Here is a 96,790-nt window from a genome sequence, read left to right as displayed (position 1 = left end):
GGGGGGCCGCCCCCGCGGGGGCCGCCGTCTCGGCCGCCATCGCCGCCGCCAAGACCTCGAGCAAGCCGACCCTGATCTGCTGTAAGACCATCATCGGCAAGGGTTCGCCCAACCTGCAGGGTGGCGACAAGGTGCACGGCGCCGCGCTGGGCGACAAGGAAGTGGCCGCCGTCCGCGAATACATCGGCTGGAGCGCCGCGCCGTTCGAGATCCCGGCCGACATCTACGCCGCCTGGGACGCCAAGGCCGCCGGCGCCGAGCGCGAAGCCGCCTGGAGCGCCAAGTTCGCGCAATACAGCGCCCAGTTCCCGGCCCAGGCCGCCGAACTGAGCCGCCGCATGGCCGGCGAGCTGCCCGCCGCCTTCGACGCCACGCTGGCCGCCGGCATCGCCGCCTGCGTCGAGAAGAAGGAAAACATCGCCACCCGCAAGGCCAGCCAGAACGCCATCCAGGCGCTGGCGCCGGTGCTGCCGGAATTCCTGGGCGGCTCGGCCGACCTGACCGGCTCCAACCTGACCAACTGGAAAGAGTGCGTGGCGCTGCGTTCCGGCAAACCAGGCAACCACATCAATTATGGCGTGCGCGAGTTCGGCATGTCGGCCATCATGAACGGCATCACGTTGCATGGCGGCTACATCCCGTTCGGCGCCACCTTCCTGACCTTCTCGGACTACAGCCGCAACGCGCTGCGCATGGCCGCGCTGATGAAGCTGCGTTCGATCTTCGTGTTCACCCACGATTCGATCGGCCTGGGCGAAGACGGCCCGACCCACCAGTCGGTCGAGCACATCTCGTCGATGCGCCTGATCCCCAACCTGGACAACTGGCGTCCGTGCGACACCGTCGAATCGATGGTGGCGTGGGGCGAGGCGGTCAAGCGCAAGGCCGGTCCGTCGACGCTGATCTTCTCGCGCCAGAACCTGCCGTACCAGGAGCGTTCGGCCCAGCAGATCGCCGACGTCGCCCGCGGCGGCTACGTGCTGAGCGAGGTGGCCGACGCCAAGGTCACGCTGATCGCCACCGGTTCCGAGGTCGAGCTGGCCGTGGCGGCCGCTTCCGCGCTGGCCGCGGAAGGCATCGCCGCGCGCGTGGTGTCGATGCCGTCGACCGATGTGTTTGACCGTCAGGACGCCGCCTACAAGGCCAGCGTGTTGACCAAAGGCTTGCCACGCGTGGCAATCGAAGCCGGCGTGACCGATTTCTGGTACAAATACGTCGGTCTGGAAGGCGCGGTGGTCGGCATCGATACCTTCGGTGAATCGGCCCCGGCAGGCGTGCTGTTCAAGCACTTCGGCTTCACGGTGGAAAACGTCGTGGCGAAAGTCAAATCTGTCATTGCATAATCTATAATTGCTTGTTGCATTACCTATTTTTCTAATCAGGAGCATAGTATGACGATCAAAGTTGCAATCAACGGCTACGGCCGCATCGGCCGCAATGTGCTGCGTGCCTTCTACGAAGGCGGCAAGAAGCAAGACATCCAGATCGTTGCCATCAACGACCTGGGCGATGCCAAGTCGAACGCCCACCTGACCCGCTACGACACCGCCCACGGCAAGTTCCCCGGCACCGTGACGGTGGACGGCGACAACATGATCGTGAACGGCGACGTGATCCGCGTGTTCGCGCAGCGCAACCCTGCGGAAATCCCATGGGGCGAGCTGGGCGTGGACGTGGTGCTCGAGTGCACCGGCTTCTTCACCACCAAAGAGAAGGCTTCGGCCCACCTGAAGGGCGGCGCCAAGAAAGTCATCATCTCGGCACCGGGCGGCAAGGACGTCGACGCCACCATCGTGTACGGCGTCAACCAGCACGTGCTGAAGGCCACCGACACCGTGATCTCGAACGCGTCGTGCACCACCAACTGCCTGGCCCCGCTGGTCAAGCCGCTCAACGACGCCATCGGCGTGGAAACCGGCCTGATGACCACCGTGCACGCCTACACCAACGACCAGGTGCTGAGCGACGTGATGCACGAAGACCTGCGCCGCGCCCGTTCGGCCACCATGAGCATGATCCCGACCAAGACCGGCGCCGCCGCCGCGGTCGGCCTGGTGCTGCCTGAGCTGAACGGCAAGCTGGACGGTTTCGCGATCCGCGTGCCGACCATCAACGTGTCGCTGGTCGACCTGTCGTTCATCGCCAAGCGCGACACGACGGTGGACGAAGTGAACGCGCTGATGAAGGCCGCCGCCGAAGGCGCGCTGAAGGAAGTGCTGACCTACCAGACCGAACCGCTGGTATCGATCGACTTCAACCACAACCCGGCCTCGTCGAACTTCGACTCGACCCTGACCAAAGTGTCGGGCCGCCTGGTCAAGGTCTCGTCGTGGTACGACAATGAGTGGGGCTTCTCGAACCGCATGCTGGACACCACCGTTGCACTGATGACCGCCAAGTAATCCGGCCTACATCAAGAAAACCCCATCGGCATGGAACGAGCGCGTTCCGGCCGGTGGGGTTTTTTTACGCCTCCGTTACAGCGACACGCGCAAGCCCAGGTAATATCGGCGGCCGATCGCATCGTAGGTCGAGGTGTCGGTCTCGGTGCCGGTGACGCTGCCGGGCAGGCCGGTGATGATGGGCGGCGCCTTGGCGTTGAAGGCGTTGTCCATGCCCAGGTACAGTTGCACGGATTTCTTCACGTCGTAGGTGAACTGGAAATCGTTGTAGGTGCGCGAGCCCACGCCCACCGTGCCCGGCGCGATGCTCAGGCTTTTCAGGAACTGGTCGTCCAGCGAGACCGGCCCGGTGTAGGTGGCGGTCCAGTTGAGGCCGTACGCTCCCCATTTGTATGCCAAGTTGAGGCCGGCGCGGTTGCGCGGCGCGTTGGTGTTGGCGGCCGTGACTTCGCCGATGTCGCTGTTCTTCTCCGCCTCCGGCGTGGCCTTTTGCCACAGCTGGCGCAGCCAGGTCCAGGCCAGGCGGGCGCTCAGGTTGCCCGGGCCGACCTTGTCCGCCCAGGAGGCCGTGATGTCGACGCCCTCGGTGCCGAAACCGCCGCTGTTGGTGGCGGCGACATTGCTGTAGTGGATGGAACCGGAACTCAGGTTGCCCACCGGCGCAGGGCGGCGCGTGATGAAGCTGCAGAAGATCTGGTTGTTCTGGTTGTAACATTGATCCAGCGCATATTGACGGTCGGTGTTGACGATGGCATCGGCGATCTTGATGGTGAAATAGTCGACCGTGAAGGTGAGGCGGCGCAGCATCGGCACCGAACGCGGCGTCACTACCAGGCCGATGGTGGTGGAGCGGCCCTTTTCCGCCTTGAGATTGGGATTGCCGGTGTCGTAGCCGCTGATGCCCTGCTGGTCGGCCTGATTCAGCGTGAAAACGCCGCCATGTGCCGCCATGTTGGCGGCAACGCCCGGCGCGTTGCGGCAATTGACGGCCAGCGCGCTGGTCCCGGACGACGATACGCCTTCGCAGGGGTCAACCAGTCCGGCGGGGAAGTCCTGGGTGGGCGCCTGGAACAGCTCGTTGATATTGGGCGCCCGCGTCGATTGCGCGCGCGTGCCGCGCAGCTTGACGTCCGGGGTGACGCCCCATTCCAGGCCGGCGTTCCAGCTGTTGGTGCTGCCGACGGTGGAATAGTCGCCGTGGCGCACCGTGCCGAGGAAGCTCAGGTCGCGGGCGAACGGCCGGTCTTTCAACAGCGGCACCCTGGCTTCGACAAACACCTCGCGCACCAGGAAATTGCCGAACGTGGGCGGCAGGGCATTGCCGGCGTTCAGGCCGGATTGGGTCAGCGGGTCGGGAATCGCGCTGGAATCCTCGCTGCGCCATTCGAAACCGGCGGCGATGCCGATGCGGCCGGCAGGCAGGCCGGGCACTTCGCCGGTGACCGAGCCGCCCACCAGTTTCTGGGTGATCGCCGTCTCCAGCGAGCCGGGCGCGGTCACATATTTGAGCGCTGCCGGCGTGATGCTGTTGTATCCGAAAATATTGATCGGCACGCAACCCTCGGCCACCGCATGCGGATCGCGGCACACCGGCGTGCCGTCGGGGCCGGGAATCGCCTCCAGCGCGTTGCGCAAGCTCATGACATTGACCTGGCCGGTGGAGTTCTGCGCCTCCTTGGTCTTGCCGTAGGAGAGATAGGTTTCGTAACTCCAGTCGCGCACCGTGCCTTTCAACCCGGTCGCCAGGCGGAAGGTGTCGCGGTCCACGGTGGAGTGGCGCGGCCCGAACTCGGACAGGCGGCGGGTGAAGAAGTAGTCGGGCAGGCCGTCGCCGTCGGTGTCGCTGATGCGGTCGTACAAATACTGCGGCACCAGCGGATTCTTGACCAGCACGCCGTTGACGAGCGAGGCGGCCGGCACCTGGCCGCTGGGCTTGTACACCTGGTCGGAGCCGAGGGGAAAGGGTTCGATATTGGTATCGACCTTGGACGAGGCGTACGTGCCTTCGAAAAACGCGCTGTGGTTCTCGTTGAAGGCCCAGTTGCCGTTGGTGGCGAACAGGTAGCGTTCGGTCGGCACGGCGATCAGGCGGTAGGCCGAGCGGTTGAAACCGGTGGCGCCGGCGCCGGTGCCGGGCGCGCCATTTTGCTTCCAGGGGATAATGTTGTTATTCGCATCATAGGTAAAATCCTCGGTGTCGCCGAAGAAATGTCCCTGCGGAGCGTAGCCGGAAAAGTTGGGCCGCTTGGCCACGAAGGCCAGTTCCGGATGCTTCTGGGTGATGGCCGAAGTCTGGTCGATGGCCGAGGCGGGGCGGTCGCGCGAGTACACCGCGCCCTGTTTCGAGTAGCCGAAATGGCCCATGACGTTGCTGGCGCCGTCGGCGGTGGTGGTGCCGAACGTGAGCGCCAGTTTCTTTTTGTAGTCGTCGCCTTCATTGCTGCGGCCGGTCTGCGCGTCGAATAACAGGCCGTTGAAGTTTTTCTTCAGAATAATATTGACCACGCCGGCCACGGCGTCCGATCCATAAGTGGCGGATGCGCCGCCGGTTAATAATTCCACTCGCTCAATAAAATCCGTTGGAATAGTGTTGAGATCGACGGCAGTATCTCCGGGTACGCCGGAAACAAATCGCCGGCCATTAATTAATACCAGGGTGCGTGAATCGCCGAGGTTTCTTAAATTAACCGTCGATACGCCGGCGCTCGATGTCTGGAAATTGGAATTGGCGCGGCTGATGGTCGGCGTGCCCATGGTGGGGTTTTTCTGCAGTAAATCTTGCAGATTAGTCGCGCCGGACGCGGCAATGTCCGCCGAGTTTAATACCTGCAATGGAGAAGGCGATTCCGCCGCCGCCGAGGCGATGCGGGAGCCGGTTATCAGCACCTTCTGCATGGGTTCGGCGGTTTGCTGGCCGAAGGCGGCTTGCGTGCCCAAAGCCAGGCCGCCAAGACAGAGCAGGCGTATCGCGCGGGCGATCGAAGTTTCATTATTCATTATCCGACTCCTAGGGTGTGTCGCGGTTATTTTTGAATGCCACCGCGTATAGACTGACTAGGCTGCCGAAGAGTTCCCGACGATCGTAAGCTCGATTCTGGCATTTACATGCCAATTTTTAGCTTGTTTCCAGAGTGAAGGCGAAAAAAAACCGGGACATCGTCCCGGCCGTTCGCTCGCGCGGCTGTTTTGTTATTTGTAGATGCCGGAGCCGACCAGCATATCGTCGACTTTTTCAATGTAGCCGGATTTGGCTTCCACCGCCTTGGTGACCGGATTCGGCCATTTGAAATCCACCCAGCCTTTGCCTTTGGATTTGGCGAGGTCGACCATTTCCTTGATCATTGGTTTGCCTTCATTATCCTTGAGGCCTATCAACGGTTTTCCGACCATTTTAGGATTATTACCGTGGGCTAATGCAACGCCATTCAAATCATAAACATAGATATACAGATCGCGGTCGTGGAAAGTCGTGTTGGCCGGATCGGAAATAGCGGTGAAGGCTTTTTCCTTGCCATCGGACTTAATCAGGGCAACCGCCTTTTTAACCATGGCGACGGCTTCGTCGGGCGTACCCTTGTCGGCGGCCAGAGCGGTCGATGACATTGCAAACAAGCTCAAGCTAAGTGCTGCGGCACCGAATAAAGCTTTCATATCACTTCTCCTTTGAGTAAAACTGCGACGGCGCTGGGCGCTCTGATGTTTGTGAATTTCAATATTACTGCAGTTAATGAATTTAAATGGCTTCACAAGCAATGTAACAAAGATATCGTTGTTATGTGGCAACGTTGTCACCGAAGATGGCGTGCCACAAGGCCCTCACATCGGCGGCCTGCGCGGCCACCAATTGCGGATCGACGCGGGCCAGGTCCTGGCCTTGCAGCCTCAGCTGGTGTTGTAACTTGCGCAACTGTCGATAGGCGTCGGCCACCCGCGCCGCCAGCCCCGCGTCGATCAATCCCAGTTCGCCGCACATTTTCAAAAGTGCAATGTTGCCGAAATTGGCGGTCAGCTGCGGGTAGGCGGCGGCGTGCTGCAGCACCAGGAACTGGACGATGAACTCGATGTCGATCATGCCGCCCGGATCCTGTTTCAGGTCGAACAGCTCGCTGTGGTTCGGCTTGGCGTCGACCATGCGTTTCCGCATTGCAATGACTTCCTGCTTCAGCGGGCCGTCGGCCGGGCGTTCCTTACGCAGCACCGCCTCGCGGATCTGCTCGAAGCGCGCGCCGATCGCCGCGTCGCCGGCGCAGAAGCGGGCGCGGGTCAGCGCCTGGTGCTCCCACACCCAGGCCGAATTGCTCTGGTATTTTTCAAACGCCGACACGCTCGACACCAGCATGCCGCTGGCGCCGTCCGGGCGCAGCGCGGTGTCGATGTCGAACAGGATGCCGGCCGAGGTGTGTGATGTCATCCAGGTAATAAAGCGCTGCGCCAGCTTGGCGTACTGGGCCGGCGCCTCCTGGTCGCTGTCGTCGTACAGGAAGATCACGTCCAGGTCGGACACGTAGCCCAGCTCCTTGCCGCCCAGCTTGCCGTAGGCGATCACCGCGAACTGCGGCACCTCGCGGTGGCGCGTGGCCACCGTCTGCCAGATCGCCTTGATGGCGGCGGCCACGATGGTGTCGGCCAGCGCCGACAGGTGGTCGGCCAGCTTTTCCACCGTCAGGTCGCCGGCCAGGTCCTGCGCCAGCAGGTGGAACAGCTGGGCATGGTGGATTTCCCGCAGGATGTCCATCAGCCGCTCGGTGTCGCCCGGCGCCGAGGCCAGTTGGGTTTCGAGGTCGGCCGCCAGCGCCACCGGGTCGAACACGGCGTTGCGCACCCGGTCGTCCAGCAGCTCGTCCAGCAGGATGGGGTGCTGGCTGAGGAACTGCGCGGCCCAGCCGCTGGCGTGCACCATGCGGATCACCCGCGCCAGCGTGTGCGGATACTCGGTCAGCAGCGACAGGTAGGCCGAACGGCGCGCGATCGCCTCCAGGAAATCGAGCAGCCGGCCCAGCGTGGCCTGCTGGCTGCCGCCGCTCGACTCGCGCGAGCACTGGACTATCAGCGGCAGCGCCGCATTGACCAGGCCCAGCAGCCGGTTGCGGCTCGCTTCCGGCAGCGATTGCAGCCGTGGCGCTTGCCAGGTCGAGATCAGGCGCTTGGCCGCGCCCTCGGGATCGTCGAAGCCCAGCGCGGCAAAGCGCGCCACCATCGCCTCGCGGTTGTCGGGATCGGCGCATTCGTTGCTCGATTGCGGATTGATGTCGCCGTCGCTGCCGCTGGTCTTGTCCGAGAACATCTCATCGAACTGGCCGGCGACGAACTGGCGGTGGGCTTCCAGCTGGGTAAGCAGGGTGGCGGTGTCGGGCAGGCCCATCATCTGCGCCACCAGCAGGCGGTCGGCGTCGTTGGCCGGCAGCGTGTGGGTCTGGGCGTCGTCCAGGTATTGCAGGCGGTGCTCCAGATTGCGCAGGAAGGTGTAGGAAGCCAGCAGTTGATAGACGATGGCGTGGCTTAGCAGGCCTTTCTCGGCGATGATGCGCAGCGTGGTGCGGGTCGAGCGGTCGCGCAGCGCGGCGTCGCGCCCGCCGCGTATCAGCTGGAACACCTGCGCCAGGAACTCGATCTCGCGGATGCCGCCGCGCCCCAGTTTGACGTTGTTGCTGCGGTCTGGATGCAGTCGCTCCTGGCGGTTCACCTCGGCGCGGATCTGCGCGTGCATGTTGCGGATGGCGTCGATCACGCCGAAGTCCAGGTAGCGGCGGAACACGAACGGCCGCACGATGGCGTCCAGCGCGGCGATGTCCTCGCTGCGGCCGGTGACGGCGCGCGCCTTGACCCAGGCATAGCGCTCCCATTCGCGGCCCTGGACGATCAGGTATTGCTCCACCATGTTCAGGCTGGCGGCCAGCGGGCCGGAGCCGCCGTTCGGCCGCAAGGCCATATCGACGCGGAAGGTGTAGCCATCTTCCGTGATCTCCGACAAGGCCGCGATCAGCTTCTTACCCAGGCGCACAAAGAACTCGTGGTTGGACAGGCTGCGCTGGCCCGGGCCGGCCACGGTGTCGCCGTCCTCCGGGTAGACGAAGATCAGGTCGATATCGGACGACACGTTCAGCTCGCCGCCGCCTTGCTTGCCCATGCCCAGCACGATCAGTTCCTGCTGCTGGCCGGAATCGCGGCCGACCGGCGTGCCGTGCGCGGCCACCATCTCCGCGTAAATCTCCTCCATGTGCCGCTGGATGGCGAAATCGGCGAAGCGGGTCATGGTTTCCACCACCTCGGCCAGGTTGGCCTTGCCTTCCAGGTCGCGGCGGATCAGCACGCACACCAGCAGGTTGCGCAGCCGGCGCATGGCGCGCATCAGCGGCAGCGGCGGGGCGCCTTCGGGCACGGCGGCGGCTTCTTTTGCTAAATAATCAGCAAGATTGATCTGGGCAAGCGATAATTGCGCTAAATCATCAGCCTTGGCGGCGCGGTCGGGAGCGGCGGCCAGCCAGCGCTGGTAAAAACGTGAGACGGTTGGTGCAATCATTGGCAACGTGTTTCCTGATGCAAAGTTGATCGGTAACGGCAAAGTAACGCTCTGTAAAGCATGTAAAACCGGCGCGGGTCTGCCCTAAGTGGCGCTGTCTCGCACGGGGGATACGGTAGAATTGCTGCGCAGGCATAAAAGCTTGAAACCGAGTTTAGCGATTTATTTGACGCATGGCCTGATTTATTAGCTTATTGATGCAAAAACCAGAAGAGGAGACTGTGACAGGCGAGGGCCCTTTGGCTGCGCGCTGGCACCGGCTGCGTGCGGCCTATCGTTTCTGCAACCTGGCCACCCATCATGTGCTCGGCTTCACGCTGAAGCTGTTCCTGCTGCTGTATTTCGCCTTCGCCATCCTGTTCCTGACGCTGCGCTACGCGGTGCTGCCGAACATCGACCACTACAAGGGCGACATCGAGCGCGCCGCCAGCAACGCGGTGGGCAATCCGGTCACCATTTCCCGCATCTACGCTTCGTGGCGCGGCTTGCGCCCCAGCCTGTTCCTGGGCGATGTGGTGCTGCACGACCAGCTGGGCAACCAGGCGCTGGCCTTGCCGAGCGTGTCGGCCACGATCTCGTGGTGGAGCGTGCTGGCCGGCGCGGTGCGCTTCGAATCGCTGGAGCTGGTGCGTCCCGAGCTCGACGTGCGGCGCGAGGCCGACGGCCGCCTGTACGTGGCCGGCCTGTACATCGACCTGCACAAGCCGAGCGACGGCAAGGGTGCCGATTGGCTGCTGTCGCAGCGCGAGATCGTCATCCGCGAAGGCCGCCTGCGCTGGACCGACCTGCAGCGCGGCGCGCCGCCGCTGGCGCTGGAGGGCGTCAACATCGCGCTGCGCAACCAGTGGCTGCACCACCAATTTGCGCTGAAGGCCACGCCGCCGGCCGCGCTGGCCGCGCCGCTCGACCTGCGCGCCGACTTCACCCATCCGGCCTTCGGCGCGCGCGTGTCCAACGTGTCGATGTGGAAGGGCGAGGTCTACACCGACCTGCGCGACACCGACCTGCAGGCCTGGAAGCCGTGGCTGGACTTCCCGTTCGAGCTCAACAGCGGCGGCGGTTCGCTGCGCGCCTGGATCGGCATCGAGCAATCGCGCCTGACCAGCTTTACCGCCGACGTCGGCCTGCGCGACGTCTCAGCCGTGCTGGGCAAGGACTTGCCGCTGCTGGACCTGCGCCAGCTCACCGGCCGCCTGGCCGCGCGCGAAGACATCCCGGCCACCGCGCCGCTGGTCAGGAAGGGCGGCGAGCGTCCGCGCTTCGGCGCGCTGGGCCACAGCATCGAGCTGAGCAACCTGACGCTGACCACCAGCGACGGCCTGGTGATGGCGCCGACCTCGCTGTCCGAGCATTACGTGCCGGCCGCCGGGAGCAAGCCGGAGCGCTATGAAGTCCGCGCCCGCCAGCTGGACCTGCAAACCATGGCCGGCCTGGCCGAGCGCCTGCCGCTGACCGAGCACCAGCGCAAGCTGCTGGCCGACATGGCGCCGCGCGGCCTGCTGCAGAATTTTTACGCCGAATGGCAGGGCACGTTCCCGGCCTTGCAGACCTACCGCCTGAAGGGTGACCTGGTCGGCCTGGGCCTGAAGCCGCAGCCGCCGCGCCTGGCGCAGCCCAAGACCGCCAAGACGCCGGCCATCGCCGGCATGCCCGCCATCCCCGGCTTCGACAACCTGACCGGCGCCATCGACGCCACCGAGAAGGGCGGCAGCTTCAGCCTGGCCTCGCAGCAGCTGGTGCTGCAGATGCCGGACTACTTCAGCGAACCGTCGATGCCGTTCGACCACCTGAACCTGAAGGCGCGCTGGTCGTTCGAGCCGGACAACCAGTTGCTGTTCGAGATCGACAGCATGGACTTCCTGCAGCAGGGCCTGAGCGGCACGCTGCAAGGTTCGCACCGCATGCCGCTGGCCGGCAAGGGCGTCGGCACCGTCGACCTCACCGGCACCTTGAACGGCTTCCAGATCAACCGCATCGACAACTACCTGCCGATGCAGACCCCGCACGACCTGCGCGCCTGGCTGACCGGCGCGCTGGAGGGCGGCGTGGCCAGCGAGGTCACGGTGCGCCTGCGCGGCGACCTGGCGCACTTCCCCTTCCACGGCGAGGCGGACAAGGCGCGCGGCGAGTTCCGCGTGGCCGGCAAGCTGACCGAGGGCAAACTCAATTACTCCCCTAGCCACTTCCTGCACGACGGCAAGGAGCTGGGCAAGGACGGCAAGCCGCTGCCGCTGTGGCCGCAGGCCGAGCACATCAAGGGGAGCTTCGCGTTCGACCGCGCCCGCATGGAGATCCGCGGCGACACCGCCACCACCGGCGGCGTCGCGTTGTCGGGCGTGAAGGCGGTGATCCCCGACCTGACGATCCACGATTCGATGCTGGAAATCGACGGCAACGCGGCCGGGCCGATGCAGGAATTCCTCAAGTACGTGGCCACCAGCCCGGTGCTGGAGTGGATCTCGCACTTCACCGACGAGACCCAGGCCAGCGGCAACGCCAGGCTGGCGCTGAGCCTGCGCCTGCCGCTGTCGCACCTGATCGACGCCAAGGTGCAGGGCGCGCTGCAACTGATGAACAACGACATCACGCTGATGAACGACCTGCCGCCGGTGCAGGCGTCGCAGGGCAAGATCGAGTTCAACGAGCACGGCGTCAACCTGAACCAGTTGTCGGGCGCCTTCCTGGGCGGGCCGGTCAGCATCACCGGCGGCAGCCAGAAGGACAACTCCATCGTCGTCAAGCTGGGCGGCCTGATGACGGCCGACGGCTTCCGCAAGACCTATCCGATGCCGGCCATGCAGCGCCTGGCCGGCCACTTCTCGGGCGCCACGCGCTACAGCGGCACGGTCACGGCGCGCGACCACCAGGTGGTGGTGGCGGTCGACTCCACGCTGAGCGGCCTCGGCATCGAACTGCCGGCCCCGGTCAGGAAGGCCGCGCCGGACGCGATGCCGGTGCGCTTCGTGCTGACCAGCGCGCTCACGCCGGACGCCGCCGGCGCCATCCACGACGACATGCGTATCAGCCTGGGCAACAACATCGCCGCGCGCTACCAGCGCCAGAAAGTCGGCAAGGCGCCGTGGAAGCTGGTGCGCGGCGGCATCGGCGTCAACACCCCGGCGCCCGAGCCCGACAGCGGCATGGCCTTCAACATCAGCCTGCGCGCGCTGAACGTCGACTCGTGGCTGGACTTCGGCAACGAGATCGCCGGCAAGACCGACAGCGCGCCCTCCGCCGCCGACGGCGCCGACATCGCCCAATACGTGATGCCGGACGCCATCGCCGCGCGCGCCAGCGAGCTGGTGATCGGCGACCGCAAGCTGGAGAACGTGGTGCTGGGCGTCAGCCGCCTGAAGACCGTGTGGCAGGCCAGCGTCGACTCCACCCAGGCCAACGGTTACGTGACGTGGAGCGAGCCGTCCACCGGCCAGGGCCTGGGCAAGGTGACGGCGCGCCTGTCGTCGCTGGTGATCCAGGACTCGGCCTCGAAGGACGTGCAGGATCTGCTGGACGGCAAGAGCGCGGCCGCCACCATCCCGGCGCTGGACGTGGTGGTCGAGCGCTTCGAATTGTTCAACAAGCCGCTGGGCCGGCTGGAACTGCAGGCCAGCAATGCGCAGATGCAGAACGCCCGCGAATGGCGCATCGGCAAGCTGTCGCTGGCCAACCCGGACGGCGAGTTGAAGGGCACCGGCAAATGGGTCACCAAGGATGGCGCCCACACCACCAGCCTGAACTTCAATCTCGACATCGCCGACGCCGGCAAATTGCTGGACCGCTTCGGCTTCGCCGGCACGCTGAAGAACGGCAAGGGCACGCTCAACGGCGACATCGCCTGGAAGGGCCTGCCGTATTCGCTGGACCTGCCCAGCCTGTCCGGCGACATCAAGCTGAACGTGGAAAAAGGCCAGTTCCTCAAGCAGGACCCGGGCGCCGCCAAGCTGCTCGGCGTGCTCAGCCTGCAAGCGCTGCCGCGCCTGCTCAAGCTGGACTTCCATGATGTCTTCTCGGAAGGCCTGGCGTTCGACGGCATCACCGCCAACGCCGCCATCAACCGCGGCATCGCCAAGACCGACAACTTGAAAATGCACGGCGTCGCCGCCACCGTGCTGATGGATGGCAGCGCCGACATCGCCAACGAAACCACCAACCTGCACGTGGTGGTGATCCCGGAGGTGAACCTGGGCACGGCGCCGCTGGTGTACGCGCTGGCGGTCAATCCGGTGATCGGCCTGGGCAGCTTCCTGGCGCAGCTGTTCCTGAGTGCGCCGGTGATGAAGGCCTTGACCTATCATATGCAGGTCACCGGGCCATGGAAGGCGCCGGTGGTGACCAAGCTCGACGCATCCAAAGTGGAAACGCCCCCCGCCAAGGGCGCCAATTGAACGGAACAGCCATGAACACAGTCGCCGCAGTACAAATGATTTCCTCGCCGTCCGTGACGGACAATATCGCCACCGCGCGCCGCCTGGTCACCCAGGCCGCCGAGGCCGGCGCCACGCTGGTGCTGCTGCCGGAATACTGGGCCATCATGGGCCTGAGCGACAGCGACAAGGTGGCCGTCGCCGAGCCGCTGGGCCAGGGGCCTATCCAGGATTTCATGTCCGCGCTGGCCAGGGAGCTGGAAATCTGGCTGATCGGCGGCACGCTGCCGCTGGCGTCCAGCGATCCGGAAAAAGTCATCAACACCACGCTGGTCTACAACCCGCAGGGCGAGCACGTGGCCCGCTACGACAAGATCCACCTGTTCGGCTTCACCAAGGGCACGGAGTCGTACAACGAATCGAAGACCATCGTGCCGGGCAAGCATGTCGGCGTGTTCGAGGCGCCGTTCGGCAAGGTCGGCATGTCGGTCTGCTACGACCTGCGCTTCCCCGAGCTGTACCGCGCGATGGGGCCGGTGTCGCTGATCGTCGTGCCGGCCGCGTTCACCTACACCACCGGCCACGCGCACTGGGAAATCCTGCTGCGCGCGCGCGCCATCGAGAACCAGTGCTACGTGCTGGCGGCGGCGCAGGGCGGCAACCATCCGAACGGCCGCCGCACCTGGGGCCACAGCATGCTGATCGACCCCTGGGGCGCGGTCAAGGACGTGCTGGCCGAGGGCGAGGGCGTGGTCCGCGGCGACATCGACCTGATGTTCATGGACAGCGTGCGCCAGAGCCTGCCGGCGCTCAAGCACCGGACCATGTAAAATTGCACCACACTCTTAGAAGACACCATCATGAAGCCATTTGAACCGAACCTGTCCACCCTTGCCGTGGCGCGCGACATCCTGCTGACGCCGTTCGGACTGGACGAAGCCAAGCTGCTCAAGACGCTGGGCTCGATGTTCACGCACAAGGTCGACTACGCCGACCTGTATTTCCAGTTCACCAAAAACGAGGGCTGGAGCCTGGAAGAGGGCATCGTCAAGACCGGCAGTTTCTCGATCGACCAGGGCGTCGGCGTGCGCGCCGTGTCGGGCGACAAGACCGCCTTCGCCTACTCGGACGACATCTCCGAAGCGGCCCTGATGGACGCGGCCTCGGCCACGCGCACCATCGCCCGCGCCGGCGCCGGCAAGATCAAGGTGGCCGGCGCCATGACGCCGACCGGCGGCCGCTCGCTGTACCTGCCCAACGATCCGCTGGCCTCGCTGGACGCGACCGCCAAGGTCAAGCTGCTCGAGCGCGTGGAAAAAATGGCGCGCGCCAAGGATCCGCGCGTGGTGCAGGTGATGGCCAGCCTGGCCGGCGAATACGACGTGGTGCTGGTGGTGCGCAGCGACGGCGTGCTGGCGGCCGACATCCGCCCGCTGGTGCGCGTGTCGCTCACGGTGATCGTCGAGCAGAACGGCCGGCGCGAGATGGGCTCGTCCGGCGGCGGCGGCCGCTACGACTACGGCTACTTCAGCGACAGCCTGCTGGAACAATACGCGGCCGACGCCGTCAACTCGGCGGTGGTCAACCTCGACGCGCGTCCGGCCCCGGCCGGCCCGATGACCGTCGTGCTGGGACCGGGCTGGCCCGGCATCCTGCTGCACGAGGCGATCGGCCACGGCCTGGAGGGCGACTTCAACCGCAAGGGTTCGTCCACCTTCTCCGGCCGCATCGGCGAGCGCGTGGCCGCCAAGGGCGTGACGGTGGTGGACGACGGCACGCTGGCCGACCGCCGCGGCTCGCTCAACATCGACGACGAAGGCAACCCGACCCAGTGCACCACGCTGATCGAGGACGGCATCCTGAAAGGCTACATCCAGGACACCATGAACGCGCGCCTGATGAAGATGCCGGTCACCGGCAACGCCCGCCGCGAATCGTTCGCCCACCTGCCGATGCCGCGCATGACCAACACCTACATGCTGGGCGGCGACAAGGACCCGGCGGAAATTCTGGCCTCGGTCAAGAACGGCCTGTACGCGGTCAACTTCGGCGGCGGCCAGGTCGACATCACCAACGGCAAGTTCGTGTTCTCGGCCAGCGAGGCCTACATGATCGAGGACGGCAAGGTGACCTACCCGGTCAAGGGCGCCACCCTGATCGGCAACGGTCCGGAAGTGCTGAACCGCGTCTCCATGATCGGCAACGACATGCGCCTGGATCCGGGCGTGGGCGTGTGCGGCAAGGAAGGCCAGAGCGTGCCGGTGGGCGTCGGCCAGCCGACCCTGCGCATCGACGGCGTGACCGTCGGCGGCACGGCCTGAGCCCGGATGGTCATAAGCTTATAGCCATAAACTGCTTGCCAATCCGCGAACAATAGCGTTATAGTCGTTTATACACCACACGGAAACCCGTTCATGACCCGCTTCTTCTTTACCGGCCATTTTTACTTTAGCAATTCCAACCCAAAGGCGGTGGAGTAGCGGCCGGTACACGTAGAAGCAAAAACGAGTTCCTGCAAATTCCCAAAAAACCGCCTTCCGAGGCGGTTTTTTTTTAACGTTTTTTTGAACTTTCACCCTTAGATCAATTGGAGAACAGCATGCCCCGTACCGATGATTTGCGCATCCGCGAAATGAAGGAATTGACGCCGCCGTCCCACCTGATACGCGAATTCGCATGCACCGAGCAAGCCGAGCAGACCGCGGCCGACGCCCGCGTCGCGCTGCACCGCATCCTGCACGGCCAGGACGACCGCCTGATGGTGGTGATCGGCCCGTGCTCGATCCACGATCCCAAGGCCGCGATGGAATACGCGCGCCGCCTGGTGGTGCTGCGCCGCGAACTGTCGGCCGACCTGGAGATCGTCATGCGCGTGTACTTCGAGAAGCCGCGCACCACGGTCGGCTGGAAGGGCATGATCAACGACCCGTACATGGACAGCAGCTTCCGCATCAACGACGGCCTGCGCATGGCGCGCCAGCTGCTGCGCGACATCAACGAGCTGGGCCTGCCGGCCGGCACCGAATACCTGGACGTGATCAGCCCGCAATACATCGCCGACCTGATCAGCTGGGGCGCGATCGGCGCCCGCACCACCGAATCGCAGGTGCACCGCGAGCTGGCCTCCGGCCTGTCGTGCCCGGTCGGCTTCAAGAACGGCACCGACGGCAACGTCAAGATCGCGGTCGAGGCGATCAAGGCCGCGTCGCAGCCGCACCACTTCCTGTCGGTGACCAAGGGCGGCCACTCGGCCATCGTCTCCACCAACGGCAACGAGGACTGCCACATCATCCTGCGCGGCGGCAAAACCCCGAACTACGACGCGGCCAGCGTCGACGAGGCCTGCAAGGCCATCGCGGCCCAGGGCCTGGCGGCGCGCCTGATGATCGACGCCTCGCACGCCAACAGCTCGAAGAAGCCGGAGAACCAGGTGCCGGTGTGCGCCGACATCGGCCGCCAGGTGGCCGGCGGCGATAACCGCATCGTCGGCGTGATGGTGGAATCGCACTTGGTGGCGGGCCGCCAGGACCTGGTGCCGGGCAAGGAACTGACCTACGGCCAGTCGGTCACCGACGGCTGCATCGACTGGGACAGCAGCGTGCAGGTGCTGCAGGACCTGGCCGCCGCCGTGCGCCAGCGCCGTCTTGCCACCCAGGCAGCGGAGGCTGCCTCAAAGTAACGTAGCGCCGGCGCGACACAAAGGGCCCCAATGGTTATATGGGGCCCTTTGTTTTTGCGTGGTGCTTGCAATACTGTTGTAAGAACACCGAACACGGTACGAGTTCGGTTGATTTTGCCTTCCTCGCATGCTTTTATGTAAAGCATGGACGGTGTCCCGGAACACCTTCCTACGTTTATTTCACCAGTCCAATCAAGACGTGCGACCCGTTGCCATCCCGGCGGCGGGCGTCGGACCGGTGCATCCAAAAATAACAGCGGAGGTTAGTCATGATTCAAGAAACAGTGTTGGCGCGTTCCCTGCGGTCGATGTTCTCGGGCGGCGCCCTGGCCGGACTGGGCCTGCTGGCCTTGCCGGCGATGGCGCAGGACGCGCCGGCCGGCGACCAGGCCGCGCAGCCGATGCAGCGGGTCGAGATCACCGGCTCGGCGATCAAGCGCATCGCCAAGGAGGGCGCGTTGCCGGTGCAGGTGCTGACCAGCGCCGACATCAAGCAGAGCGGCGCCACCTCCGCCACCGACCTGATCCAGATGCTGCCGTCGATGCAGGGCTTCGTGCCGGCGTCCAGCTCGGTCAACGGCGGCGGCGCCGGCGTCACCACGGCCGCGCTGCACTCGCTGCCGTCGAAGTACACGCTGGTGCTGCTGGACGGCCAGCGCCTCGCGCCCAGCCTGCTGGGCACCGGGCAGGGCGGCGGCTACGCCGTCAACATCGAGAGCATCCCGCTGGAGGCGGTGGAACGGGTCGAGATCCTCGGCGACGGCGCCTCGGCGCTGTACGGCTCGGACGCGATCGCCGGCGTGGTCAACTTCATCCTAAAAAAGAACATGACCAAGGGCGAGGCCTACGCCACCTACGGCCAGCCGCGCAAGTCCGGCGGGCGCTGGAACAGCGCCGGCCTGACCAAGGGCTGGGGCGACCTCGACACCGACAAGTTCAACATCCTGTTCTCGTACAGCCACGACGAGCAGCAGCGCCTCACCGCCTTGCAGCGCGACTTTTCGGCGCAGGGCGCCTTCTTCAAGTTCGGCAGCGGCGGCAAGCAGTACTGGTTCGACCAGCGCACCGGCAACACCGAGCCGGCCAACATCACCTTCAACGTGCGCCCGCGCGGCTCGGCCGATTCGGTCGAGACCACCGGCGTGGCGATCAACCCCTACCTGGCCGCCCGCGGCAACTGCGGCGGTCCGCTGGCCGGTCCGCTGGGCACGCAGTGCCGCTTCAACTACGGCGCCACCGTCGAGGACGTGCCCGGCTCGCGGCGCGACAGCGGCCTGCTCAAGGGTACCTGGCAGCTCAACGAGGACACCAAGCTGTGGGGCGAACTGGTGCTGTCGAGCTATTCGATGACCGCGCAGTACGCGCCGTCCGCGCAGCCGATGGGCGTCAACTCCACCGACCGCTTCCCGCAGCTGTACCAGCGCTACATCCAGCCCTACCTGGACGCCAACAACCTGGAGAACCCGACCGGCGACGGCACGCTGGGCTACCGCTCGGTGCTGATCGGCGGCCGCGCCGACGAATACATCACCGACGCCCGCCACTTCGCGCTCGGCGTCGACGGCAACGCCTGGGGCTGGAGCTACAACGCCAGCCTGATCCTGTCGGAAAACAAGATCAAGGACAACGCCGCCGGCGGCTACTCGGACTTCGACAAGCTCAACGCGCTGGTGGCGTCGGGCGTCTACGATCCGGTGATGGGCACCGGCGCCGACCAGCTGCGCGGCGCGCTGGTCAACGGCACCACCTTCTCGACCAACACCTCCAAGCTGAACACGCTGCACGCGGGCGCGCAGCACGACCTGTTCAGCCTGCCGGGCGGCACCTCCATCGTCTCGCTGGGCGGCGACTATTCCAAGACCCACTACCAGATCGCCTACCACCCGACCATCCTGGCCAACTCCGGCTACGTCAGCCAGCCGGCGTCGGCCAACTACCCGGTGGGCGGCAACTACGGCCAGGTGCCGTTCGACGCCCGCCGCGACAACTGGGGCGTCTACGGCGAGGTGCTACTGCCGCTGGCCAAGACCTTCGAGGCCACCGTCTCCGGCCGCTACGACAGCTACGACAAGACCCACAGCGAGTTCATCTTCGCCAAGCTGGCCGACGCCAGCGGCCTGCGGCCGCAGCTGCCTTCCGGCGAGGTCGGCAACTCCTTCAGCGCCGGCACCTACAAGGTCAGCGCGCGCTGGACCCCGGTCGAGACGCTGCTGCTGCGCGCCGCCTACGGCACCGGCTTCAAGACGCCCAACATCAGCGACATCGCCGGCGCGCCGACCTTCTACGGCAGCACCGCCGGCAGCTACGCCTGCCCGTTCCCCGGCTCGCCGGGCTGCCAGGTGGGCCAGGCCCAGTACGACCTGCTGACCGGCCCGAACGGCGCCAGCGGCAGCGAGGGCTTGCAGCCGGAAAAATCCAAGCAGTGGACGCTGGGTGGACGCATCGAGGCGCTGCGCGGCCTGTCGCTGGGGTTGGACTTGTGGAATGTGCAGATCCGCAACCAGGTGCTGTCGGCCGGCGTGCCGGAGCAGGTCGGCTTCGCCAACCCGCAGCAGTACCAGCGCCTGTTCGTCAATCCCTATCCCGACCCGGCCGGCTACACGACCATCGGCTACCTGCAGGCGCCGATCAACGGCGGCGTCGCCAACTACCGCGGCGTGGACTGGGACTTCAGCTACCGCAACAAGTCGCCGATCGGCGACTGGAAGGCGGCCTGGACCGGCACATACATGATCAAGCAGAACTACACCACCCAGGCCGGCGGCGAGGTCCAGTCCAACCTGGGCCGCTTCGGCCCGGACAACGGCGTGGTGTTCCGCGTGCAGAGCAACCTGGCGCTGAGCCTGACCAACGGCAAGCTGACCAACACGCTGACGGCGCACTACAAGTCGGGCTACCACGACCAGGCCTATCCGGTGGACACGGCCATCTTCGCGGTCAACCCGGACGGCAGCGTGGGCGACTCGGTGGCCTTCGGCGGCCTGTGGACGCCGTCGTACACCACCTTCGATTGGCAGGGCAAGTATGACTTCGGCCGCTTCGCGCTCACGGCAGGCATCAAGAACCTGTTCGACCGCAATCCGCCGCTGACCTTGCAGAACGCCGGCGGCGGCAACCAGCTTGGCTACGACGGCCGCTACACCGATCCGGCCGGGCGCGCGTTCTACCTGACCGGCAACTACAAGTTCTGACCGCTTAAAAGAAAAAGCCCCCGGCGTAGGCCGGGGGCTCGGGATTGCAGGTAACGCTTAGAACTTGTACGAAGCGTTCACGTAGAAGGTGCGGCCCAGCGGATCGGTATAGCGGCCGTCGTAGCCCACCTGGTTGCCACCGCCCGAGTTGCGCACGGACAGCGGCGGGTCCTGGTCCAGCAGGTTCTTGATGCCGGCGGTCAGGGTCAGGTTCTTGATGTAGTCGGCCTTGATCTGGTAGTCGACCGTGGTGTACGACTTGACGTCGCGCACCATGTCGACCGTGCCGCCGATGCTGCCGTCGGCATTCACCGCGCGCACCGCCGCGTCATCGGCGGACAGCGGCTTGTCGTGGTAGCCGCTGCGGTAGTTGACGGTCAGCGAGTTGGTCATCTTGTCCGACGATTTCAGCGAGAACACCACCTTCGAGATCACGCGGAACACCACGTCGTCGTAGGAGTTGAAGCGGCCGATGCCTTTTTCCACCCCCAGGCTTTGACCGGTGCTCGGGTCCGGCACGTCCTGTTCAGCCCTGAGCATGTAGGTACCGGTCCAGTTCACGCTGGCCTTGCCGATCGGCGTGGCGGCGCGCAGGGTGCTGTCCCAGTCCAAGCCGCGGAAGTGCGACGTCGCCAGGTTCAGCGGTTTGCGGATCGCCACCAGCACATTGCTCTTCTGGATGGGGTCCGCATACACGGCGATGTACTGGTTCGACAGCACCGGCATGGTGTACAGCTGGTCCTGCGAATAGGTGCGGATCTGGTTCTTCAGCTTGACGTCCCACAGGTCCAGGCCGAACGACAGCATGGTGCTCGGTTCCAGGCGGAAGCCGAGCGTGGCCTGCTTGGATTCCTCCGCCTTCAGCGCACCGGCGCCGGTGGCCGGATTGCCGACGTCCAGCAGCGCGTATTCCGACGCGCCGGGACGGCAGTAGACCGCGCGCGGATCCGGCGCATGGACCGGGCACGGGAAGTTGTTCGACGAGCCGGCGTTCTTCAGCGGATCGGCGATGTTGTTCATGGTCGGCGCCTTGAAGCCGGTGCCGTACGAGCTGCGCAGCAGCAGCTGCTGGGTCGGGGTGTAGCGCACCGACAGCTTGTAGGTGGCCTTGGCCACGTCTTCGCCGACCTTGCCCGATGGCGAAGCCTTGCCGTTGGAGTCGTAGCTGACGTTCTTCTTGTCGACTGCGGCGTAGCTGTCGTAACGCAAGGCGGCGGTCGCCTCCAGGTTCTTGGCGACCGGCATCAGCAGTTCGCCGAACGCGCCCCAGTTGGTGCGGCTGGCGTCGAGCGCCTGGGCGCCGGTGCCGCCGCCGATTTCCACGTCGGTCCAGCCTGGATTGCCGGGGCCGGGGCCCATGGCGATCTGCGACGGCGTGTCCTGGAAGGTCTGCTTGGTGAAGTCCGCGCCCACGCCCAGCGAGGCCGCGCCGCCCGGCAGCTCGAACACTTCGCGCGAGGCGTGCGCGCCGATCACGTCGAGCTTGGATTTGGTCACGTCCAGCTGCTGGTGCAGCACGGCCGGCGCCAGCAGCGCGGCGGCGCCGCTGCTGGAGACGAAGGGATTGTAGGCGCCGGTGCGCACCAGCTCCTCGAACTTGTCGCCGCTCATGTAGCCGGCCAGCGCCTGGTCGGTCTGCTTGTTCTGCGAATGGGTGAAGGCGGCGCCCATATCCCAGCCGGCGTAGGAGCTGTCGATGCCGATCACGAAGTGGGCCGCGTCGGTGCGGTATTCGTCGGTGCGGCCGCCGGCATCGGCGCCGCGGTAGTTCCACAGCACCTTGGTGACGTCGGCCGGATCGATCTTCAGGCCGGCCAGCAGCGGCACGATGCTCTTGTTGTAGGCGCCGATGTAGTTCTGGTTGACGGTCTTGATGTGGGTGACCGGATCGGTGGTGAACACGGTCAGCGGCTGGGCGGCCGGCGCGTAGCGCGCGGTGCTGGCGAACTTCGACAGCACCAGTTCGCTGAACACGGTGGTCTCTTTGCCGAGGCGCAGCTTGCCCGATGCGAACACGCTGTCGCGCTTCAGTTCCGGCAGCAGTTGCACGGTGGCGGGGAAGTCGAAACGGCAGGCGCCGTTGCGGGAGAAGGTGTTGGGCTGGGTGCAGGAGCCCTTGGTCAGCAGGTCGGTGTTGAGCACGACGGAGTCGCCGACAGACGGTTGCACCTCGACGTTGGCCGGGGTCGAGTTGATACTGGTTTGCCAGGTCGCGTACTGCTTGCCGTTTTCAGTGAAGCGGCGCGCGCCGGTCTTGGAGAAGTCGCGCTGGCTGGCGTTCAGTTCCTTCTGCTCGTCGTGGCTGTAGGCCAGCAGCACGTTGTAGCCGTCGGTTTCCAGGTCGCCGAAGCCCTTGGTGATCGAGATGTTGCCGCTCTTGCCGCCCGACTTCTGCGGCGCGTCGAAGGTGCCCTCGATGGTCAGGTCGTGGACGTTCTTTTTCAGGATGAAGTTGACCACGCCGGCGATCGCGTCCGAGCCGTACAGCGTCGAGGCGCCGTCGGTCAGGATCTCCACGCGCTCGACGGCCGACAGCGGAATGCTGGCCAGGTTGACCGCGCTGCCGGTGCCGTACGGCGCCATGCGGCGGCCATTGAGCAGCACCAGCGTGTACTGGGTGCCGATGGCGTGGATCGACGCGGTCTGCACGCCGGCGCCGCCGCCGTTGATCGAGGTCGACGATGTGATGAAGCCCTGCATTGACGGCAGCTGCGCGACCAGGTCGGCCACGTTGTTGGCGCCGCTTTGCTCGATGTCCGCGCGGGTCAGCGTCTGGACCGGCAGCGAACCTTCCTTGGCGATGCGTTTGATCGACGAGCCGGTGATCTCGACGCGGGCGACGTTGTTGGCGTCGCTTGTTTGCGCGACCGCCGCATGCATCCCCAGGGCCAGGCCGCTGGCACACAACAGACGCACGGACCGCGCCAATACTGTTTCAACCATCATTATCTTGCTCTCCCATGTAAAAACGATTAACCCCAGAGGTCTTCGGAATCTTGTGAAAAGAGTCATTTATTCTCACCGCTTCATCAGAGCATCCGCCCGTATTTACTGTCAATGATGGAAACATTTATTAATGGACAAAAAGACGCCGCCGTCCGCGTCGGCGGGTTGGCATCGATTTCAGGCGAAATGCGCTCTAATTTGGTGCACGCAATCTTGCAATGTATAAAACGTTGTTTATTTTGTAAAAAGAAGGGAAAGTATGGCGTGGCCGTCGTCGGTGTGCAACACGCTGGTGCACGCGCGGCGCCGTGAACCTGGATTGCGTGTGATACAAAACGTTACATTAATGCGACAGTCGCGGCCGCCACCAACGCAAAAAGCCCCGTCTTCCGAAAAAGACGGGGCTGCAAGGTCATCGGCCGGGAGCCGATGGCGTGGGGCTTAGAACTTGTATGCTGCGGTCAGGTAGAAGGTGCGGCCCAGCGGATCGGCGTAGCGGCCGTCGTAGCCCACCTGGTTGCCGCCGCCCGAGTTACGCACCGAGAACGGTGGGTCCTGGTCCAGCAGGTTCTTGATGCCGGCGGTCAGGGTCAGGTTCTTGATGTAGTTGGCCTTGATCTGGTAGTCCAGCGTGGTGTACGACTTGACGTCGCGCTCCATCGCGGCCGTACCGCCGATGCTGCCGTCGGCATTGACCACGCGAACCGCTGCGTCTGCCGCGGTGAAGATCTTGTCGTGGTAGCCGGAACGGTAGTTCAGGGTCAGCGAGTTGGTCATCTTGTCGGAGGTCTTCAGCGCGAACACGACCTTGCTGATGACGCGGAACACCACGTCGTCGTAGGAATCGAAACGGCCGATCGATTTCTCCGTGCCGACGCCGGGGACGTCCTGCTCAGCCTTGAGCATGTAGGTACCGGTCCAGTTCACGCTGGCCTTGCCGATCGGCGTGGCCGAGCGGAAGGTGGTGTCCCAGTCCAGGCCGCGGAAGTGCGAGGAGGCCAGGTTCATCGGCGCGCGCACGGCCACCAGCACATTGCTCTTCTGGATAGGGTCGGCGTACACGGTGATCCACTGGTTCGCCAGGACCGGATTGGTGAACAGCTGGTCCTGCGAGAAGGTGCGGATCTGGTTCTTCAGCTTGACGTCCCACATGTCCAGGCCGAACGAGATCATGGTGCTCGGCTCCAGGCGGAAGCCGAGCGTGGCTTGCTTGGATTCCTCCGCCTTCAGCGCGCCGGCGCCGCTGGCAGGGTTGCCGCTGTCGAGCAGGCCGTATTCCGACGCGCCCGGACGGCAGTAGACAGCACGCGGATCCGGTGATTTGACCGGGCACGGGAAGTTGTTCGACGAGCCGGCGTTCTTCAGCGGATCGGCGATGTTGTTCATCGTCGGCGCCTTGAAGCCGGTGCCGTAGGAGCCGCGCAGCAGCAGCGCCTGGGTCGGGGTGTAGCGCACGGCCAGCTTGTAGGTGGCCTTGGCCACGTCTTCGCCGACCTTGCCCGATGGCGAAGCCTTGCCGGTGGTGTCATAGCTGACGTTTTTCTTGTCGACGGCGGCGTAGCTGTCGTAACGCACGGCGGTGGTCGCTTCCAGGTTCTTGGCGATCGGCATCAGCAACTCGGCGAAACTACCCCAGTTGTTGCGGCTGGCGTCGAGCGCCTGCGAGCCGGTGCCGCCGCCGATTTCCACGTCGGTCCAGCCTGGATTGCCCGGGCCTGGGCCCATGGCGATCTTCGATGGCGTGTCCTGGTAGGTCTGCTTGGTGAAGTCCGCGCCGATGCCCAGCGCCGCGGCGCCGCCCGGCAGGTTGAACACTTCACGCGAAGCGTGCGCGCTGACCACGTCGATCTTGGACTTGGTCACGTCCAGTTCCTGGCGCAGCACGGCCGGTGCCAGCAGCGCGGCGGCGCCGGTGGTGGATTCGAACGGGTTGTAGGCGCCGGTGCGGACCAGTTCCTCGAACTTGTCGCCGCTCATGTAACCGGCCAGGGCGCGGTCGGTCTGCTTGTTTTGCGAATGGGTGAAGGCGCCGCCGACATCCCAGCCCGCGTACGAGCTGTCGATGCCCAGCACGAAGTGGGCCGCGTCGGTGCGGTACTCGTCGGTACGGCCGCCGGCATCGGCGCCGCGGTAGTACCACAGCGCGTCGGTGACGTCGTTCGGATTGATCTTCTGGCCCGGCAGCAGCGGCACGACGCTCTTGTTGTAGGCGCCGATGTAGCTGTTGTTGATGGTCTTCACGCCCGACACCGGATCGGTGCTGAACACCGTCAGCGGCTGGGCGGCCGGCGCGTAGCGCGCGGTGTTGGTGAACTTCGACAGCACCACTTCGGTGAACACGGTGGTGTCCTGGCCGAGGCGCTTGGTGGCGGACGCAAAGATGCTGTCGCGCTTCAGCTCAGGCAGCAGCTGGACCGTGGAAGCGTAGTCGAAACGGCAGGCGCCGCTGCGCGAGAAGGTGTGCGGCTGGGTGCAGGAACCTTTGTTGAGCAGGTCGGTGTTGAGCACCACGTCGTCGTTGGCGGTCACCACTTCGACGTTGGCCGGGGTCGAGTTGATACTGGTTTGCCAGGTGGCGTACTGCTTGCCGTCCTTCGTGAATTTATGCACGCCGGAGTTGGCGAAGTCGCGCTGGCTGGCGTTCAGTTCCTTCTGCTCGTCGTGGCTGTAGGCCAGCAGCACGTTGTAGCCGTCGGTCTCCAGGTCGCCGAAGCCTTTGGAGATGGAGATGTTGGTGCTCTTGCCGCCCGATTTCTGCGGCGCGTTGACGGTGCCCTCGATGGTCAGGTCGCGCTGGTTCTTTTTCAGGATGAAGTTGACCACGCCGGCGATCGCGTCCGAGCCGTACAGGGTCGAGGCGCCGTCGGTCAGGATCTCGACGCGCTCGACGGCCGACAATGGAATGCTGGCCAGGTTGACCGCGCTGCCGGTGCCGTACGGCGCCATGCGGCGGCCGTTGAGCAGCACCAGCGTGTACTGGGTGCCGATGGCGTGGATCGACGCGGTTTGCACGCCGCCGCCGCCGCCGTTGACCGAGGTCGACGAGGTGATGAAGCCCTGCATCGACGGCAGTTGCGCGACCAGGTCGGCCACGTTGTTGGCGCCGCTTTGCTCGATGTCCGCGCGGGTCAGCGTCTGGACCGGCAGCGAACCTTCCTTGGCGATCCGTTTGATCGACGAACCGGTGATCTCGACGCGGGCGACGTTGTCGCTGTCGCTGGTTTGCGCGAATGCTGCGTGCATCCCCAGGGCCAGGCCGCCGGCGCACAACAGGCGTACAGAGCGGGACAATACAGTTTCAACCATCATTATTTTCTTGCTCCCATTTGAAAACGGTAAACACAGGGGTGTGATTTGTTTTTTTTATCGGCGATGCCTTGCCGCTTGAAAAAAACACCGACGTTCTTTTCATCTGGTCATCAGATCACTTGGCGACATTTACTGTCAACGGACAAGCTCGCATGAAGATACCTGGTTGTCATTGTTTATGGTGTGGCAAGAATGCGCCAAAAGAGGGGTAAAAAACGCTCTAATTTGGTGCGTTCGGCAAAAAATGATGTGTAACGTTGATTTATCCTCAAAAAAGAAGCGAATATCTGGTGATATCGTCGGTTGGCCGCAACAAGTTGGTGCGGTGCAATTTTATGAACCTGTCTTCATTCCGACACGCAGCGTTACATTTATGCGACAAGCGACCCCTTGGCGGCCGCGTCGAGGTTGCCGCTATGCAAGCCCCTGTTAGTTAACGGCTATCGGGCGATGATTCCGGCGGCGGAAAATATGTTGTATTGTTCCAGCACTTACAAGGGCTCGAGGAAGTCTATGCAGCGCATCAAATTCGCCGTCGTGGTGGCCGCCGCGTGCTGGTCGCTGACGGCGCTGGCGGGGGCGCCGGTCAAAACCCTGCGCTACATCCTGCCGGCGGCCGAGGCCAGCTTCGATCCGGCGCTGGGGCGCGACTTATATACCGGCCACATCACCGAAGCCATCTTCGAGACCCTGTACACCTACGATTACCTGGCGCGCCCGGTCAAGCTGGCGCCCGAGACGGCGGCCGCGCTGCCGGAAGTGTCGGCCGACGGCCGCACCTACCTGATCCGCCTTAAGCGGGGCGTGCACTTCACGCCCGATCCCGCGTTCGGCGGCAAGCCGCGCGAGCTGACCGTGGCCGATTACGTCTACTCGTGGAAGCGGCTGTTCGACCCCAGGCTGGCCTCGCCCAACAGCTGGCTGCTGGAGGGCAAGGTCGTCGGCCTGGACGCGCTGGCCGAGCGGGCCAGACAGACCGGGCGTTTCGACTACGACGCCGACGTGCCCGGCCTGGAGCAGATCGACCGCTACACGCTGCGCATCCACCTGACCCATACCGATTTCAGCCTGGGCATGATCCTGGCCTACGAACCGCTGGCGGCGGTGGCGCGCGAGGTGGTGGAGAAGTACGGCGACAACAAGGGCGAGGTGGCCGGACACCCGGTCGGCACCGGCGTCTACCGGCTGGGCCAGTGGATACGCGGCAGCCGCATCGTCCTCGAGGAAAACACCGGCCACCGCGCCGAAACCTGGGACTTCGCGCCCAGCGCCGAGGACCGCGCGGACGACGAGCGCATCGTGCGCCAGATGAAGGGCAAGAAGATCCCGCAGATCGGCCGCATCGAGATCAGCGTCCAGCTGGAGGACCAGTCGCGCTGGCTGTCCTTCACCAGCGGCGAGGCCGACCTGTTCTGGCTGGACGGGCCGCTGGCGCCCAAGGCGCTGGTCGACGGCAAGCTGCGGCCGGAGCTGGCGGCGCGCGGCGTCCAGCTGTCGCGCATCGTCGATCCGGTGCTGACCTATTACTACTGGAATATGCGCGACCCTGTGGTGGGCGGCTTCGGCAAGGAGAAGATCGCCCTGCGCCGCGCCATCGCCATGGCGCACGACGTCGACGAGGAAATCCGCCTGGTGCTCAACAGCGAGGGGCGGCGGCTGGTGTTCCCCATCCCGCCCGGCGTGGACGGCCACGACCCGGATTACCAAGGCCTGCTGCGCTACGATCCGGTGCTGGCCAACCGGCTGCTGGACCGCTACGGTTATAAAAAGGGCGCGGACGGCTGGCGCACCCAGCCGGACGGCAAGCCGCTGCTGATCCGCTACACCTCGCGCAACGAGGCGGCCGGCGTGCTGATGGCCGAGCTGTGGCGCAAGACCTACAACCGGCTCGGCATCCGCATGGACAACCAGCGCATGATCTTCAGCGACATCCAGCAGGCCGAGATGCTGTGCAAGCTGCAGACCCGCACCTACCAGTGGCTGGCCGACTACCCGGACGGCGACAACTTCATGCAGCTGTTCTACGGGAAGAACATCAACCAGAACAACAACGGCTGCTACCAGGACGCGCAGTTCGACCAGTGGTACGAGGCCAGCCACGGCATGCCGCCGGGCCCGGCGCGCGACGCGCTGTACCGCAAGATGGCGCGGCTGCTGGAGGTGCAGGCGGCGGCCATGCCGGCCTACTCGCGCTACCGCAGCATGCTGGCGCAACCGGGCGTGCTGGGGTATAAGAAGCATCCCATCCTGCATCAGGAATGGAAGTACATCGATATCGAACGCAAGGACCGGGAATGATTGCTTATGTGGTGCGCCGCCTGTGGCAGATGCTGCCGACCATGCTGGGCGTGGTGTTGCTGGTGTTCGTGCTGTTCAACTGGGTGGGCGGCGACCCGGCCTTCATCCTGGCCGGCAAGATGGCCAACGCCGAGAGCATCGCCAACATCCGCCGCCAGCTGGGCGTGGACCAGCCGTACTACGTGCAGCTGTGGATCTTCGTCAAGCAGATCGCCAGCTTCGACTTCGGCCTGAGCTGGGCGACCGGCGAGCCGGTGTCGCACATCATCGCCACGCGGCTGGGGCCGTCGCTGACGGTGCTGCTGCCGCTGACGCTGCTCGAGACGCTGCTGGGCATCGCGCTGGCGCTGGGCGTCGCCTTCGTGCGCGGCTCGCTGACCGACCGCGCGGTGATGATCGCCTGCACCGTCGGCATGTCGGTCAGCATCCTGGTGTACATCATCGTGTTCCAGTACGGGCTGGCGTACAAGCTGGGCCTGTTCCCGGTGCAGGGCTGGGGCGAGGGCTTCTGGGAGAACCTGCTGCGCTACGCCACCTTGCCCATCCTGATCGGCCTGGCCGTCTCGATCGCGCCGACGCTGCGGCTGTACCGCAGCTTCGTGCTGGACGAGGTCGGCCAGGACTATGTGCGTACCGCGCGCGCCAAGGGCCTGGGCGAGCGGCGTGTGATGTGGGTGCATGTGCTGCGCAACGCCGCCATCCCCATCATCACGCACGTGATGGCCAACCTGCCGGCGCTGCTGATCGGCGCCTTCCTGCTGGAGCGTTTCTTCGGCATCCCCGGCATCGGCCGCGAGGTGATCCTGGCCGTGGAGCGCAGCGACTTCCCGGTGATCAAGGCGATCACCGTCTACGTCGCGGCGGCCACCATGGTGTTCAACCTGCTCACGGACCTGATGTACCAGGCGGTCGATCCGCGGGTGCAGCTGACATGACGGCCATCGTGCACAACACCTCGCCCGGCTTGTGGCGACTGGCCTGGCGGCGCCTGCGCGCCGACCGCGTGGCGATGGCGTCGCTGGCCGTGGTGGCGGCCTTCCTGCTGATGCTGGTGCTGTCGGCCAGCGGGCTGATCGTGGCGGACTGGGAGGACGAGGTCGGCGTCAACTACGCGCCGCCCGGCTTTGTCGGCGCGACGCGGACGGCGCCGGCCACGGCGGCGCAGGCCGCGCAAGCCTTGCCGGACAATCCCTTCGATCCGCTGGCCGACGACATCCGCGCCTTGCGCGCGCAGATGGCCGACACCGGCGCGATCGACATGTATGGCGTGACCGATCCGCTGGCCGCCGACATGGCGCAGCTGCGCGCCGACGGCAACGGCAAGGCGGCCCATGCTGGCGCTGGCCGTCTGGCGACCCTGCCGTTCGGCGCCGACAAATGGGGCCACGACATCCTCAAGAAAACCATCAAGGGCGGCGAAACCTCGATCGTGGTCGGCCTGGTCGCGGCGCTGCTGGCGGTCAGCCTGGGCAGCCTGTTCGGCGCGCTGTCCGGCTACTTCGGCGGCGTGGTGGACGACTTGTTCAACTGGTTCTACAGCATCTTCACCGCCATCCCCTCGGTGCTGATGATACTGGCCGTGGCCGCCGTGCTGCAGCAGAAGGGCGTGGCCACCATCGTGCTGATCCTCGGCCTGACCGGCTGGACCGGCCCCTACCGCCTGATCCGCGCCGAGTACATCAAGCACAAGGCGCGCGAATACGTGCTGGCCGCCGACGCCATCGGCGCCTCGCACTGGCGCCGGATGTTCGTCCACATCTTCCCCAACGTCAGCCACGTCGCGCTGGTGCAGATGTCGATCCTGGTGGTCGGCTTCATCAAGGCCGAGGTCATCCTCAGCTTCCTCGGCTTCGGCGTGCCGGTCGGCGTGGTCTCGTGGGGTAGCATGCTCAACGAGGCGCAGAACGAATTGATCCTCGGCCGCTGGTGGCAGCTGACCGCCGCCGCCATCGCCATGGCCCTGCTGGTGACGGCGTTCTCGCTGTTCACCGACGCGCTGCGCGACGCCCTCGACCCCAAGGTGAAGTGATGAACGACACGCCTCTGCTGGACATCGCCGACCTGCGCATCGCCTTCCGCGTCGACCGCCACACGACCGTGGAGGCGGTCAAGGGCGTGTCGTTCCAGGTGCCGCGCAACGCCACCGTCGCGCTGGTGGGCGAATCGGGCAGCGGCAAGTCGGTCAGCTCGCTCGCCGTGATGGGCCTGCTGCCGCCGGACACCACGGCCATCGACCCCGCCAGCCGCATCCGCTTCGACGGCCGCGACCTGCTGGCGCTGTCCGCCGCCGAGCGCCGCGCCCTGTGCGGCAAGGACATCGCGATGATCTTCCAGGAACCGATGTCGTCGCTGAACCCGGTCTTCACGGTCGGCGCGCAGATCGTCGAGGTGCTGCGCCTGCACATGGGCATGAGCGCGGCCCAGGCCCGCCGCCGCGCGCTGGAGCTGCTCGACGAGGTCGGCATTCCCGACCCCGCCGCCAAGATCGACGCCTATCCCAGCCAGATGTCCGGCGGCCAGCAACAGCGCGTGATGATCGCCATGGCCATCGCCTGCGAGCCCAAGCTGCTGATCGCCGACGAGCCTACCACCGCGCTGGATGTCACGATCCAGAAGCAGATCATGGAACTGATCGCGCGCCTGCAAAAGCGGCACGCGATGGCGGTGCTGTTCATCACCCACGACCTGGGGCTGGTGGCCGAGATCGCCGACCACGTGATCGTCATGCGCCACGGCGAGGTGCGCGAAGCCGGCCCCGCGCAGCAGGTGCTCGGCCAGCCGCGCGACGGCTACACCAAGGCCTTGCTGCACTGCCGGCCGTCGCTGGACGCGCGGCCCTGGCACCTGCCGGTGATCGCCGACTACCTGGCCGACGTCGAGCACCAGCGCTTCGCCGGTGGCGACATCGCCGAAGGGCAGGGCGTGACGCCGCTGCATCCGCTGGAACGCCAGCGCGGCTATGGGCCGGACGACCAGCCGGTGCTGGTGGTGAACAAGCTGAGCAAGAGCTTTTACCTGCGCGAAGGCTGGTTCGGCAAGCGCGAGTTCCAGGCAGTGAAGGACGTCTCGTTCACGCTGGCGCGCGGCAAGACCTTGGGTGTGGTGGGGGAATCGGGTTCCGGCAAGACCACCGTCGGCCTGACCTTGCTGCGGCTGCACCAGGCCAGCGGCGGCAGCGCCATGTTCGACGGCCGCGACCTGCTGGCGATGACGCCGCGCGAGTTCCAGGCCTACAAGCGCCGTATCCAGATCATCTTCCAGAATCCATACGCCTCGCTGAACCCGCGCTTCACCGTGGGCCAGATCCTGCTGGAGCCGATGCACATCCACCGCATCGGCGCCGACGACCGCGAGCGCACCGCCATCGCGCACGAGCTGCTGGAAAAAGTCGGCCTGCCGGCCACGGCCTTCCAGCGCTATCCGCACGAGTTCTCCGGCGGCCAGCGTCAGCGCATCGCCATCGCCCGCTGCCTGACGATGCAGCCGGAGATCCTGGTGTGCGACGAATCGGTGTCGGCGCTGGACGTTTCGGTGCAGGCGCAGGTGCTGAACCTGCTGCAGGACCTGCAGGACGAGTTCGGTCTGTCCTACATCTTCATCTCGCACGACCTGTCGGTGGTGAAATACATCGCCGACCAAGTGATGGTGATGCACCGTGGCGAGGTGGTCGAGCTGGCCGATTCGGACCAGCTGTACCGCAATCCCGCGCACCCCTACACGCGCGCGCTGCTGGCGGCCATACCACGGCACGGTTAAGCGTTTTTTAAGATAAGATATCCGAATGGCGAACTTAATCCTTTTATTGCAAGAATATGGCGTGCTGATCGTGTTCGCCGTGGTGCTGGTCGAGCAGATCGGCTTGCCGATTCCCGCGTTCCCGCTGCTGATCGTGGCCGGCGCGCTGAGCGTCAACGGCGACAGCAACTGGCTGGCCGTGCTGTCGGTGAGCGTGGTGGCCTGCCTGATCAGCGACTATTTCTGGTTCCGCGCCGGCCGCTACTACGGCAAGCGCATCCTGCGCCTGCTGTGCAAGATTTCGCTGTCGCCCGACTACTGCGTCAGCCAGACCGAGGACAACTTCAACCGCTGGGGCCCGAAGGCGCTGGTCGTGGCCAAGTTCATCCCCGGCTTCAACACCATCGCGCCGCCGCTGGCGGGCGCTCTCGGCACCACCAACGCCACCTTCCTTGGCTTCAGCATCGCCGGCGGCATCGTCTGGAGCGGCACCGGCATCGCCTTGGGCGCCGGCTTCCATACCCAGATCGACCAGGTGCTGGACGTGCTGAGCACCATGGGCACCACCGCGCTGATCGTGCTGGGGGTGTTGCTGCTGTTGTTCGTCGTCTTCAAATATGTCGAGCGCAAGCGCTTCCGTCAATCGGTGGAAATCGAGCGCATCACCATCGACGACCTGAAGAAGCTGCAGGAGCAGGGCAAGCACCCGATACTGATCGACGCCCGCAGCGCAACGGCGCAGATGCTGGAGCCGGCCGTGCCGGGCGCGCTGCTGTTCAACGGCGGCGAGCCAATCCCCGAGCTGATCGCGCTGGACAAGAACCACCACATCATCGTCTACTGCAGCTGCCCGAACGACGTCACCGCCGCCCACGTGGCGAAGGAGCTGATCAGCCACGGCTACACGCGCGCCCGGCCGCTGCACGGCGGCCTGGACGCCTGGAACGCCGCCTTCGGCACGCCGCGCGAAGTGGACGAGGGCAATACAGCCTCCGTCTGACCCCGCCACACCGCCCGCCCGGGCGGTTTTTTTTGCCCCTGAATGGGAGCGCTCCCATGGCGCGCTGGCGCCCCGAAAACCGTAGTCATACTACGCAGAAAATATTCCGCATTGTAATTTCTTGTGGCAAAGCCGCAGCATGTGTACTAAAACTACAAACTTCACTTGCTTCGGATAGTGAAAATACCTTAAGCTTAGGCCTCAACTATTTTCGATCTATCATGACAGCTCAGTCCCTCCAAACGCCTCCCTCCCTGACCACTGCTTTCGCAAGTGGCCCGCGTCTGCTGGCGGACATCGGCGGCACCAACGCGCGCTTTGCGCTGGAAACCGCCCCGGGCAAGATTGAGGCGATCGAAGTACTGGCTTGCGCCGCGTATCCGACCTTGGCCGCCGCCCTGGTCGCCTACCTGGCCTCGCCGACCGTCACCCAGGCCGGCGTCACCGGCATCCGGAACGGCGCGATCGCTATCGCCAATCCGGTCACCGGCGACATGGTGCGCATGACCAACCACCACTGGGAATTCTCGATCGAAGCGCTGCGCCGCGAAGTCAATTTCGACACGCTGGTCGTGGTCAACGACTTCACCGCGCTGGCCAGCTCGCTGCCCCAGCTGTCGGCCACCCAGAAGCACCAGGTGGGCGGCGGCACGGCCATCGCCGGCACGCCGCTGGGCCTGATCGGCGCCGGCACCGGCCTCGGCGTTTCAGGCCTGATCCCGGGCAAGGACGGCTGGACCGCGCTGCTGAGCGAGGGTGGCCACGTCACCTTCTCGCCGGCCACCCCGACCGAAGTCGCCATCCTGCAATACGCATGGACGGAATTCGAACACGTTTCCGCCGAGCGCCTGATGTCCGGCGCCGGCATCGAGCTGATCTACCGCGCGCTGGCCGACCATACCGACATGCCGGCCGAAAAGCTGAGCGCCGCCGAGATCTCGCGCCGCGCGCTGGCCGGCGAGTGCACGCTGTGCGACGAAGTCATCGAAGCGTTCTGCTGCATGCTGGGCACCATCGCCGGCAACATCGCCGTCACGCTTGGCGCGCAGGGCGGCATCTATATCGGCGGCGGCATCGTCCCGCGCCTGGGCGCGCGCTTCGACCGCTCCGGCTTCCGCGCCCGCTTCGAATCCAAGGGCCGCTTCAACAAATATCTGTCCGCCGTGCCGACCTGGGTGATCACGGCGGAATACCCGGCGTTCGTAGGTGTTTCGGCAATCTTGTCGGAAAGACTTGCTGCCGCGTAAGGCAAGTTACATTTCGATGACGTCGAAATGCGCTTTTTGCCGTTTTATCAGGTACAATTCGGCTTGTTGGATGAAACGTCTCTGCTCGGTCATGCCCGAAAGCCACGCTCCCCGAGGTCGTTTCACGTAAAAGGTGAGGGCCTCGGCCATTGCCGGCATGTCCCTCTCTCCCGCCTGGCGCACATCGGCCCGGGCGTCGGAAAAACAGCTTCAGCGAGTATTCCAGCTGCCAGCGCCATGGGTGCTGGCCATTGCCTCACTGAATGTGATTGAATTCTTTCTTGCATAAAAATGCAACCACAAGATTGCTATGGATACAGCTGAGGCTAAAAGAGTCCTCGAAACCGCTTTGCTATGCGCTCGTGAGCCATTGTCGATCCACAGTCTGAAGAAGCTGTTTGTCGAAGTGGACGACCAGGACAGGCCGCGCGGTCCCGGAGTCGGTTCCGATACGATCAAGGAATTGCTCGAAGAATTAAGGCTGGACTGGGCCGGCAAGGGCGTTGAAGTGATCAGCCTGTCGACCGGTTGGCGCTTCCAGAGCCGCCCCGAGATGAAGTTGTATCTCGATCGCCTGAATCCGGAAAAGCCGCCCAGGTACTCGCGGGCGACCTTGGAAACGCTGGCGATCATCGCCTACCGGCAGCCGGTCACCCGGGGCGATATTGAGGAAATACGCGGCGTAGCCGTCAATTCGCAGACGATCAAGATGCTGGAGGACCGTGGCTGGGTGGACGCCATCGGTTACCGCGACGTCGTCGGCCGCCCGGCTTTGCTGGGCACGACCAAGCAGTTTTTGGATGATTTGGGTTTGAATTCGCTGTCCCAGCTGCCTCCTTTGCAGCAAATCAGCGACTCGCAGGGCGGCGGACCGGACATGGAAGCGCTGGAAGCGGCCCTGCAGGAGAACTTTGACAAGGCGGCGCAGCAAGCCGCGCAACAACCAGATGGTACGGAGAGCGAGTTGCCAGCGGCCCCAGCAGAAGCCGCGACTAGCCCGGAAGCCGGCCAGGAAGCACAAACACAATCCGCGCCCGATGTAACGGTTGACGCTGAGCACAACCAAGAAACGAACAATGAACAATCCTAATTCCCTAGAGACAGTCAACGACGTAGCGCCGGCCGAAGCGCCAGCCAAGCCTAAACGCCGTACCAAGGCCCAGATCGAGGCCGATACCGCAGCAGCGGCAGCCGGCGACGCGACGGTCGCCGCCAAGCCCAAGCGCAAGACCAAGGCCGACGCCGAAGTCGTCGCCGCCGATGCACCGGCCCCGGTGAAAAAGCCGCGCGCCAAGCCGGCCGCCAAGTCCGCTGAAGCCGCCGAAGCCGCGCCGCAAGCCGCCGCGCCGGCACCGGCACCGGCCGAAGCACCAGTCAAGGCGCCACGCGCCAAGAAGCCAGCCGCCGTTGAAGCCGCGCCGGTAGAACGAGCAGCACCAGCCGCAGCCCCGGCAGTCGAAGCGCAAGCCGCTCCTGCCGAAGGCGAACGCGCAGCACGCGGCCCGCGCGGTCCGCGTGGCCCGCGCCAGATGCGCGAACAGCGTGCCGTGCGCGAAGCGATGATGCCGCGCCCTGAACCTGTCGCAGCGGTCGAGGGCGAAGCCGCCCCGGCGGTGGAAGGCGCGGCGCCAGCCGAGGGCGGCAAGCCACGCCACGAGCGCGGCCCACGTCCTGACGGCCAGCGCAACGGAAAGAACACCAAAGGCAAGAACGGCAAGCCGCAGCGCGGCGGCCAGAACGTCGGCGGCGCCAAGCTCAACGACGCGGACGCCGCATTCTCCTACGTCACCTCGGACGCCTTCGACAGCGACGAGCCGGCCAAGGGCCGCCACGCCGCGCCGAAAGTGGTGCGCCGCGACCTGACCTCGGACGATGACGCGCCCAAGCTGCACAAGGTCCTGGCCGAAGCCGGCCTGGGCTCGCGCCGCGACATGGAAGACCTGATCGTTGCCGGCCGCGTGTCGGTCAACGGCGAGCCGGCCCACATCGGCCAGCGCATCCTGCCGACCGACGCCGTGCGCCTGAACGGCAAGCTGATCCAGCGCCGCGTCAGCAAGAAGCCGCCTCGCGTGCTGGTGTACCACAAGCCCGCCGGCGAAATCGTCTCGATGGACGATCCGGAAGGCCGTCCGTCGGTGTTCGACCGCCTGCCGACCATGAAGGCCGGCAAATGGCTGGCCGTCGGCCGCCTGGACTTCAACACCGAAGGCCTGCTGCTGTTCACCACGTCCGGTGACCTGGCCAACCGCCTGATGCACCCGCGCTATCACATCGACCGCGAATACGCCGTGCGTACGCTGGGCGTGCTGGAAGAGGGCATGCGTCAGAAGCTGTTGGCCGGCGTCGAGCTGGAAGACGGCCTGGCGCAGTTCTCCAAGATCGCCGACGGTGGCGGCGAGGGTATCAACAAGTGGTACCGCGTGATCATCGGCGAAGGCCGTAACCGCGAGGTGCGCCGCATGTTCGAAGCGATCGGCCTGACCGTGTCGCGCCTGATCCGTACCCGCTACGGCGCGATGACCTTGCCAAGCAGCCTGAAGCGTGGCCGTTGGGAGGAGCTGGAAGAGAACACCGTGCGCGACATGCTGAGCGCCTACGGTGTCGAGAAGAAAGGCGGCGACGCGCCTGCACCGCGCGGCAAGGGTCCGCAGGCGCAGCAGGCCAAGCCGGCCCAGAACAAGGGGCCGGAAAAGCGTCCGCAGCGCGGCCGTGGCGCCGAGCGCGATGACCGCGATTTCGACGATGACGACGAGGACGATCACGACGAACCGAACTTCAACCGCGCCGACGTCAGCAATGACAACGTGATGCCGTTTGCCAAGGCACCGCGCGGCAATGGCCGTGGCCAGGGTGGTTTTGGTGGCGGCCAGGGTCGTCCAGGCGGCAATGGCCAGGGACGCCCGGGCGGCGCCCAGGGCAGTGGCCGTCCAGGCGGCAACGGCCAGGGCCGTCCGGCCGGTGGCGCGCAGACTTCGGGTCGTCCGGGTGGCCGTCCGCAAGGCATCGGCGGTTACGCCGGCGGCCGTCCGCTGGGCGAAGGCCCGGCGCGTCCGCAGGGCCAGGGCCCGCGTCCGCAAGGTCAGGGACGCGGCCAGGGTGGACAAGGCGGGCAAGGTCAGGGCGGCGGTCAATCGGCCAAAGGCCCGAGCCGTGGTCCGCGCCAGCCGGATCCGCTGCAGACCACTTTTGGTTTCGGCAACGCCAGCGCGCCGCGCCGCAACCAGCCGCCGCGCGGCGGCGCCATCGACCATGGCATGCCGCGCCGCCGCAAAGGATAATCGCACGCCGAGCACCCGTCATTCCCGCGAAAGCGGGAATCCATGCTGCGCTGCCTGGCTTGCTCGGCATGGACTCCCGCCTTCGCGGGAGAGACGGCAGCCCCCTGTTTCCGGGGCTTCTGGCCTTTTATGAACTGTTGTAAGCCTGCTTTTCCGCGCCATGCGGCATTGCAGCGCAGTTCATATAAGGTTATAATAACCAGCCTAGTAAAAGTTCTTCACGGGGTAGTCCCCTGAGAATGCTTTCATCTGGCTAGGTATTACAAGAAGATGGGCAGATGCCCATTTTTTTTTTGGTGAACCGTTTTGAACGGTCTGTTTTTGCCAAGTTGAAAACAGGCCTTGATCTGGAGAATTTCTTGCAGCTGCCGGAATTAATTGAAAAGACCGTTACCGGTCTGGGCTATGAGCTGGTTGATGTCGAACGGGCCGAGCGCGGACTGCTGCGCGTCTTTATCGATTTCAGCGCAGCCGACGCCGAAGAAAAAGGCCCGATTACCGTAGAGGATTGCGCTACGGTCAGCCACCAGCTGTCGCACGTGCTGACGGTCGAGAACGTGAACTACGAGCGTCTCGAAATCTCGTCGCCAGGGCTGGATCGCCCGGTGCGCAAGCTGGAAGATTTCGTGCGTTTTGCCGGTTGCGAAGCAATCGTCAAACTGCGCACCGCAATGCCGGGTACGAACAACCGGAAGTCGTTCCAGGGTGTTCTGCAAGAACCCCAAGGCGACAATTTGTCGTTGGAATTTGAAAGCAATGATGGTCCGGCGCTGTTGGAGTTTACGCTCGCCGATGTGGATAAGGCACGCTTGGTGCCACAGGTGGATTTTAAGGGACGCAAAGCATGAGTCGCGAAGTTTTGTTATTGGTAGACGCGCTGGCGCGTGAAAAGAACGTCGATAAGGATGTGGTTTTCGGCGCGCTGGAATTCGCGTTGGCGCAAGCCACGAAGAAACGCTATGAAGGTGAAGTGGATATTCGCGTTTCGATCGACCGCGAGTCGGGTGAGTTCGAATCCTTCCGCCGCTGGCACGTCGTGCCCGACGAGGCCGGCCTGCAACTGCCGGACCAGGAAATCCTGCACTTCGAAGCCAAGGAACAGATTCCGGACATCGAAGTGGACGACCACATCGAAGAGCCTATCGAATCCGTCGAATTCGGCCGCCGCTTTGCGCAAGACACCAAACAGGTCGTCCTGCAGCGCGTGCGTGACGCCGAGCGCGAACAGATCCTGGTGGACTTCCTGGAACGCGGCGACTCGCTGGTCACCGGCACCATCAAGCGCATGGAACGCGGCGACGCGATCGTCGAGTCGGGCAAGATCGAAGCCCGCCTGCCACGCGACCAGATGATCCCGAAAGAGAACCTGCGTATCGGCGACCGCGTCCGCGCCTTCATCCTGCGCATCGACCGCAACATGCGCGGCCCGCAGGTGATCCTGTCGCGCACCGCGCCAGAGTTCATCATGAAGCTGTTCGAACTGGAAGTGCCGGAAATCGAGCAAGGCATGCTGGAAATTAAATCGGCGGCGCGCGACGCCGGCGTGCGCGCCAAGATCGCCGTCTACACGGCCGACAAGCGCATCGACCCGATCGGCACCTGCGTCGGCATGCGTGGTTCGCGCGTGCAGGCCGTGACCGGCGAGCTGGGCGGCGAACGCGTCGACATCGTGCTGTGGTCCGAAGATCCGGCGCAGTTCGTCATCGGCGCGCTGGCCCCGGCCAACGTCTCGTCGATCATGGTCGACGAAGAGAAGCACGCGATGGACGTCGTGGTCGACGAGGAAAACCTGGCGATCGCCATCGGCCGCTCCGGCCAGAACGTGCGCCTGGCCTCCGACCTGACCGGCTGGAAGATCAACATCATGACGGCCGAGGAATCGGCCGACAAGGCAGCCCAGGAAACCGCGGCGGTGCGCGCACTGTTCATGGAAAAACTGGACGTCGACCAGGAAGTCGCCGACATCCTGGTGGAAGAGGGCTTTGCCAGCCTGGAAGAAATCGCCTACGTGCCGATCTCCGAAATGCTGGAAATCGAATCGTTCGACGAAGATACCGTCAACGAACTGCGCACCCGCGCCCGTGACGCCCTGGTCACCGAAGCGATCGCTTCGGAAGAAGGCCTGGAAGGCATGGACGAGGCGCTGGTCGGTCTGGAAGGCATGGACCGCATCACCGCCGGCAAGCTGGGCCTGGCTGGTATCAAGACTGTAGAAGCATTTGCTGCACTGGCCTACGACGAATTTGGCGCCATCCTGGCCCTGTCCGCCGACCGTGCACGAGAACTGATTAAGAGTGAATTTGAAGATGTGACCGACGATGAGATGAAGTTGGTTGACTCAAAGTACGACGATCGTGCCAAAGGCTTGCAAGCCAAGGCATGGAGTCTTGCCGAATCCGCAAAGGCTTAATTTGAGTATCTTTATCATCTCCGCGACACATAGAAAAGAGGACTGAATGGCGAGTAACAACGTAGCCCAATTTGCCACCGAACTGAAGATGCCTGCAGATTTGCTGCTGACGCAGCTGCGTTCTGCCGGCGTCGAAAAAAGTTCGACGTCAGATCCATTGTCGAAAGATGATAAGGATAAGCTGCTTGATCACTTGCGCCGTACCCACGGTGCATCGGCTGATACCGAAAAGAAGAAGATCACGCTGACGCGCAAAGAAACCACTGAAATCAAGCAGGCCGACGCCAATGGCAAGGCTCGCACGATTCAGGTCGCTGTGAAGAAGGTACGCACCTTCGTCCAGCGCGACGAGCCGGTCGCCGCCGCGCCGGTGGCGCCAGCCGCCCCGGTGGTCGACGCCGTCGAGGTCGCACGCCGTGAGGAAGAAGCACGCAAGCAAGCGGAACTGATCGCACGTCAGGAAGCGGAACTGCGCGAGAAGCAGGAACGCCTGGCCAAGCTGGAATCGGAGAAGGAAGCGCAGGCCAAAGCCACCGCCGCCGCCGAAGCCGCCGCCGCCAAGGGAAGCCGACGCCGAAGCGAAGAAAGCCGCCGCCAAGGCCGCTGCCGCCGCGACCGCCAGCGCAGCCGGCGCCGCGCCAGCCGCGCCCGACGCCGCTGCCGAAGAGAAGAAAAAAGCCGCCGCCGAGGAAGCCAAGAAGAAGGCCGCCGCAGCCGCCAAGGAAGCCGCCGACAAAGCGGCCGCCACCGAGCTGGCACGCAAGGCCGTGGCCGACGAGGTAGCACAGATCAAGGCCATGATGAACGCGCCACGCCGCGCCATCAAAGCCCCTGAACCGGCGCCTGCGCCGGTCAAGGCCAAGGTTGCCGAAGGCACGCTGCACAAGCCAGCCACCGGCGCCGTCGCCAAACCGGGCGACAAGCCTGGCGACAAGAAGCCGGTCAGCGCGGACAAGAAGTCGATCAAGTCGGCCAATGTCTCGTCGACCTGGCAGGACGACGCCAAGAAACGCGGCGCCCCTGGCGGCGCAGCCGGCAAGGGCCGTGGCGGCAACACCGGTTCGACCGGCGGCCGCGATGGCTGGCGCAGTGGTGGCAAGGGTGGCCGTCGTGGCGGCCATGCCGACGACCGCGAAACCAATTTCCAGGCGCCGACCGAAGCCGTCGTCAAAGACGTCTACGTGCCGGAAACCATCACCGTTGCCGAACTGGCCCACAAGATGTCCGTCAAGGCATCCGAGGTCATCAAGCAGCTGATGAAGCTGGGCCAGATGTGCACCATCAACCAGGTGCTGGACCAGGAAACGGCCATGATTCTGGTCGAGGAAATGGGCCACAAGGCCTTCGCCGCCGAGATGGACGATCCGGAAGCGCTGCTGGCCGACCAGGGTGAGCACGCTCACTTTGAATCGGTGCCGCGCGCACCGGTCGTTACCGTCATGGGTCACGTCGACCACGGCAAGACCTCGCTGCTGGATTACATCCGCCGCGCCAAAGTGGCGTCGGGCGAAGCCGGCGGCATTACCCAGCACATCGGCGCGTACCACGTGGACACCCCGCGCGGCATGATCACCTTCCTGGATACGCCGGGTCACGAAGCCTTTACGGCCATGCGTGCCCGCGGTGCGAAAGCAACCGACATCGTCATCCTGGTGGTGGCAGCCGACGACGGCGTGATGCCGCAGACGAAGGAAGCGATCGCCCACGCGAAGGCGGCCGGCGTGCCGCTGGTTGTCGCGATCAACAAGATCGACAAACCGGGCGGCAACGTGGACCGCGTCACGCAGGAACTGGTGGCGGAACAAGTGGTGCCGGAAGAATACGGTGGCGAATCGCCATTCGTGCCGGTGTCGGCCAAGACCGGCGAGGGCATCGACGCCCTGCTGGAACAGGTGCTGCTGCAAGCCGAAGTGCTGGAACTGAAAGCCCCGATCGACGCGCCTGCGCGCGGTCTGGTGGTCGAAGGCCGTCTGGACAAGGGCAAGGGCCCGGTCGCGACCGTGCTGGTGCAGTCCGGTACGCTGAAGCGCGGCGACGTGATCCTGGCTGGTTCGTCCTTCGGCCGCGTCCGCGCGATGCTGGACGAAAACGGCAAGCCGATCAACGAAGCCGGTCCATCGATCCCGGTCGAAATCCAGGGCCTGACCGAAGTGCCGCAAGCCGGCGAGGAAGTCATGGTCATGGCGGACGAGCGCAAGGCCCGCGAAATCGGCCTGTTCCGTCAAGGTAAGTTCCGCGACGTGAAGCTGGCCAAGCAGCAAGCCGCGAAGCTGGAAAACATGTTCGACCAGATGGCCGAAGGCGAAGTGAAGAACCTGCCGCTGATCATCAAGACCGACGTGCAGGGTTCGCAGGAAGCGCTGGTTGGCTCGCTGCAGAAACTGTCGACCTCCGAAGTGCGCGTACAGGTTGTGCACGCAGCGGTCGGCGGCATCACCGAGTCGGACGTCAACCTGGCGGTGGCCTCGAAAGCGGTCATCATCGGCTTCAACGCCCGTGCCGATGCACAGGCGCGCAAGCTGGCCGAGTCGAACGGCGTGGACATCCGCTACTACAACATCATTTACGATGCGATCGACGAGATCAAATCGGCGTTGTCGGGCATGCTGGCACCGGAGAAGCGCGAAACCGTTATCGGTCAGGTCGAGATTCGCCAGGTCATCCTGGTCTCGAAAGTCGGCGCGGTCGCCGGTTGCCTGGTCACCGATGGCGTGGTCAAGCGTTCGTCCTCGGTACGCCTGCTGCGCAACAACATCGTGGTGTGGACCGGCGAGATCGACTCGCTCAAACGCTTCAAGGACGACGCCAAGGAAGTACGCGCCGGCCTGGAGTGCGGCCTGTCGCTGAAGAACTACAACGACATCCAGGTGGGCGACTCCCTGGAAGTGTTCGAAGTTCAGGAAATCGCTCGTACGCTGTAATCAGTTGCGATTAGAGTAGTTTTAACCGGGTGGACGGGAGCATACTTGCTTCCGTCCACTTGGCGTTTATGGAAAGCAGTACCGTATATCATGGCTAAACACAGTAAAAACATACCCCAGCGCGGTCAGCGCGTGGCGGACCAGATCCAGCGCGACCTGTCCGAAATCATCGCCTTCGAACTGAAGGACCCGCGCGTCGGCATGATCACCATCACCGAAGTGCAGGTGACCCCGGATTACGCGCACGCCAAGATCTTCTTCACCATGCTCAAGGACAGCAAGGAGCAGGTCAAGCAGACCGTCGACGGCTTGAGCGCGGCGGCCGGCTACATGCGCGGCCAGCTGGGCAAGCGCCTGCACATCCACACGCTGCCGATGCTGCACTTCGTGCACGACACCTCGACCGCGCGCGGCATGGAACTGTCGGCGCTGATCGACCAGGCCAACAGCACCCGCTCGCTGGACGACGACCAGGCGCCGGCCGAAGAGAAGAAGGACGGCGAGTAAGCACGCTGCACCGATGAAGCAAAACCATCCTAAAAAAGTCCGCGACCTGGTCGACGGCGTGCTGCTGCTCGACAAGCCGGTCGGCTTCTCCAGCAACGATGCACTGATCAAGGCCAAGCGCGTGCTCAACGCCAAGAAGGCCGGCCACACCGGCACGCTCGACCCGTTCGCCACCGGCCTGTTGCCGCTGTGCTTTGGCGAGGCCACCAAGTTCTCGCAGGACTTGCTGGAAGCGGACAAGACCTACGAGACCACGGTCCACCTGGGCCGGACCACCGACACCGGCGACACCGAGGGCGAAGTCATCGACAGCCGCGAGGTCAACGTCACGCTGGAGCAGATCCACGCCGTGCTGGAGAAATTCCGCGGCCCGATCGCGCAAGTGCCGCCGATGTACTCGGCCCTGAAACGCGACGGCAAGCCGCTGTACGAATACGCGCGCGCCGGCATCACGCTGGAGCGCGAGGCGCGCAACGTCGTCATCCACAAGCTGGAGCTAGTGTCCTACGAGGCGCCGATGCTCAAGCTGGTGGTCACGTGCAGCAAGGGCACCTACATCCGCGTGCTGGGCCAGGACATCGGCGAAGCGCTCGGCTGCGGCGCCCACCTGAACGCGCTGCGCCGCATCCAGGTCGGCCCGCTGACCACGGAAGGCATGCTGACGCTCGAACAGCTGACCGCGCATCCAGCGCCGCTCAGCCTGCTCGCGCCGGTCGACGCCTTGTTGTCCAGCTTCCCGGCCGTGTACCTGAACGCCGAGCTGGCCAAGCGCTTCCTCAACGGCCAGCGCCTGGCCCTGGGCAAGGAGCCCGTGACGGTTCCGGCCGAACAGGGCAGGGTACGCGTCTACTTGGACGACAAGCTGCTCGGCACCGCCCAGCTGGGCGAGTACAGCATCCTGGCGCCGGAGCGCCTGATCGCCTTTGTGCAACCCTAAGCCCCAATAAAGCAACTCTTTGAAAATATTCAGGATTTCAGGGAGAGTTGCACCGCAACATGCTATACTACGCGGTTCCAGAAATTGGCCACTCCCGTACGTCACGTACGCACCCGCAGTTTTTCAGCAAATATAACGACCATGTCTACTACAAAACGCGCAATTCGTAATATCGCCATCATCGCCCACGTTGACCACGGTAAAACTACCCTGGTGGATCAACTGCTGCGTCAGTCCGGCACCTTCCGTGAAAACCAAGCGGTCGACACCCGTGTCATGGACTCGAACGACCTCGAAAAGGAGCGCGGCATTACGATTCTGTCGAAGAACTGCGCCGTTGAATACGAAGGCACCCACATCAACATCGTCGACACCCCAGGCCACGCCGACTTCGGCGGCGAAGTCGAGCGCGTGCTGTCGATGGTGGACTCGGTTCTGCTGCTGATCGACGCGCAGGAAGGCCCGATGCCACAGACCCGCTTCGTGACCCGCAAGGCACTGGCGCTGGGCCTGAAGCCTATCGTCGTCGTCAACAAGGTCGACCGTCCAGGCGCGCGTCCTGAATGGGCGATCAACCAGACCTTCGAACTGTTCGACAAGCTGGGCGCGACCGACGAGCAGCTGGACTTCCCGGTCGTCTACGCCTCGGGCCTGAACGGCTACGCCGGCCTGACCGAAGACGTGCGCGGCGGCGACATGAAGCCGCTGTTCGACGCCATCCTGGAACACGTGCCTGTGCGCGACGACAATCCGGAAGGCCCGCTGCAGATGCAAATCACGTCGCTGGACTACTCGTCCTACGTCGGCAAGATCGGCATTGGCCGCGTCAACCGCGGCACCGTCAAGGTCGGCCAGGACGTTCTGGTCATCAATGGCCCAGGCGCCACCCCGATCAAGGGCCGCATCAACCAGGTGCTGAACTTCAAGGGCCTGGAGCGCGTACTGGTGAACGAAGCGGTCGCCGGCGACATCTGCCTGATCAACGGTATCGACGAGATCGGCATCGGTTCGACGCTGTGCGCGCTGGACACCCCGGAAGCGCTGCCGATGCTGACCGTCGACGAGCCTACCCTGACCATGAACTTCATGGTCAACAACTCGCCGCTGGCCGGCCGCGAAGGCAAGTTCGTCACCTCGCGCCAGCTGCGCGACCGTTTGGACAAGGAACTGAAAGCCAACGTCGCTCTGCGCGTTGCGCAAACCGACGACGACACCGTCTTCGAAGTGTCGGGCCGCGGCGAGCTGCACCTGACCATCCTGATCGAAAACATGCGTCGCGAAGGCTTCGAGCTGGCCGTGTCGCGTCCGCGCGTGGTGTTCAAGATGGTCGATGGCGTGCGCCACGAGCCGTTCGAGCAACTGAGCGTTGACGTCGAAGAAGCCAACCAGGGCGGCGTGATGGAAGAACTGGGCCGTCGTCGCGGCGACCTGCAGAACATGGAATCGGACGGCAAGGGCCGTGTGCGTCTGGAATACAAGATCCCGGCGCGCGGCCTGATCGGCTTCCAGGGCGAATTCATGACCCTGACCCGCGGTACCGGCCTGATGTCGCACGTGTTCGACGAATACGCGCCAGTGGACAACACCAAGGGTGAACTGGGCGGCCGCCGCAACGGCGTGCTGATCTCGCAGGACGACGGCGCCGCCGTGGCCTACGCCATCTGGAAACTGCAGGATCGCGGCCGCATGTTCGTGGTCCACAACGACCCGGTGTACGAAGGCATGATCATCGGCATCCACTCGCGCGACAACGACCTGGTCGTCAACCCGATCAAGGGCAAGCAGCTGACCAACGTGCGCTCGTCGGGTACCGACGAAGCCGTGCGCCTGGTGCCGCCTATCCAGATGTCGCTGGAATACGCCGTGGAATTCATCGACGACGACGAACTGGTGGAAATCACCCCGAAATCGATCCGTCTGCGTAAGCGTTTCCTGAAGGAACACGAGCGCAAGAAGGCATCGCGCGAAGCGTAATTCCGCTTCCAGGCAGTTCCCCGCAAAAAAGCCGCCCGGTGCAAACCGGGCGGCTTTTTGTCATTCCGGCAGCCGTGTCGGCAGCCGGGTTGAAAACGCGAAATTCAGCGATATGAGGATTTTGCATATCTCTATACGGCAAGCGAGTCTGAAAACAAAATATTATTTTGAAAAATCCCGGTTTTGCTTGCACCGCCGCGTTCAGTTTTGCACCAAAACGGTGCGTTACATTGTGACATAAAAATAAACGTTGTTTTGATGATGAAATTCGGCGTACGCAATTGACACTATTTTAGGCACCGTGGTCTTATCGATGCTTGAGCTTGCCTTGTGTTCCGCAAGCTAGCTTCAACGGGGACGTCAGACAGGCGTTTTCGTGACGGGAAAAGTTGGGGCAAATATAAAACAAGCTGGTGGCGGCCGGACGTGCTTACCCACGTACCGGCCGCCAACCAAGCTTTTTTCTACAATCGGAAAATCGGGAAAATCACATGTTAAGAAAAACTGTCATTGCTCGGGCGTTAACCATCGCCTTTGGCACGGCCGTGGTCATGGCCGGCGCGGTCCAGCCGGCGAGGGCGCAGTCGAACGCCACCGGCACCATCTACGGCGTGGTCGACACGCCCGCCGGCGCCACGATCAACTTGGTCAACGTCAACACGGGACTCAAACGCAGCGTCGGCGCCGAGGCGGGCGGCCGCTACCAGGTCACCGCGCTGCCCGCCGGCCACTACCGCGTTGAACTGAGCCGCGACGGCAAGGTCGCGCAAACGGTCGAGGTCGACGTGGTCGCGGGCCAGGGCGCCAACGCGTCCTTCACCGGCGCCTTGCAAACGGTGCAGGTGACCGGCCGCCGCGCCACCATCGATGTCTCCAACACCAACAACGGCGCCATCTTCACCGGCAAGGAGTTGTCCAAGCTGCCGGTGGCGCATTCGCTGAACGCCATCGCGCTGCTGGCCCCCAACACCACCAAGGGCGATTCGGCCTACGGCAACACCGCCTCCTTCGGCGGCTCGGGCGTGTCGGAAAACGCGTTCTACCTGAACGGCTTCCCGATCACCAATCCGCTCAGCCAGCTGGGCTCGATGGAGCTGCCGTTCGGCGCCATCCAGCAGGCCTCGGTGCTGACCGGCGGCTTCGGCGCCGAGTACGGCCGTTCGATCGGCGGCGTGATGAGCGTGACCACCAAGAGCGGCACCAACACCTGGGAAGGCGGCGCGACCTACAGCATCGAGCCGCAGAGCACGCGCGCGGCGTACAAGAACTTCAACTATGCCGTTACCGGCGATTCGAGCAATGCGGCCACCGACGGCAAGCTGGACCTGCGCCGCGACAACCGCACGGTTTCCAACGTCCAGTACGGCGCCTACCTGGGCGGCCCGATCATCAAGGACAAGCTGTTCATGTTCATTGCCGGCGACCAGACCATCGGCAAGGATTCCTATGTCGGCTCCAGCACGGTGACCAATCCGGCGACCATCGCGCAAAGCGGCTGGAACCACAACCGCTCGCAGGAAAACCGCTGGCTGGGCAAGCTGGACTGGAACATCACCGATGACCATCGCCTGGAGTTCACCACCGCCGGCGACAGCTACCAGGCCCGTTACCAAAAATACGGTTATGTGCTGAACCCGAACAACCCGAAAGCGGCCGAGCAACTGGATGGTGTTCCGAACAACCAACTGTACTCGTCCGCGGTGGGCAAGAACCTGGGGCCAACCGATCCCGAGTTCCCGGGCACCCCGGGCTCGACGGTGAATATGCTGAAGTACACCGGCAATATCACCGACGACCTGGTCATCACCGGTCTGTACGGCGTACTGAAAAGCCAGCACGGCGTCAGCTACGAGGCGCTGGGCGCGAATGCCGGCACCGGCGCCGTGCCGCCGACCGTTCTGTACAGCTCGACCGCCAAGTGGCCCGCGCTGAGCTCGTCGCTCTACCGTAACTACAACGTCTTCCCCGGCTACATCAGCAAGCCTGGCGAGGATGAAGTGAAATCGGGCCGCTTCGACCTCGAATACAAACTCAACAACCATACGCTGCGCGCCGGTATCGACTCCAGCAACATCACCTCGTCCGCCGCAGGCCAGATCCGCAGCGGCGGTTCGTCGTGGTCCTACAAGTATGTCGGCGATAAATTCATCGGCCAGCCGATCAATCTGTCGGGCGGCCGTCCAGGCAACGTTGCCGACTTCGGCGGCTCGGGTACGGCCGGGTACTACGTGTCGCAATCGATTTTCAACTCGCTGACCTCGGCTTCGTCCAAGCAGTCGGCGCAGTACTTTGAGGACCGCTGGCAGGTGCGCAAGGACTTGCTGGTCACGCTGGGCATCCGCAACGACGCCTACAGCAACTCGACCGGCGACGGCGTCAAGTTCCTCGACATGAAGAGCGAAGTGGCGCCGCGCGTGTCGGCCGCCTGGGACGTCAACGGCGACGCCTCGTTCAAGGTCTTCGGCAGCGCCGGCCGCTACTACCTGCAACTGCCGACCCAGGTGGCAGCCCGTGCCGCCAGCCGCTCGACCTACACCACCCAGGAGTTCACCTACACCGGCATCGATCCGAACACCGGCGTACCGTTGGGCCTGAAGGCGGTCAACACGCCGATCTCGTCGGACGGCGAATACGGCCAGGCCAAGAACCCGCAATCGGTGGTGGCGGCCGATCTCAAGCCAAACTACCAGGATGAGCTGACCCTGGGCTTTGAAAAAGCCTACAGCCCCAACCTGAACTTCGGCGGCAAGATCACCTACCGCAAGCTCGGCGCCGGTATCGACGACAGCTGTGACACCCGTCCGCTGCTGAAGTACGCCGCCGACCATGGCATCGACATCCAGAACCAGGGCGCGGTGAACTGCTTCATCTACAACCCGGGCCGCGACGTTACGGTTTGGATCGATGGCAACGACGCTGCGGGTAATCCCGTGGTCACCGGCAAGGGCCAGCTGGCGCACTTCACCGCCGCTGAAATCGGCGAACCGAAGGCCGAGCGCACCTACGCCGCGCTGGATGTGTTCCTGGAGCATCCGGCGCGCAATGGCTGGTACGGCCGCGTGAACTACACGCTGTCGCGCAGCAAGGGCAACATGGAAGGCCAGACCCGTTCCGACACCGGCCAGACCGACGTCGGCACCTCGGCCGCGTGGGACTTCCCGGAGTTCGCGCCGGGCAGCAACGGCCTGTTGCCGAACGACCGCAAGCACCAGCTCAAGATGTACGGCTATTACGAGCTGACGCCTGAATGGACGGTCGGCGCTTTCGCGCTGATCCAGTCCGGCCGTCCTGTGCTGTGCCTGGGCACCAACGATGCCGCCGACAGTGGCTCCGACCCAGCCTATCCGCTCGGCCAGCAATACTTCGGCCCAGGCTATGGCGCCGAGTACTACAACTGCGGCGGCAAGCCGACGCCGCGCGGCAGCCTTGGCCGTATGCCGTGGGAAAAGCGCCTGGACCTGAACTTGGCCTATGCGCCGAAGATGATCGAGGGCTTGTCCGTGAAGGTGGACGTGTTCAACGTGTTCAACAAGCAGGCGCCGATCACCAACAACGCCACCTATGACGACGGCTCCAGCGGCACGATCTCGGCGACCTACCGCGAAGTGCAGAACTACCAGACTCCGCGCTATGCGAAGTTCACGGTGGAGTACAACCACAAGTTCTAAGCCGGCTTGCCGTCCTGAACCGAACCGCGGCCCCGGCCGCGGTTTTTTTTTGCGCCGCCGCCACGCCGGTTTCGTTTGCGTTTTTATATCCGCTGCGGTACTTTGATGCATGGCAGCATAAACCGCAGGGAGAAAGTTCCGTGAGCGACGACCAGACCAAGCCGGGGCCGCAATGGCCCGTCCATCCCTTCGCGCTGGCCCAGCAGGCGGCCGACTATTGGATCGACGCCTGCCAGCGCAGCGTGCTGTTCATGGACGTGCTGCGCCAGCGCGGCGACGAGCGCAACCATCGCGACGAGCAGCCGGCGCCGCATGTGCTCAGCTTTGAATTCGAGACCATCCTCGACGGCCGCCACCTGGAGCGGCCGGTCAACTACGGCCTGCTGTACATCCTGCCGCCGGACGGCATCGCGCCCGATCCGCACAAGCGGCCCTTCATCGTGTTCGATCCGCGCGCCGGCCACGGTCCCGGCATCGGCGGCATGAAGCAGGACAGCGAGATCGGCGTCGTGCTCAAGGCCGGCCATCCCTGTTATTTCGTCGGCTTCCTGCCGCAGCCGGTGCCGGGCCAGACCATCGAGGACGTGTGCCGCGCCGAGGCGCAGTTCATCGCCAAGGTGGCCGCGCTGCACCCGCACGCCGACGGCAAGCCCGCGCTGATCGGCAACTGCCAGGCCGGCTGGCAGATCATGATGACCAGCGCCCTCAATCCCGACCTGGTCGGCCCGCTGGTGCTGGCCGGCGCGCCGCTGTCCTACTGGGCCGGCGTGCGCGGCAAGAACCCCTTGCGCTACCTGGGCGGCGTGCTCGGCGGCACCTGGATGACCGCGCTGGCGGGCGATCTCGGCAATGGCATCTTCGACGGCGCGCAGCTGGTCGCCAACTTCGAGAAGATGAATCCGTCCAACACGCTGTGGGCCAAGAACTACAACGTCTATTCCAAGATCGACACCGAGGCCGAGCGCTTCCTGGAATTTGAAAAGTGGTGGGGCAACCCGGTGCTGCTGAACGCGGTCGAAATGCAGTACATCGCCGACTCGCTGTTCGTCGGCAACCGCTTGAGCGACGCCGCCCTGCTCGACAGCAACGGCCACCGCATCGACCTGCGCAACATCAAGTCGCCGATCGTGGTGTTCTGCTCGTGGGGCGACGACATCACGCCGCCGCAACAGGCGCTGGGCTGGGTGCTGGACCTGTACGAGGACGACGCGGCGCTGGCGGCCGGCGGCCAGACCATCATCTACTCGATGCACCAGAGCATAGGCCACCTGGGCATCTTCGTTTCCGCCTCGGTGGCGAACAAGGAGCACGAGGAATTCACGGCGGCGATGGACATGATCGACATCATGCCGCCCGGCCTGTACGAGGCGGTGTTCCTCGACAAGGACGAGGAGATGCTGCAGGCGGAAATCGCCGCCGGCGACATGGCGGGCGGCGACTACGTGATGCGCTTCGAGCGGCGCGGCCTGGACGCGCTGCGCGCGCTGGGCGGCAACGACGCCGAGGACGAGCGCCGCTTCGCGGCGGTGGCGCGCGTCTCGGAGATCAACACCGGGCTCTACCGCACCTACGCCAGCCCGGTGGTCAAGGCCATGGTCACCGAGGCCAGCGCCGAGCAGCAGCGCGAATCGCATCCGCTGCGGCTGCGCTACCGCATGTTCTCCAGCAAAAATCCGCTGCTCGACGGCATACCGGCGATGGCCGCCAAGGTGCGCGCCGAGCGCCGCCCGGTGGCGCCCGACAACGTCTTCATGCAGATGCAGGAAACGATGTCGCGGCAGATCGTCGACGCGCTGGACCGCTACCGCGACCTGCGCGACCAGGCCACCGAAAACATCTTCCTCGGCGTGTACGGCTCGCCGCTGCTGCAGGCGCTGGTGGGCCTGCGCACCGACGGCGGCCGTCCGCGCCGGATCGGCCGCGACATCGCGCGCGAAGCCGCGCTCAACGCGCACCGCGCGGCGGCGGCCATGAAGACGGCGGAGGGCGGCGTGACCGAGGCCATCATCCGCGGCCTGCTGTACATCTACCGCAGCCCGGAGATGAGCGCGGCCGACGAGCGCGCCTTCGCCACGATCCGCCAGCTGCGCCTGCGCACCTCGGACGACAAGGAGCTCAGCGTCACGCATTTCAAGACCATCCTGCGCGAGCAATACCTGATGCTGCAGGTGGACGAGGAGGCGGCGATGCACGACCTGCCGCTGCTGCTGCCGGCCTCGGCGGAAGCGCGCGCGGCGGCGCTGGCCATCGTGCGCCAGGTGGCCGGCGCCACCGGCACGCTGACCGGCGACGGCGCGGTCCGGCTGGAGCGGGTGGTGGCGGCGTTCGAGGCGCGCGTGCCCAAGCTGGCGGTGGCGGTGGCGGGCAAGCGCGGCAAGGCGTGATCGGCGCCGATCAGCGGCGCAGCGGCTTGCGCATGAACACGCTCAATGGATCGTCCGGATAGTCGCCGTAGGGCGCGCAGCGCTGGAAGCCGTGGCGTTCGTACAGGCCCAGCGCTTCCGGCTGGGACGGGCCGGTCTCCAGCACCATCTCCGGACAGCCCTGGTCCAGCGCCGCCTGCTCCAGCAGGGCCAGCACGCCGCGCGCCAGTCCCTGGCCGCGCGCGGCCGGCCGCACATACATGCGCTTGATCTCGCCGTACGCCGGCGTCAGCACGATGGCGCCGCAGCCGACGATGGCGCCGGCCGCATCGCGCGCGACCGCGAAGCGCACGTTCGGCTGCATCAGCGAGGGCAGGTCCAGCGCGTACACGCTTTCCGGCGGATATAGCGACAGCTGGTAGGCGTCGAGGTCGGCGATCAGGGCGATGACCTCGGGCTGGTCGGGTGATTCGAAAGCGATGGACATGGCGGACATTTTAATGGATGAAAAAATCCAGTATAATGGATTTTATGGATATCAACAAACTGATCGCCAGCCGCGTGCTGGCCTTGCGCGACCGCCGGGGGCTGTCGCTGACCGCGCTGGCCGAGCGCAGCGGCGTGAGCCGCTCGAACATCTCGCTGATCGAGCGCGGCGAAAGCAGCGCCACCGCCACCGTGCTCGACAAGCTGGCCGGCGCGCTCGGCGTCACGCTGGCCGCGCTGTTCGAGGCGGAGGAGGGCGAGCCCGTCCCGTCGCCGCTGCGGCGCGCCGCCGACCAGCCGGTGTGGACCGATCCGGCGTCGGGCTACGTGCGGCGGCAACTGTCGCCGGCCGTGCGCTCGCCGCTGCAGCTGGTGGAGGTGGTGTTCCCGCCCGGCCAGCGCGTGAGCTACGAGCAAGTCGTGCGCGAGGCCGACGTGCACCAGCAGGTGTGGCTGATGGAAGGCGTGATGGACATCGCCGCCGGCGGCCAGCAATGGCGGCTGGAGGCGGGCGACTGCCTGGCCATCCGCGAAGACCAGCACATCAGCTACTTCAATCCCGGCGAGCAAGCTGCGCGCTACCTGGTCGGCCTGGTGACGCTGCCGTTTGCGATATAATGTCGACCCCCAAGCGATTCCCATAGTTGCCGCCATGACCATCATCACCCTGCCGACCACCGACACCGCGCCCGTGAAAGCGAGCCGCCGCCTGTCCGTCGCGCCGATGATGGACTGGACCGACCGCCACTGCCGCGTGTTCCACCGCCACATCAGCCAGCACACCTGGCTGTACACGGAGATGGTCACCACCGGCGCGCTGGTCTACGGCGACGTCGAACGCCACCTGCGCTTCAACGACGAAGAGCATCCGGTGGCGCTGCAGCTGGGCGGCAGCGATCCGGCCGACCTCGCCACCAGCGCCAGGCTGGGCGAGAAGTGGGGCTACGACGAAATCAACCTCAACTGCGGTTGCCCGTCCGAGCGCGTGCAGAAGGGCGCGTTCGGCGCCTGCCTGATGGCCGAGCCGCAACTGGTGGCCGACTGCGTCAAGGCCATGCGCGACGCCGTCAGCATCGACGTCACCGTCAAGCACCGCATCGGCATCGACCAGACCGAAAGCTACGACTTCGTGCGCGACTTCGTCGGCACCGTGGCCGAGGCCGGCTGCCGGACCTTCATCGTGCACGCGCGCAACGCCATCCTCAAGGGCCTGTCGCCCAAGGAGAACCGCGAGGTGCCGCCGCTGAAGTACGAATTCGCCTACCAGCTCAAGCGCGACTTCCCTGACTTCGAAATCATTATCAACGGCGGCATCAAGACCGAGGCCGAAATCGACCTGCATTTGCAGCACCTGGACGGCGTCATGCTGGGCCGCGAGGCCTATCACAACCCCTTCGTGATGGCAGGTTTCGACCAGCGCTATTACGGCGACACGCGCGCGCCCAAGAGCCGCGAAGACGTGCTCGAAGCCATGATTCCCTATATTCAAGCCCAACTGGCCCGGCACGGCGCCCAGGGCTTGAAAATCAACTCCATCACCCGCCACATGCTGGGCCTGATGACCGGCCTGCCCGGCGCCCGCGCCTTCCGCCAGGTGCTGTCCGATTCCAAAAAACTCTCCCTCGGCGACCCCGCCCTGCTGCGCGAAGCCGCGGCCCGTCTACGTATTGCTGCGTAGTACACAGCACAAACTAGCGTTTCTGGCAAACAATATATTGGACTGTTGGAATTTCCACGCAGAAAGTTCGTTTGCGTATTTTTCGGGCAGTTTTTGCTTGCTTTGAGGCAAAATTTGCATCTATAATTCCTGAATATACACACATATCCACCGTTATTCTCCGTTTGTATATGGCGGTAAAACTACATGCGAGCTGCTGGTGGAGCCGCTAATTTTGCATTCGCAGTCATTGTTTGCTACTGTCTAGATATATTACTTAGCAGCAAGGCCGGGTGGAATGTGTCGTGCACGAGACGAGACTATCCAGGGCACTCTTATCAACTGTGTCACTTACGAAGAAGACGAGATGAATTTAGCAAAAATGAAAGTCGGAACGCGCCTGGGTCTTGGATTCGCGCTGGTTCTTTTATTCCTGGTGGCTGTGACCGCCGTGGGTATCTTCCGCATGGCACAGATCCAGGATCGTCTGGATCACGTGATTACGGTGAACAACGTGGTGTCGCGCCTGGTGGTCGACATGCGTTCCAACGTGGGCGACCGCGTGACCTCGCTGCGCATCCTGACCCTGATGACCGATGCCGGCGACATGGAACCGGAAATGAATCGCATCAAGGAACTGGCCGGCAAGTACGCCGACGCGCAGGGCAAACTAAGCTCGCAGTTCGCCATCGAAGCCACCGCTGAGGAAAAAGCGTTGCTGGCGACGGTCAAGGAGCAGGAGGCGGTCGCCATGCCGGCCATCGCCAAGGCGTCCGAACTGTGGCTGGCCAACAAGGCCGAGGAAGCCACCAAGGTCCTGATCAAGGAAATCCGTCCGGCCCAGAAAAAATGGATGGCCGCGCTCGATCAGCTGGGCACGCTGGAAGACAAGCTGAACGCGCAGGTGCAGACCGACGCCGCCGCCGGCTTCTCGGCCGCGCGCAGCTTCATGATCATCATGGGCGTGCTGGCCGTCGCGATCTCGGTCGCCGCCGCCTACATCATCACCCGCGGCCTGCTGAAACAGCTGGGCGGCGAACCGGACTACACCGCCTCGATCGCCGGCAGCATCGCCAACGGCGACCTGTCGATCGCCATCGACACCGACGGCAACGACAAGGACAGCCTGCTGTCCGAGATGAAGGAAATGCGCAACAGCCTGGTCGACATCGTGGGCCAGGTCCGCTCGGGCACCGAGACCATCGGCACCGCCTCGCGTGAAATCGCCGCCGGCAATATCGACCTGTCGTCGCGCACCGAGATGCAGGCCAGCTCGCTGGAGAAGACCGCCTCGGCGATGGAAGAGCTGACCTCGACCGTGAAGCAGAACGCCGACAATGCCCGCGAAGCGAACCGCCTGGCCTCGGACGCGTCGGACGTCGCCATCAAGGGCGGCAAGGTGGTGTCGGAAGTGGTCAACACCATGAGTTCGATCGACGCCTCGGCCAAGAAGATCGTCGACATCATCGGCGTGATCGACGGCATCGCCTTCCAGACCAACATCCTGGCGCTGAACGCGGCGGTTGAAGCGGCCCGCGCCGGCGAACAGGGCCGCGGCTTCGCGGTGGTGGCGTCGGAAGTGCGCAACCTGGCCCAGCGTTCCGCCGGCGCCGCCAAGGAAATCAAGATGCTGATCGACGACTCGGTGGAAAAAGTCGGCGCCGGCACCAAGCTGGTCGGCCAGGCCGGCGTGACGATGGACGAAGTGGTGGCCTCGGTGCGCCGCGTGACCGACATCATGAGCGAGATCGCCAACGCCAGCCAGGAACAGAGCGCCGGCATCGAGCAGGTGAACCACTCCATCATCGAGATGGACAGCATGACCCAACAAAACGCCGCGCTGGTGGAAGAAGCCGCCGCCGCCGCGCAAAGCTTGCAGGACCAGGCCGCCGAACTGTCGCGCGTGGTCAGCATCTTCAAACTGGTGGAGGGCGAGGAGCGCGTGTCGGCTCCGGTGTACCAGCCTGCCGCCGTCAAGGCAACGGTCAAGCCGATCGTCGCCCGCGCTCCTGTCAAGAAACTGGCCTCCGCGCCGGCGCCTGCCGCAGCAGCCAAACCGAAGAAAGTCGCCTCGGCCGCCAGCGCAGCCGGCAGCGATGAGTGGGAAGAGTTTTAAAACTTTGCCGCAGTCTGCCGCCGCGCTTTTGCGCGGCACATGGGCCCGCTGTGGGTTTCGATAAACCAGTTATTAATAATAATTTAGTTGGGAAATAAATGAATAAGTTTTCGACCAGTGTATTCGCCGCCGTCATCCTGTCCGCCGCTTCCACCGCCTTTGCCGGCGAAGTGCCAGCATCGCTGGATGCCAAGAACTGCAAGGCTGAATACCCTAAAGCATCGCTGATCAACGAAGAGCAGGGCGACGTCGCCATGTCCTTCCTGGTGGCCGCCGACGGCAGCGTCGTTGAATCCAAGGTCGACAAGTCGAGTGGCTACAAGAATCTGGACCGCGCCGCAATCAAGGCCCTGAGCGCCTGCAAATTCAAACCGGGTACCAAGGATGGCGCCGTCGCCCAGACCTGGACCAAAGTCGACTACAGCTGGAAGCTGTAATCAGAGTCAACGGGGCCGTGCGGCGACGCGCGGCCTGAGTGCCGGATACCTACACTTGGGGAAATCATGTCTACAAATAAGCGTTGGTTAAGTGTGATCGCAGCAGTGCTCGTTTCGAGCGCACCGGCAGTGTTCGCTGCCGAAGTCCCGGCCAGTTTCGATGCCAAAAACTGCAAGGCCGAATACCCGAAAGCGTCGTTGATGAACGAAGAGCAGGGTACGGTGTCGATGTCCTTCCTGATCAAAGCCGACGGTACCGTGGCCGACTCCAAGGTCGACAAGAGCAGCGGCTTCAAGAACCTGGACAAGGCGGCGATCAAGTCCCTGAGCGCCTGCAAGTTCAAGCCGGGCACCAAGGACGGCGCCCCGGCCGAGACCTGGACCAAGGTCGACTACGCCTGGAAGCTGGACTAATTTCCTTGAGGTATCAAAAAAGGAACCGCCTGCGGTTCCTTTTTTTTCGCCTGCGGCAACCGTTGTAACAAGCTGTAATCGGGCTCCGGCGGCGGCGCGCTTCCTTATATAGTAATATCAGAAACTAGGAGGAGTGCCATGAAAACCATCATCGCCGTTGCCGCCGCAGTGGCGGCCTTGTCCGGCTGCGCCGTCCAGCAGCCCGGCTATTACGCCACCACCACGCGCGTGGTCCAGGATCCCTACCAGTGGCACACCGTCGCGGTGTCGCCGTCGGACCGCGGCTACAACAGCGGGTCGTCGACCGTCACCTACGAGGAAGTGCCGAGCTCGCGCACGGTGTACGTCACCGAGCCGGCCTACACCACCACCTACGTCCAGTCGGCGCCGGTCTACTACGCGCCGGCCCCGGCCTACTACGCGCCCGCGCCGGCCTACTACTATCCGCCGGTCAGCATCGGCCTGGACTTCTCGTTCGGCCACTGGTGCTGCGGCGGCGGCCACCACGGCTGGGGCGGACGCGGCTACGGCCGCTACCGCCGCTGAGCGCGGCAACGGCCGCCACCGGCGCGCGGCGCCGGTTCAGCCTATGTACTTGTGCGTCGCCACGGTGGCATGCGCGGGCGCCAGTCCGCGCTTTTTCTTGACGTACAAGGACAATCCCTCCTGCAGCTTGTCCATGCTGCTCTTTTCCACATACATGCCCTTGTTCTGCCGGATCGGATCGAGCACGTAGCGCGATTCCGCAATGAAGCGCTGGCACTCCTTCAGCAGCGGGTCCAGGTGGTTGCGCTTGTTCTGTTCCCAGTTCGCCATCCAGCCGTCCTCGATGATGTTGTTCGACAGGATGTTGAGCACATTGCTGGTGGTGTTGTTGGCCAGGTAGTAGCAGCCCAGCAGCGGCGACACCAGGAAGATGTTCGAGCTCAGCGCATCCATGGCCGAGGTGCCCAGGATCAGGTTGACCTTCTTCATCTCCTTGTAGCGCGCGCCCATGATCATGATCTTCTGGCAGGTGGTGGCGATGGCGCTGGCGGCCGCCACGGCCGGCCCGGTCACGCCGCCCAGGTCGGCGAACAGGCCGGCCGTGGACACCGCCAGCTGCGTGGTCTGGATCGCCGCCAGCGCCGCGTGCTCGTTGCGGCTGGTGCGCAGCAGCGCGGCCACCGCGTCGCACGCGTCGCGCGCGTCGCCCGGCAGCAGGAAGCCGCGCTGCACCGTGGTCTTCTGCGCCTTGTGCCAGTCCATCGCCGCCGTGCCCCAGTTGCTGGCCGCCTTGGCGCCGGCCTTGACCTGCTGTACCAGCGGCAGCGCCGACGTGATGAAGTCGGCCATGAACTCCACGCCCAGCTCGCCGATGATGGCGCCGATGTCGAGCGAATCGAACAGCTCGAACAGCAGCCGCAGCACCTTGTCGAAGCCCGGCACGACCAGCATGGCGGACAGGTCGATGCCGGGGATGTGGATGGCGCTGAAATCGATCTGCCGCAGGTCGATGCCGGGCAGGTCCAGCGCCGGCAGGTGGACGTTGGGCAGGCTGATGTCCGGGATCGCCAGGTGCGGCAGGCTGACCGTCAGGTCGATGTCGAAGAACTCCGGGAACTGCAGGCGCACGCGCGGGAACAGCACGTCGAAATCGATCTCCAGGATCTTGCTCAGGTCGTACAGCACCGAGGGGATGTTGACGTCCGGTAGCCGCACCAGGATCTTGAACGCCAGCGCCCGCAGCGAGATCGTCGGCAGCAGATCCTTGAACTTGATCAGCCCCTTCAGGTTGAGGCGGACCGTGGGCAGGTCGAAGCCGGGGATGTCGCCCAGCTTGATGTCGGGGACCAGGTTGATGTCGAAGTTGGGCAGCGGGATGCGCGGCAGCGTGAAGTTGACCAGCTCGCGCAAGTCGATGCCCTTGAAGAGATTGAGGTTCAGCTCGAGCGGGCTGATGTCCGGCACCGACACGCCCGGCACCGCCGCGAGTTTTTTCTTGCACTCCTTGGCGTCCTTGGCCAGCGTCTTGGCGTCCTCCAGCCGGCTCTTGGGGCGCAGCTGGGTGCCGCCGAACATGGCCTTGAGCGACTCCTTGCGCTCGCGCTTGATGTGCATGAACGCCGCTTGCAGCGCGATCTCTTCGTTGAACGTCAGTGGCATGAAGGAATGCTCCTTGATGGAAAAGCGGCTCAGCGCTTGGACGACCGCGCGTGCGACAGCGTCAGCCTGCGCTGCACGCCGGCCATGAACGCCGACGTCTTGAAGCGGCCGACCAGCGCCGTGAACACCAGCGCGATGACGACGAAATAAAAGCTGCAATAGATGTACACCGGCACCATGACGCTGGTGCCGGTGGCGGCGATCACCGTGTTGCATCGACTGACCAGCTCGCTCACGCCCACCAGCGACGAGGCGCTGGACGCGATGAACGAAATCAGGAACACATTGATCCAGGTCGGAATGAACAGCAGCGCCGCGCCGATGTCCCCGCGCCGCCAGGCGCGGTGCGCCACCACCAGGCTCTCCGAGGTGAACGACAGCGGCGCCGCCGACAGGCCGATCACCGCCTTGACCCATTGCGGCACATGCAGCGCGACGCCGCTGCCCGGCAGTGTGAACTCGCTGGGCAGCACGAACACCGCGTAAAAGATCAGGGCCAGCGTCGGCACGCCGCGCAGGAAGGTCGAGACGCGCTCGGCGATGGCGGCGATGCGGCCCTGCCGCGTCACGCGCAGCCAGGCCAGGCCCGCGCCCATCAGCGAGCCGAGCGCGACGGCGCACACCGCGATGAAGATATTCCACAGGAAGCCCTGCAGCAGAAAGGGCGTCCACGTCAGCAGGAAGCTCAGGGTCTCGGTGTTCATGGTCGCTCCGCCGCCGGCAGCCAGGTTTTTTCCACATAGTTGAACAGGCGCGTCCACAAGCTGGTGATCAGGTAGAAAGTGATCAGCAGCATCGTCATGGTCAGGAAGATGTTGTCCTTCTCGGCGATCAGCAGGCTGCTCGCGCTCAGCAGTTCGGGGATGGCGATGGCCGAGGCGATCATGGTCTGCTTGGTCAGGTTGATCAGCGCCTGCTTGACCGGCCAGCTGGCGTACTGCGCGGTGCGCGCCAGCCGCGTCGCTTGCAGCCGGTAGCCGGGGTCGGTGGTACGCACATGGTTGGCCGCCTCGACCAGGGCGCGCATCACCATGCCGGCCGTGTAGTAGCCGGAGCAGAACGCCGCCACCGCGAACGCCGGCAGCTTGACGCCGAACTCGTGCATGGTCCAGCCGCCGAAGCCGAAGAAGATCAGGTACATCATCAACAGCGGCGGCGTCAGCCGGCCGTAGGCCATCACCGCGTGCAGCAGGCGCGTGGCCCAGCCGTCGCGGCCGTCCACCGCGATGGCCACCGCGATGCCCAGCGCCAGGCTGATGACCACGCCGGCCGCGATCAGCAGCATCGTATAGCCTATGCCCTGCAGGAACTTGGTGCGGTCGTAGGGGTCGTAGAGGAAGTTCAGGTCCACGCCCAACTGCTCCTTGACCCACAGGCCGACCGCCTGCACGCCGGCCACCTCGGCGCTGGAGACGTTCTCCGCGCTGCGGCAGGCGGCGATCCAGTTGCCGCTGCTGTTGCGCACGCACTTGTAGAGTCCGTCCTGGCCGCGATCGGACCAGAGCGCCTGCTGCGCCTTCAGCCACGAGGTCGACGCGATGCCCCATTTGCGGTTGGCCTCCAGCAGCCAGCCGGTGCGGTGCAGGTCGGCCACGATATTGCCCAGCGCCAGATCCAGTTCGCCGCCGCGCTCGCTGCGCGAGATGAAGATCGCCATGGGCGTGACCAGCGCGTTCGGCAGCGGCATCGTGTAGCCGCGCCAGTCGGGCAGCGCGCTGGTGTTGAACAGCGCCGCCGTCGCGTACAGGAAGCCCGAACACTGGCCGTCGCGCAGCGCCAGATGGGCGTCGCGCACCGTCTTGTAGGTTTGCAGCTCGAGCAGGTAGCGCTCGCTCATCGGCTTGTTGAAGTAGCTGCCCTGCACCGCGCAGATGGTCTCGTGGCGGATCTTCGGCCAAGCGTCGACCGCCTGTCCCGGCCCGAACAGCACGTTGACGCTGGTCTCGTTGTAGCCCGGCTCGATGGCGGTGGCGATCTTGCGCCGCGCCGGCGTGTCGCCGACGGTGGCGATCAGGATGTCGACATCGCCCAGCTCCAGTTTCTGGAACCGGTTCTCGGTGGTGATGCTGACCTTTTTCAGCGCCACGCCGAGCCGGGCCGCGACCAGCGCGGCGATGTCGCTCTCGAAGCCGACCACCTCGCCCTGCGCGTTGAGCGAATTGTAGGGGCTGAAGTCGGTCTTGACGCCGACCCGCAGCACGCCGTTCTTGCGGATGGCGTCCAGCGTCGCGCTGCCGCCCGCCTGCGCCGGCAGCGACAGGAACAGCAGTCCGATCAGACCCAGTACTTTTAAAAAAGCGCTATTCCACATTGTCGTTTTCGCGGGCCGAGGACCGGAGTTCATGCTACCCCAAGGCGGGCTGGTCACGCAACGGCGGCGCCGTCCACTGTGGCGTGGCGGGCGGCCGATTGCGTTATCAAGCTGCTCATGTTATTGTCGATCGACCTTGTCCTTCCGAGGCATCCATGCTGCATCCACTGGCCAGCCTATGGCGCCATTCCAGCCGCGTCACCTTCTACGAATCCGGCGGCCAGGCCGGGCAGGTCGTGTTGCAAGGCGGAGGGCGGATGCCGGGTGCGCGGCGGCGCTTTTCGTCGTCCGACGACGCCCACACCTACCTGCGCTACTGGTTGGGCGAACCGGCCGCGCGCGCCGAACTCAAATGGATATTGCAACGCTCGGGCCCCTCGCTGGCAACCGCCCAGCCGGGCGCGGACGCCTGGCTGCACGCGCTGGCCGGGCGCCTGATGAGCGGCGCCGTCATCGTGCTGGAAGAGCTGAGCCGGCAGGCCCGGCCGGGCCGCCTGGTGGCGCCGGCCAGCGCCGCCGCCGCGCCAGCGTCCTTGCCGGCGCTGAGCGAGGCGCCGGCGATCCCGGTCGTGCCCAACCTGCTGCCGGTGCTGGAGGACATCCGCATCGAAGGCGCCGAAGTGCTGCCGGAACTGAACCAGGCGCTGGCGCAGGTCGACGCGACCATCGCGACCGTGGGGTCGGCCTCGCTGTCGCTGGAGCCGGCGCCGTCCAAGGTGGCCGCGATCAAGACCGCGCTCACCGACGCCACTTCGCGCACCACTTCCACGCTGGGCTCGTTGTAGATGAAGGTCATCGACCACTCCATCGAAGTGCTGCCGCAGTGCCCGGTCAACATCGGCAAGGCGGTGCAGAAGGCGGCCGACACCATCGTCGAGCAGGGCAAGACTTTCGCCACGGAAGTCACCGCCACCGCCGCCTCGCTGAACCAGGACTTGCAGAAGGTGGCCGAACAGATGAAGGCCATCCCGGACCTGCTCAACCCGCAACCCATCGTCGACTGCTGCACCGGCGTGCTGGAGCAGGCGGCCAGCGACCTGCGCCAATTGGCCAACGACGCCGCCGCGATTCCGCAGCGCCTGCTGGCGCAGGCGGCCGGCGTGCAGACGGTGGTCGACTCGGCCAACCAGGCGGTCGAAGCGATGAGCACGCTGCTGCCCGAGCTGTCCGGGCTGGTGCCGGACTTCGGCGCACAGATGAGCTTTTTCAACAGCCTGCCGGGCCGTGGCCAGGCGCTGGCCGACCTGGCCAAGCGCACCGGCGCGATGGTCGAGCAGTACGGACAAGACCTTCTGCCGCTGTCCAAACAGCTGAAGCAGCTGGGCACGATGCAGAGCGGCGCCGGCAACGACGCGGTGCAAGCCGTGCTGGCGCGTGCCGAGGCCTTGCAAGCCGGTAGCCTGGCGCAAGTGCAGGCGCTGCGCGACACCCTGGACGGCAACGTCACCGATCTCGATACGGCGATGCAGGACGCCACCGCGCAAGCCACGCAAATGATAGACGGCGTGTCCGGCCTGCTCAACGAGAAAGGCAATGCGCTGCTGGCGCCGTTGCAGGCGCAGATCGACCTGGTGGACAATCTCAACAGCGCCCTGGGCGACGAGGCGGCCAACTGCGACGCGCTGTTCGACCAGGCGTCGTCGCAGTTGAGCCACCTGAGCGACATCCTGATCAAGCCATTGGCGGCGGCGCGCGCGCAGGTCGACAGCGTCATCGACCAACTGGCCGCGGCGGCCGCCACGATCGACGGCATGGTGAAGAAGGCGATGGAGCCGCTGGACGCGCTGGAGCAGCGTGTGGAGGCCATCAAGCAAGCCTTGCAGGAAGTGTTGGACGCGATCAGCGCCGAGGTGGCGAAGGTGCTGCAACTGATGGCCGAGCTGGACGGCGAAGCGGAAAACGCCAAGACCGTGCTGCGCCAGTTACCGGAGAATTTCGTCCCGGTGCGTACCATGATCGCGGACGCCATCGCCATGCTGCAGCAGGTGAAGGACAACATTCCGGTGTTCGTCTCCGAAGCCAACGGCACGCTCGACGCGGCCGCCAGCGAGCTCGATCAGGCCGATGGGCTGTGCACCGGCGCGATAGAAATCTGCACCCGCTACATGATGAAGGCGCCGCCGCTGATGATGGCGCGCACGCTGTTCGTCGGCATCAAGGCCATGATCCCCGGCGTGAAGACGGCGATCGCCGGCGCGCGCACCGCAGTGAAGGCGGCCGGCGACCAGGCCAACGGCTTGATGGACCAGGCCATCACGCTGGTCGATTCCCTCAATCCCTTGCTGGACCAGGCCATCGCCAAGGTGCAGCAGGCGATCGATGCGCTGATCGGTTTGCTGGAGCAGATGCAGGTGGCGTTGAAGCAGGTCTCCGACGCCGCCGAAAAAATCCCGCCGCCGATGCAGGAGCAGCTGGACAAGGCCGGCGAGGCGGTGCAGCAAGTGCTGGACAAGGTGCGCGACGCCGCCGAGCAGTGCCTGGACAAGCTGCAATGCGAGCCGCTGGTGAAGCGGTTGCAGCAGGAGCTGTCGGATCTGCTGGACCGCACCTTCAAGCCGCTGGAGGCGCAGATACAGGCCGCCGGCGCGCCCTTGCAGAACGTGCTGGAGCAGGGGAAGGCGGAAGTCGGCAAGGCTGCGGCGATGGCGCAGGATGGGCTGGGCAAGCTCAGCGCCGCGTTGTCGTCGGTGAAGGAGCAGGCCACGCAGCCGCTGCGGAAGCTGACCGGCACGCTGGACACCGCGCGCGGGAAGGTGGACTCGGCGAGCGGCTCGGCGCGGCAGCAGGTGCGGCAGGCGGCGGACCAGGCCTTGTCGTATGTGGACCAGGCGTCGCAGGCGATCTCCGGCTTGAACGTGCGCGCGGTGGGCGACCAGATCGCGCCGTATGCGCAGTTCTACGATGATGTGGCGGGGACGTTCAACCAGGTTCAATCGCAGGTGCACGGCGCCGCCGACGTGGCCGACGCGGTCGGCAGCTGGAAGGGCGATGCGCAGCAGGCCGCCAATGATTTGCTGGACCGTGCGCGGCAGGCGGCGGACGAGGCGCGGCAAGGCGCGAGCGAAGTGCAGACCGCTGCCGACAAAACCGCGTCCGGCGCGCAGAGCGCGGGCGAGTCGATGGTCGATAGTCCGGTGGCGGATCAGGTGCAGGCGTCGTTCGACGGCATGAAGCAGGATGCGCAGAGCGTGGCCTCGGAGTCGGATGCGGCCTTGGCCGAGATGTCCGGATCGCTGGACGATGCGCAGAAGGAGTCGGAGACGGCGATGGAGCCGTACGCGCCGGATCCTGACGCCGTGCTGGCCGATGTGAAATCGGAGGCGGACAAGGCGGAGCAGGCGGCCAACGCGGCCAAGGAATCGGAGCAGGCATTGGCTGCGCAGGTGGCCGCCGGCGAGCAGGATGTGGGCGCGGCGGCGGACAACGCGGCATCGCGCACGACGGCGATGAAGGACGAGGCGCAGGCGGGCATCAACAAGACAGTGGCGCAGGTGGAGGCGGTGCAGGCGCAGGTCAACGCGGCGCGCAGCGAGGCGATCAAGGCGGAGGCGATCGTCGATGCGGAAGTGGTCAAGCACGGCGGCACATCAGCCAATGCGGACGCCGCTGCCGCTGATGCCGCCGCAACCGCCGCAACTGCCGCAACTGCCGCAACTGCCGCCGCCGCGTCAGCTAGCGCGGCGGACGCCGCCGCTGCTGAAGGAACCGCCGCTGATGCCACTGCGGCCAATGCCGCTAACGGGACTGCCGCAGATGCCAATGCCGCAGACGCGACTGCTGCTAACGCGACTGCCGCAGACGCGACTGCCGGCGCAACCGCCGCGCCAGCTGCGACAGGAGCCGCCGCGACCGATGCCGGCGCCCCTGCTGCCGCGTCGGCCGATGCCGCGTCGGGAAGCGCTGCGGCGGCCGATGCCGACGCCGGTGACGCCGGCGTCGCCAGACGCACCCGCAGGCGCAGCTCAAGGCGCCGAGGCAGAAGCGCCAGCCGTCGAGAAAGAAGCAGTCGCCACGCCAAGCGCCAATGCGTCCGCTGCGGATGCGCAGCAAGCCACAGACGGCAAGCCCGCAACCGCGCCATCCGTCGACGCCACCACAGACGTGCCGATAGCCGAGACGCCGAAGGCCACCGAGGCCCCACCAGCCGCGCCCAAAGCCGAAACATCGGCAACTGGCGCGGCGGACGCGGACACTTCCAAAGCCACCGTGCCGACAGGCGAAGTGCCCACGGCGGACGCTGCGAAAGCCGCCGCACCCGCAGGCCAGGCACCCGTTTCGGACGACGCCAAAGCCGCCGCGCCGGCAGGCAAAGTCTCCGTTGCGGACGCCGCGAAAGCAGCCGTGCCGACGGCCGAAGCGCTCGTCGCGGACGCCGCGAAAACCATCGCGCCAGCGGGCGGAGCCCCAGTTGCCAATGCCATCAAAGCCGCCGTTCCAAAAGGCGATGCGCCGCTTACGGATGTCGCCAAGACCTCCGCGCCAGCCACTGCTGCATCGACACCAGCGATCGATCCTGCCAAACCGGCCTTGCCAAAAGCGCCGGCGCCGCGTCCGAAATCCCCGGCCGGAATGCCCGCCGCAACTGACAAGATGCCAGCAACTCCCGGCATCCCAAGCACTCCACCGATCAAGCCTGCAATGAAGGAGCTCGATCCCTTCGCCACCAAACAAGCCGCCGTAAAACCACCCGCGCACGATCCGCTCTCGGCACTACAAGACTTCAAGGATGCAATCCCACCACCCGCAACCACGCCTCCCGCCAGCTAAAAACGCGGTCACGAATTTGTCATCTTGATGTTCCTCAATGTCGTCGCAAAAATATAACAGGATAAATTTTTAAAAAGCTTGTTCCCCAAAGAATTTACATTTATTATCAATTGAGTATCGGAAATCTTTGTACCTATCAATTACGTTGCGGCGCAGCGAGTGGTGGTGTCATGAGAAAGCAGCTTCGTGCTCAGTCCGCCTGTTTTTGGTTTATGTATCGTCGGCCGCTAGTCACCATAAAGTGAGGAAGTGAATGTCAGATAGCTTACAAAAATGGGTAGGACGCAACCGTCCCCCTCGTGTGCAAATCACGTACGACGTCGAGATCGGTGACGCCACTGAAAAAAAAGAGCTGCCCCTGGTGGTCGGCTTGCTGGCCGACCTGTCCGGCCAGCCGCTGGTCGCGCCACCCAAGCTCAAGGCCCGACGCCTGATTGAAATCGACCGCGACAACTTCAACGAAGTCATGGGCAAGATCGCCCCCCGTCTCGACATCTCCGTGCCGGACACGCTCAAGGGCGAAGGCAATCTCAAGGTGGAACTGAACTTCACCGAGTTCGACCACTTCCATCCCGAATCTATCGTCGCGCAAGTGCCGCGCCTGGCCAAGCTGCTGGAAGTGCGCCAGCAACTGCGCGACCTGCTGGGCAAACTCGATGGCAACGATGAGCTTGACGCGCTGCTGGAAAACATCATCCAGAACTCGGAAGAGCTGAAGACCCTCAAGGACCAGGAACCGGCCGCCGACGCGGCGCCGGCGGCGGCTGCGGAAGCGACCCCATCCTGATAGCACGCCGCGCGCGTGCTTCCCCTCATCGACCACAGAGAGAGCTAAATCATGGCTACTAGTCAATCCGCCAAGGGCGGCGCCAAGTCGACCGAATCGACCGGCGAACTGAGTTTGCTGGACCGCATCGTCCAGGAAGGCAAGATGGCGGTGGAACCGTCGCAAAACGCCTACGCCAAAAAACTGCTGGGCCAGTTCGCCACGCAGGTGCTAGACGAAGGCATGAAGACCGCACCCGACAAGGGCGTGGTCGCAATGATCAACGAACGCGTGGCCGAGATCGACAAAATTCTCAGCGACCAGCTCAACGCCATCATGCACCACGAGGAGTTCCAGAAACTGGAAGGCTCCTGGCGCGGCCTGCACGACATGGTGTACGGCACCGAGACCGGCCCGACCCTCAAGCTGCGCCTGCTGAACGTGTCGAAGAAGGAGCTGCTCAAGGACCTGGAGAGCGCCGTCGACCACGACATGAGCGTGCTGTTCAAGAAGGTCTACGAGGAAGAGTACGGCACCTTCGGCGGCGCCCCGTATTCGGTGCTGATCGGCGACTACTACTTCGGCCGCCACCCGCAGGACGTCGCGCTGCTGCAGCGCCTGTCCAAGGTGGCCGCCGCCGCGCACGCGCCGTTCATCACGGCCGCCGCGCCGTCGCTGTTCGACATGACCGAGTTCACCGACCTGGGCGTGCCACGCGACATGTCGAAGATCTTCGAAAGCGCCGAGCTGGCCTCGTGGCGCGGCTTCCGCGAATCGGAAGACTCGCGCTACATCGCCATGGTGCTGCCGCGCTACTCGGCGCGCCTGCCGTACGGCGCCAAGACCAAGCCGGTGGAGAGCTTCAACTTCGAGGAGGACGTCGACGGCCGCGACCACAGCAAATACCTGTGGGCCAACTCGGCCTACCAACTGGGCCTGCGCATCACCGACGCCTACGCCAAGCACAGCTGGACCACCGCGATTCGCGGCGTCGAAGGCGGCGGCAAGATCGAGGGCATGACCGCGCACACCTTCAAGACCGACGAGGGCGACGTCGTGCTCAAGTGCCCGACCGAGGTCACCATCACCGACCGCCGCGAGAAGGAGCTCAACGACCTCGGCTTCATCGCCGTGGTCAACTCCAAGGGCTCGGACTTCGCCGCCTTCTTCGGCGGCCAGACGCTCAACAAGCCCAAGGTCTACAACATGGACGCGGCCAACGCCAACGCGGCGCTGTCGTCGCGCCTGCCGTACGTGCTGGCGGCCTCGCGCTTCGCGCACTACATCAAGGTCATCATGCGCGACAAGGTCGGCAGCTTCCAGACCCGCCAGAGCGTGGAGAACTACCTGAACAACTGGCTGAGCGGCTATGTGCTGCTGAGCCCGAACGCGACGCAGGGCGAGAAGGCCCGCTTCCCGCTGGCCGAAGGCCGGGTCGACGTGACCGAGAAGCCCGGCAAGCCCGGTGCCTATTCGGCCACCGTCTTCCTCAAGCCGCACTTCCAGATGGAGGAGCTGACCACGTCGATCCGCCTGGTGGCCGAACTGCCGGCCGCCGTCGGTTGATCCCGCTGTACACACCGATGTCCCCGCCCATCCGGCGCAGCCGCCGGGTGGGCCCATAACAACTGGAGCCAGCAATGTCTGACGTACTAATTCTGGATTTGGGCACCACCATCAAAGGCAACTGCATGGTCACCGGCTATGCCGACAAGATCATCGTGCTGTCGTACTCGCACAGCGCCTCGATGCCGCTGCAAATGGATGCATCGAACACCGAGCGCACTTCCGGCCGGCCGGTGTTTTCCGAGATCTCGTTCTCGAAGATGTCCGACCTGTCGACCACGGAGATGTACAAGGCCTGTACCCAGGGCACCAAGATCGGCGCCGCCAAGCTGCACGTGGGGCGCGTGGAAAACGGCAAGTACATGAACTTCTTCACGTACGAGATGACCAACGCCATGATCTCGAACATCAGCACCTCGGGCGGCGGCGGCGTGCCGTCGGATTCGTTCTCGATCAACTTCACCAAGATCAAGTGCGACTACACCCAGCAGCAGGCCGACTCGACCTCGAAGGGCACCGGCACCTGGAACTGGAACCTGGAGACGATGAAAGCGGATTGATGCGGCGTGGCGGCGGCCGCCCGTGGGCGCGCCGCCGGCTGTCCCGTCATGAGCGCTGCTCGTGCAGAAAACTATGTCTAAAGCCCTCACGGCGTCGCTTGTGCCGATGTTCGACCGATTAAGCGGCGTGGCGCACGCCTCGCCGGACGGCAGGCTGCTCGATGGCGGCGGCTTGCAGCACTCGCTGCAACTGGACCTGATGCGGCTCTTCAACGTGCGCAACGCGCTGACCATCCGCGAGTACCTGGACGGCGATCCCACCGTGCTCGACTACGGCCTGCCCGACATGCTGAGCCTGTCGCCGCAGTCGGACCAGGACCTGCTCACCTGGTCGCAGGTGCTGGAGCGCGGCCTGGCACTGTACGAGCCGCGGCTGTCGCACGTCAAGGTGGAGGTGAGCGCCGACCCGGCCAGGCCGGTCGCCGCGCGCGCCGCCATCGCCGCCGTGGTGCTGCTGGGCCGGCAGATGTGCCGGGTCAATTTCGACGTCGCGCTGGATGCCCGCTCCGCCGCGATGCAGGCGGCCGCGACGTGAGCGACGACATCCTGGAATACTACCGGCGCGAGCTGTCCTACCTGCGCACCCAGTCGGCCGACTTCGCCGCGCGCTATCCCAAGGTGGCGCAGCGGCTGGTGCTGAGCGGCGGCGAATCGGCCGATCCGCACACCGAACGGCTGATCGAATCGGTGGCCTTCCTGACGGCGCGCGTGCACCGCGACCTCGACCGCGATTTCCCCACCATCGCCGGCGCCATGCTCGACAACCTGTGCCCGAGCCTGACGCAGCCGGTGCCGGCCATGACGGTGGTGCGGATGACGCTGGACTCCTCGCAGGGCAAGGTCATGGCCGGCATGCCGGTGGCGCGCGGCGCCATGCTGTCGACCACCGCCGCCAGCGGCGAGAACTGCCGCTTCCAGGTGGCGTGGCCCACCACGCTGTGGCCGCTGCAAGTGGCGGCCATCAAGATGGAGGACACGCGCACCCTGCGCCTGGACCTGCGCTGCGACGCCGGCCTGGACGTCTCCGAGCTGGAGCTGGACCGCCTGCGCCTGCACCTGTCCGGCGACCTGATGACGACGATGCCGCTGCACGAGCTGCTGATCAGCGGCCTGGAGCGCATCGAGCTTGTGGCCGGCGGCGGCCAGCTGCACCGCCTCGGCCCCAACAGCCTGAGCGAAGTGGGCTTCGACGAGAACGAAGCCATCCTGGCGCAGCCGGCGCACGCCCATCCGGCGTACGCGCTGCTGCAGGAATACTTCGCCTTCCCGCGCAAGTTCCAGTTCTTCGACCTGGGCGGGCTGCGCGGGCTGCTGGGCGAGGGCGAGGGCTTCTCGGTGCGCTTCGTGTTCAACCGCAGCGCGCGCGTGCTGTCGCAGCTCAGCGCCGACAACTTCCTGCTCGGCTGCGTGCCGGCCGTGAACCTGTTCCCCGTCACCAGCGAGCCGATCCGCCTGCACCGCCGCCACTACGAATACATGCTGGTGCCGGACTACCAGCGCGAGGCGGTGATGGAGGTGCATTCGGTGGTCAAGGTCACGGCCTCCGACCCGCGCGCCGACCGGCCCAGCATCATCCCCAGCGTGTTCGCCGAATCGGCGGCCGACGCCGAGGACGCCAAGGTGTTCTGGTCGCTGCGGCGCGAGATGAGCCTGCGCAAAGGCATCACCGGCACCGACGTCTACCTGAGCTTTGTCGACCGCAGCGATGTCCACAGCGTGCCGGACGAGCCGGTCGTGTACGCGCAGCTGCTGTGCACCAACCGAGGCCTGGCCGAGCAGATCGCGCCCGGTACGCGCTTCTACGGCGAGGGCATCTCCACCTCGACCGACATCCGCGCGCTGTACCCGCCCAGCGCGCAGCGCCCGCCGGTGATGGAGGCCAAGGCCCTGTGGTCGCTGGTGGCGCTGCTGCGCCTGAACCACCGCTCGCTGGTGGACGGCACCACCGGCGTCCAGACGTTGCAGCAGATGCTGATGCTGTTCGCCGGCGACAGCGCGCGCGACCAGGCGCAGGTGCGCGGCGTGAAAAGCATGGCGGCCTCGGTGGCGACCGCGCGGCTGGGCGCCGACACCTGGCGCGGCCACTGCCGCGGCACCGACATCGTGCTGGAGTTCGACGCCGACGCCTTCGTCGGCACCTCGCCGCTGGTGCTGGCCGGCGTGCTGTCACGGTTCTTCGCTTTGTACACCTCCGCCAATTCCTTCGTCCGCCTGGCCGTCACGCGCGGCGGCGAACCGTGGATGCAGTGGCCTGCCATGAGTGGACGCCAATGTCTGATCTGATGTCGCTATTGCGGGACGACCCGCATGCCTTCGATCTGTTCCAGGCGATCAGCATCCTGGAGCGCGGCGATCCCGCGCGCGCGCGGGTCGGCACCTCGGTCGGCATGGACGAGGCCTTGCGGCTGGCGGCGCAGGTGGACCTGGCGTTCGCGCCCAGCGACGTCAGCGGCCTGCACGAGAGCAAGCAGCCCGGCCCGCCGCTGACGCTGAAGTCGCCGGTGCTGACATTGGCCGGTGCCCAGGGCCCGCTGCCGATGCCGTTCACCGAGCTGCTGATGGAACGCCGCCGCGCGCGCGACATGGCCGGGCTGGAGTTCCTGGACATCTTCAACCAGCGGCTGCTGGGCTTCCTGTACCGCAGCCGCCGCAAGCACCACCTGGCCTTAAGCACGGGCAGCATCAACCAGGCGCCCATCGTGCGCAGCCTGGACGCCATGTCCAGCCTGGGCCGCGCCGAGGGCGTGCGCGGGCCGGACGGCCAGCAAGCCTGGCTGCGCCACGCCGGCCTGCAGGGCGCCGCGCCGCGTTCGATGGCGTCGCTGCTGGCGGTGGTGCGCGAGCGCATGGGCGTGCATTTCAGTGGCAAGCAGTTCGTCGGCGGCTGGCATCCGCTGGCGCTGTGCGACCGCGCACGGCTGTACGATCCCGGCAAGCCGGTGCCGATGACGTCGCGCCTGGGCATGGGCGCCTGCCTCGGCGCGCGCGCGTGGGACCAGGGCGCGGGCCTGGCGCTGGACGCGCCGCCGCTGAAGCCCGCGCAGTACGCCGCCTTGCTGCCGGGCGCGAAGAACAACTCGCTGCTGGGCTGGCTGGTGGCGCGTCATCTGCAAAGCGATTTCCAGGTGCGTTTGCGGCTGGACCTGGCGGTGCAGCCGGAAACGCGCCTGAGCGCCGGCGCCGAACAGTCGCCGCGCCCGAACACCGCCGCCGAGCTGCCGCCGCGCCTGGGCCTGAGCACATGGCTGTGCAGCGCCGGCGCATCGGTCACGCACTATCAGCCGGCGAATTTCCTGCTGTCGACGGAAGAGGGCTGACCGTCATGGAAATCGATATCCGCACCTTGCTGTCCAAGCTCAATCCCGAATGCAAGCGGGCGATGGGGCATGCGGCCGAGCTGTGCGTGAAGCAGACGCAGTACAACGTGGAGCTGGAGCATTTGCTGTTCACGCTGTTGGAGGAGCGGGCGCCGGACTTCGTGCTGGCGCTGCAACGCTACGGTATCGTCGAGAGCGCGGTGATGGCGCAGCTGCAGCGCACGATGGACGGCTTCAAGCGCGGCAACGGCCGCACGCCGGCGCTGTCGCCGCACTTCATCGCGTTGTTCCAGGAGGCGTGGATGCTGAGCTCCATGCTGCTGGGCAGCCAGCAGGTGCGCTCCGGCACCGTGCTGCTGGCGATGCTGGAGGTGGACAGCCTGCGCGGCATGCTGATCGAGAGCGCGCCGGAGTTGCTGAAGATCCCGCGCGAGCAACTGAAGCAGGAGCTGCCATCGCTGCTGGCCGGTTCGTCGGAGGATGGCGGCGGGCCGTTGGCGGGCGGCGGCGTGCCCGGCGGGGCGACGGGCGCTAGCGGCATGGCCGGCACGAGCACGGGCGCAGGTGGCGTGCAGGCCGGCGGCGCCGGCGCTGCGGGCGCGCACGGCGGCGCCATGTCCGGCATGATGCCCTCGTTGCAAGGCACGGGCGGCGCCACGCCGGCGCTGGACCAGTACACGGTGGACATGACGGCGCTGGCGCGGGCAGGCCGCATCGATCCTATCCGTGGCCGCGACGCCGAGATCCGCCAGATCATCGACATCCTGCTGCGCCGCCGCCAGAACAACCCCATCCTGACAGGCGAGGCCGGCGTCGGCAAGACCGCCGTGGTGGAAGGCTTCGCGCAGCGCATCGCGTCGGGCGCGGTGCCGCCTTCGCTGGCCAACGTGGTGGTGCGCACGCTGGACCTGGCGCTGCTGCAGGCCGGCGCCGGCATCAAGGGCGAATTCGAGAACCGTCTCAAATCCGTGATCGCCGAAGTGCGCGCTTCCGCCACGCCCATCGTGCTGTTCATCGACGAGGCCCACCAGCTGATCGGCGCCGGCGGCAGCGAAGGGCAGGGCGACGCCGCCAACCTGCTCAAGCCCGCCCTGGCGCGCGGCGAACTGCGCACCATCGCCGCCACCACCTGGGCCGAGTACAAGAAATACGTCGAACGCGATCCCGCATTGGCCCGCCGCTTCCAGGTGGTCAAGGTGGAGGAGCCGACCACCGACGCCGCCATCGGCATGTTGCGTGGCATGGTCGCCACGCTGGAACAACACCACGGCGTCGAGATCCTGGACGAAGCCGTGACCGACGCCGTGCGCCTGTCGCACCGCTACATCTCGGGCCGCCAGCTGCCGGACAAGGCCATCAGCGTGCTGGACACGGCCTGCGCCCGCGTCGCCATCGGCCAGGCCGGCGCGCCGCCGCAGATGGAGGCGCTGGAGCACGACATCGTCCTCAACAGCGAAGAGCTGCGCATCGCCCGCCAGCGCCACGCGCGCGGCGAGGACCAGGGCGCCGCCATCGCCAAGATGGAAACGCAACAGGCGCTGCTGCAAGCCCGCCAGACGCGCCTGACGGAAAAGCTGGCCGAGGAACGCCGCGCCGTCGACGAGATACTGGTGCTGCGGCGCGAGATCGCCGCCACGGTCGACGACCACGCGGCGCTGGACGACGAGGAACGCATCTCGCGCGGCGACCAGTTGCAGCGCCTGCAAAAAGGCCTGGAAGCGATCCAGGACGACGAGCCGCTGGTGCCGGTGTGCGTCGATTCGAAAATCGTCGCCGGCGTGATCTCCGGCTGGACCGGCATCCCGGTCGGCAAGATGCTGGCCGATGAAATCCACACCGTGCTGCAACTGAAGGAGCGGCTGGAGGACCGCGTGGTCGGCCAGGCGCAGGCGCTGGACGCCATCGCCCGCCGTGTCCGCACCTTTCGCGCCGAGCTGGACGATCCAGGCAAGCCGGTCGGCGTGTTCCTGCTGGTCGGCCCGAGCGGTGTCGGCAAGACCGAGACCGCGTTCGCGCTGGCCGACATGCTGTACGGCGGCGAGCGCAACATGGTCACGATCAATATGTCGGAGTTCCAGGAGGCGCATTCGATCTCCAGCCTGAAGGGCGCGCCGCCCGGCTACGTCGGCTACGGCAAGGGCGGCGTGCTGACCGAGGCCGTGCGCCGCCGGCCCTACTGCGTGGTGCTGCTGGACGAAATGGAAAAGGCCCATCCGGACGTGCTGGAGTTGTTCTTCCAGGTGTTCGACAAGGGCACGATGGAGGACGGCGAGGGCATCACCATCGACTTCAAGAACACGCTGATTCTGCTGACCTCGAACGCGGCGCAGGACGTGATCACGCAAGCCTGCGCCAACGGCAAGCGGCCCGATCCCGCCGAGTTGACCGAGCAACTGCGTCCGGCGCTGCTGCGCCAGTTCAGCCCGGCCTTCCTGGGGCGGCTGGTGCTGGTGCCGTACTATCCGCTGGGCGACGAGCAGATCAGCAACATCGTCGACCTCAAGCTGGCCAAGCTGGCCGCGCGCTTCGCCAGCAACCACAACGCCCGCTTCACCTGGGACGACCGCGTGACCGAGGTGATCACCGCCCGCTGCACCGAGGTCGACAGCGGCGCCCGCAACATCGACTTCATCCTGACGCAGACGGTGCTGCCGCTGCTGTCGTCGCTGGTGCTGGAGCGCATGTCGATGCTCAAGCCGTTCACCGCCATCCACATGAGCGTGGGCGGCGACGAGCAGTTCGCCTACGCCTTCCGCGACCATCCGCTGCGGGGCCATCCATGAGAACCGGCTTCGAGCAACCCGGCGGCCTGCTGAGCGTATCGTCGCCGTTCGGCGACAACGACCTGCTGCTCGACGCGGTCGAGGGCAGCGAGGGCATTTCGGAACTGTTCAAGTTCAACCTGCACATGCGCTCCGGCAGCACCAGCCTGAGCGCGGCCACCGTGGTCGGCAAGACCATGACCGTGACCCTGGACGTGGCCGGCGGCACCAAGCGCTACATCAGCGGCATGGTGTCGCGCTTCATCCAGAGCGGCTTCGACCAGGACTTCGCCACCTACGAGGCCGAGGTGGTGCCCATGCTGTGGCTGCTGACCCTGTCGCGCGACCGCAAGATCTACCAGGCCAAGTCGGTGGCCGACATCGTCAAGGCGGTGCTGGGCGCGTTCAGCATCACCTTCGACGACAAGCTGACCCAGACCTACGACCCGGTTGACTACATCGTGCAGTACGACGAGACCGCGTTCGACTTCATCAGCCGGCTGATGGAGCAGGCCGGCATCTTCTACTTCTTCAGCTTCAGCAGCGGCGCGCACACGATGGTGCTGGGCGACGCCTCGTCCAACTTCGCCGACTGCGCCGGCGCGGCGGCGGTGCGCTTCTTCCCGCGCACCGGCATGCACAACGCCATCGACACGGTGTCGCGCTTCGCGCACGAGAACACCATCGCGGTGAAGAAGGCCACCGTCAACGACTACGACTTCACCCAGCCCAGCACCTCGCTGGAGGGCACGCATTCGGCCAGCGGCGGCAGCGGCGCGGTGTACGAGTTCGCCACCGGCCACCTGGCGGCAGCGGCCGCCACCGCCATCGCCCAGCTGCGCGTGGAGGCCAGCCAGGTCAACGCCGAGGTGCTGCGCGGCGACAGCTTCTGCTATCCGTTCAGCGCCGGCACCAAGTTCACCTTGTCCGAGCATTTCGTCGGCGCGCTCAACGCGGCCTTCGTGCTGCGCCGCGTGCACCACACGGCGCGCGACGACATGTACACCAATTCCTTCGAGGCGTTCCCGGTCACGGTGCCGTTCCGCCCGCCGATGCAGACGGCGCGTCCGCGCGCGGTGGGCTGCGAGACCGCGCTGGTGGTCGGCCCCAGCGGCGAGGAAATCTGGACCGACAAGTACGGCCGCATCAAGGTGCAGTTCCCGTGGGACCGCGACGGCGCCAAGGACGACAAGAGCTCGACCTGGATGCGGGTGGCGCAGTCGGTGGCGGGCAAGGGCTTCGGCGCGCTGTTCCTGCCGCGCGTGGGGCAGGAGGTGGTGGTGACCTACCTGAACGGCGATCCGGAGCGGCCGCTGGTGACGGGCTGCGTCTACAACGGCGAGAACGCCACGCCGGCCGAGCTGCCCGCCAACCAGACCCAGACCATCATGCGTACCTGGTCGTCCAAGCAGGGCGCGGCCGGCAACGAGCTGCGCTTCGAGGACAAGAAGGACTCCGAGCAGCTGTACATGCACGCGCAGAAGGACATGCTGACCGAGATCGAGAACGCGCTGACCACGACGGTGAAGAAGGGCGCGGAGATCCACACGCTGCAGGAGGGCGACCGCACCGTCGATGTCCAGAAGGGCAAGGAGGTCCACAACGTCAAGGGCACGCGCGAGGTGACGGTGACGGGCGACGAGACGCACACCAACAGCGCCAAGTTCACCCACAAGGTGACGGGCGACTACGCGCTGACCATCGACGGCAAGCTTACCATCACGGTGACGGGGGACATCAGCATCAAGTCCAGCGCGGCGGTGACGGAGGAATCCGGCACCACCTACGGCATCACGGCCGGCACGGCGCTGACGGCCAAGGCTGGCACGGCGCTGACCAACGAATCCGGCACCGACTTCACCAACAAGGCCGGCACCAAGATGGCCAACCAGGCCGGCGTGCAGATGGATAACAAGGCCCCCGTCATCAACAGCAAGGCCGACGCAACCCAGACCGTGGAGGCCGGCGCTATGCTGACCCTCAAGGGCGCCATGACCAAGGTGAACTGACATGACGACCGAGACCCAGTTGCCACCAGACCCGCCCGCCGCCGCGCCGCTGCGGGGCGAAGAGCACGGCGACGGCGGCCAGCTGCTGCAACGCGCCTGGATGCGCGACGGTGTGCTGCACGGCCCGTTCGAACAGTTCAGCGAGCAGGGCCGCACCCTGATGAAGACGCACTTCGAAGCCGGCAAGATGCATGGCCCGATGACCGTGTTCGCGCCGGACGGCAAGCTGGTGCAGAAATCCGAGTTCCAGCACGGCGTGGCGCACGGCATGATGGAGACCTACGTCAACGGCCGCTGCGTGGCGCGCCAGACGATGGTGGGCGGCGTGGCGGCCGGCCAGTCGCTGTCCTACGACGAGGCCGGCCACCTGACGGCCCGCCTGAACCTGGTGGACGGCCAGATCCACGGCCCCGCCGAGTTTTTCCACGAAGGCCTGCGGGTGCGCAAGTCGCACTACAAGGCCGGATTGATGGACGGCGAGTCCACCGACTTCGACGCCCAGGGCAACGTGGTGCAAACCTGCGCCTACCGCGCCAACCTGCTGCACGGCCCGATGCGCCGCTACTGGCCGGACGGCGAACTGATGGAAGAAGTGAACTACCGCGACGGCAAGCCGGTCGGCTCGCCGGCGCGCTTCGACAGCAAGGGCAAGCGCACCGACAACGCCGCCGCCACGCCCGCCATACTGGACCGGCTGCAAAAGCTGGTGAGGGGTAGCTGATGGGACAACAAACCTGCATGGGCGCGATGCTCAAATGTAGCTTCGGCGTGGCGCCGGGCACGCTGATGGTGTTGCCGGCCAACGCCGTGCTGACCGCCGTCCCCGACGCCAACATCATGGACAACAAGCCGATGGTCAACATCCTGCCATTCGGCATGTGTCAGTCGTTGAGCAATCCGATGGTGGCGGCGGCCACGGCGGCCGCGCTGGGCGTGCTGACGCCGATGCCGTGCATCCCGGCCACGGTCGCGCCATGGGCGCCCGGCTCGCCGACCGTGATGATCGGAGGCATGCCGGCGCTGAACAATTCGTCAAAGCTGATGTGCATGTGGGGCGGGGTGATTGAAATTAACGCGCCCGGCCAGACCACCGTTTCCATCCCCTGAACCCTTACCGCGACCGCCATCATGGAATATCGATTCAGCCTCACTCCCCGCCTGATCGCGCTGGCCATCTTCTCCGGCGTGGCGATGCTGGTGTTGTTGTTCGCGCTGGGCTACCAGGTCGGCGTCAGCATGGCCGAGCGCCCGGCGCCGGACGCCATCGACAACGCGGCCAAGCGCACCCCCCCAGGCGGCGGGCAAGATCAACGCCGAGGCGGCGGCCCGCCGCCCGCCCGGCGACCAGCGCGGTGCAGGCCGCGCAAAAGGCTGCGCAATGAGTAACTCGGTACAGCCAAGCGCCGTCATTCCCGCGCAGGCGGAGAATCCATGCTGATTCCGCCCCGGAGGTGCCCTATGGGTTCCGCCTGCGCGGGAACAGCCATCGGCATTGCAGCCCGATGAAAGCGCCTGCGCGGCTTGGCGCTGGCGCTGGCCGCGGCGACCTGTGCGGCGCCGTGTGGGCGCAGGGCGCGCAGAAGGCGCGTCCGCCTGGCAGGCGCCGTTGCGGCAGCGGCCGCGCCCGAAACCGGACGCTCGCCGCTGGTCAAGATCGCCATTTGACCGCATGCTGGCGCCCGACATCGCCCGCATCGTCAACCACGACGGGTACGGGGTCGCCATGCTGAGAGCACCGACAAGCCCGCCGTTCTTCTCCGTCAAGAACGGCGAACTGGTCCGGCACCGACATCCCGACCTGGCAGAAGTCGATCGCCTCCGAACTCGGCGTATCGGTGCGTTTCGACCACCTTTACAAGACCTTCGACAGCGTGGTCGAGGCGGTGGCGGTGGGCAAGGCCGACGTGGCCCGTCAGCTCAGCCGGCTGGGCCGTACGCTCAAGCGGGCGCAGATGGTGCATTTCTCCATCTCCTACATCAATGGGCCACGCGATGCTGATCAACCGCATGCGCTTCGCCCAGCTGGCCGGCTGTTTCGCACACCTTGCCGCAGGTGGTGCGCGACTACACCGGCACGCTGGGCGTGCTGGCCTTTCGTCGTGGGAGGAGTTCGGCCGCCACAACTTCCCAAGGCCAAGCTGGTCCAGTATCCCACCTGGCCCGACCTGATCGAGGCGACCAAGAAAGGCGAGGTGACGGCGACCACGCGACGAGATGGAAGTGGTGCAACTGATGCGCGAGGCCGGGCCTGGCGCTGACCCTGCCGCACCGTCACCTTCCAGCGACCTGGAAGCGCCGCTCAGCGTCATCGTCCGGCATCGACCTGACGCTGCTGTCGCTTCGTCAACGGTGATCGCGCAGCGGCGCCCGTGCAACCCACGGCCGACAGTGCTCGAGCCCTCAAATAAAGGAAACCACGTGGACGCTCCCATCAGCATGCAACGCTTCCAGCAATGGGGCCTGAACCCTGGACGTGGTCGGCTGCGTGTGGCCGGCGGAACACTGGGCTGGGCGACGCGCACCGTCGCTGTCGCGCTACCTGGGCGTGGTGGGCGTGGTGTATGTCGACCTGCTGAAGATGATCGTGCTGCCGTTCATGATCTCGGCCGTCATTTCAGCCTGCAGAACCTGTACCGCGACGGCGGCGCGGCGCGCATCTTCAAGCGGGTGGTGGTGGTATTCATCACCTTCTCGATGGTGGTGGCGGTGACGGCGACGCTGTCGTCACTTTGCTGAATTGCGGCCGGGCGCAACCTGCCGCCGAGACGCGCACGGCGCTGAGCAGATCATCAGCGCCGACGGCGAGAACGCAACACCGAAATGGCGCTGCGCGAGGAGCCCACGCCGCCGCACCGGACCGAGCTCAAGGACGTATTGCAGTCGCTGATCCGCAGAGACATCTTCGCCTCGCTGGCCAACGGCGAAACGCTCAAGGCGCTGGTGTTCGCGCTGCTGTTCGGCTTCGCGGCCGGCCAGGTGCCACCCCCACATCTCGGGCGGCCTGCACCAGGCGCTCGAGACCGTCTACCAGGCCTGCCAGACGCTCACGCGCTGGGTCAACCTGCCGGTGCCGTTCGTGCTGGTGTGCATGGCGGCCAGCCAGGTGGCGCAGACCGGCCTGCAGCCGATCGCGGCGATGGGCGGCTTCGTGATCCTGTTCCTGCTGGTGTCCGGCCTGCTGATGGGAATGGCGATGGCGCTGATCAGCCGCCGCGCCGGCGTGCCGTACGGCGCCGTGATGGCCGCCATGCGCGAGCCGTTCGCGCTGGGCGTGGCCACCAACAACAGCGCCACCTGCATGCCGGCCATGGTCAGCGGCCTGGTCGAGCAGCTGCAGTTCGCGCGGGCGCGGGTCGAGCTGCTGGTGCCGCTGAGTATCTCGCTGCTGCGGGTCGGCGCGGTCGCGTATTTCGTCTGCAGCACCTTGTTCATCGCCGCGCTGTATGGACGCCCGATGTCGGCGCTGGACCTGGGCGTGCTGGTGCTGGTGTCGGTGCTGTCCGGGTTCGCCTCGGCCGGCATGGCGGGCGTGGTGACGGTGTCGCTGGTCGGCACCATCTGCAACTACCTGACGCTGCCGTTCGAGGCCGCCTTCATCCTGTTGATGGCGGTCGATCCGATCTGCGCCATGGCGCGCACCGCCGTCACCGTGATCTGCAGCTGCGCCGCCGTGGCCAGCATCTGCGCCGCCCCCGTCAAGCTCTAGCGCCCATCATGCAGACACTCGTCAAACCCGCCATGTTCCAGCTCAGGGATATTTTCCACCACCCGGCCACGCTGCTGGGCGCGATGCTGCTGGGCGGCTGGACCGGCACGCTGTTCCCCGGCAGCGCGTCGCTGCTGGCGGCGGTGTCGGCGCTGTACCTGTCGCTGATCCAGATGGCGGCGCTGCCGTTCGTGATCCTGGCGGTCTACTTCGGCCTGCAGCGCCTGCCGTCGGAGCCGGGTTCCGGCGCGCGGCTGGCGCGGCTGGCGGCCATGTCGCTGCTGGCGATGCTGCTGTGCGCGGTGGTGGGCGTGCTGGTGGCGGGCCTGGGCGGCGCCGGCGCCGGCATGACGGCGGCGCAGACGGCGGCGCTGGGCAAGCTGGCGCTGCGCTCGGAGGCGCAGTTCACCATGGCCCTGCGCGACAGCGGCGACGGCGCCGCCGAACAGTGGGACATCGGCGCGCTGGTGCCGGACAACCTGTTCGGCGTGCTGGCCTACGGCTCGCTGCCGTCGGTGCTGATCGGCGTGCTGTGCTTCGGCGCCGCCGTGGCGGTGCAGGACCCGCTGCGCTCGGCCCAGCTCAGCGGCATTTTCGAGGGCATGTACCGCGCGCTCGAATCGCTGGTGAACGCGCAACACCTTGCTGCCCGGCCGCCGCCTTCATTGCTGGCGGCGAGAAGCGCCACCACCGCCGGGGTGGAAGCCATCATGTTGCTGGGCAGCTTCCTGGCGGCCTTCTTCGTGGCCGCGCTGGCGGTGTGCGCGGCGGCCATCGCCGTGCTGTGCTGGAAGCTGAACAAGTCGCCGTGGCTGGTGATGCTGGCGCTGCGCGAGCCGATCACCGTCTGCCTGTTCTCGCCGGTGGCGGTGGCGGCGGTGCCGGGCTTCATCCAGGGCATGAGCGTGCGGCTGGGCTTCAGCCGCGGCCTGGTGGAGCTGGTCTCGCCGATCGCGCCGGTGTTCCTCAAGGCCGGCGAGGCGATGTTCTTCGCGGTGCTGGCGATCTTCGTCGCCAACCTGTACCACCATCCGCTGGTCGCCGCCGACATCGCCTGGATCTGCGCGCTGTCGTGGACCGCCGCGCTGTGGTCGGTGGGCATCGCCGGCGGCAAGTCGGTGATACTCGGCAGCTTCGTGATGGCCTCGATGAGCCTGCCGTTGGAGGCGGTGCTGCCGGTGTTCATGCTGGTGGAAGTGTTGTGCGAAGGACCACGGAATTTACTTTCCTTTCTTATATCGTCGGCGCTGATTGCCTTGGTGGCGGATGGTCTGTATATTAAAAACGAGCAAGATTTCGAAGCGTGGCAGCCGTCCACGCTCAAGCTCGTCTTCACCCGCAAGCAAGCGCTGTTCGTGTTGTTCCTGTTGTTGATTGCTCTGTTCACAGTGTTTTGCGCCGGCGTGGGCTATGGCCTGCGCAAGGCCTTTTGAAGACTGACTTATGCAACTAATGATGACCTCGATCCCCCGCCGCTGCTTGCTGCTGTGCGCGCTGTTGTGCGCGCTGGCCGGCTGCGGCGCCACGCGCGCGCTGTTCGGTCCCAGCATGGCCTCGCCCAGCTGGAAGTCGCTGACCCTGCGCGCCGCCGACGACGCCAACAGCAACAGCGCGGTGGCGGTGGACGTGGTGCTGGTCAAGGACCCGGCCGTGCTCGAATCCCTGCTGGCGATGCCGGCCTCGAAATGGTTCGCCACCCGCGCCGAGCTGCAGCGCACCTTCCCGGAGGCGCTCACCGTCTACCCCTACGAGCTGGTGCCGGCCCAGACGATCAAGCTGAACGATAAAAAATGGAGCGACCAGAAGGCCTGGGCCGCGCTGGTGTTCGCCGGCTACAGCAACGCCGGCGAGCACCGCGAGCGCCTGCTGCTGAACGCATCGGGATATGTTGTGCAACTGAACGCGCAGGGCTTTAGTGCCAAAGAGCCCAAAGCCGGCGCGGCGCAGTAGATCATGAAAGCGACGCAATGACCGTACCTCAACTTTTACATCGCATCCAGTGGCACGAAGGCATGATGCTGACGCCGCAGCACTTCCAGCAGGAGGGTGCGCGCATCGACGCGCTGCTGGCCTGGCAGTCGATCGCGGCCCATCCCTACGGCTGGGGCGTGCGCGCGCTCGCCGTCGACGAGGCGCTGCTGACCACCGGCCTGCTGCGCATCCAGCAACTGGAGGCGATCCTGCCCAACGGCATGGCCGTGACCTACGACAGCGCGCTGGCGCAGGGCCGGCCGCTGGAGCTGGACCTGGCGCCGTGGGCCGAGGCGATGGCGCAGCAGGACCTGGCGGTGTATCTGGTGGTGGGCAACACGCGCTCGCTGCGCCAGCCGGGTCAGCCCGCGATGTTCCGCGGCGTCGAGAGCCCGGCCGTGGAGGACGAGGTGTCGCAGGCGCTGCCGGCCGACGTGCCGCGCATGGCGGTCAACCTGGGCCTGGCCGCCGGGCCGGTGCCGTCGGCGGCCTACACCGCGCTGCAGCTGATGACGGTCAACAAGGGCAACGAGATCGTGCATCGCGGCGGCTACCTGCCGGCCATGCTGGACGTGCCGGCCGCGTCCGGCGTGCGCCTGCGCGCGCAGCAGCTGGTCACGCAGATGCGCAACAAGGCGGTGTTCCTGGCGCGCCAGACCGCGCAGCCATCGTCGCGCACCGAGGACCGCATCAACCTGCTGGAGCAGAAGGCCCGGCTGTCGAGCCTGATCCTCAACCTGCCGGTGCTCGAAGCCCTGCTGCGCAGCCCGTCCGTGCATCCGATGCCGCTGTACCTGGCGCTGTGCGCGCAGCTGGGGCCGCTGGCGACGCTGCGTCCCGGCGCCGTGCCCATCATGCCGCCGGCCTACGACCACGCCGACACCGCCCCGGCCTTCGACGCCGTGCTGGCCGCGCTGGCCGACCTGGTGGGCGAGGTCAGCCAGGAGTGGAAGACCTGCGTGTTCGGCTACGACGGCCAGGCGTTCTCGCTGGCGATGCAGGCCGAGTGGCTGGGCGCGCGGCTGGTGGTGGGCCTGCGCGGCCAGCCCGAGCGCGAGGCCACGCAGTGGATGGCCGGCGCGGTGATCGGCTCGCAGACGGTGTGGACCTCGCTGACCGACCGCCGCGTGCTGGGCGCGCCGCGCAGCCGCATCGACGCCGCGCCCGAGCTGGGCCTGCGCGCCAGCGCCGGCTACACCTTGTTCAGCGTGGAAGTGTCGGATGAATTCATCGTGGCCGGCCAGGCTTTATTGATCAGCAACGCCAACGAAAGCCTGCAGACGCAGCGTCCGCAGGAAGTGGTGTTGTTCATAAAGGGATGATGCCGTGAACTTTGGAACCAACAACGCGGCGCCGGCGCAGACTCCGGCGGCCTGGAGCGGCAGCATCAGCGAGGGCGTGGACCTGGCGTCGGTGCAGTTCCGCGACTTCTACGACGTGCTGTCGCGCTCGGCGCAGGCGGCCACGCGGGTGGGCGAGGGCGAGGCCAGGGCGGCCGCCGAGGCGCTCAGCCGCCAGCTGTGCCAGCTGATCGAATTGCAGTCGCTGGAGGCGCGCCGCATCGTCGGCAAGGCCGGCATCGAGGCCGAGGTGCAGGGCCGCTTCCTGAAGGCGGCGCTGGCCGACGAGGTGATGCTCAACACCGAGTGGGCCGGGCGCGGCTACTGGCGCCATGTGCTGATCGAGACCACGCTGTTCAAGTCCAGCTTTGCCGGCGAGCGCGTGTTCGACGACCTGGACCAGCTGCTGCGCGAGCGCGAGGCGGGGCGGCGCAACGTCGGCCGCCTGTACCTGTATCTGCTGTCGCTGGGCTTCCAGGGCCGGTATCGCGGCCAGAAGCAGGACAAGATCGCCGAGTACCGGCGCGAGCTGTTCCAGTTCGTCTACCTGCGCCCGGCCGACCTGCAGGGGCGCGACCGCACGCTGTCCGAGCAGGCCTACGCCAGCACGCTGTCGCACCTGGCGGCGCGGCGCCTGCCCAAGTTCAACCGCAGCGGCATGATGTTCGTGCTGGTGCTGCTGATATTGCTGGGACTGTCTGAACTGCTGTGGCTGTGGCAATCGTGGCCGGTACGCGCCGCGCTCGCCACGACCGTGTGACCAACCAATCGGGACGAGCGCATAGTGTTCAACTTCTTGTCAGATAACACGGCCATTGCCACCTTGCTGGTGCTGACGCTGCTCGTCATGCTGCTGTTCGCGGTGGTCATCTGGGCGGCGATGAAGGGCGCGGAAAAGGCCGACAAGCCGGCCGACCAGAAGCCGCGCCTGATCAGCGCGGACTCGCTCAAGCAATCGTTCCGCGTGGCGGTGGAGCTGATCGAAAACAATATCGCGGCCCGCTCCGAGCGCTACAGCCTGGCGTGGACGCTGGTGCTCAACGAGGACAGCGCCGGGCGCGAACTGCCGCTGCTGCAATCGGGCCTGCAAAGCGCGCTCAGCGCGGACAGCACGCTGACCGCCGGCGCCCAGGGCATCAACTGGAACTTCTTCGACCAGGGCATCGCGGTGCAGCTGCAGTCGGACTACCTGGGCGCGCCCGATCCCGAGGCGTCCGGCGGCGCCGCCAACACCACCTGGGACGACTTCCTCGGCCTGTGCCGCAACTACCGTCCCGACCGGCCGTTCGACTCCATCGTGGTGGCGATCCCGGCGCGCGCCTTCCTCGACGCCGACGGCGCCGGCCAGCTGGACCTGGCCGCGCGCGCCAAGGCCATCCACCGCCGCCTGTGGCTGGCGCAGAACCGGCTGGCGCTGCGCTTCCCGATCTACCTGGCCATCACCGACTGCGAGACCATTCCCGGCTTCGCGCGCTTCGGCGCCGCGCTGCCGGAGCCGCTGCGCCGCTCGATGCTGGGCTGGTCGTCGCCGCACGAGCTGGCCGCGCCGTTCCAGGCGCAATGGATAGAGACGGCGATGAACGAGATCGTCCGCACGCTGTCCGACAGCTGCGCCGAGCTGTGCGCGCTGGAGCCGTCGGACTCGGACAGCAGCGAGTACTTCCTGCTGCCCAACCAGGTCGAGCGCCTGCGCGCCGGCCTGAAGCTGTTCGCCGAGGAGCTGATGCGGCCCAGCGCCTACCACGAGCCCTTCCTGCTGCGCGGCATCTACCTGACCGGCGATTGCAGCGACGAGGCGGCCCTGCTGGGCGAGCCCGCCGCGCCGGCCGACGACGGCTTCCAGCCGGTCGACCAGGCCGCCGCGACCCCGCCCGCCACGCTGCCGGAACGGGCCGAGCCGACGCTGTCGGACGCCGCCGCGCCGGCCTGGGTGCCGGGGCAGGGCAGCGCCGTGCCGGCCTTCCTGCGCGACATCTTCGAGCGCAAGATCTTCGCCGAGGCCGGGCTGGTGCGCTCGTCGTCGGTGCACCGCATGCGCCGGCCGGCGATGAACCGCATGGCGCGCTGGATCGCCGTCGGCATCCCCGTGGTGTGGGTGGCGGGGCTGCTGTTCGCCACGCTCAACCTGCACCGGCTCGGTTCCGACGTGGTGGTCTACCTGCACAAGCTGGACCGCGATACCCGCGCCAGCCTGCTGGCGAGCAGCCACAACGTGGTCGACCCGGCGCAGAGCCGCCAGCGCGCGATGGAGGCGCTGCAGAACATCGAGCAGATGGGCAATGCCCGCCTCGGTTCGCTGTTCATGCCCGGCTCGTGGCCGTGGTTCGACAACCTGCACCAGCGCGTGCAGGGCCGCATGGAAAAAGGCTTCGCCGACAACGCCTTCGATCCGCTGCGGCGCTCCATGTACAGCCGGGTGAGCGAGCTGACCGGCGTGCCGATCGACCCCATCTCGGGCAGCCTGGTGATCGGCGGCCGCTGCACCTTGCCGGCGCGCTGGAACGAGATGACGGCGGCGCCGAACACCGCGCTGAACATGGAGAACCTGCCGGAGTTCTCGGCGCTGCTGCAATACGTGGCGCGCATGGAGCAGCTCGACCAGGTGCAGCAGGCGATGATGCGGCTGAAGTCGGCCAGCTCCGGCCCGCCGTCCGGCGAGGACCTGGGGCTGGTGGTGCGGGTGCTGCTGGGCACCGAGCTCAACGGCAATCCGGCGCGCACCGCCACGCTGTTCCGGCAGGTGGCCAAGGACGTGCAGTCGCTCACCGCCGAGCCGCTGCAGGAGGCGGCCAGCTGTTCGTTCAGGCTGGCCGTCAAGGCCACCGCCAAGCGCATGTTCGTCAACAACGGCTTGCTGAAGGCCGAGCAGACCATCGGCGAAACCTCGGCCGCGCTGTACGAGGCCGATCCCAAGGCCGACGCCGCCACCAACATCGCCATCTGGCAGGCGCTGCGCACCGCGCTGCGCGCGCAGGAGGCCTACCTGACCACCGGCAAGGGCGCGTGGATGCACCGCAGCACGCCGGACCTGGGCCCGGCCTGGGACAACCTGCTGCAAAAGGTCGAGAGCGTCTCGCTGCTGGGCAAGGCGGCCGCCGACGACGCCCGCAAGCAGACCGACGACGGCTTCAACCAGTTCATCTCGCTGTGGGACGCGACCCTGTCGGCCGACAGCCACTCGCAGGGCCTGAGCTCGGGCCTGGAATGGTCGGAGGCCAATTCCGCCTGGGCCTTCGCGGCCGACCGCAAGGGGCTGCTGGACGCGCTGAACGGCCTGCTGTCGCAGCCGTTCATGAAGGTCAACCACCTGAGCCGCCTGCCGGAGGTGCCGGCCGGCTCCACCGTCGGCTGGGACGGCCCGCGGCTGGACCAGGTGCTGGCGCTGGGCGACGCCCGCAAGCGGGTGCAGACCGACTTCCTGCCCAAGTTCCCCAACATGCTGCAGGCGCCGGCCGCGCGCCTGGCCGACGGCGCGCTGGCCGAGACCGCGCGCGACATGCTGTCGCAGGCCTACATCGTCTCGACGCGCGAGGTGCAGGCGCCGGCCGCCGAGGCCGACCGCGCCAAGGCGCTGCGCATCCGCTCGTGGCTGCAGGACATCGCGGCGGCCGGCGTGGCCGACAACCTCACGGCCGTGCTCAGCCGCGACGCGCTGACCCGTTTGCAGCTGCTCGACGAGACGCTGGCGCGGGCCGAGGTGTTCGTGCCGCGCGACCGCGCCTTCCGCTCGTGGAACGGCGAGAAGGCGCCGCTGCTGGACGCCTTCGGCGCGGCCGACGCCGGCGCGCTGGCGGCCTACGTGCAGCAGCAGCAGGCCTTCATCGAGGCCACCGGCAAGGACGCGGAGACGCTGCTGATGCAGCTGGGCGGCGCCGGCGCCGGCAATCCGCTGGTGACGCGCTGGCAGGCCACGGTGGCCGACCTGGGCCGCTACAAGCTCAAGAGCCCGACCAGCAGCCTGGGCGCGCTGGAGCAGTTCGTGCTGTCGGGCGCGGCCGACCTCGACATCAACAACTGCCTCGACAAGCTGTCGGCGCGCGCCGCCCAGCGCCGCGCCACCGACGTGTTCTCCGAGCGCATGCAGGGCCTGCAGGCCGGCCTGTACTCGCGCTGCCGCGAGCTGCTGCAGACCGGCTACCAGGACGCCTGGACCCGCTTCGCCGCCGCCTTCAACGCCGGGCTGGCCAACCGCGCGCCGTTCCGTTCGCTGGCGCCGGACGCCAACGCCAAGGCCGGCGCCGCCGACAAGGTGCCGGCCGACGTGGACGAGGTCGGTTCCGTGCTCAAGCTGTTCGACCGCGTGCACGTGCTGGCGCTGGCCTCGGACCGCGACCCGACGCGGCCGTCGCCGGCCAGCACGGTGCGCAAGGTGGACGAGCAGATGCAGAAGGTGCGCGAGTTCCTGGCGCCGCTGTACCCGGCCGAGGAGGGGCAGGCGGCCGGGCTGGACGTGATGGCCGAGTTCCGCGCCAACAGCGCCGTCGAGAGCGAGGGCAACCAGATCATCGACTGGTCGCTGAGCATCGGCGCCCACACGCTGCACCAGCGCGACGCCCCGCGCGCGCTGCGCTGGGAGCCCGGCCTGCCGGTGGTGCTGACCTTGCGCGTGGCGCAGGACGGCCCGGCCATCCCGAAAGCCGAGGCCGGCCATCCCGGCATGGCGGTGGACGGCCGCACCATCAGCTACCGCTTCGACGATCCATGGGCGCTGTTCAGCTTTGTGTCGGCCTACCGCGAGACCGATGCGGGGTCGGCGGCGGTGTCGGGCGCGCGCTCGCAGCTGTTGAAATTCGAATTCCCGATGAGCGCGGTCGGCGACGGCCGCATCCAGACCCGCGACAGCCGCGCCAGGGTGTACGTGCGGCTGACCGTGAGCGCCGCCGGCAAGCGCACGCCGCTGGTGTGGCCGCCGGTGTTTCCTGTCAAGGCGCCGGCGTGGTAGGCCGGTTTGAACGAGGTGTTGCCATGTCATCCCTGCCCCCACTTGTGCGAGTTGCCCTGTTCGGCAGCTTCCATCGCGGCTTCCACGTGCTGAGCGAACTGCTCAAGGGGCCGCTGGCGCAGCGCGTGCGCGTGGTCGGCGTGGCCACCGACGACGTCGACTCGGACCATGTCAGCCGAGGGCGCCGGGTCTGGGCCTATCCGCACAGCCTGGCGGAGGAAACCATGGTGGAGCAGCTGGCGCTGTCGCACGGCATCGTGCCGTACAAGGGGCGCGTCAAGACGGACGATTTCTTCAGCCTGTACGACCGGCAGTGGAAGCCCGACCTGTGCATCACCGCCACCTTCGGCCAGCGCATCGACGCGCGCCTGTTCGAATGGCCTCGGTTGGGCTTCTACAACCTGCATCCCTGCATCGACGACGGCTGGCCGTCGCACTACGCCGGCCCCAATCCCTTCCAGGCCCTGCTGGACAACGGCTCCGACCATGTGGTGATCGCCATGCACCAGATCGACGAAGGCTTCGACACCGGCCCGCTGCGGGCCCTGTCCGAGAAGATCTACGTGCCCTATGGCGCCACGGTGGTGGACCTGCACAAGCTGACGTCGCCGCTCGCCGCCAAATTTTTTGCGCGCGAGCTCGCCAAGATGCTACCGTAGGCGGAACGGCGCATGGCGACCATAAAGAGCAATCTGCGCAACCTGGTCGACAAGGCGCGCCTGCTGATTTCCGATGAGCGAACACCCAGTACTCCGAACCCGACCGCCCCTATGAACGCACCCAGCCTGCCGATACCGCTGTCCCTGATGAGCATGGAGCATCAGGAGGAGCTGGAGCTCTTGCTCAAGCCCATCACCGAGGACCAGCCCTGCGGCCCGGCGTTGCGCTACGATCCGATCTTCACCGAGATCCGGCTGGCGCGCGAGGAGGACGATCCCAGCCTGCCGATGCGCCAGTGGGAGCGGCCGCTGCAGAAGGCCGACTGGCCGCTGATCGAGGCGCGCTGCAAGACCATGCTGACGACCCGCTCCAAGGATTTGCAGATCGCCGCCTGGCTGCTGGAGGCGTGGACGCGGCAGCACGGCGTCGACGGCATGTATCGCGGCCTGAGCCTGGTCGACCGGCTGCTGCGCCAATACTGGGAAGGCTTGCATCCGGTGATCCAGGACGGCGACGCCGACGCCCGCGTGGCGCCGCTGGAGTGGATCAACGAATCGTTCTCGGTGACGGTGCGGGTGCATGTGCCGCTGCTGAGGATCAACGGCCGCAAGCCGCCGGCGCAGAGCCTGGTCGACTGGGAGCGCATGACGGCGCGCGAACTGGCCGGCCATCCGGCCGAGCCGCGCGCGGCCGCCGACAACGAGCCGCCGCCGCTGACCCGCATGGAAGTGATCGCTTACGCCCACCAGCGGCTCGGACGCGAGCTGGCCCAGCGCCTGCAGGTGGTGCAGCGCTGCCTGAACTGCCTGGAGACCATGCTGGCCTTCGTCGACCTGCAACTGGGCGCGCAGGCGCCGAACCTGTCTAAACTGAAGGGAACGCTGGTGGCGCTGGAGCGCGTGCTGCAACAGCTGGTTCCCGAGCAAAAGGAAGAAGAGATGACGACGCCCGAAGCGCCGCAAGGCAACCAGGAAACGCCCGGCGCGGCCGCGCCGCCGGTGGCGGTCCTGTCCGGCTGGAAGAACCGCGACGAGGCGTATGCCACGCTGGACGCGCTGGCCGATTACCTGAGCCTGGTGGAACCGCACAGCCCGACGCCCTATCTGCTGCGCCGCGCCGTCAACTGGGGCCGCATGCCGCTGCCCGAGCTGATGGCCGAAATTATCCGCGAGGAGGGCGACTTGAACCGTCTGGTGAATATGCTGGGCTTGCGCGAGTGAAGTCTCAGCGCAGCTGGTAGAGCGAGGTGGAATGGTCTTGCAGGGCGTTTTCCGTGCACAACACGTAGGTCGATGCGCAGGCCAGGCCGAGCAACAACGTGCCGAAGGCGATGTGGAGATAGCGTGCCATGACAAACTCCGGTGGGGATGGGACTACCAATGAGTCCAGAATATCCCAGGGGAGGTCAGACGGGCATCAGCCGATTGTCCGATACTTTGTAGGACAACTGCCCGTCTTCTATCTTTGTACCAACTTTATTTGGTTTTCCAGAGGATGATGGCGTCGGCCGGCGCGGTGTCCGTGGCGTTCGACACTTCCAGCCAGTGCTGCAGGAGTTCCGGGTGTTTCAGCTGGATGCCGGAGCCGTCGATGTAGCCGATCTGTTCGACCATCTTCGGGTCCATCTTGGCCTTGGACACGGTCGGCGCGCTGGCCACCATGCGGTCGTAGGCCTTGCGGGCCTTGTTTTCCCACTTGTGCAGGCTGGTCTCGTCGAAGCGGTTGGCCTCGAAGAAGACGGTCAGCGAGCCATCCGGATTGCCGTAGCCGACGATGCCGGCGCCTTTGCGGATGGTGGTGGAGCTGCTCACATCGAACAGCGCGGTCGGCACAAACACGGCCGCGCGTCCGTTGACGTCGGGACAGCCGACCGGCGTGTCCTTGCTGTAGGTACTGACTTCGTGCAGGGGTGTTCTCTCGTGGGACATGGCTGGGCTTAATCTAGAAGGGGGAGGCGTTGCATGCGAATGCACAGACATTCATTGTAGCGCCAAACAAGTTCCATTGGGCAACAACTGCAATAAAATTTTGTAACGCCGGCGTGGTGGATAAACTTCTGCTTCATGATATTCGTCAAAGCTGTTGCTGGCCCCGCAGCGAAGCTCGCGGGATATGATGGTTGCCATCGATTGATGGGAGGACGACATGGCGATGAATTCCGAGAATGAGGCCGATCTGCGGTTTGTGTTGCTTGAAATCGGCAAGTTATCCAGCAATGTCGAACGGCTGATTACTGACGTGAAATTCATGGGTGAAAAGGTCGATGGCTTGCGACATCAAGTGACGTTCGTGCGCGGAGCGCTGTACGTGGTCAGCGGGGTGCTGGCTGCCGGCGTTTACTACGTCGCCGCACTGTACCGATAGCGAAAGCGGCCGCTGATGGTCTGTCAGCCGCCATCCTCGACCGGCTCGAACACCACCCTGGCCTCGTTGCTCCAGCTCTTGTCGTGGACAGGCGCGATGTAGCCACGCCGGTCGGCCTGGAGCGGCAGCTTCAACGTGCGGTCGGCCTCGACCAGCGTGGCCGACCGCAGCTTGAGCGGCTCGGGAAAATCCACCGCGATCTTGCCGGAATGGCAGAGGCCTCCGGCGAGCTGGAACGTCGACCTGATCAGGAACGACATGTCGTCCTTGTCCATTGCCCAGAGCATCTCGCACTCCATCCGCAGGTCGCCCAGGCGCCGGGTGGACGGCGGCAGGCCGGGCGTGTGCACCGACGGTTTGAACGCCGCGCCGCCGGCCTTGACCGAGACCACCAGGTCCGCCCGCTCGTCGTCGATGACGGGTTTTTTCTCCAGATGGAAGTAGCCTTGCGGATCGAGCGCGATCGGCTGTTCGGCGGCATTGCCGACCAGGCGCAGCGTGAGGTCCTTGCCGGGCGGCTTGGAAAGCAGCCGGAAGCCGGGATCGGCCTGCGGCGCCAGCTCCTTGTAGCGCTCGGCGGCCGACAGCGCGCGCACGAAAGACTGGTAGGACTTGTGCTCTGGATTCTTGAAGCCGACGATGTTGACTTCCTGCCCGGGCGCCGTCTGCGCCGTTGCGGTGGTGCCGAGGAATAGCGTGCCAAGAAGTGCGGTGGTCCAGTTCATTTTATTTCCGGTGGATTTATCCAAAGCGTAGGGATTCGTCCATGGTACACCATTAACTTTTAAGCAACCATGGGTGGCTGTCTTGTTGCTAAGCCAAAAGGGTTTAAATAGTTTAGCTCGTTATCGCATTGCGCCTGGGGGGCGATCAGTTCACAATACATTCAAGCTAGCAACGGATGAGGAGCCCGCATGCTGACCATCGATGGCCCATGGATCAATCCCTGGCACGCCGGCCTGGTCGCCGCCGTCCTCGTCTGCAGCGTGGCGCAGCTGCTGCTGACCCGCTCCGATCCCGACAGCCAGCACATGTTCCGCAACAACCTGCTGTTCGGCGGCCTGTGCCTGATCCTCAGCCTCTCCAGCAAGCTCATGATCGACATGGACCAGCGCCAGGCCGCCGGCCTGTTCGAAAGCGCCTCCATGCTCGGCTTCGGGCTGCTGCTGATACGCATCCTGGGCCTGACCGCCTTCCGCGTGCTGCTGCCGGCGCTGCGCATGCACCCGCCGCGCATCATGGAAGACATCCTGCTGGTGATCACCTACATCGTCTGGGGCCTGGTGTGGCTGCGCGTGGCGGGCCTGGACTTGAGCGGGCTGGTCACCACGTCGGCGGTCATCACCGGCGTGGTCGCCTTCTCGATGCAGGAAACGCTGGGCAATATCCTGGGCGGACTCGCGCTCCAGTTCGACAACTCGGTCCGCATCGGCGACTGGATCAAGATCGACGACGTGCGCGGCAAGGTGGTGGAGGTCCATTGGCGGCATACGGCGGTGCACACCAACAACGGCAACCTGATCGTCATCCCCAACAGCGTGCTGATGAAATCGAAGGTCGAGGTGTACAGCCGCGAGAGCAAGCCGGAGTTCCGGCGCTGGGTGCATTTCTGGATCGAGGACGGGGTGCCGCCGCAGCAGGTCATCGCCACCGTCCAGGCGGCGCTGCGGCAGACCCACATCGAGCATATCTCGACGGCCCGGCCGCCTGAGTGCATCGTCACCGATTACCGCGATGGGCTGATCCAGTACGCGGTGCGCTACTGGCTCACCAACCCGGCCCACGACGACGGCACCGATTCGGCCGTACGCATCCATTTCTACAGCGCCCTGCAGCGGCAGAGCCTGTCGCTCGCCCATCCGTGCATGGACATCCGTCTGAACGCGGATTCGGAGCGGCGCTCGAACGCCAGGCGGTCGGTGGAGCTGGACGCGCGCAGGAAGGCGCTGGGCAAGGTCGCGCTGTTTTCCAGCCTCACCGACGAGGAACTGGGCAAGCTCGCCGGCGCGCTGCGCAATACGCCGTTCGTCAAGGACGATATCATCACCCGGCAGGGCGCGGTGGCGCATTGGCTGTATCTGCTGGTCGGCGGCGAGGCCGACGTGTGGTTCGAGGCCGAGGGGAGGGAGCGCGTCCATTGCGCCACGCTCACGGCGGGCGACGTGTTCGGCGAGATCGGCCTGCTGACCGGCGCGCCGCGCCGCGCCACCGTCACCGCCAGGACCGATGTGCTGTGCTACCGGCTGGACAAGGAGAATTTTGAAACCATCCTGCACGAGCGGCCCGAGCTGGCGGCCGAATTCGCCCACGTGCTCAGCGACCGCAGCGAAGGGCTGAGCGCCGTCCGCAGCCATCATGCGGAACCCGAGCTGGTACAGCAAGCCAACTACCTGGAAGGCATACGGCGGTTCTTCAGGCTGCATTGAAGCATCCCTGAGCAACGCCCGGTTGGCCGTGATTACATGATGACCGGCAGATCTCTAACCGCAGCGTTGCCCACGTCTACGGTAATGACCCGTTCGCGCGCGGCCTCTTCTCGACCAGAGGCAAGCAGGTGCCGTTTGACCTTTTCTTTGGCTTGAACGGTATCCCTTGCCACAACCAGGAATTCATCCGCTTTGCGCTGCTCTTTCGCGCCGGCTTGCACCGTGGCGTGGAATCGGCTGAGCTGACGCGTTTCGATGAGGTATTGCAGCAGAATCTCGTTGATACGGGTCTGCCAACCGGGACCCAAAGCCTTGAACGAGTCCAGCACCACGTTGTCAAACCGGATGCTGGTAGCTACCTTGGTCGCCTCCAGCGCTGGCCGTCCGCGTGGGCGTCGAGCCGGCTGGAGTTTTGCTAATTCAGTGTCGGTCATTGGCGGGTTGTCAGGGTCGGACAGGGCCGCCTTGGTAATCGCGGCGTCCTCTTCCTCTGTCGGCATGATGAGCGTAAGTGCCTTGGCCCTGCGAGCGATTGCACGGCGGGTGTCTTCGTCCAACTGCGGCGCCCTTGTTGGGCGCCTCATCGTTGCCGGTGCGGCGGCTTTCGCCGCTTTGTCATTTGTTGGCTTCGACATAATTTCTTACCTCTTTAGCGTTTGCTTTTCGTAGACTGATAATCCTTCGTCCGTCGTCGCGGTCCACATACACCACGCAGTAGAGCTTATTTTCGATGGCTCCGAACGCTCTATACCTGTCCTCGCCGTAATCCTCTCGATCATCCAGCTCTTCCATCGCGGTATCCCAATCGAGGTCCGCCGCATGCGCCAGCGAGACACCATGTTTCTGCCGGTTGATGCGGTCTTTGTCGGGATCAAAGGTGATGAGCACGAAATTATTGTATGTACATAAAATATACAGGTCAACCATTTCCCGTACATACAATAATTTAGGCTAGGTGCGAGCTAGCGCCCGCCGAATGTGAGCTGGCGCGGAGGAAGGGCAGCATATTCCAAAGTTTGGAGCATTGGTCCAGAAAAAGGAAAAGGGCTACAAGCCGAAACTTGTAACCCTCTGATTTTCCTACGTATTCTGTGGGGTGGCTGATGGGGCTCGAACCCACGACAACAGGAATCACAATCCTGGACTCTACCAACTGAGCTACAGCCACCACTGATTTACTTCGCTTTGTCTACTGTTTCGTAGACAGGTGCCGAATTATACAAGCCAGTTTTGAATCCTGCAAATCTAAATGCAAAGTTTTTTCAAAATATTCCGGCTTGCTTAAACATCAACCTTTTCCACCGGCGGATGCAGGCCCA

The 96,790-nt window shown here is 65.5% G+C and carries 69 protein-coding genes, 1 tRNA gene and 1 pseudogene (1 of these 71 running past the window's edge); 55 read left to right on the top strand and 16 right to left on the bottom strand.

The window, feature by feature from the left end:
- Positions 1 to 1,343 (top strand): transketolase C-terminal domain-containing protein (locus tag HUX88_RS22760; RefSeq protein ID WP_176363214.1); only part of this gene is annotated, 1,343 nt, incomplete at its 5' end.
- 48 nt (positions 1,344 to 1,391) lie between these two features.
- Positions 1,392 to 2,402 carry a type I glyceraldehyde-3-phosphate dehydrogenase gene (gap, locus tag HUX88_RS22755; RefSeq protein ID WP_116993371.1) on the top strand — a complete coding sequence of 337 codons (1,011 nt, stop codon included), beginning with the start codon at positions 1,392 to 1,394 and terminating at the stop codon, positions 2,400 to 2,402.
- 75 nt (positions 2,403 to 2,477) lie between these two features.
- Here the strand turns inward: gap and HUX88_RS22750 are convergent, their stop codons facing one another.
- The 3 genes from HUX88_RS22750 to glnE form a co-directional block, all read right to left on the bottom strand.
- The gene (locus tag HUX88_RS22750) at positions 2,478 to 5,297 is read right to left on the bottom strand and encodes a TonB-dependent receptor domain-containing protein (protein ID WP_229219485.1); all 2,820 of its coding nucleotides are present in this window, start codon (positions 5,295 to 5,297) and stop codon (positions 2,478 to 2,480) included.
- A 294-nt stretch (positions 5,298 to 5,591) separates the two neighbouring features.
- Positions 5,592 to 6,053, bottom strand: a complete 462-nt coding sequence (locus HUX88_RS22745; protein ID WP_117013190.1) for a cache domain-containing protein — start codon at positions 6,051 to 6,053, stop codon at positions 5,592 to 5,594.
- 121 nt (positions 6,054 to 6,174) lie between these two features.
- Positions 6,175 to 8,922 (bottom strand): bifunctional [glutamate--ammonia ligase]-adenylyl-L-tyrosine phosphorylase/[glutamate--ammonia-ligase] adenylyltransferase, encoded by a 2,748-nt coding sequence (gene glnE / locus HUX88_RS22740; protein ID WP_176363212.1) that lies wholly within the window; start codon positions 8,920 to 8,922, stop codon positions 6,175 to 6,177.
- Positions 8,923 to 9,119: 197 nt separating this feature from the next.
- On the opposite strand from glnE, the gene HUX88_RS22735 reads away from it, so the two are divergent.
- From HUX88_RS22735 to HUX88_RS22715, 5 genes are all read left to right on the top strand, one after another.
- Positions 9,120 to 13,307 carry a YhdP family protein gene (locus HUX88_RS22735; protein ID WP_176363211.1) on the top strand — a complete coding sequence of 1,396 codons (4,188 nt, stop codon included), beginning with the start codon at positions 9,120 to 9,122 and terminating at the stop codon, positions 13,305 to 13,307.
- 11 nt (positions 13,308 to 13,318) lie between these two features.
- A complete protein-coding gene (locus HUX88_RS22730) occupies positions 13,319 to 14,116 on the top strand; it encodes a carbon-nitrogen hydrolase family protein (protein WP_117013193.1) in 798 nt (265 codons plus the stop codon).
- A gap of 30 nt (positions 14,117 to 14,146) precedes the next feature.
- Positions 14,147 to 15,607, top strand: coding sequence for a metalloprotease TldD (gene tldD, locus HUX88_RS22725; RefSeq protein ID WP_161096513.1), 1,461 nt, complete (start codon positions 14,147 to 14,149; stop codon positions 15,605 to 15,607).
- Between the two features lie 278 nt (positions 15,608 to 15,885).
- On the top strand, positions 15,886 to 16,965 hold the full coding sequence (gene aroG / locus HUX88_RS22720) for a 3-deoxy-7-phosphoheptulonate synthase AroG (protein ID WP_117013339.1): 1,080 nt from the start codon (positions 15,886 to 15,888) through the stop codon (positions 16,963 to 16,965).
- A 269-nt stretch (positions 16,966 to 17,234) separates the two neighbouring features.
- Positions 17,235 to 20,156: a TonB-dependent receptor domain-containing protein gene (locus HUX88_RS22715; protein ID WP_176363210.1), complete on the top strand. Its 2,922-nt coding sequence runs from the start codon at positions 17,235 to 17,237 to the stop codon at positions 20,154 to 20,156.
- A gap of 57 nt (positions 20,157 to 20,213) precedes the next feature.
- On the opposite strand, the gene HUX88_RS22710 is transcribed toward HUX88_RS22715, so the two are convergent.
- A complete protein-coding gene (locus HUX88_RS22710) occupies positions 20,214 to 23,072 on the bottom strand; it encodes a TonB-dependent receptor domain-containing protein (protein WP_373886825.1) in 2,859 nt (952 codons plus the stop codon).
- A 144-nt stretch (positions 23,073 to 23,216) separates the two neighbouring features.
- Between HUX88_RS22710 and HUX88_RS31895 the strand changes: the two genes are divergently transcribed.
- Positions 23,217 to 23,414, top strand: coding sequence for a hypothetical protein (locus HUX88_RS31895; RefSeq protein WP_217916406.1), 198 nt, complete (start codon positions 23,217 to 23,219; stop codon positions 23,412 to 23,414).
- A 129-nt stretch (positions 23,415 to 23,543) separates the two neighbouring features.
- Here HUX88_RS31895 and HUX88_RS22705 read toward each other — a convergent pair whose 3' ends face one another.
- On the bottom strand, positions 23,544 to 26,393 hold the full coding sequence (locus HUX88_RS22705; RefSeq protein ID WP_229219479.1) for a TonB-dependent receptor domain-containing protein: 2,850 nt from the start codon (positions 26,391 to 26,393) through the stop codon (positions 23,544 to 23,546).
- Positions 26,394 to 26,924: 531 nt separating this feature from the next.
- Here HUX88_RS22705 and HUX88_RS22700 point away from each other — a divergent pair.
- The 16 genes and pseudogenes from HUX88_RS22700 (at position 26,925) to HUX88_RS22625 (ending at position 52,770) form a co-directional block, all read left to right on the top strand.
- Positions 26,925 to 28,709, top strand: a complete 1,785-nt coding sequence (locus HUX88_RS22700) for an ABC transporter substrate-binding protein (RefSeq protein WP_176363207.1) — start codon at positions 26,925 to 26,927, stop codon at positions 28,707 to 28,709.
- Entirely contained in the window at positions 28,706 to 29,644 is a 939-nt protein-coding gene (locus tag HUX88_RS22695) for an ABC transporter permease (protein ID WP_117013199.1), read from the top strand. Before HUX88_RS22700 ends, HUX88_RS22695 begins: the two co-directional genes overlap by 4 nt.
- Positions 29,641 to 30,738: an ABC transporter permease gene (locus tag HUX88_RS22690; RefSeq protein ID WP_176363206.1), complete on the top strand. Its 1,098-nt coding sequence runs from the start codon at positions 29,641 to 29,643 to the stop codon at positions 30,736 to 30,738. The genes HUX88_RS22695 and HUX88_RS22690 overlap by 4 nt, the downstream gene beginning before the upstream one ends.
- Positions 30,738 to 32,465: an ABC transporter ATP-binding protein gene (locus HUX88_RS22685; protein WP_176363205.1), complete on the top strand. Its 1,728-nt coding sequence runs from the start codon at positions 30,738 to 30,740 to the stop codon at positions 32,463 to 32,465. Before HUX88_RS22690 ends, HUX88_RS22685 begins: the two co-directional genes overlap by 1 nt.
- A 25-nt stretch (positions 32,466 to 32,490) precedes the next feature.
- On the top strand, positions 32,491 to 33,444 hold the full coding sequence (locus HUX88_RS22680; protein ID WP_176363204.1) for a VTT domain-containing protein: 954 nt from the start codon (positions 32,491 to 32,493) through the stop codon (positions 33,442 to 33,444).
- A 221-nt stretch (positions 33,445 to 33,665) separates the two neighbouring features.
- Positions 33,666 to 34,691, top strand: coding sequence for a glucokinase (locus HUX88_RS22675; RefSeq protein WP_176363203.1), 1,026 nt, complete (start codon positions 33,666 to 33,668; stop codon positions 34,689 to 34,691).
- A 310-nt stretch (positions 34,692 to 35,001) separates the two neighbouring features.
- Positions 35,002 to 35,781: an SMC-Scp complex subunit ScpB gene (gene scpB / locus HUX88_RS22670; protein WP_161096504.1), complete on the top strand. Its 780-nt coding sequence runs from the start codon at positions 35,002 to 35,004 to the stop codon at positions 35,779 to 35,781.
- The gene (locus HUX88_RS22665) at positions 35,768 to 37,969 is read left to right on the top strand and encodes a pseudouridine synthase (protein WP_176363202.1); all 2,202 of its coding nucleotides are present in this window, start codon (positions 35,768 to 35,770) and stop codon (positions 37,967 to 37,969) included. The genes scpB and HUX88_RS22665 overlap by 14 nt, the downstream gene beginning before the upstream one ends.
- Positions 37,970 to 38,328: 359 nt before the next feature.
- Positions 38,329 to 38,817: a ribosome maturation factor RimP gene (gene rimP / locus HUX88_RS22660; RefSeq protein ID WP_117013340.1), complete on the top strand. Its 489-nt coding sequence runs from the start codon at positions 38,329 to 38,331 to the stop codon at positions 38,815 to 38,817.
- A complete protein-coding gene (gene nusA / locus HUX88_RS22655) occupies positions 38,814 to 40,379 on the top strand; it encodes a transcription termination factor NusA (protein WP_117013206.1) in 1,566 nt (521 codons plus the stop codon). The genes rimP and nusA overlap by 4 nt, the downstream gene beginning before the upstream one ends.
- A 46-nt stretch (positions 40,380 to 40,425) precedes the next feature.
- Positions 40,426 to 43,300 (top strand): annotated as a pseudogene (gene infB / locus HUX88_RS22650) (translation initiation factor IF-2).
- 90 nt (positions 43,301 to 43,390) lie between these two features.
- The gene (gene rbfA, locus HUX88_RS22645) at positions 43,391 to 43,807 is read left to right on the top strand and encodes a 30S ribosome-binding factor RbfA (protein WP_117013208.1); all 417 of its coding nucleotides are present in this window, start codon (positions 43,391 to 43,393) and stop codon (positions 43,805 to 43,807) included.
- A 13-nt stretch (positions 43,808 to 43,820) separates the two neighbouring features.
- Complete coding sequence (gene truB, locus HUX88_RS22640; RefSeq protein WP_117013209.1) at positions 43,821 to 44,744, top strand: tRNA pseudouridine(55) synthase TruB; 924 nt, start codon at positions 43,821 to 43,823, stop codon at positions 44,742 to 44,744.
- Positions 44,745 to 44,885: 141 nt separating this feature from the next.
- Entirely contained in the window at positions 44,886 to 46,718 is a 1,833-nt protein-coding gene (typA, locus tag HUX88_RS22635) for a translational GTPase TypA (RefSeq protein WP_117013210.1), read from the top strand.
- A gap of 491 nt (positions 46,719 to 47,209) precedes the next feature.
- Positions 47,210 to 50,386 carry a TonB-dependent receptor gene (locus HUX88_RS22630; protein WP_176363201.1) on the top strand — a complete coding sequence of 1,059 codons (3,177 nt, stop codon included), beginning with the start codon at positions 47,210 to 47,212 and terminating at the stop codon, positions 50,384 to 50,386.
- Between the two features lie 140 nt (positions 50,387 to 50,526).
- Positions 50,527 to 52,770 (top strand): DUF3141 domain-containing protein, encoded by a 2,244-nt coding sequence (locus HUX88_RS22625; RefSeq protein ID WP_176363200.1) that lies wholly within the window; start codon positions 50,527 to 50,529, stop codon positions 52,768 to 52,770.
- A 10-nt stretch (positions 52,771 to 52,780) separates the two neighbouring features.
- Here HUX88_RS22625 and HUX88_RS22620 read toward each other — a convergent pair whose 3' ends face one another.
- Positions 52,781 to 53,236 carry a GNAT family N-acetyltransferase gene (locus HUX88_RS22620; RefSeq protein ID WP_176363199.1) on the bottom strand — a complete coding sequence of 152 codons (456 nt, stop codon included), beginning with the start codon at positions 53,234 to 53,236 and terminating at the stop codon, positions 52,781 to 52,783.
- A gap of 44 nt (positions 53,237 to 53,280) precedes the next feature.
- Here HUX88_RS22620 and HUX88_RS22615 point away from each other — a divergent pair, with 44 nt between their 5' ends.
- The 6 genes from HUX88_RS22615 to HUX88_RS22590 all read left to right on the top strand — a co-directional run bounded on the left by HUX88_RS22615 (position 53,281) and on the right by HUX88_RS22590 (position 58,405).
- A complete protein-coding gene (locus tag HUX88_RS22615) occupies positions 53,281 to 53,853 on the top strand; it encodes a helix-turn-helix domain-containing protein (RefSeq protein ID WP_176363198.1) in 573 nt (190 codons plus the stop codon).
- A 34-nt stretch (positions 53,854 to 53,887) separates the two neighbouring features.
- The gene (gene dusA / locus HUX88_RS22610; protein ID WP_176363197.1) at positions 53,888 to 54,913 is read left to right on the top strand and encodes a tRNA dihydrouridine(20/20a) synthase DusA; all 1,026 of its coding nucleotides are present in this window, start codon (positions 53,888 to 53,890) and stop codon (positions 54,911 to 54,913) included.
- A 346-nt stretch (positions 54,914 to 55,259) separates the two neighbouring features.
- Positions 55,260 to 57,008, top strand: a complete 1,749-nt coding sequence (locus tag HUX88_RS22605; RefSeq protein WP_217916405.1) for a methyl-accepting chemotaxis protein — start codon at positions 55,260 to 55,262, stop codon at positions 57,006 to 57,008.
- 98 nt (positions 57,009 to 57,106) lie between these two features.
- Positions 57,107 to 57,445 (top strand): energy transducer TonB, encoded by a 339-nt coding sequence (locus HUX88_RS22600; protein WP_117013227.1) that lies wholly within the window; start codon positions 57,107 to 57,109, stop codon positions 57,443 to 57,445.
- A 66-nt stretch (positions 57,446 to 57,511) separates the two neighbouring features.
- The gene (locus HUX88_RS22595; protein ID WP_117013228.1) at positions 57,512 to 57,859 is read left to right on the top strand and encodes an energy transducer TonB; all 348 of its coding nucleotides are present in this window, start codon (positions 57,512 to 57,514) and stop codon (positions 57,857 to 57,859) included.
- Between the two features lie 138 nt (positions 57,860 to 57,997).
- The gene (locus HUX88_RS22590) at positions 57,998 to 58,405 is read left to right on the top strand and encodes a hypothetical protein (protein WP_117013229.1); all 408 of its coding nucleotides are present in this window, start codon (positions 57,998 to 58,000) and stop codon (positions 58,403 to 58,405) included.
- Positions 58,406 to 58,441: 36 nt separating this feature from the next.
- Here HUX88_RS22590 and HUX88_RS22585 read toward each other — a convergent pair whose 3' ends face one another.
- Genes HUX88_RS22585 through HUX88_RS22575 form a run of 3 tightly spaced genes read right to left on the bottom strand, consistent with a single transcriptional unit; the run spans position 58,442 to position 62,315 of the window.
- Positions 58,442 to 60,004, bottom strand: a complete 1,563-nt coding sequence (locus tag HUX88_RS22585; RefSeq protein WP_176363196.1) for a hypothetical protein — start codon at positions 60,002 to 60,004, stop codon at positions 58,442 to 58,444.
- Between the two features lie 29 nt (positions 60,005 to 60,033).
- On the bottom strand, positions 60,034 to 60,708 hold the full coding sequence (locus tag HUX88_RS22580) for an ABC transporter permease subunit (RefSeq protein WP_176363195.1): 675 nt from the start codon (positions 60,706 to 60,708) through the stop codon (positions 60,034 to 60,036).
- Positions 60,705 to 62,315 (bottom strand): transporter substrate-binding domain-containing protein, encoded by a 1,611-nt coding sequence (locus HUX88_RS22575; RefSeq protein WP_176363194.1) that lies wholly within the window; start codon positions 62,313 to 62,315, stop codon positions 60,705 to 60,707. Before HUX88_RS22575 ends, HUX88_RS22580 begins: the two co-directional genes overlap by 4 nt.
- 155 nt (positions 62,316 to 62,470) lie before the next feature.
- Here HUX88_RS22575 and HUX88_RS22570 point away from each other — a divergent pair, with 155 nt between their 5' ends.
- The 23 genes from HUX88_RS22570 to tssA all read left to right on the top strand — a co-directional run bounded on the left by HUX88_RS22570 (position 62,471) and on the right by tssA (position 91,901).
- Positions 62,471 to 63,100, top strand: coding sequence for a hypothetical protein (locus HUX88_RS22570; protein ID WP_117013233.1), 630 nt, complete (start codon positions 62,471 to 62,473; stop codon positions 63,098 to 63,100).
- Positions 63,101 to 66,901: a hypothetical protein gene (locus HUX88_RS22565; RefSeq protein ID WP_229219478.1), complete on the top strand. Its 3,801-nt coding sequence runs from the start codon at positions 63,101 to 63,103 to the stop codon at positions 66,899 to 66,901.
- A 434-nt stretch (positions 66,902 to 67,335) separates the two neighbouring features.
- Positions 67,336 to 67,869: a type VI secretion system contractile sheath small subunit gene (gene tssB, locus HUX88_RS22560; protein WP_117013235.1), complete on the top strand. Its 534-nt coding sequence runs from the start codon at positions 67,336 to 67,338 to the stop codon at positions 67,867 to 67,869.
- Positions 67,870 to 67,920: 51 nt separating this feature from the next.
- A complete protein-coding gene (gene tssC / locus HUX88_RS22555) occupies positions 67,921 to 69,414 on the top strand; it encodes a type VI secretion system contractile sheath large subunit (protein ID WP_176363193.1) in 1,494 nt (497 codons plus the stop codon).
- Between the two features lie 74 nt (positions 69,415 to 69,488).
- Positions 69,489 to 69,974, top strand: coding sequence for a type VI secretion system tube protein Hcp (locus tag HUX88_RS22550; RefSeq protein ID WP_117013237.1), 486 nt, complete (start codon positions 69,489 to 69,491; stop codon positions 69,972 to 69,974).
- 106 nt (positions 69,975 to 70,080) lie between these two features.
- Entirely contained in the window at positions 70,081 to 70,509 is a 429-nt protein-coding gene (gene tssE, locus HUX88_RS22545) for a type VI secretion system baseplate subunit TssE (RefSeq protein WP_229219477.1), read from the top strand.
- Positions 70,506 to 72,257 carry a type VI secretion system baseplate subunit TssF gene (gene tssF / locus HUX88_RS22540; RefSeq protein ID WP_176363191.1) on the top strand — a complete coding sequence of 584 codons (1,752 nt, stop codon included), beginning with the start codon at positions 70,506 to 70,508 and terminating at the stop codon, positions 72,255 to 72,257. Before tssE ends, tssF begins: the two co-directional genes overlap by 4 nt.
- Positions 72,245 to 73,291 (top strand): type VI secretion system baseplate subunit TssG, encoded by a 1,047-nt coding sequence (tssG, locus tag HUX88_RS22535; protein WP_229219476.1) that lies wholly within the window; start codon positions 72,245 to 72,247, stop codon positions 73,289 to 73,291. The genes tssF and tssG overlap by 13 nt, the downstream gene beginning before the upstream one ends.
- Positions 73,292 to 73,296: 5 nt before the next feature.
- Positions 73,297 to 76,074 carry a type VI secretion system ATPase TssH gene (tssH, locus tag HUX88_RS22530; RefSeq protein ID WP_176363190.1) on the top strand — a complete coding sequence of 926 codons (2,778 nt, stop codon included), beginning with the start codon at positions 73,297 to 73,299 and terminating at the stop codon, positions 76,072 to 76,074.
- The gene (locus HUX88_RS22525) at positions 76,071 to 78,062 is read left to right on the top strand and encodes a type VI secretion system Vgr family protein (protein WP_176363189.1); all 1,992 of its coding nucleotides are present in this window, start codon (positions 76,071 to 76,073) and stop codon (positions 78,060 to 78,062) included. Before tssH ends, HUX88_RS22525 begins: the two co-directional genes overlap by 4 nt.
- 1 nt (position 78,063) lies before the next feature.
- Positions 78,064 to 78,783: a toxin-antitoxin system YwqK family antitoxin gene (locus HUX88_RS22520; protein WP_176363188.1), complete on the top strand. Its 720-nt coding sequence runs from the start codon at positions 78,064 to 78,066 to the stop codon at positions 78,781 to 78,783.
- The gene (locus tag HUX88_RS22515) at positions 78,783 to 79,169 is read left to right on the top strand and encodes a DUF4280 domain-containing protein (protein WP_117013243.1); all 387 of its coding nucleotides are present in this window, start codon (positions 78,783 to 78,785) and stop codon (positions 79,167 to 79,169) included. Before HUX88_RS22520 ends, HUX88_RS22515 begins: the two co-directional genes overlap by 1 nt.
- Positions 79,170 to 79,190: 21 nt before the next feature.
- Complete coding sequence (locus tag HUX88_RS22510; RefSeq protein WP_229219475.1) at positions 79,191 to 79,448, top strand: hypothetical protein; 258 nt, start codon at positions 79,191 to 79,193, stop codon at positions 79,446 to 79,448.
- 449 nt (positions 79,449 to 79,897) lie between these two features.
- Positions 79,898 to 80,320 carry a hypothetical protein gene (locus HUX88_RS22505; protein WP_176363187.1) on the top strand — a complete coding sequence of 141 codons (423 nt, stop codon included), beginning with the start codon at positions 79,898 to 79,900 and terminating at the stop codon, positions 80,318 to 80,320.
- Positions 80,321 to 80,498: 178 nt separating this feature from the next.
- Complete coding sequence (locus HUX88_RS32565) at positions 80,499 to 80,798, top strand: hypothetical protein (protein WP_229219474.1); 300 nt, start codon at positions 80,499 to 80,501, stop codon at positions 80,796 to 80,798.
- A gap of 253 nt (positions 80,799 to 81,051) precedes the next feature.
- Positions 81,052 to 81,768, top strand: coding sequence for a cation:dicarboxylate symporter family transporter (locus HUX88_RS32560; protein ID WP_373886827.1), 717 nt, complete (start codon positions 81,052 to 81,054; stop codon positions 81,766 to 81,768).
- An 8-nt stretch (positions 81,769 to 81,776) separates the two neighbouring features.
- Entirely contained in the window at positions 81,777 to 83,201 is a 1,425-nt protein-coding gene (locus tag HUX88_RS22495; protein ID WP_176363186.1) for a cation:dicarboxylate symporter family transporter, read from the top strand.
- A 22-nt stretch (positions 83,202 to 83,223) separates the two neighbouring features.
- The gene (locus tag HUX88_RS22490) at positions 83,224 to 83,718 is read left to right on the top strand and encodes a hypothetical protein (RefSeq protein ID WP_229219473.1); all 495 of its coding nucleotides are present in this window, start codon (positions 83,224 to 83,226) and stop codon (positions 83,716 to 83,718) included.
- A gap of 17 nt (positions 83,719 to 83,735) precedes the next feature.
- On the top strand, positions 83,736 to 85,061 hold the full coding sequence (tssK, locus tag HUX88_RS22485; RefSeq protein WP_176363185.1) for a type VI secretion system baseplate subunit TssK: 1,326 nt from the start codon (positions 83,736 to 83,738) through the stop codon (positions 85,059 to 85,061).
- 4 nt (positions 85,062 to 85,065) lie between these two features.
- A complete protein-coding gene (locus HUX88_RS22480) occupies positions 85,066 to 85,839 on the top strand; it encodes a DotU family type IV/VI secretion system protein (RefSeq protein WP_117013249.1) in 774 nt (257 codons plus the stop codon).
- A gap of 36 nt (positions 85,840 to 85,875) precedes the next feature.
- The gene (locus HUX88_RS22475) at positions 85,876 to 90,021 is read left to right on the top strand and encodes a type VI secretion system protein (protein WP_217916404.1); all 4,146 of its coding nucleotides are present in this window, start codon (positions 85,876 to 85,878) and stop codon (positions 90,019 to 90,021) included.
- A gap of 23 nt (positions 90,022 to 90,044) precedes the next feature.
- A complete protein-coding gene (locus HUX88_RS22470) occupies positions 90,045 to 90,680 on the top strand; it encodes a formyltransferase family protein (RefSeq protein WP_176363184.1) in 636 nt (211 codons plus the stop codon).
- A 12-nt stretch (positions 90,681 to 90,692) separates the two neighbouring features.
- A complete protein-coding gene (gene tssA / locus HUX88_RS22465) occupies positions 90,693 to 91,901 on the top strand; it encodes a type VI secretion system protein TssA (protein ID WP_176363183.1) in 1,209 nt (402 codons plus the stop codon).
- 4 nt (positions 91,902 to 91,905) lie between these two features.
- Here tssA and HUX88_RS33015 read toward each other — a convergent pair whose 3' ends face one another.
- Both HUX88_RS33015 and HUX88_RS22460 read right to left on the bottom strand, forming a co-directional pair.
- Positions 91,906 to 92,031, bottom strand: a complete 126-nt coding sequence (locus HUX88_RS33015) for a hypothetical protein (RefSeq protein ID WP_256367534.1) — start codon at positions 92,029 to 92,031, stop codon at positions 91,906 to 91,908.
- Positions 92,032 to 92,156: 125 nt separating this feature from the next.
- Positions 92,157 to 92,609, bottom strand: coding sequence for a hypothetical protein (locus HUX88_RS22460; RefSeq protein WP_117013253.1), 453 nt, complete (start codon positions 92,607 to 92,609; stop codon positions 92,157 to 92,159).
- Positions 92,610 to 92,826: 217 nt separating this feature from the next.
- On the opposite strand from HUX88_RS22460, the gene HUX88_RS22455 reads away from it, so the two are divergent.
- The gene (locus HUX88_RS22455) at positions 92,827 to 93,045 is read left to right on the top strand and encodes a hypothetical protein (protein ID WP_176363182.1); all 219 of its coding nucleotides are present in this window, start codon (positions 92,827 to 92,829) and stop codon (positions 93,043 to 93,045) included.
- Between the two features lie 23 nt (positions 93,046 to 93,068).
- On the opposite strand, the gene HUX88_RS22450 is transcribed toward HUX88_RS22455, so the two are convergent.
- The gene (locus tag HUX88_RS22450; protein ID WP_176363181.1) at positions 93,069 to 93,770 is read right to left on the bottom strand and encodes a hypothetical protein; all 702 of its coding nucleotides are present in this window, start codon (positions 93,768 to 93,770) and stop codon (positions 93,069 to 93,071) included.
- A gap of 189 nt (positions 93,771 to 93,959) precedes the next feature.
- Between HUX88_RS22450 and HUX88_RS22445 the strand changes: the two genes are divergently transcribed.
- On the top strand, positions 93,960 to 95,471 hold the full coding sequence (locus tag HUX88_RS22445; RefSeq protein WP_176363180.1) for a mechanosensitive ion channel family protein: 1,512 nt from the start codon (positions 93,960 to 93,962) through the stop codon (positions 95,469 to 95,471).
- A 32-nt stretch (positions 95,472 to 95,503) separates the two neighbouring features.
- On the opposite strand, the gene HUX88_RS33160 is transcribed toward HUX88_RS22445, so the two are convergent.
- The 4 genes from HUX88_RS33160 to murI all read right to left on the bottom strand — a co-directional run.
- Positions 95,504 to 96,028 (bottom strand): BrnA antitoxin family protein, encoded by a 525-nt coding sequence (locus tag HUX88_RS33160; protein WP_308937141.1) that lies wholly within the window; start codon positions 96,026 to 96,028, stop codon positions 95,504 to 95,506.
- Positions 96,029 to 96,086: 58 nt separating this feature from the next.
- Positions 96,087 to 96,359, bottom strand: a complete 273-nt coding sequence (locus HUX88_RS22435) for a BrnT family toxin (RefSeq protein ID WP_117013258.1) — start codon at positions 96,357 to 96,359, stop codon at positions 96,087 to 96,089.
- 204 nt (positions 96,360 to 96,563) lie between these two features.
- Positions 96,564 to 96,639: transfer RNA gene (locus tag HUX88_RS22430), tRNA-His, on the bottom strand.
- A gap of 113 nt (positions 96,640 to 96,752) precedes the next feature.
- On the bottom strand, positions 96,753 to 96,790 hold the 3' portion of the coding sequence (gene murI / locus HUX88_RS22425; RefSeq protein WP_176363179.1) for a glutamate racemase. It continues 802 nt past the right edge of the window; the window shows 38 of its 840 coding nt (coding positions 803–840); its start codon lies beyond the right edge, outside the window; its stop codon occupies positions 96,753 to 96,755.

This window comes from Duganella sp. BJB1802 (assembly GCF_013369445.1).
GTDB classification, from domain to species: Bacteria; Pseudomonadota; Gammaproteobacteria; order Burkholderiales; family Burkholderiaceae_D; genus Rugamonas; species Rugamonas vulcania_A.
The sequence above is the reverse complement of the archived record's forward strand: the minus strand, read 5'-3'. Positions and strand labels throughout refer to the sequence as shown.

Excerpts from the sequence above, each read along its gene's own strand:
- tssC (WP_176363193.1), top strand. The coding sequence starts at position 67,921 with ATGGCTACTAGTCAATCCGCCAAGGGCGGCGCCAAGTCGACCGAATCG.
- HUX88_RS22580 (WP_176363195.1), bottom strand. The coding sequence starts at position 60,708 with ATGAACACCGAGACCCTGAGCTTCCTGCTGACGTGGACGCCCTTTCTG.
- HUX88_RS22455 (WP_176363182.1), top strand. The coding sequence starts at position 92,827 with ATGGCGATGAATTCCGAGAATGAGGCCGATCTGCGGTTTGTGTTGCTT.
- HUX88_RS32565 (WP_229219474.1), top strand. The coding sequence starts at position 80,499 with ATGCAACGCTTCCAGCAATGGGGCCTGAACCCTGGACGTGGTCGGCTG.
- tldD (WP_161096513.1), top strand. The coding sequence starts at position 14,147 with ATGAAGCCATTTGAACCGAACCTGTCCACCCTTGCCGTGGCGCGCGAC.
- HUX88_RS22470 (WP_176363184.1), top strand. The coding sequence starts at position 90,045 with ATGTCATCCCTGCCCCCACTTGTGCGAGTTGCCCTGTTCGGCAGCTTC.
- typA (WP_117013210.1), top strand. The coding sequence starts at position 44,886 with ATGTCTACTACAAAACGCGCAATTCGTAATATCGCCATCATCGCCCAC.
- HUX88_RS22550 (WP_117013237.1), top strand. The coding sequence starts at position 69,489 with ATGTCTGACGTACTAATTCTGGATTTGGGCACCACCATCAAAGGCAAC.
- tssK (WP_176363185.1), top strand. The coding sequence starts at position 83,736 with ATGACCGTACCTCAACTTTTACATCGCATCCAGTGGCACGAAGGCATG.
- HUX88_RS22715 (WP_176363210.1), top strand. The coding sequence starts at position 17,235 with ATGATTCAAGAAACAGTGTTGGCGCGTTCCCTGCGGTCGATGTTCTCG.
- HUX88_RS22665 (WP_176363202.1), top strand. The coding sequence starts at position 35,768 with ATGAACAATCCTAATTCCCTAGAGACAGTCAACGACGTAGCGCCGGCC.
- scpB (WP_161096504.1), top strand. The coding sequence starts at position 35,002 with ATGGATACAGCTGAGGCTAAAAGAGTCCTCGAAACCGCTTTGCTATGC.
- HUX88_RS22565 (WP_229219478.1), top strand. The coding sequence starts at position 63,101 with ATGAAGGTCATCGACCACTCCATCGAAGTGCTGCCGCAGTGCCCGGTC.
- HUX88_RS22570 (WP_117013233.1), top strand. The coding sequence starts at position 62,471 with ATGCTGCATCCACTGGCCAGCCTATGGCGCCATTCCAGCCGCGTCACC.
- HUX88_RS22510 (WP_229219475.1), top strand. The coding sequence starts at position 79,191 with ATGGAATATCGATTCAGCCTCACTCCCCGCCTGATCGCGCTGGCCATC.
- HUX88_RS22595 (WP_117013228.1), top strand. The coding sequence starts at position 57,512 with ATGTCTACAAATAAGCGTTGGTTAAGTGTGATCGCAGCAGTGCTCGTT.
- HUX88_RS22460 (WP_117013253.1), bottom strand. The coding sequence starts at position 92,609 with ATGTCCCACGAGAGAACACCCCTGCACGAAGTCAGTACCTACAGCAAG.
- glnE (WP_176363212.1), bottom strand. The coding sequence starts at position 8,922 with ATGATTGCACCAACCGTCTCACGTTTTTACCAGCGCTGGCTGGCCGCC.
- HUX88_RS22685 (WP_176363205.1), top strand. The coding sequence starts at position 30,738 with ATGAACGACACGCCTCTGCTGGACATCGCCGACCTGCGCATCGCCTTC.
- HUX88_RS22585 (WP_176363196.1), bottom strand. The coding sequence starts at position 60,004 with ATGCCACTGACGTTCAACGAAGAGATCGCGCTGCAAGCGGCGTTCATG.
- HUX88_RS22675 (WP_176363203.1), top strand. The coding sequence starts at position 33,666 with ATGACAGCTCAGTCCCTCCAAACGCCTCCCTCCCTGACCACTGCTTTC.
- HUX88_RS22630 (WP_176363201.1), top strand. The coding sequence starts at position 47,210 with ATGTTAAGAAAAACTGTCATTGCTCGGGCGTTAACCATCGCCTTTGGC.
- HUX88_RS22690 (WP_176363206.1), top strand. The coding sequence starts at position 29,641 with ATGACGGCCATCGTGCACAACACCTCGCCCGGCTTGTGGCGACTGGCC.
- HUX88_RS22600 (WP_117013227.1), top strand. The coding sequence starts at position 57,107 with ATGAATAAGTTTTCGACCAGTGTATTCGCCGCCGTCATCCTGTCCGCC.
- HUX88_RS22445 (WP_176363180.1), top strand. The coding sequence starts at position 93,960 with ATGCTGACCATCGATGGCCCATGGATCAATCCCTGGCACGCCGGCCTG.
- HUX88_RS22680 (WP_176363204.1), top strand. The coding sequence starts at position 32,491 with ATGGCGAACTTAATCCTTTTATTGCAAGAATATGGCGTGCTGATCGTG.
- HUX88_RS22495 (WP_176363186.1), top strand. The coding sequence starts at position 81,777 with ATGCAGACACTCGTCAAACCCGCCATGTTCCAGCTCAGGGATATTTTC.
- HUX88_RS31895 (WP_217916406.1), top strand. The coding sequence starts at position 23,217 with ATGGAAACATTTATTAATGGACAAAAAGACGCCGCCGTCCGCGTCGGC.
- gap (WP_116993371.1), top strand. The coding sequence starts at position 1,392 with ATGACGATCAAAGTTGCAATCAACGGCTACGGCCGCATCGGCCGCAAT.
- nusA (WP_117013206.1), top strand. The coding sequence starts at position 38,814 with ATGAGTCGCGAAGTTTTGTTATTGGTAGACGCGCTGGCGCGTGAAAAG.
- HUX88_RS22615 (WP_176363198.1), top strand. The coding sequence starts at position 53,281 with ATGGATATCAACAAACTGATCGCCAGCCGCGTGCTGGCCTTGCGCGAC.
- HUX88_RS22520 (WP_176363188.1), top strand. The coding sequence starts at position 78,064 with ATGACGACCGAGACCCAGTTGCCACCAGACCCGCCCGCCGCCGCGCCG.
- tssG (WP_229219476.1), top strand. The coding sequence starts at position 72,245 with ATGTCTGATCTGATGTCGCTATTGCGGGACGACCCGCATGCCTTCGAT.
- tssB (WP_117013235.1), top strand. The coding sequence starts at position 67,336 with ATGTCAGATAGCTTACAAAAATGGGTAGGACGCAACCGTCCCCCTCGT.
- truB (WP_117013209.1), top strand. The coding sequence starts at position 43,821 with ATGAAGCAAAACCATCCTAAAAAAGTCCGCGACCTGGTCGACGGCGTG.
- HUX88_RS22515 (WP_117013243.1), top strand. The coding sequence starts at position 78,783 with ATGGGACAACAAACCTGCATGGGCGCGATGCTCAAATGTAGCTTCGGC.
- dusA (WP_176363197.1), top strand. The coding sequence starts at position 53,888 with ATGACCATCATCACCCTGCCGACCACCGACACCGCGCCCGTGAAAGCG.
- HUX88_RS22750 (WP_229219485.1), bottom strand. The coding sequence starts at position 5,297 with ATGCAGAAGGTGCTGATAACCGGCTCCCGCATCGCCTCGGCGGCGGCG.
- HUX88_RS22730 (WP_117013193.1), top strand. The coding sequence starts at position 13,319 with ATGAACACAGTCGCCGCAGTACAAATGATTTCCTCGCCGTCCGTGACG.
- HUX88_RS22735 (WP_176363211.1), top strand. The coding sequence starts at position 9,120 with ATGCAAAAACCAGAAGAGGAGACTGTGACAGGCGAGGGCCCTTTGGCT.
- rbfA (WP_117013208.1), top strand. The coding sequence starts at position 43,391 with ATGGCTAAACACAGTAAAAACATACCCCAGCGCGGTCAGCGCGTGGCG.
- HUX88_RS33015 (WP_256367534.1), bottom strand. The coding sequence starts at position 92,031 with ATGGCACGCTATCTCCACATCGCCTTCGGCACGTTGTTGCTCGGCCTG.
- HUX88_RS22695 (WP_117013199.1), top strand. The coding sequence starts at position 28,706 with ATGATTGCTTATGTGGTGCGCCGCCTGTGGCAGATGCTGCCGACCATG.
- HUX88_RS22700 (WP_176363207.1), top strand. The coding sequence starts at position 26,925 with ATGCAGCGCATCAAATTCGCCGTCGTGGTGGCCGCCGCGTGCTGGTCG.
- HUX88_RS22605 (WP_217916405.1), top strand. The coding sequence starts at position 55,260 with ATGAATTTAGCAAAAATGAAAGTCGGAACGCGCCTGGGTCTTGGATTC.
- tssA (WP_176363183.1), top strand. The coding sequence starts at position 90,693 with ATGGCGACCATAAAGAGCAATCTGCGCAACCTGGTCGACAAGGCGCGC.
- tssE (WP_229219477.1), top strand. The coding sequence starts at position 70,081 with ATGTTCGACCGATTAAGCGGCGTGGCGCACGCCTCGCCGGACGGCAGG.
- HUX88_RS22525 (WP_176363189.1), top strand. The coding sequence starts at position 76,071 with ATGAGAACCGGCTTCGAGCAACCCGGCGGCCTGCTGAGCGTATCGTCG.
- HUX88_RS22745 (WP_117013190.1), bottom strand. The coding sequence starts at position 6,053 with ATGAAAGCTTTATTCGGTGCCGCAGCACTTAGCTTGAGCTTGTTTGCA.
- HUX88_RS22590 (WP_117013229.1), top strand. The coding sequence starts at position 57,998 with ATGAAAACCATCATCGCCGTTGCCGCCGCAGTGGCGGCCTTGTCCGGC.
- HUX88_RS22620 (WP_176363199.1), bottom strand. The coding sequence starts at position 53,236 with ATGTCCATCGCTTTCGAATCACCCGACCAGCCCGAGGTCATCGCCCTG.
- HUX88_RS22490 (WP_229219473.1), top strand. The coding sequence starts at position 83,224 with ATGACCTCGATCCCCCGCCGCTGCTTGCTGCTGTGCGCGCTGTTGTGC.
- HUX88_RS22575 (WP_176363194.1), bottom strand. The coding sequence starts at position 62,315 with ATGTGGAATAGCGCTTTTTTAAAAGTACTGGGTCTGATCGGACTGCTG.
- tssH (WP_176363190.1), top strand. The coding sequence starts at position 73,297 with ATGGAAATCGATATCCGCACCTTGCTGTCCAAGCTCAATCCCGAATGC.
- HUX88_RS22450 (WP_176363181.1), bottom strand. The coding sequence starts at position 93,770 with ATGAACTGGACCACCGCACTTCTTGGCACGCTATTCCTCGGCACCACC.
- aroG (WP_117013339.1), top strand. The coding sequence starts at position 15,886 with ATGCCCCGTACCGATGATTTGCGCATCCGCGAAATGAAGGAATTGACG.